Origin of the sequence: Rickettsia hoogstraalii (assembly GCF_000825685.1) — a bacterium.
GTDB classification, from domain to species: Bacteria; Pseudomonadota; Alphaproteobacteria; order Rickettsiales; family Rickettsiaceae; genus Rickettsia; species Rickettsia hoogstraalii.
Genome location: NZ_CCXM01000001.1, coordinates 516,104 through 631,446 on the forward strand (window position 1 = coordinate 516,104; position 115,343 = coordinate 631,446).

The window sequence follows — 115,343 nt, forward strand, 5'->3', positions numbered from 1 at the left end:
TTGCAGATACTGCCCAATAGTTAGAAAATCAACCTTTGCTTCTCTTAAATCATCCATAACCTGTATTACTTCACTTATTTCTTCTCCAAGCCCTACCATCATACCGGATTTTGTAAAAATTTCAGGAGATAATTTTTTGATATTGTGAAGTAAGCTTAAAGAATTATAATATCTAGCTCCAGGTCTAATCGTTTTGTATAAAGACGGTACTGTTTCGACATTATGGTTAAAGACATCAGGCTTTGAATTAGCTATTATTTCAGCTGCTCCTTCTTTTCTTAAAAAATCAGGAGTTAGAATCTCAATAGTAGTATTTGGCGATGATTTTCTAATTTCGCTAATACATTGTGCAAAATGCGTAGCTCCGCCATCATCAAGATCATCACGATCGACGGAAGTAATTACTACATGCTTAAGATTTAACTTTTGTACCGCTTCCGCTAACCTTTGCGGCTCATGCGGGTCAAGTAAATCCGGTCTACCGGTTTTGACATTACAAAACCTACAAGCTCTAGTACAAACCGAACCTAAAATCATCACGGTTGCATGTTTTTTTGACCAGCACTCACCGATATTAGGACAAGCAGCTTCCTCGCACACAGTATTTAATTTCAGATTCTTTATTAAATCTTTTGTATTATAATATTCCGCAGAATTAGGAGCTTTTACTTTTATCCAATTAGGTCGTTTATTTAAATTAGTCATAAAACGGAAATAATTTAATTAGTTTTGTTACTTCATTTAGCACTTTCTGTTCAGCTTTACTATTATCTTCATTATTTTTTAAGCCGTCTAAAATATCTGCTACCATATGACCGACTAATACAAAATCCTTTTCTTTAAATCCTCTAGTAGTGCATGCGGGAGTACCAAGGCGAATACCTGAAGTGATAAAAGGTGAAGTTTCATCAAACGGGGTAGCATTCTTATTACATGTAATCCCTGCTCTATCCAAAGAATTAGCAGCAAGCTTTCCGGTAATCCCGTCTTTACGCAAATCCACTAAAACAATATGATTATCTGTTCCGCCTGTTAATATATCATATCCTCTTTCTTGCAAGCTACTTGCTAAAGCTTTAGCGTTACTTATTACCTGCTTAATATAGCTTTTATATTCAGGCTGCAAATTTTCTAAAAAAGCTACGGCTTTTGCAGCGATTATATGCATTAACGGACCGCCTTGTAGTCCTGGAAATAATGCAGAATTTATCTTTTTGCCTATCTCTTCGTCGTTAGATAAAATTAAACCGCCTCGCGGTCCTCTAAGTGTTTTGTGAGTGGTAGAGGTAACAATATGAGCGTAAGAAATAGGGCTTTGATGCTCACCTGTGGCAACGAGCCCTGCAATATGAGCAATATCTGCCATAAAGTAAGCCTGGGCTTTATCCGCTATTTCTCTAAATCTTGCAAAATCAATATTACGAGGATAAGCAGAAAAACCGGCTATAAGTAATTTTGGTTTATGCAAATCCGCTAAGCGTTCAATCTCATCATAATCGATTAAATAAGTCTCTTTATTTACGCTATAAGAAACGGCGTTAAACCATTTACCGGACATATTCGGGGCTGCACCGTGCGTTAGATGCCCGCCGCTATCTAAGGACATGCCAAGAATTGTATCACCCGGCTGTAATAAAGCGAGATACACGGCTTGGTTTGCTTGTGAGCCTGAATGAGGTTGCACGTTTGCATATTTGCAGTTAAAGAGTTTTTTTACTCGCTTTATAGCTAAATTCTCAGCTTTATCTACTTCCTCACAACCGTTATAAAAACGTTTGCCGGAATATCCTTCGGCATATTTATTGGTAAGAATCGATCCTTGAGCTTCAAGCACTGCGGGACTTACGAAATTCTCTGATGCAATAAGCTCGATTACACTATTTTGACGTGCCTTTTCATGCTTTATTATTTCATTAATTTCTTTATCCGTTTCATGTAAATTATTATTAAAAATATTCATTCATCCTCATATGTTTTTGGTTTTGTAGGTATCTAATCGTCATTGCGAGCAGCCGTAGGCTGCGTGGCAATCTCGTCAAATATCCTGAGATTGCTTCGTCAAAACTTACAGTTTTTCCTCGCAATGACGGGAAACCAATTCATGCAACAACGCTATTTATAAAATTAATCGCAATCTCAAGCCCCCGTCCATCTATTGAGTGAGCGAGAGAAGTTAATTTATGCCCGCTATGCTCTATATGGAGCTTAGATAAATAGTTTGAAGCATTATACATCTCACTAACACCAACCACCTCATCTAATTCCCCATGAATTAAACATATAGGGGTAAGCTTATTATTAACTTTCATAGGTGGAATTAATGCACCCGAAAAACCTATAGTACAAAAAAACGGTTCTCGCTGAATCAGAGTTAAATATAAACCAATCATAGTACCTTGAGAAAAACCGATAATGATAGTATCTTTGTTGGTTAGATTTAGCTCTTCTTGCTTTTGCTTTATTATATCTTCAAGTTTAGAAATATTATTCGCAATTAGCTTTGCTATAATATGCGGACTGCGGTCTTGCAAGCTAAACCATTGTCTACCGTAAGGCATCATATCATAAGCCTCGATACCATGCGGGGAAATAAAATGACAATTGGGTAAATCATTTTTGATATAAGGCACAAGTCCTATTAAATCATGTCCATCTGAGCCGACACCGTGCAGTAATACTACTAGCTTCTTCGGCGGCTGCTCTTTACTTTCTACTTCTGGGTATTCTAAATATTTGTTCATGTTTTTTACAAAATTGTTATGTTTTATATGTCATTCCCGCGAAAGCGGGAATCCAGTCATTAAAAAATTTAAACACTCTAAATTTTAAAACTAAAAGCTCGATTTATCTCGCTTTACGCTGGATTCCCGCTTTCGCGGGAATAACATCAAAGAGTCTCAGTATGACATCTCAACTCTTCAACATCTTCTCAAGCTCGCCATTATTGTATAGCTCCGTTGCAATATCACAACCGCCGACTAATTCCCCTTTAATGTATAATTGTGGGAATGTTGGCCAATCGCTAAATTTTTTTAAATCTTCACGAAATTCCAGATTAACAAATACATTAATATCACGAAACTCTACACCTAATTTATTCAAAATAGCTACTACTTTAGCAGAAAAGCCGCACATTGGAGCTTCCTTAGTACCTTTCATGAACAGCACTACTTTATTATTTTTTATTTTATTTTCTATAAATTCAAAATTTTTATTTTCCATCATTCAAAACCTGATATAAATATTATTCTCTAAAATATACTCTTCATAATACATCATGCAAGCACAAATAGTTAATAAAATTTTTGAGATTTTTAGCAAGAATAATCCAAATCCGAAAACCGAATTAATATATAAGAATGATTTCACCTTATTAGTAGCGGTAATATTATCTGCTCAAGCCACTGATATATCGGTAAATTTAGCGACTGAATCTTTATTTGAAACTTATGATACACCGGAAAAAATTTTAGAACTCGGCGAAGACGGGCTTAAAAAATATATAAAATCTATCGGACTATTTAACAGCAAAGCAAAAAATATTATCGCATTATGTAAAATATTGATAAGCAATTATCAAGCTTCAGTACCAAACGATTTTAAGGAATTAGTTAAACTACCGGGCGTTGGCAGAAAAACTGCCAATGTTGTACTAAACTGCTTATTCGGTATGCCGACAATGGCAGTTGATACGCATGTTTTTAGAGTAGCCAAAAGGATTGGACTTGCTAAAGGTAATAGTCCTGAAATAGTAGAAAAAGAGCTACTGCAAATTATTAATGAGAAATGGTTAACTCATGCCCATCACTGGCTAATTCTGCACGGTAGATATATTTGCAAAGCTAGAAAACCCGATTGCGATATTTGCCCTATTAAAGAGTATTGTGAGTACTATATTAATACATTTTCAGGTTGACAATTTCTTGCTTACTTCATAATATCTAAGCTCAATTTGATAAAGGTAAATTTATGCGTTCAGCACTTATAACTTCTATATTAGTAGCTGTAGCTTTCTTAACAAGTGCTTGTAATACAATGCAAGGTGCAGATCAAGATATGCAGGCAGCTGGTAAAAAACTTGAGGACTCGGCAGAAAGAAATAAGCCTAAAAAAAGCTGCGGCTGTCCTTACAGTTCAACTAACTAAATTACTGTTTTTATAATAGGTCGTCTGCTATATCACAGACGACTTTTTACTTTCCTGCCTTACCGATTTCTACTTTTAGCTTCTCTATTTCCTCTGTAGTTAGCCCTGTAGAATCTGCTATTATATTTATATCTATATTTTTAAGTAACAAGTTTTTTGCTATTTCAATATTTCTTTTTTCTATACCTCTTTCTTCAGTCCTTTTAAAAGCACTCATTTCGATTCTAAGCCATTCTCTACGATTCTCATATTCTTCTCTTTCTGCATCACTTAAATTTATTACTTCAAGTATTGTTAATGCTTTTCTTAGCTCCTTATTATCTAGCTCTTTCGGTAAATTATCTTTATTTAATAAATCATTACGTGTTAAAAATGCTAGCCATATATCTAAAGCGTTTTTAACTTTTTTAACGACATCCGATAACTCTTCTTTAGGGTTCTTAGCAAATTTATTAAGCTCTATAGTATGTAACTCTATATCTTTAAAATATACTAAACCGTTTTTTATTTCCTTTAACTGAAAAGCGTTATGATATTCATTTGTATCTGTAATACAGGTAAAATTAAGTATATGTATTCCTATTGTTTTATTTAGCTCCGAGTAATCCGCTCCCTCTTTCAGTTGTTCCGTATACATTTTTGTCCAATAATACAAATCTCTTTTATCGTAATCCGCTTCATCCGTCACTTGTATTTCAATATTAAATATTTTACCGCTTTCACTCTTGGCTTTAATATCAAGGATAGACAGCTTATCTGTCCAAAAATTCTTCGGGTTATATGGATTAAGCAGCGTTACTTCTGCAACCTGATCTTCTTTGCTTACTTATTGAATTAATAAGCGAGATCAACAAATCCTTATTCTCTTCTACTCCAAAGATTTTTTAAAGGCTAAATCGACTCTTGGATTAACTTTATACATATTATACTACTAAATTTTATCTTTTCTCTTTATTTTACCATATTCTAAGGTAAATTCTACTATAAATTTATATTAGGCTTCTTCGGAAACTCGCTTATAGGGAGGAATTTGAAGGAGACACGGAACGCAGAACCGCAGCGTATATAGACATACGTGAGGATTCGAGTACCGGATCGACGTACAAATTACCCCTAGAAGTAGAGTTTCCGAAGAAGTCTATTAAGTTTTTTGCTTGTTCACCAATCTATATATCTCTTTTTTACTATAAACATCTTTGAATTTGTCATAAGCAAGTTCGGTAGTGGTTTTGCTACTTAAGTTTTTACTTAAGCAAAGTTCTATAAATTTTTCTAAATTTGTTTGTTGGTTTTGTTCTTGTATATTTCCTGAAATCAGTAATACTATCTCACCTTTTAAAATATTATTTTGATAGAACTCTATTATTTCATCTATATCCCCTGTTTTTATTTCCTGATACAGTTTAGTTAACTCACGAGCTACACATATTTCTCGGTTTCCTAGTATTTCCTTAGCTACCGATAAGGTGTTTATCAAACGAGGAGCGGTTTCAAAAAAAATCAATGTAGCCTTAAGATTTACTAGCTCAGAAAAAATCTTTTTCTTACTTTCTATAGTTTTAGGTAAAAACCCGTGAAATAAAAATCGATCAGTAGGAAGAGCTGATAAAGTTAGAGCAGTAACCGGTACAGATACCCCTGGTACTACGTCTATATGACAATTAAGAATACGCAAATCTCTAACTAACTTATAGCCGGGATCGGAAATTAAAGGAGTCCCTGCATCAGAAATTAAGCTTATTATATTGCCTGATTTTATTAAACTTATAATATTTTCTCTATCTTTCTCCTCACTATGATCATTATAAATTTGTAATTTTGTATGAATGTCATGTTTTGCTAGCAATTTTTGTGATATTCTAGTATCCTCGCATAAGATAATATCCGAATTTTTTAAAGTCGATATAGCACGAAGCGTTATATCTTCAAAATTACCGATTGGTGTTGAAACAATATATAATCCTGACTTCAAAATCATAATTTTTAAATTTTAAGTAATATTATGGCTAGTATAAAACATAAACTACGAATCGTTCTATCATTTTTTTGCTTGATATATTTAACGTCCTGTCAAACTCCTAAAGAAGAACCTATAAGTTTTCCAAAAAAAGAACAAAAAGAAATTGAGATTGCAATTTTAATGCCAAATCAGGGTCCTGATAGTATTGTCGGGAAACAATATAAAGATTTAATTAAAATGGGACTTAACGACGGGATTAAATCTTACATACATGTTACTTCTTACGACGGTTCAGACGAAAAAAACGTTTTAGCCGCTATGGATAAAATAGTAGCACGTAAAACTAAGATTATTTTAGGTCCTCTATATTCTAACTTTACCTCTCTAATAGCCGAAAAAGCAAAAGCTAATGATATTATTATTATAACTATGTCAAATAACCCGGCTCTTGCAGAAGATAAATTATTTGTATTCGGTCATGCACCTTTAAAACAACTGATACGCATCATCAATTATTACGCAAGTAACGACCATAAAGATTTTATGGCATTGTTACCTAAAGGGAAGCATTCCCAAACTATTAGCCAAGTAATGCAAAATATATTAATTCAGAAAAACGCAACATTATCACGCACCGAATTCTATGAGGATAATCCTGAATCTATAGCAAAAGCCGCAAGAAATATTTCAGACAATACCGATATTATAAATGAGCGTAGCGATACAACAAAACCGGTTATTTATCTATCAGATGATCCAAAAAATTTAAACCTACTTGCCGATAACATTCGTAAATATAATTTAGATAAAAAAGCTATTTTAATCGGTGATAATCGTATTGATATCGATTACCCTAAAAATATCGATATTAGCTTTACCGGTTCTTTAAATTTACTCAATAGCAACGTTCCAGATAGGGCAAAAGACTTAGGTATTAACCATATGGGCTTCATGCATCTTCTTTCTTATGATTTAGGACGTATGACTGCAAACTACATAGGCAATGAATTTGCATCTGAAAGGTTTTTAAATAGAATGAACAGTAGACAACCTTATATAGGTTTATCCGGTAATATTCATTTCATCGATGGAGTAGCACAGAGACGGTATGACATTATCAGGAAAGAGAATGGTGTATATTCTACTGTTTCAGGGAATTAAAAATTTATTGCGTGAATAGCAAATCGTCATTGCGAGGAGCGAAGCGACGCGGCAATCTCGTCAAATGTCCTGAGATTGCCACGCTCCCTACGGTCGCTCGCAATGACGACTCGGGTATCCGCAGGGGAGTTACCTCGAGTTAATTATTTATTTTTATCGTTATCACTACCATCATCTTTCATGCCGTCTTTAAAAGCTTTAAGACCTTTGGCTAAATCGGACATAACTTGAGGTAATTTACCGGCACCGAATAATACAAAAATAATTAATAAAACTATTAATAAATGGCTAAAGCTCATTCCCATGATATTTTTGCTGTATAAGTTAAAATTTTATTATATAAGATATTATAGCTCTAATCTAGGATAAAATAATTAAAGAAATGTTTACTAAAAAACAATTTTCAGAATTTTTTGCTACTTTTTTTTATATCGGGAAGATTAAATACTGTCCCGGCACTTTTGGCTCACTTGCTGCTTTCCCTCTAACTTACTTTTTAATATATTTTATTGTTAATAACAAAATAATCATTCCTTTCTCAAGTCTTACTCTCGGTGAAGCTCAACTTGTCAGTATATTTATTATAAGCTTTAGCCTATGTTTGATGCTCTTAATACTCGGCACTTATTTTACTAAAATATATTTAAATTATACAAATTCAGAAGACCCCAAAGAAGTGGTAATTGATGAAGTAGTAGGGCAAATGCTAACTATCGTTTTAGTATTTTTTTCTGCTTTATTTGCTAACGAATCGCATTTAATTAAATATTTTAGTCCGCTAACAATAAATATTATATTACTTTTCATATTACCTTTTTGTCTATTCCGATTTTTTGATATAGTAAAGCCCTGGCCTATTAATTGGTTTGACAAAAATATTAAGGGCAGTATCGGCGTTATGCTTGATGATTTGTTAGCCGCAATATTTGCTGCAGTAACTCAATACGCAATTATATTTGTGTTAATAGATAATGTGAGTAAGTGAAAAGGTAGTATACGAAGATCAACTTGAAAAAGAGCAAGGAATCTACAAGACGAGGAGCGGCAGCAGTTACTTAATACGTGAGCACCCTCGTCCTTGTAAGATGACGTAGCCAATTTTTCAAGTTCATCGAGTATAACATAATATTATCATTGACTAATCTTCAATATAATAATATGATACGACAAATATTTATAAATTTTTAAAGAGATAGTTTTCATGTTCGCAGTTATAAAAGCAGGTGGAAAACAATATAAAGTAGACAGAAATAGTATTATTAAAGTCGAAAAAATTGATGGAGAACTTGGCTCTAAAATTCAGTTTGATCAAATTTTAATGATTGGCGAATACTCAAAGCCTTCTTTTATTGGTACTCCAATAGTTAAAGGGGCTGTCGTTACGGCTGAAATTACTAACCAACTTAAAGATAATAAAATTATAGTCTTTAAGAAAAAGCGTAGAAAAAATTATCGTCGTAAAGCCGGTCATCGTCAAGAACTGACGGAATTAAAAATATTAGATATTACCAAACAATAATAATAACTTAAAAGGAATTATAAAATGGCAACCAAAAAAGCCGGTGGTAGTTCTAGGAACGGAAGAGACTCGGCCGGTCGAAGGCTGGGAGTTAAAAAAGCCGACGGACAATATGTAATACCCGGTAATATTATAGTCAGACAACGCGGCACAAAAATTCATCCTGGAACGAATGTAGGGCTTGGCAAAGATCATACAATATTCGCTTTGATAGAAGGTAGAGTAGAATTTTTAACTAAGCGAAATCATAAAATCGTTAATGTTAAAGAAATTGCAAGTGCTTAAGTATTGCGGTTTGATCTACTAAGTGTTACGTGGAACGAAAAATGCTTTTTATGGCATTGTTGTATGGATTGGAAAACCTATTCGATGTCATTCCCGCATAGGCGGGAATCCAGCATAAAGCGAGATAAATCGAGCTTTTAATTTTAAAAATTCGCTATATTTACACTTTTTTTCTGGATTCCTGCGATCAACGGAATGACATCGGTATCTATGCGTAGATGACATCGAGTGAGTTTTTCAAACCACGCAACAATATCAGTAATCTAGATAACAACAAGCAGAAAATTAATTATATAATATTATATTAGGCTTCCTATATAATCTATGGCCTTAATAATTCAAAAGTTTGGTGGTACTTCCGTTGCAAATATTGATAGAATAAAAAAAATCGTTCCTATCATAAAAGCCGAAATAGCTAAAAATAACCAAGTAATTGTAGTAGTTTCGGCTATGGCAGGTGTTACTAATCAACTTATCACATTGTGTAATGAAGTATCAAGCCTTAACAACATTTCTCAATTTGCAGAATATGATGTAGCACTTTCTAGCGGCGAAATAGTCACTGCTTCATTACTAGCACTCGCTCTTCAAGAAGAAGACATAAAGGCACAATCATTTCTAGCTTGGCAATTACCGATTCTCACCGATAATAATCATAGCAAAGCTTTAGTAGAATCAATTACTACAGATTTACTAGAAAAATATTTACAGTTAAATACCGTACCTATAATAGCCGGTTTTCAAGGAACTAACAAATCCAATAGGTTAACCACTTTGGGCAGAGGAGGATCCGATACTACTGCCGCCTTAATCGCTGCAGCTATGAAAGCCGAGAGATGTGATATTTATACCGATGTAGAGGGAATATTTACTGCTGATCCAAGAATTATTCCAAATGCCAAGAAGATAAAAGAAATAGATTTTTTAGAAATGTTAGAACTAGCATCAAGCGGAGCAAAAGTACTACACCCTAGAGCCGTAGAGCTAGTAATGCGGTATAAAATAGATATGCGTGTTCTTTCAACATTTTCACCGAATACAGAAGGTACGTTAATTACTTCAAAGGATAAAAATATGGAGAATGGAATTATTAACAGCATTACTTCTAATAAAAATTTATTAAAAATATCTGTAAAGAGCATTTCTTTAAGTTTTTTGCAAGTTGCAAATATAATTACACAAAATAATAATCATATTGAATTTATGCAAGAGATAAAAAATAATGAAGAATATAGTTTTATTATTACAAATTTAACCGATAAAAATAATTTACAGGTTTTACTTACTAATTTAAAAAATGATAAGCAGATACAAGATTTTACTTTTGATGCCGAAATTGCTACAATCTCTCTTATTGGTTATGGGATTAAAAATGATTGTAAAGTACTTGAAATGATATTATCAAAGTTAACGAAAGATAATATAAATGTTAACATGATACAATTATCAGAAGTTAAAATTACCTTATTAATAAATGATCAAGATGCAGAAAAAACAATTTTTAATTTATATAATCTTTTTAAAATATCTTAGATTCTACATCTGAAATTTAATTTATATCTTAAGTTATTTTATATTAAAATTATAAGATTTTGAAAAGGCATGGTTTCTATTTCAGAAAATTTTATAATTTGTGACAAAAAAAGTTAAAATAGATTAATTTAAATTTCATATATTAAGACCTAAATACTTAATTAAATAGCTTAAATTTATTATTTTCATTATAATTATCTTCTATTTACTATTTATTAGTTATATATTAATAAATAGTCTTAGAGACTATCTATAAAGACATTTAATAATAGCCTCTTAAAAATCATAAATTCTTATCATTTAAAAAAATTATTTTAACTCTCAATTTTTAGGAGTAAATTTTACAGGAAAAAATAATGAGCGAAGATATAAGGTCAAAAGAAAAAACTAAATTCCCTGATAGTAAGTATAGAGTACCTCTAGGAGCATCAAAAGAAGAATTAGAAAAAATTAGAAAGGAGTTTAAAGAAGATTTAGACAAAGCTAGAGAGCATTTAATAAAATTTGTAAAAGAGGTATTAACAGAAGACAATATAACCCCGTATAAGTTAAGTGAAAAAACAAATACCCATGAAACAGCGTGGAAAAATTTTCTAGATGGTCGTACAAAAATGCCTGATATGGGAGCAATTGTTGCTCTTGCTGATTACAAAAATGTTCCATTAGATAAAGTGATAGGTAGAGATATCAGTAAAGAACGAATAGTAGAAATAGCACAAACTGTAGAAATGCCAGCGTTCATGACTAAATTTCCTAAATCAGATCTTGAAGCTGTTCATATACTGCGAGATAAAATGAGCGAATTTAAGCATAAACCATCTCTAGGAGTAATTAATGAAACTCCGGCAGCTCAAAAAACTCAAGGAAACAAATCTTTTACTGAACAAGTTAAAAACTCTAATAAACCGAAAGGAAGGTCTATCTAAATAAAAATATGTTTTTCAATATTGATCCTAATATAAAACCTAAAACCTTACTTGATATTCTAAAATGGAAAATAACTTCAAAACGACCAAAATGGCCTACAACACTGCCGCTTACTTCCACTGATATTCCACCACAAAAAATAACTGATAATGAGACTATAAGGATATCCTATATAGGACATGTAACCTTTTTAATTCAAATAGACGGTTTGAATATCTTAACTGACCCGGTATGGTCGGAGCGGGTTAGTCCTTTTACTTTTGCAGGACCAAAGAGAGTAGTAAAGCCTGGTATTAATATTATCGATTTACCTAAAATAGATATTATAGTAATAAGTCATAATCATTATGATCACTTAGATATCAGAACAATTAAAGATTTATGGCTACGAGATAAGCCTAAGATTATTACACCGCTAACCAATGACGTAATAATCAAAAAACATATTCCTAATGCAGAAATTATTACCTTAGGATGGGGAGAATCATATAAAGAACAAGAAATACAGCTAAATTCAGAAAGCTTCAGACAAGATGAATTTAAGAGCAAGCCTGAGGAGCGTACAGAAGTACGTGAGCAAAGGCTTGGCTCGAAAAATTCGCTTGTATCAAGTTTTCTGAATGACGCTGTAGAATTTTATTTAGAACCGGCACAGCATTGGTCGGCTAGAGGAATATTTGATAAAAATAAAGCATTATGGGGAACTTTTATCATTAAAACTAAGATAGGAGATATTTGTTTTATAGGTGATTCGGGTTATAACGATACTCTTTTTAAAGAGATCGGGAAAAAACATAATATTTTAATAAGCCTTATTCCGATAGGGGCTTATGAACCAAGATGGTTTATGAAACCGGTACATATGAATCCTGAAGAAGCCGTATTTACTCATTTGGACTTAAATTCTAAATACTCTATAGCTAGTCATTTTGATGTCTTTCAATTAGCTGATGAAGCCTTTAATGCGGCTCCTTTGGAACTCCGACAAGCTATGAAAAAGCATAATATTGATGAAAATAAGTTTATTATCCCTGAAATAGGTAAATTTTTCCTATTTGATGAAGCGATTTAGAATCTATAAAACCATAATACCGAAATCGTCATTGCGAGGAGCGAAGCGACGCGGCAATCCAGAAAAAGATTAAAAAAATTCTGTAAATTAGAATTTTTTACTGGATTACTTCGTCGAATTACTACGTAATTCTTCTCGCAATGACGAAAAAACCGTTCCATGCAACGAAGCCTTAATTTTATCACTCTTCAGTATCCTTACTAAACAACATCGTCATAGAATAAGCAAGTATGGCAAATATACAAAGATATAAAATCGGGAATAGGTTAAAATCAAATGATTTTATTACCTTTGCACAAATATAATTAGCAGTACCGGACATTAACATTGAACCGATATTATGTCCTAAACTTATAACACGGTAACGTTCCTTAACTACAAAAGACTTAATAACTATACTATGAGCAAGAGCATTAAAAGGTGCAACTGATGCAGCTAACATTAAACTAGCTGCAATCCCTAAATTAGTCATTTGATATTTTACTGCTATCACAAAAAATACACTTGCTGTAATAGTACATATAAATGCGATTTTTAATACCGAATTAACTCCTAAACGGTCGGCAATAAAGCCGGCAATCGGCATGCAAACAGCAAAACATATTACTATTAAGACTGAAAAAGAACTCATAATAATACCGACTGAAGGTAATACGATCGGTAAATATTGTTTCATAAAGATGATCGCAATTTGATATGTTGCTCCAAAACCTCCGGCTAAAAATATTAACCGTGCAATATTTTTCCATTGCTTTTTAATTATAGAGCTAAGTTTTTCAATAGAATCTTGGCTATGGTGTGCTTTTTTAAACTCCGGTGTTTCATCAAATTTCCGGCGATAATAAAGAGTTATTAATGCAAGCGGTAAACTTAGTAAAAACGGAATACGCCAACCCCACTCCGGAAAAATATGAGAATTGAAGAAATTAGTTGCACCAATCCCGCATAATAACCCCATTACTCCTGTACATCTAGTTATTGCCGAGGCAGTAAATCGGTATTTTGCTCCTAAATGTTCAATAACATAAATCGCTGCACCGTCATATTCCCCTCCAATAAAAATACCTTGCATAAAGCGACATAACACTAAAATTATCGTACTCCAAACTCCTATCGAAGAATAATCAGGCAATAAACCTATTATTAAGGTAGGTATTACAATACCGATAATCGTAAAACTTAAGGCTTTTTTTCGACCGTATATATCCCCTATACGTCCAAAAATATAAGCCCCCACAGGTTTTGATAAATATGCTGCTGCATAAACGGCAAAAACATTTACAAGCTTTGTTAACGGATCAGTACCGGCTGAAAAGAATTTATCGGCGATAATTGCCGCTGAAAAACCATATAAACTATAGTCGTAATATTCAATGATAGTGCCTAAAAAAGCACCGAGAACTTTATTGCTTGATTTTGTTTGTTTCATTTTTTTAGGATGTGTATTTTTTGAAAGCAGTTCTATTATGTCATTCCCGCGTAGGTGGGAATCCATTAATAAGAAGCATAAATACAGCAAGTTTTTAAAACTAAAAGCTCAATTTATCCGCTTTACCCTGGATTCCCACCTACGCGGGAATGACATAGGTATACATGACCGCTTTGGCCGTTACTTAAAATCCTTCAAAGACCTTTATGTAAAGGTGGACTTCATATATCTAAACTGAATTAGTATTAGACAGGGACGATGTCCTAAAAGTTAGTGGTAGTCCTAGGTTAATATTAAGCTCACGAACCAAGCAGCCAAGAGCTAATATATCACTTTCCCATTTTACGTGCAAGGTTTTCTAGGTAACCTGCTATAGTAGTTAAGGTTTCTGCGAATTTTTCTTCATCAGGATGATTTTTTTGAAAGCCGTTTTTATTAAGTTTTTCTGTTAGACTAGCTATTTCAGCTTGAGCATTAAGAGATGCCATAACTAATAATAGCTCAAAAGAGGCTGTGGGACTACCAAGTTTAATTTCCGCTATTTTATCATTCAATTTATTCGCTAAAGATAGTAATTCTTCCTCATCTCCATTATTACAATATAATTGAAAGCTCTTGTTATTTAATGTTACCGTAACAATTGACATAATTATTTTTGCTGTTTTTTTATTTCTTCAAGTTCATTAATATAAATGTTAATTTGATCTAGCATTTTTATATAATTATCTTTTAATTCTTTATTTTCGTTTTGTAATTTTTTAACTTCATTTTGATTATTCGTTTGTACCTGCAATAACTCGTCAAGTTTATGCTCAACTTCTTCCATTAATCTCTTTAATATTTCACTATCCATTTTTGCCCAAGCATTAATTAGTTGCGTTAATTATGAATGAATGACTTACAATAATAATCGATAACATTATAATAGATATAAAGTACTAATTGTTTTTTACGTTTATAATTTATCAATGCCGTAGCTCTTTTATTACTTAATAATTTTTCGGTTTCGTTCTGTTTAGTAGCTTCTATCTGCTCTGCATTTCGATCTTTTACGTTAAGATAATCTAAGTATAATTTTAAGTAACCTTTTACGTATACTTCTTCCGGTAAAACATCAAAATCACCCTCTTCTAAAGCTACTAAATATTTTTTTCTAATTTTTAAATCACTAGATACCTGATTTAAAGTTTTACCCGAATCTAACCTAATTTGCTTAAGCATTGACGACATAATTTACTCAAGTTTTTGTAAGAATATTTCAAATTTCTTATTTGCTAAAATAATTATATTTAAGTCTATAGTTTCTTGAGATTTAATTTCTTTAATAAAATCAAGAAAATTTCTAACTAAGTTATTATTATCAATCCATAAATCTAAATCAATAGTTGTTTTAGATTTATTAATTATTTTTATTAATAATCTACGTTGTTTGTCATATAAATCATCTTTTAGCGATTGAATACCGAGGCGACGCCAAAATGAATCGTTCAATTGCTTATCACAAGCTTTACGTAACCAATCAAGACTAAACATATCGCTTATAGCAAAATAAGCTTTTGCTATCTCTTTATTATTTCCTGAAGTCTGTTTTGTTACATATATAATGTCAAATACTGAAATTAAATTGTCAAATGTAGCGATAGTAGCAGCAAATGATTCCTCTACCCCGCTAGTTGTATAATAATTTAATTTTTCTTCAAATCTTATTTTAGTTTCCCCGACTAATAAAGTACCTACCGTTTTTCTTAAGTTTTGTGCAGGAACTCTAAACTCTTCTATAGTTTCACTAATATTAATAGGATGTTTTAAATTTTTAATAAACCACGAAATACCCCGACGCATTAATTTCGTTATTTCGGTAAACATATCAATTTTTACATTGTAATCAATATTAGTAGGTAGCTTACTTATAGTTTCCCATATATCATCAAGATCAAAAATTTCACAAATAATGGTATATGACCTTATTATATCACAAAGAGGAGCCCCAATCTCACGCTTTACAATACTAATAAGCGGCCCTCCAAGTTGATTAATTATTTTATTTATGGTAACGGTTTTAATAATCTCATGTTTAAGAGGATGAGATAAAATTTCATTATGAAACTTTTTTTGCATCATTTCAGGAAAATAATCTATAAGATATGCATCAAAATATTTTTCATGAGAAAAAGTAGAATTAAGTAACTCGTGGTAAGCTGATCTTTTACTATATGATAGCAACACGCAAAGCTCAGGACGAGTTAGTACTTCACCGCTGATAGCTCTTCTATTCAATTCTTCCGCACTAGGCAAGAATTCATTTTCCCGTTCTAATACTTTTTCTTCTTCTAAAATATCTATAAATTGACTAAGTATATTAACGGTTAAAGTAGGAGATAGTTGCATAATTGTTATTGCTTCGGTTTGCTTATAATTATCAAGCAATACTAACTCTTCAACTTGCTTTGTCATATCATTTAGGAGTTTATTACGTTCTTCTAAAGTAATTTTTCCTGAGGTTACCGCACTACTTAAAGCAATCTTGATATTTACCTCATGATCGGAACAATCAACACCTGCTGAATTATCAATAAAGTCGGCATTTATGCGTCCGCCTTTTTTAGCATATTCAACTCTACCTCTCTGTGATACCCCGACATTACCGCCTTCTGCTATAACTTTTGCTCTAATTTCTTCACCGTTACATCTAAGGTTATCATTTGTTTTATCACCGATTTCTAAATTATTTTCCGTTTTAGCTTTGATATAAGTGCCTATTCCGCCATTCCACAATAAATCAACATCTGCTTTTAAAATAGCTTTAATTAATTCTTCCGGTGATAATTCATTATCATTTATATCAAGTAATTTTTTAATTTCCGGTGATAATTTTATTAATTTACTACTACGTTCAAATACTTTGCCTCCTTTAGAAATAAGCTTAGAATCATAATCGGACCAATTAGAACCCTTTAAATTAAATAAACGCAAACGCTCATTAAAACTTGATACAGGATCAGGGGTAGGATCAATAAATATATGTTTATGATTAAAGGCAGCAACTAACTTAATAGCCTCTGATCTTAGCATACCGTTACCGAACACGTCTCCCGACATATCTCCTATACCTACGACGGTAATAGGATCTATTTGGACATCTAACCCTAAAGTTTTAAAGTGATTAGTTACGGAAATCCAAGCTCCTTTAGAGGTAATAGCCATTTTTTTATGATCGTAACCTGCAGAGCCACCAGAAGCAAAAGCATCATCAAGCCAGTAATTATATTCTCTTGCCACACTATTAGCGTAATCCGAAAATGAAGCTGTACCTTTATCGGCAGCAACCACTAAATAAGGATCTTCTTTATCATAAATAATAACGTCTTTCGGATGTACTACTTTACCGTCAACGATATTATCGGTTATGTCTAATAAACCTCTCAGGAAATTCTTATAGCATTCTACCACTTTTTCCATATATTCATCACGAGTAAGCCCTTCCTCAGTAAAATGAACATAAAAGCCGCCTTTAGAGCCGACAGGGACAATAACGGAATTCTTCGTCATCTGGGCTTTCATAAGTCCAAGGACCTCAAGCCTATAATCTTCTGCTCTATCCGACCATCTAAGTCCTCCGCGTGATACGGGACCGCCTCTTAAATGAACAGCTTCAAAATCCTTAGAGTAAACAAATGCTTCGGCAAACGGAACAGGTTTAGGTAAACCCGGTACTTTTGAAGAATCAAACTTAAATGAAAAAACATGTTTATGCGGTTGATAGTAATTTGTTCTAGTAATAGCATTAATTATACCAAGCATACTACGTAGTACTTTATCTTCACTACTCATCTCAACGGTTACTAAGTAATTATTCAGTTTATCTTGAATTACATCACAATTATTATCAGGAGGTTTAGGATTAAATTTTATATCAAACAGATTTACCAACATTTTTGTATATTCGGGATGTTTAAGTAGTGTTAGTTGCACATAACCTTTACCGTAACTAAATCCCGTTTGATGTAAATATCTTGTTAAAGCTTTGACGAGTTTAACTTGCTTCCAATTAAAACCAGCCAGCACTATCAATTTACTTAAAGAATCATTAGCAAGCATCCCAAGTGCCATTTGATCTAAAGCTTCTTCAACATTTATTTTTAATTCGGTAATATTACCCTTTACCGGTATGATAGAAGTTAAGATAAAATTATATATCCAGCTTTCTTTAATTTCCAGAGCCTCCTTAATTGCAAAAGTTTGTTCATCAATTGCTTTAAAACCTAAATTTTCGATTGGCGGCAATATGTTAGAAAGGGCAAGTTTTACTTTTGGACTATATATTTTTAAGTAAAATTCCGTTTCATTTACAGAAACTAGATTAAACATACATTCTTGTGACTTGCTTGCTTCCGTTAAATATTCAATATCTACTAAAGCTATTTCCGGAGAAAATTTTTGTCTATAATCTGCTGGAAAAACATTATCAAAAAGCTTTAAATTAATACCTGCTTGATATTCACCGAATTTTTTAGAAAGCTTAAAATAAAAATCTTCACTCCAACGTGTAGAGATACGATCTAAATCTTGCTGTATTATTTCTGCTTCAAAATTTATTTTATGTTCCCCTTGTGCTTCAAGCGTTACAAAAAGATAAGAAAAATTACCGGCTACTTCGGTTATATAGTTGGATAAAATTTTACTACCGAATTTTTCCGCTAAATAACAATCTATCATATTATGTATTTCAGACGTTAAACGTTCTCGTGGCAGAAAAATTATGATATTAAGAAAAGAACTCGACCAATCATATTGAATAAATAATTTAAGCTTCTTACTCATCATACTTGAGAGCATATGTAAACACATACAATATAAATCGCCTTGATCAATTTGTATTAAAGCTTCTCTCGGTAACGACTCCATTAAAATTCTTAACTTATCAGCATTATAACCTGATAATGCAAAACCGGCTTTCTCAATTACAAAATTAAATTTTTGTCGTAGGATTGGAATATCACTTATTGAATGGTAATACATATTTGAATTATATATGCCGAAAATTATACTTCCCGAAATATATTCACCCGAAGAGTTAAATTTTTTCACTAAGATATAGTCGATTAAATTATCTGAATGGATAAGCGACGCACTATTTATTTTACCGAGTATTATTAATTGATTTTGATATAAAGGATTAGCAGAACATTTTATAATATCATCAATCTCGTCTTTTACTTCTTGCCATATTTTTGCTGCTCCTATTTCATTGCTTAATTTTAAAGATTTTACCTCAAAATCAAGAGTCCCTAATAAAACCAAATTATCGTTTTGTAACCAATTTAAGAATTCTTTAGCCTCTTCAAACTTTAATTTATCATTATCAATTATATTTTTAGATAAACCTTGTAATTTTGTGAGTAATTGCGGTAAATGGCTATAGCTTTGCTCTAACTCTTCTAATCTTTCATTTATAGCTTCAGTTAAAAATATAGTAGTTTTATCGTCAAAATTTCCTAAAATGGTTAAATGTAGTATCGATTCTGATTTTTTATCCGAGACAGAATTTTCTAATATTTTTTCTAATTCTCCTTTACTATTTCGGACGCAGTTTATTACCGGATGGAGTAAAAACTTAGTTTGCAAATTCATGTTTTTAAGCAGACATATAATAAAATCAACAATATGCGGTTTATTATCAAGTAATATCAAGACATTTATTGCCGGATCATTTTCTATAACCGTCTTTGTTATTGCTATTTTTCTTACTCTTTCTACCCTTTGCTTAAAAAACTTAAAGGCTTCATCTGCAAAATTTTGAAATAATTTTTCTCTATTCTCAAAATCATAATCTATCGGAATATAATTTAAAAACTTTTGAACAAAATCTATATATATGGAACTTGACTCACGTTCCTTGCTAAGTTCTAGAATTTTAGTTTTATAATTCGGAATTTGACAATTTAAACGGCTAAAGTTTAAAGAAGTTGTTTTTGATGCCATGATTTTCTCTAGAATAATAATAAAGTTATTATATTATATAAAATAACTTAAGCAAGAGGCATAGAAAATAAGTGGAAACTATATTTGCACAAAGCTCTGCATTCGGTAAAGCAGGGGTAGCGGTTTTTAGGATTTCTGGTCCTAAAAGTCTGGAAGTTTTGCAGCTGCTTACCGGTAAAAAAGACTTTAAGCCGAGATTAATGTATTATCAACAAATTATTGCCCCTGAAACCAAGGAGCTAATTGATAATGCTATGGTTGTTTATTTTAAGCTACCTAATAGTTTTACCGGCGAGGATGTAGTCGAGATTCATACGCACGGCAGTAAAGCTATCTCTATAATGCTTATTAATGCATTGTTAAATATAGCTGATATTCGTTTGGCAGAAGCAGGAGAATTTACCAAAAGAGCTTTTTTAAATAATAAATTCGATTTAACAGCCGCAGAGGGAATAGCCGATCTAATTAATGCCGAAACCATTATGCAGCATAGGCAAGCAATTAGACAAGCAAGTGGCAGACTTGAAGAATTATATAATAACTGGCGTAGTCAGCTTTTAAAAATTATCTCTCTGCTTGAAGCTTATATAGATTTCCCTGATGAAGATATACCGGATAGCGTTCTTAATGACGTTAACAACACTCATAAAAACCTTGTAAACGAAATATCTAATTATCTTAATGATAATAGACGAGGAGAATTACTAAATAGCGGTCTTAAGCTTGCAATTATCGGTCCGCCGAATGCAGGTAAGTCTAGCTTATTAAATTTTTTAATGCAGAGAGATATAGCAATTGTCTCAAATATTGCAGGAACTACTAGAGATATAATTGAAGGTCATTTAGACATTGGCGGCTATCCTATTATTTTACAGGATACGGCAGGTATAAGAGAAGAAAGTAGTGACATTATAGAACAAGAAGGTATAAAAAGAGCTATTAATTCGGCTAAAACAGCGGATATTAAAATTATTATGTTTGATGCCGAAAAATTAGATTCCTCTATAAATGAAGATATTACAGGTTTAATTGATGAAAATACTATCGTAATAATTAATAAAATCGATTTAATTGAACCTAATAAAATATTTGATATAGAGGATAAATATAAATGCTTAAGAGTTTCGGTAAAAAATAATATTGCTCTTTCAAGTATATTAAAAAATATCGAAAATATTGCTGAAAATATGGCGGGCTTTACCGAAACGCCTTACATAACAAATCAACGTCATCGTCATTATTTAAAACAAGCTCTCTCACATTTAACGGCTTTTAGCTTAGATAATGATTTAGTTCTAGCAACTGAAGATATTAGAATGACGGCACGTTGCATCGGTGCTATTACGGGCATTATTAACGTAGAAGAAATACTAGGCGAGATCTTTAAAAATTTCTGCATAGGTAAGTAATGTCTATTTCATTCCAGCTTAGCATTGCTTGCATGAAAATCGTCATTGCGAGGAAAATTACGAAGTAATTGACGAAGCAATCCAGTTAAAAATGCTAATCTTTAGCATTTTTCTAATTTTTTTCTGGATTGCCACGCTCCTTTTAGTCGCTCGCAATGACGAGATTTGTATCCCCAACCCATCTCAAATCCTTTCTTTCATATATTAATTTATTTTAACTTTATCTTGACAAAAACATTAACATACTCTAAAAACCACGTTTTATGGTTTTATTAATTAAATTAAAGGAGTAATAATTATGGCACCTGTATTAAATATAAATTTTAAATGCGTTATGCCTATATTTGGAAATGAAATGGTAAGTAGTTTGCCCGGTAATGTAACATATATAATTCATAAACTCGGTAATACTATACTTTCATCGGTATATAAGACGAATACTGAAGGGAAGTTCGAGGAAGGTTACTTAGTGAACAATACAGATTGTAACTGGGGAAATATTGCAGAATCTTTTTCAAAAAATCCTGATAATTTTGCAGTATTACACAAGCAATGCATAACAAAAAGTGGCTTAGACATTCCAATAAATAACATTTTTACCGATGCAGAAAATAACCCACATATACTTTTACAGCAAGCTATAACACCTCATCAAAACGGTACAGCTAACATTTTTGATCAGGCTTATAAAGTAACACTTGATTATATGTTCTCTCAAGGCAATATTACCGAAACTAACGGAGCTGATTTCTTAGGTTTAAATGAATGTACTAAGGAAGAAGCTATGAGCGTTTTACAAAAGTACAGTACCTATAAGAAACAACTAACATCTATCGAAACGCTTACTAATACTCTTCAGGATACTCTAAACCATTTAGGCATATCTCAGGATAATGCTCAAGAAGCAGGGGTAAAAATTTTTAATGTATTGAATATACCCGTCAAATTCACTACTGATAATCTTAAGATTATTCTAGAGGCTTTCAAAATAACTTTGGACGATATATCTCCTACAGAAGTAGGTAAAAATATTTTAGATCTACTAAGTAAACCTTTCACTGAGGCAACCACTTCCACTACAGAAAGAACTAACGATGATACAAATGACGGTGGATATAGCGGTGCTTATATAGCTGGAGTAGCATTAGGAACATTAGCTCTAGGCACTATCTTAGGATATGGCATTAAATATGTATGGGATAGGCATAAGGGAAAAAATATAAAAGATAAAAATTTAGAGTTAGAGGGTGAAAACATAAAGTTAGAGGGTGAAAACATAAAGTTACAAAAGGATAATATAAATCTTAGCGCACTAATTGAATTTCAAGCTATATTAGATGAAATTATAGAAATTGGAAATTTAACAGATATACTTGCAATACTAAGCAAAACTAATCAAGATACGATAAATTTACATGGTCAAGATTATGATATTTCTCTATTAAAATCAAAAATACAAGGTCTAGATAAAGCAATTATAAAGTTAAATTCTGTCTCTAACATATGTACTAATATAAATTCTTTAGGTAACACATTACATAAAATATGTGACCTTCTTAATGGAAAGGATACTTTTATTGCTATTAAATCCTTTGCAAATTTAATAAAAGAATCGAGGGAAACGGATATTAAATCCGAAGAATACAAAAACTGTCTTGAGAAAATATTCGAGACGCTACTTGGAATTGATAAAACCTCAAGCGGAGAATATACTTATATTCCAGAAGAAGAGTTACAAAATCATGAAATGCCATTATTAGCCGATGTATTATCTAGCTCTTCAGGTATAGAAATATAGAACGTCGTTAGTATCATAACAAACCATCATTGACTTTTTGAAAGTTATATATAAAATGATACTTGGATTAGCAAAGTGCTATTTCGGGGTGTCGAAACCTCTGCCAAAAGTGAGAACATTTCTTACAAAACCGATGTAATCCTCGACTTCACGGTCGGGGAGATATTAGGTATGTCCAGAGCTTAAGGGTTACTATAAGCTTAAAACCTAGTGTGCTGACTTTTGGCAGTTTTCGACCTCCCCGACCACCAAAAATTATGCTCATTGGTGGTTAAAAAACTTAAAATATTTCAAATTAAGCCTAGGCTGTGTAAAGGAAAATCATTTTTTTCTCAAGCTTATATTTTAATTGATAAGTTTATAATATAGAAATTTATGTCAAATACAGATAAGGAAAAAGCCATTGCCGCAGCACTCGCACAAATCGAAAAAAGCTACGGTAAAGGTTCGGTAATGAAACTAGGGCAGCGTCCGAATGTTGATATAGAAGCCGTATCAACCGGCTCACTTGGGCTTGATATAGCTCTTGGGATAGGAGGTGTTCCTAAAGGTAGAATCATTGAAATTTTCGGTCCTGAAAGCTCAGGTAAAACCACTTTAACTTTACATTTAATTGCAGAAGCACAGAAAAAGGGCGGTACATGTGCCTTTATTGATGCCGAGCATGCCCTTGACCCTGCTTATGCTAAAAAATTAGGCGTAAATATTGATGAGCTTATTATTTCACAACCAGATACAGGTGAACAAGCTCTAGAAATTGCCGATACGTTAATTCGTTCCGGCGGTATTGATATGATAATAATAGATAGTGTTGCGGCTTTAGTACCAAAATCAGAGATTGAGGGCGAGATGGGGGATGCCCAAATGGCTTCTCAAGCAAGATTAATGAGCCAGGCTTTACGTAAACTTACCGCATCAATTAATCGTACCAATTGTATTACTGTTTTCATCAACCAAATCAGAATGAAAATAGGTGTGATGTTCGGCAGTCCTGAAACTACGACAGGCGGTAATGCCTTAAAATTCTACGCTTCTGTTAGAATCGATATAAGAAGAATCGGCTCCATTAAAGATAAAGAAGAAGTGATAGGCAGCCAAACTAAAGTAAAAGTAGTTAAAAACAAAGTTTCCCCTCCGTTTAAAACTGCAGATTTTGATATAATGTACGGTTCAGGTATTTCAAAAGAAGGCGAGATAATCGACCTTGGAGTTAAGCTTGATATTGTTGAGAAATCCGGCTCTTGGTTTTCCTACAATAACGTACGCATTGGACAAGGACGTGAAAACGTCAAACAATATTTAAAAGAACATCCACAAATTTCCAATGAAATTGAGAAAATCATACGCGAAAAATCGTCAAAAATTACTAATATAAATCTTGATCAAACGGAGGAAGAAAATGATTGATTTAACAGGTAAAACTTCCTTAATTACGGGAGCTTCAGGAGGCATAGGCGGAGCTATAGCGAGATTACTGCACAAACTCGGAAGCCATGTAATTATTAGCGGTAGTAATGAGGAAAAATTAAAATCCCTTGGAAATGTTTTAAAAGATAATTATACGATAGAAATATGCAACCTTGCAAATAAGGAAGAATGTAGCAATTTAATATCTAAAGCACCAAAGCTAGATATTTTAGTATGTAATGCCGGTATTACTAGTGATACGCTAGCAATTAGAATGAAAGATGAAGATTTTGACAAAGTTATTGATATTAATTTGAAAGCAAATTTTATTTTAAATCGTGAAGCAATAAAAAAAATGATGCAAAACAGGTATGGACGCATTATTAATATATCTTCAATAGTAGGAATTTCAGGTAACCCTGGGCAGGCTAATTATTGTGCTTCTAAAGCAGGTTTAATAGGCATGACCAAATCGCTCTCTTACGAAGTTGCAACCAGAGGAATTACGGTTAACGCAGTAGCTCCAGGATTTATTAAGTCTGATATGACCGATAAACTAAACGAAAAACAAAGAGAAGCCATAGTACAAAAAATTCCGCTAGGTACTTACGGTATACCGGAAGACGTGGCAAACGCAGTCGCATTTTTAGCAAGCGATCAGGCATCATATATTACCGGTCAAACTATCCACGTAAACGGGGGAATGTTAATGGTGTAAAATTTTGTGCTAGCATAAAATAATTTTTTGTGCTAGAAGTTCTTTTAAAGATAAAATGCTATGAATATTTTAAATAAATATTCATACAGTTAAAATAAAGTCTAATAGCTGAATAACCGCTATTATACGGCATATAAAATTAAATGATTTATGGAGTTCAAAATTATGAGTACAACGGACAAGATCGAACAGAAAGTTATTGAAATGGTTGCTGAAAAGCTAAATAAAGATAAATCGATAATAACTACGGATTCAAGATTTATAGAAGATTTGAAAGCCGATAGTCTTGATACCGTAGAGTTAATGATGGCAATAGAAGTTGAATACGGTATTGATATCCCTGATGATGAAGCCACTAAAATTAAAACCGTATCCGATGTTATAAAATATATCAAAGAACGCCAATCTTAATCTGCATAAAAATCCCTAATAGATAATTAAAAATGTCGAACCAAAGAGTAAATAAAAGAGTAGTTATTACCGGACTTGGACTTGTTACTCCTGTTGGGCTTAATGTTAGCTCATCTTGGAAAAATATTGTAAATGGGGTAAGCGGTATAAAAACTATTACGGAATTTGACACTTCTAAACTTGCGTGTAAAATTGCCGGACTTATAGATAACTCTGAGAAAGATGGATTTAAACTTGAAAATTTCACACAAGCAGATGACGTTAATAGACTAAGTAAAATGGATAAATTTATCCATTACGGAGTAGCAGCCGCAACCGAAGCAGTTGAAGATAGCGGCTGGTTACCCGAAGATGAAGAATCTCGTGATAGAACCGGCTTGATATTAGGTTCAGGAATCGGCGGGCTTAAAATGATCGAAGATACCTCTATCAAGCTTTATCAAGAAAATAACGGCAAAGTTAGCCCTTTCTTTATCCCTGCTTCATTAATTAATCTTTTATCCGGTCTTGTTTCTATAAAATACGGTTTTAGCGGTCCAAATCAAGCAGCAGTAACGGCTTGCTCTACAGGAGCACATGCTATAGGCGATGCTATGCGTATGATAAAGCACGGCTATGCAGATGTTATGGTAGCAGGCGGTGCAGAAGCTCCAGTTACACCTGTTGGAGTTGCAGGTTTCGTTGCTGCTAGAGCATTATGTACTAAATATAACGATAATCCTGAAAAAACCTCAAGACCTTGGGATAAAGACCGCAGCGGTTTTGTTATGGGTGAAGGAGCAGGCGTTGTAGTCTTAGAAGAATATGAGCATGCCTTAAATCGAGGGGCTAAAATTTACGGTGAAGTTATAGGATACGGCTCTACAGGTGATGCGTACCATATGACAGCACCGCATCCTGAAGGTAGAGGAGCTTATAGAGCGATGAGAGATGCAATGCTAGATGCAGCTATCACTCCCGATATGATTGATTACATTAATGCACATGGCACTTCTACTAATCTCGGTGATGGAATAGAATTAGCAGCCGTACAAAAATTATTTTTAGAAGCGAATCCCCAAATTTTAATGTCTTCTACTAAATCATCAATAGGACATTTGCTTGGTGCGGCAGGAAGCGTTGAGTTTATCTTTTCAGCTCTTGCAATTCGAGATCAGATTGCACCGCCAACTTTAAATTTAGATAACCCTATGGATGAGGTTAAGATAGATTTAGTAAAATTAAAAGCTAGAGAAACTAAAATAGACTACGTGCTTTCCAACTCGTTCGGGTTCGGCGGTACTAATGCTAGTTTAGTGATTAGGAAGGTTTGATCCTACGCGGGAATGACATCGAGCAGGTTTCTTGAGCCATGCAACAAAGTATTCAGTCGCTCGCAATGACGAAGTTTGCATACGCAACAACATCAACAATATATTCCCTTTCATGCCCCCAATTTATTACATCAAAAATGGTAATCTAAGCTTTGCGGATAAAGTAATCTTATCTGATTTAGAACTTTATTTATACAAAGGTGATAAGATTTGTCTTATAGGACGTAACGGCTGCGGAAAATCAAGCCTAATGAAAGTAATCTCAGGGGATTACGAACTAGATAACGGCGAACTATTTCAAGATCCTGCAATTACAACCGGCTATTTAAGACAAGATATTTCTATAAAGACTAATCTAAGCCTTTACGATTTTGTCTTACAGCAAACAGATAGTACAAAAGAAATAGATAAATACCAAACCGATATAATTCTAGAAAAATTACAAATCAACGGAACAGATAACTTATCAACCTATTCAGGCGGTCAGCTTAGAAGAGCAAGCCTTGCTAAAGCTTTAATATTAGAGCCGGAAATATTACTACTTGATGAACCGACCAATCATCTAGATATTGAAACGATTGAGTGGCTAGAAGAATTTGTTAAATCTTATAACGGTGCTATTATTTGCGTTAGTCATGATAGAACATTTCTCTCAAATGTTACTAATAAAATTTGGTGGCTTGATAGAGGGATTTTACGTAAATCCGATAAAGGATTTAAATTTTTTGATAAATGGTTAAATGCCGGTGTTACGGCTAGACGTAAGCGGAATCAAAAGAGACTTGCGGAGTTGAAAGCTTTAAGAGTAATAACAAGAGAACAGACTGAAAAACTAGCTCGTTCAAAACAGCGAGTTCAAGCAGAGCTTGCTGAAAATATAGCTAAAAGTAAATTCATTATTGAAGCAGATAATATTAGTTTCAGCTATAAAAACACTAAAATCATCGATAATTTTAGCTTTCGTGTAAAAAAAGGCGAGAAAATCGGTGTAATAGGTGCAAACTGCTCAGGTAAATCTACTTTTATCAAATTACTGACAAAACAACTTACACCTGACTTAGGTAAAATTATATATGGCGGTAATTTAGATATTTCATATTTTGATCAGCATAGAGAAAAACTAAACTTTAATCATACATTACAACAAACTTTATGTCCTACAGGCGGTGATCAAGTATTTTTACCAAATGGTAAAACCATGCATGTTGCCGGTTATTTAAAACAATTCATGTTTAACCCTAAACTACTTAATGCAAAAACCGCTATTCTATCGGGCGGCGAAGCTAATAGATTATTACTTGCAAAAATTTTAATTAACCCTGGAAATCTGTTAATTTTAGATGAACCAACCAATGACCTAGATATGGATAGTCTAGAAATTTTACTAGATATACTTGCAGATTATTCAGGTACTTTAATAGTCGTGAGCCATGATCGTGACTTCCTAGATAGGTTAGTTACTAGAACTTTAGTCTTTGCTCAAGGTAAAATTCATGATTTAACAGGAGGTTACGAAGATTATAAGCAGTATTTTACCACGACTCCTATAGTCAAAAAACCTTCAAAACCCCTCTCTTTAATTCTTCAAAAAGAACCTATAAATAAAAAGCTATCTTATAAATACCAGCGTTTACTTGAAACATTGCCCAACGATATTGAAAAGCTAGAAATATCCATCAAACACTTAGAAAAAGAACTTGAAGATGTTAATTAATGATAAAAAGAAACTAGACGATTTATTAAATCAATGGCTAGAAATACAAAATTAATTTTTGTTAAAATTTTCTTGACTTAATTATTAATTTTTGTTAACGTTATAAAAGGTTATTGTGAGTAAAATTATGAATAAAGAATATCCACAAAAAGAAAAAACAGCTGATCCTCAAGCACTTAATGATATCAAAGCTATTTTTGCTCAAATTACCGCTACTAATAATCCTGCAGAGTTAAGTAGATTAGTAAGTGCAGCTCGAAATATTAAATCTGATAGTTCTTTTATTAATGATATAGCAGAAAAAGTAGAGGCTATAGCATTTAAAAAGCAAGAACTAGCAGAAAGCCAGCTTAATTCTGATATTACTCAAAAAGAGCTAGAACAGTTAGAAAAACAAAGAGAACGGGAAGAAGCAATAATACAATATAAAATGGAAGCTGCAAGACAAATTCAGGAACTTAATGCTATTCATGATAGGTTTAAGAGCAAATTAGAAGATTTAAGAGCAAATTAGAAGAATATAAAAAATTATCTCCTCCTATAGAAACAATGGTTAAAATAAATGAAAAGGGAGAAGAGATAATCGATGAACAGGCGATTAATAAAAATATTTTAACTAAAGAAGAAATAGAAGAGCGTAGACAAAAACTTGCAGAACTTAAAGAGAAACAAGAAGAAGTAAATATAATACTTAAAAAAACTAATGAAGAAAAAGAGATTATAGAAAAAGAGATTAATGATTTAACTGAGAAATTAAAAGATAAAAATTTATTACCTGAACAAATTAAAGAATTAGAAGAGAATTTAAAAGTAAAGAAAGAAAATCTAGCAGTTAAAAACAATGTAGTAAAAGAAGCTAGAAAAGTTCAAAAGCACGTTCAAGAAGGAATAGAAAGTGTTAAGGTATTTCATCAAGAAAACCAAGAAAAAATAAATAAGCTTGGAGATGCTATAGAGAAATCAAAAAATACTCTAGATCCTAACAAACATCAAGAATTTAAACAGAAGCATTCTTTACTCAGTAACCAACAGGAAGCAATAGTCAATAATAAAAATTTAAGCAGTGAAGATCAAGATATACGTAAAAATATATGTAGTAAAATTAATACTCAACGTGAAGCAAATAGAATAAAAGATTCTTTAAATAACCCAATAGCTACCCCAAAGAATCACCAAGTTGAGCAAGGTAATCAAGTTCAACAAAAAAAACAAAATAACGTGTGGATAAGATAAAATTTAACAAATAAAATATAGGAGAAAATATGAGTAAACAAAGTAATGATATGGATACATTAGCAGCATTACAAAAAATTAAAGCTAGAACAACAACTTTATCAAACGAGATAAAATCTAAACCTATGACAAATATGGTAACTACCGGAACACCACATTTAACAGTCGATCAGACTTTTAATCAAACGCATAATGATTATGAAGCTCAGCAAACAAAACTTGCCGGCAAAGGTGCTAAAAAAGGCGGATGTGAAATAATATAACATTCTAAGAGCTGTAACTATATAGTTGCAGCTTTTGTATCATTTTGAATTAAGCAAGAGAGGCCTATTGCTTGTATTTTTTCTGACAATTTAAAGCTAATATCACCTGGGAATATTACATTAATTTGATCAAGTTTTAAATCTTCTAAGGATATTTGCATTGATTTTGTAATACTCGGTGTATTTGTATATTTAATTTCAAGACCTAAACGTTTGCCATTTTTAAAAATTAAAAGATCTATTTCTGCTCCGTTATGAGATGACCAAAAATAGCATTCCTCAGCCTCAGCTTTATAGTATCTAATAATTTGTTCTAAAGCAAACCCCTCCCATGATGCACCGATTTTAGGATTAGTATTTAATGCTTCATAACTATGTAACCCTAATAAAGCGTGATATATTCCGCTATCTCTAAAAAAAATTTTAGGAGTTTTAACCTGTCTTTTCTTAAGATTTTCATACCAAGGCTGCAAAACACGGATCATAAAAGTTCCTTCTAAAATATCTAAATAATGATAGACGGAATTGTAAAAACCTAAATTTGGTATATCTCTTTCTAAAAATGTTTTAATATAATTTTGACGCCATATAAGTACTTAACTCTTCATCATCTGCAAGATATGATAAAGGAAATCCGCCGCGTACCCATAATTTTTGAGTGTCTGACACTTCAGATAAGGCAACCGGTGTCATTTCAATATAGCCTATCCTACCGGCCAGCGTTTCAGAATCTTGTTTAATTAAGTCTCTTGATGCACTACCTAGTACTAAAAATTTAATATCAGTTGTATCAACAAGAACTCTTAAAATAGGAATCAGATAAAGCAAGCATCGGTTCATTTAATCTTGCTAAATCTAAGGGATTTTCAAGGTCAAAAATATTGATTTTAGAAATATTATAAGCTTCTGCGACTTTATGAGTTTTAAAATGTTTTATTATTGATGAAAGGAATTGTTTTCTAAGCATTTAAACTAGTATACTCCGAAGTAAAATGAAGAATCAGTAGACGAAGGTCAATTTCAAAAAGAGTAATCGGTTCACAAGGCGAGGATCGGAGCGTATCTTAATACGTGAGAACCGTAGCTCTTGTAGAACGACGTAGCCAATTTTTGAAATTCACCGAGTATACCATGAAAATTAGAAGCTTAACTTCTAATTTTCAGTATAAAAAGAAAAATTGATAAAGTCAAAAAGCTTTTTCTCGTTCTGCAACTATAATCTCATGTATTTTTTTAAGCGTCTGGTCGAAATCATCGTTAGTAATTACATAATCGTACTCATTAGCATGTGACATTTCGTTTTGTGCCGACTGCATACGTAATTTTATTGCTTCTTCATTATCGGTCGCTCTATTTCTTAAGCGTTGTTCCAGTATTTCAATACTAGGAGGCAATATAAATATAGCAACAACATTAATAGCATTTTTCTTAATGCTCTTTGCTCCTTGCCAATCAATATCAAACAAAACGTCCAAACCTTGATTTAATAACATTTCGACATATTTTTTAGGCGTACCGTAATAATTATCGTATATTTTAGCATATTCAAGAAATTTATTCTGCTTAACTAATTCTTCAAATTCTAGACCGGTCTTAAAGTAATAGTTTATGCCCTCTACTTCTCCTAAACGTGGTTTTCTTGTAGTTGCCGAAATAGATAAACGCAAATTATTATCTATTTTCAATAATGCTTTAGCTAAACTTGACTTACCCGTACCTGAAGGGGAAGATAAAATTATAATCAGTCCTTTATTTTTTATTGTCATATTTTATGTTTTATTTCGTAGGTACAGCATATTTCAGAAATATTCAGACAAGATGAATTTAAATGCAAGCCTGCGAAAGCAGTAGATAAACTACGTGAGTACAGCCAAATCATACAAAATTCACTTGCATCAAGCTTTATGAATTATGTTGTACTTTTCTTTTTATTACCTCATCCATAGTACAATTAAAGTATTTTGCTATTTTTAAGATTGTATCTATTTCAGGATTGAATTCACGATTAGCTTCCACTCTCATAATTCTACTAACAGTCGTATAAGGGATATTAGTGACTTCGGCAAGATATTTACGATCTATCTTTTCTTGTTTTAATTTTTCTTCTAAAAATTCTTTCACTTTAGTAGCAAGTGCCATATTAATAACCTCTGAATAAATAAAGGATAGATATATACAAAGTTTGTCGAGTATTACCAGCCTTGTTACAATGTCTTCCGCATAGCCAGAGCCATACAACAACGAGTATTACCAAACATTTTTTATAATTATAGGTAATTTATAAGACCTTATAATTACCAAATCAAACCTGATATTATAATTTCTATATTTAGAATTGCTACTTAAAAACATTTCAGCAGCCCTAGTAATTCTTCTTTGCTGATTGAAAGATACAAATCTATCATCAATTTTAGAGCTTCTTGCTTTGACTTCAATAAAAACAATTTCTTTATTACGTAACACAATAATATCTATTTCACCGACATAATAACGTTTTCTATGATGCAGTATTTGATAAAATTTTAATTTATAGATTATTATACAAATATATTCGGCAATAATGCCGAAATAATCCTTTTTCATTATTCCTTAGGTAACAATACTTGCACAAATTCCGTTTTAGATAGATCAGCTGCTACATTTACCATAACATCATGTTCCGTAACTTTAGACACATAACCCACTAAAATACCTGCAGGATAAATATTACCGTGTCCGGAGGTTACTATCTCCTCATCTTTTTGTACTAAATGATTGTTAGGCAAGTATAAAATTTTACTATTATTATTATTACCTGCTAAAATACCTTGTTCTCTTGAAGAATTAGCTTTAATAGGTATTCTAGAATTAACATCGCTAATTAACATTACTTTAGCATAACTATTACTCACTTCTATTACTTTTCCTATTAATTTTCCTGAATTAACAACGATTTGATCAGGTTCAATGCCTTGCTTTTTACCTGCAGAAATCAAAGCAGTTCTAGAAAAGGGATTAAAGGAAACACTAAGTAATTTAGTAGTAATGTATTCAAATTCTTCTTCTTCAGCAATCGTTAACAAATCTTTTAATGCAATATTTTCAGCTCTTACCGATTCTACTTCACTTTGCAAATGTTGTAATCTTGCTATTTCAAGTTTAAGTTCTATATTTTTTCGTTCTAAATCTTGAAAATAAACAAATTTTTGTGTTATTGAATTTATATATTCAAATATATCTTCATAAACTGCTAAACCGGTTGATACTATACTACCGGTTATCTCAAGTGATATACTAGATATTTTTTTAGGCGTAGTAAAAAATAAATATACAGACAATCCAAGCCCAAATATAACAAAAAAACGCTTAAGAGTATTTGATATTATTCTTATTAATTCTAATGAATTTGAAGAATTTTTTACTCTATTTGCAAGTATTGCCATTTTTAATCCTGTTTAAATAGTACATGTTTTAGCTTTGTAAAATCTTCAAGTACTTTTCCTGTTCCAAGTGCCACGCAAGAGAGGGCATCATCTGCAACTATTACCGGCAATTTAGTGGCTTCACTAAGAACAAAGTCAAGATTTCGTAATAATGAGCCACCGCCTGTTAAAACAATTCCCTTATCAACTATATCTGAAGATAACTCAGGAGGTGTTGCTTCTAGTGCTACTTTTACCGCTTCAACAATTTGACTTACCGGTTCAATTAGACTATCAGCAATTTGTCTTTCGTTCAATATCATTTCTTTAGGAATACCGTAAATTAAATCACGTCCTTTAATTTCCATTTTTCTTGGTTCAGCGTTTTCATCTACATAAGCCGTACCTATTTCTTGCTTTATCTTTTCGGCAGTAGCCTCACCTATCAATAGGTTATAGTGCCTCCTTATATATGAGATAATAGCTTCATCCATCTTATCACCGCCGACTCTTACCGACCTTGCATATACTATGCCCCCTAGTGATAAAACTGCAACTTCCGTAGTGCCTCCTCCAATATCAACAATCATCGAACCGGTCGCTTCCGTTACGGGTAGCCCTGCACCAATCGCCGCCGCCATAGGTTCTTCAATTAAATAAACATCCCTACCCCCTGCACTTTCTGCTGCTTCTTGGATAGCACGACGCTCAACCGGCGTAGAACCGGAAGGCACACAAATAACAATTGTCGGACCAAAAAAAGAGCGACGATTATGCACCATTCTAATAAAATACTTTATCATTTCCTCTGCACCCTTAAAATCGGCAATAACACCGTCTTTTAAAGGTCTTTTTGCTTCAATATCCGTAGGAGTACGCCCAAGCATCATTTTTGCTTCATGACCATAAGCATAAGGCACAAAAGCACCGTCTTTTTTTATTAAAGCAATAACAGAAGGTTCCCTTAGAACAATTCCACGGCTTTTTTGATAGACAATAGTATTTGCCGTACCAAGATCTATGGCCATACCGGAAGAAAACCCTTCCAAAAATTTCATTATCATTTTATTTTTTCTCTCTAAATTCTAAAAACGCTTCTATGGAACTGTTAATAAAATAAACAGTCCCATAGTAAATAAAAATTTAATTATAGACGAAGTTTAATTTGGAAAAGAGCAAGAAGCCTCGGAATTTTTGACCGCAGCGTAGATACTACGTGAGGATCAAAAATGAGAAGCGACGCAGCCAATTTTTCAAATTAAACGAGTATATATTAAATTTCCTTATAATGTAAAATAATAAAGCTACTAATAAAAAATATTAGCATACTAGGCAATAAAATAGCAGCAATTAAAGACAAATTATTATAAGTAAGTATTTTTAATAATATTTCTGATAACGAATATGCTATAAAACCTGAAAATAAACCTAATATCAGTATTTTTTCTTGGGAATTATCACGCTGTTTAAGACTAATAAAACAACTTGCTAAAATTACGGTTGCCATCATCATTATAGGCTTAAATAATTGCTTGTAATAATAAATTTGATAATTAATAGCCGGTAAACCTGAATTTAATAATTCATTAATTAATTTAGGTAAAGCCCAAATAGAAACCATTTCAGGACGAATAAATTTATTTACTAAACTATTAATTGATAAATTTGTCTGTATAGTTAAATTATTGTAAGCCTTAGTTTCCTCTTTTGTAAAAACCTTAACTCTATTTAAATGTAACATTTTATTTTCAATAATACCGTATAATGCATCAATTCTCTTTAAAAAAGAATTATTACTATCAACAAATAAAATTGTAATATTATTTAATTTTTTCTCGGCAACATTAATAAATTGTGTTTGGATAATTTGATTTTCATCATTTAAAGATTCAAAAAATAATAAACCTGATTTAGATATTATACCCTCACTCAAGGCTTTTTTAGTTAGTTTTGCTTCTAATAACTCATATTTTTGTAAGCCTATAGTACCGATAGGATTCAATATAGTCGTAAAAACTATACCTAAAATTAAAGTTACAATACATGGAATAACAAGCACTTGCCAAATATGAATACCACTAGATAACATAGCCGTTAATTCATTATTTTTTGTTAGATTTCTAAGAAAAAATAACATAGCGGTAAAACTAATCAACGAAGATACTTGACCTAGTAAATAAGGAATCTTATATAAGATAAGTCTCCAAAAAAAACTAAAAGGAACATAAATATTTTTGAATTTTTGTAAAAGATCAAAAATATTTGAGATGATTAATAGCCCAATTAAAAGAAATAATATAATAAAGAAACACTTAGAATATAATTTAGTAAGATACCAAGAAAGTGTTTTTAGATTAATCATTATAAATTCAGTGCTAATACGAATTTAAATAAGAATTTGTGTGGTGGGGCTGGTAGGACTTGAACCTACGACCACACCGTTATGAGCGGCGTGCTCTAACCAACTGAGCTACAGCCCCTTTTCACTTGAAATTTATATAATTATTATGCCGTTAAGTCTAGTAAAATTTTTATATTTTTGAAGTATTGTCTAAAAAACAGGGCAATGTGGATCAGTTTTTTCGTCATTGCGAGCGACTAAAGGCATTGTTGCATGGATTGAAAAACCTATTTTATGTCATTCCTGCGGAAGCAGGAATCCAAAAAAAGTATCAATACAACAAGTTTTTAAAATTAAAAGCTGAGGTTATCTCGCTTTATGCTGGATTCCTGCTTCCGCAGGAATGACATAAAGAGTATTTACCGTTTTACACAGGACAGGAATGACATAACAGGTTATAAATAAAAAAAGTCGAGCTTATCACTCGACCTTTTAAATTACTAAATAATAAATTTAGTAATTAATTTTAGTGATGTACAACTGTTACAGCTCTACGATTATAAGCAAAAGCTTCTTCAGTATTACCCATCATAGCAGGTCTATCTTTACCATAAGAGATTGTATTTAATCTGCTATGGTCGATTCCTTTATGAGCTAAGAATTTTTTCGCTGCTGCTGCTCTTCTTTCACCTAAACCTAAGTTATATTCTCTGGTACCTCTTTCATCGCAATGTCCTTCAACAGTAGCTTTTACTTCAGGATGCTTTGATAACCAGCAAGCTTGTCTCTCTAGTTCTTCTTTAGCCTTTGGTGATAAAGCAGAGCTATCAAAAGCAAACCATACTGCATTTCCTGCATGCTTCTCGAAATCTTTCATTAATGAGGTTTCTTCACCTTGGTTCATATTACCGTCAAATTGCGGTGTTCTTTTTGTTGTATTACACCCTGCAAGCACAAATAATGCAAGAAAAGCTAATGTAATTTTTGTTTTCATAATTAAACTCCTTGAGATTATAATTTATTAATATTGAATTCATTTTAGCTAGTTATAAAACTAAACTAACCAAAAGCTATGTGAGTTAGTATATATCATTATTTTATTAGTTTAAAGGCTAAAATATTATAAAATGCAATTACTCATGAATAAATGTGGTAAAAATATCATTTTTATAATACGAGTAGATATTTTGGATAAATAGATAAATGAAGTTTAATGTAGAAAAGAGGAATCGATTTTGAAGCTTATAACCGGCAGCGTATATATAAATATATAATATGTGAGGATCAAGAAATATTAAACAACGACGACAATTTTTGAAATAAAACGAGTATATACTCCGAAGTAAAATGAAGAATCAGTAGACGAAGATCAATTTCAAAAAGAGCAAGGAGTTCACAAGGCAAGGAGGTGTTGTTGCGTGGATATTGAAGATCGTCATTGCGAGGAAATTACGAAGTAATTGACGAAGCAATCTCAGGAGGTTGTTATTATTTCATGAGGTTGCCACGCAGCCGCCTACGGCTGCTCGCAATGACGACTTGGTATCTACGCAACAATGCCAGGCGAGGAGCGGAGCGTATACTTAAACGTTCAGCACCACAGCTCTTGTAGAACGACGTAGCCAATTTTGAAATTCTACCTGAGTATATTCACCATCTAATTAATGCACTGCCCCAAGTAAGACCTGCACCAATAACCGAGAATAGTAGAATATCACCCTTTTTTATTTTACCTGATGCTTTGAGAGTACTTAAAGCAAGCGGAATAGAAGCCGCAGAGCAATTAGCGTGTTTCTCTACGGTCTTTATTATCTTATGTTCCGGTAGGTTTAATGATTCAGCAAGTTTATTTATAATACGGATATTTGCTTGATGAGGTATAAAATAATCAATATCGCTTACACTGAATTGATTAGCATGCAGTAAATCTTCTATAGATTGTTGCATTTTTTCTATTGCATGACGAAATAATTTTTGCCCCTGCATAACTATTTTGCCACTAATACCATTCATACTTACACCACCGTTTGTGTATAATATTTCATAATCAGCCCCGCTTGAGAAGATATTACTATCTATTAAACCGGAATCATCACTACTACGCTGCAATATTACGCTACCAGCCCCATCACCGAATAAAACGCAAGTAGTCCTATCATTCCAGTCTAATAATGATGTCATTTTCTCGGCTCCTATAAGCAAAATAGTTTTATATTTACCTGATGAGATAAGAGAATTCGCTACTTGTAAACCATAAACAAAGCCGGCACATACTGCTTGTAAATCAAAAGACGGTATATTAGTTAAACCAAGATAACCTTGAAGCTTAGAGGCGACTGAAGGAAAACTATTATCCGGAGTAGTAGTACATGTAATAATTAAATCAATATCATTTGCCGACACCCTCGCATCTACTATAGCTTTTTCAGCTGATTTTAAAGCAAGATGGGAAGTATATTCTGTATCACCTGCTATATGACGCTGCGTAATACCTGTTCTTGTTCTAATCCATTCATCGTTAGTATCTACAAATTTTGCAAGCTCGTCATTACTAACTATTTTTGAAGGAAGATACCCGCCGCAACCAATAATTTTACAGGTCATAAAATCTTTAGGCTACTTCTTCTTCAGTTTCAATTTTCTTTGTTACTACTTGACGATTATTATAAGTACCGTCGACTAAAGAAACGTGATGCGGAAGCTTATATTCACCGGTTTGCGAGTCAACTATTACGTTAACTTTTCCAAGTGCTAAGTGCGAACGTCTCATATTACGTCTTGATTTTGATGTTTTCTTCTTTGGAACTGCCATTATTAGCCTCTCTAAATATAAATTAAAAAGTATTTGTCAAATTAGTGAAGCAGTATATTATAATCTTGTAATAAAATCTAGATAAAATTAAACTTATGAAAATTTTTATAACATGTATTCTTAGTATATTAGCCTTTTTTTCCTTAAGCGGCTGCAAAACTATCGAAAATAGAGGGCAATCCATCGATGATTCGGCACTTGTAAAATTAGAGTCTAAAAAACTAAATAAAACAGAAGTCGTAGAGTTAATAGGTACGCCTACTATGGTACCGGAATATTCCCAAAATACTTGGTATTATGTTGAAAGAGTTATGTCTCAAAGAGCTTGGCTCAATCCAAAAATTGAAAAGCAGAAGATAGTAAAAATTACGTTTGATGCTAATAATTTTATGCAGGAAGTAGTAGTAATAGATGATTCTCATAGACAAGATATAGAAATAGTCCATGAATATACTAGGACATACGGAACGGAACTTAACGGACTACAAAAATTTGTTAAAAATTTAGGTAGATTCAATAAAACTACCGACGGAAATAAAAACAAAAGCAAGAATAAGAAGAAGAGATAAGTACCTTAAATTGTCATTGCGAAAGTGCTTACCTGCGTGGATACCTAACCGTCATTGCGAGGAAATTACGTAAGTAATTGACGAAGCAATCTCAGGAGTATTATTTCATGAGATTGCCACGCTCCTTTCAGTCGCTCGCAATGACGGCTTCAATACTCACGCAGGCATAACACCAACACCTATAAAACAAAAACTATCTAATATGATTTCGATATTTAGTAAATTAAAACAAAGTTTATCTAAAACTTCTAATAAAATATCAGAAGGTATCGACAAAATATTTTACAAGAAAAAATTAGACGCAGAAACTTTAGAAGAGTTAGAAGAGTTGCTTATTGCAAGTGATATGAGTGTTTCGGTAGTAACTAATATTATTGAAGAATTTAAAAAGGTAAAATTTGACAAAGAAATAGATAGTGATACAGTAAAAGAAGCCCTAGCTGAATTAATAGAGCAGCAGCTATCAAAATCAGAAATTCCTTTTACACTAAACGAAAATAAATTAAACGTAATTTTAGTTTGCGGTGTTAATGGAGCAGGTAAAACCACCACTATAGGTAAGCTTGCTGCAATGTACTCAGCACAAAGGAAAAAAGTAGCAGTTGCGGCCTGTGATACTTTTAGAGCGGCTGCCGTGAATCAGCTAAGCACTTGGGTAGATAGAGCAAATGCACTACTTATTACCGGTGAAGAATCGGCTGACCCTGCGAGTGTTGCTTACCGTGCTATGGAAGAATCGATAAAACAAAATATCGATATACTTTTTATTGATACGGCAGGTAGGCTTCATAATAAGAAAAATTTGATGGATGAACTGTCTAAGATTGTAAAGGTTATAAAAAAAAAACTAGACGAGAATGCTCCTACTCATAGCGTTTTAGTAATTGATGCTATTACAGGACAAAATACTTATAACCAAGTAGAACATTTTAATGATGCTACTAATTTGACCGGGCTTATCGTGACTAAATTAGACGGTAGTGCTAAAGCCGGAGTGCTTGTCGGAGTGGTACAGAAATTTAATCTACCTGTATACTTTATCGGTATAGGCGAGAAGATAGAAGACTTAAAAATATTCAACCGACATGATTTTGCTAAAAGTCTAGTGGGGTTGTGAGGTTTTGCTACATCATTGGGAGTAGACTTTGCCCGCATAGATACCAAATCGTCATTGCGAGCAGCCGTAGGGCTGCACGGCAATCCCATGCAAGTAATAATAAACTACTGAGATTGCTTCGTCGAATTACGTTGTAATTCTTCTCGCAATGACGAAAAGACGAACCACGCAGGCAATATCCACTCGCAATGACGATAGAATTAAAAATAAAATCACGAAATGACTCAAAAAAATACTTTATTGCTCATAGACGGATATGGATTTGTTTTTAGAGCCTATTATGCACAACAGCCTTTAACTTCGCCGAAAGGTGAGCCTGTCGGTGCTCTTTACGGCTTTACCTCAATGCTACTAAAATTACTGAGCGACTTTAAGCCTAAACATGTCGCTGTAGTATTTGACAGCAGCGGGAAAAATTTTCGCCATCAGATTTATCCCGACTATAAAGCTAACCGCCCTCCACCTCCTGAAGATTTAATTGTACAATTACCTTTAGTTCGTGATGTCGCTAGTAACTTAAATTTTCCTATTCTAGAGAAAAACGGCTATGAAGCCGATGACATTATTGCAACCTTTGCCGCTAAAACAGCTGCACTCGGCGAAGATGTAGTTGTCATCTCTTCCGATAAAGATTTATTACAGTTAATGGGTGAAAACATCAAAATATATGATCCGTTAAAAGGAAAATATATTACGGAAGATGATGTTGTTAAAAAGTTCGGTACTACTTCTGATAAATTACGTGAAGTGATGGCTTTAATCGGCGATAGATCGGATAATATTCCAGGTGTGCCGTCTATTGGACCAAAAACGGCAAGTAGTCTTATAACGCAATTTGGTTCTGTAGAAAATATATTTAACTCTTTAGACCAAATCTCAAGCCTAAAACAACGTGAAACTTTACAAAATTCTAAAGAAGCGGCGTTAATTTCATGGCAATTAATCGGACTTGATTCTAATGTTGATTTAGATTTTCAGCTGAATAATTTAGAATGGTCACCTCCAAATAGCGATAAATTAACAGGATTTTTACAGGAATACGGTTTTAAATCTTTATATAAAAGAGCAGAAAATTTATTTGATATTAAAATTAATGACCATAAAGAGATAGTAGACAATAAAGTAACCGAAGCAAAAGAAATCAGTAACGCTAGCGAGTTAGCGGATTTTGCTAAAAAAGCTGAGAAAATAGGAATATTCGGGATATATCTACTGCAGCATAAAGGGGATAATGTTGCTCTTATTTTATCATTGCAAAACCAAAGCTATATTATTAAAATTTCTATCACTTCTCATGATCTATTTTCCTATAATACTAAAAATAATAACGACTGGTTTTCGGAGATAATCTTCAATTTACTAACCGATAAATCTATAAAAAAAATTACCTATTCTCTAAAGCCTCTACTTAAATTTTATGCAGAACAATCTCATGAAATTACGGCTATAGAGGATTTAGAACTAATGCAATATGCGTTATCTGCCGGTTTATCACAGAAAAATTTATTTGAAGAAGCTTTGAAAGAGGATAATATAATTACCGAATCGGCAAAAATAGTAGCCGATTTTACTTCACTTTATAAACAAAATATACTGGAGCTTAAGGATAATAAAGCCTTTAGACTTTACAGCGATATTGATTTACCTATTTGTTTTATTTTAGATAAAATGGAAAAAATTGGGATTAAAGTAGATGCAAATTATCTAAATCAGTTATCCGCTGAATTTGGAGCAGAAATAGCTAGACTTGAAGAAGAAATTTTTGCTCTTAGCGGAACTAAATTTAATATTGGTTCACCAAAACAACTAGGTGAGATTTTATTTGAAAAAATGCAGTTACCTTTCGGTAAAGCTTCGGCTAAAGCAAGCTCTTACTCAACAGGTGCTGAAATACTCGAAAAACTTAGTGAACATGGATATAATATTGCAGATTTGTTATTAAGATGGCGGCAACTTACAAAATTAAAGAATACCTACACCGATAGTTTGCCGAAACAAATAGATAATATAACACATAGAGTACATACGACATTTTTACAAACTTCTACCACTACAGGAAGACTTAGCTCACAAGAACCTAATTTGCAAAATGTACCTATTCGCTCTAGTGAGGGGAATAAAATCAGACAAGCTTTTATCGCGGAAGAAGGCTATAAATTAATATCTGCCGATTATTCCCAAATTGAGCTTAGAATATTAAGCCATATCGCAAATATAGATGCACTAAAACAAGCATTTATCAATAAAGACGATATCCATACTCAAACGGCTTGTCAAATCTTTAACTTGCAAAAACATGAACTAACTAGCGAACATAGGCGTAAAGCAAAAGCCATAAATTTCGGTATCATTTACGGTATAAGTGCTTTTGGGCTTGCTAAGCAATTAAACGTTAGTAACAGCGAAGCATCCGAATATATCAAGAAATATTTTGCCGAATATAAAGGAGTACAAGAATATATGGAGCAAACAAAAGCTTTTGCAAGTAGCAATGGCTATGTCATAAATTTCTTTGGCAGAAAATGTTTTGTACCTCTAATTCATGATAAAAAGCTTAAACAATTTGCAGAACGTGCAGCTATTAATGCTCCTATTCAAGGAACTAATGCCGATATAATTAAAATTGCTATGATCAATCTAGATCAAGAAATAGAAAAAAATAAGCTTAAAACCAGATTAGTACTGCAAATTCATGATGAATTACTATTTGAAGTGCCGGAGGATGAAGTAGAACTCGTAACGCCTATTATCAAAAAAATCATGGAAAACTCTACTAATATGGATGTACCGATTATAACCGAAATTAGAGTAGGTAATAACTGGATGGAGATTCATTGAGCTATATAAAGCTGTGTCAAGGCTTAATGCCTGCAACGATTTACTACGCTCATCTTTTAATGAGAAGACAAGCATATTTACATAAACAAAATGTCTTGCCTTGGCTTAGACCCGATGCAAAATCACAAGCCACGTTACGATATGAAAATAACAAACCTGTTGCCATTTATGCAGTAGTTTTATCAACTCAGCATCATCCGGAAATACAACAAAAAGATCTTATTGAAGCAGTAATGGAAGAAATCATTAAACCTACCTTACCAAGCAGTTGGCTCAATAAAGACACTAAATACTTAATTAACCCGACAGGTAGGTTTGTTATAGGCGGTCCTGTTGCCGATTGCGGTTTAACCGGTAGGAAAATTATCGTGGACAGCTATGGAGGAATGGCAAGACACGGCGGCGGTTGTTTTTCAGGAAAAGACCCAACCAAAATAGATAGGTCGGCTGCTTATATGGCCCGCATATATTGCTAAGAATATAGTAGGAGCAGGACTTCCGATCGATGTGAGATACAAATATCCTACGCAATAGGCGTTGCTGCTCCTGTATCTATTTACGCTGAAACTTTCGGTACTAGCAAATTAAGCAACGAACAAATTACTAAACTAATAACGCAACATTTTGATATGCGTCCTGAATTATTAAACATCTTAAACTTCGCACTCCATGCTATCAAAAAACGGCTGCTTACGGTCATTTCGGCCGTGAAGACGAAGATTTTACATGGGAGCAATTAGATAAAGTAGATATATTGAAGTGAGTAATTATTGACATTTATTTATTCGTAATACATGATTATTTTTATCCTTGTTTAACTAGCTAGTTGAAAATATGGCTGAGAATATAAGTAATGATAGAAAGTTCAGTAACTTAGAAAATTATGATAATGAACTTACAAATACTGCTCTAAAAGAGAATAATCAAAATAAGCTGAGATAGCATTATGAAAATATCACTCAAGCCTTAAATAACATACGGGAATATGAGTATGAAGCAAAAGCAACTCAGTACCGCGAAATGCTTGACGATGCCCGTACCTATGATAAATCCACAAAAGATTATAATTTAGGCTCAGCTCATTTTATAACGGCTAGCGGTTATAAAGCCTTACTTGGAGCTTATAAGGCTTTAAACCCTGACGAAAATACAGATAAAAAATTAGACCATTTTATGAATGGCTTAGATGAGATTTATAAGCAAATCCTTTTCAGCACGTAATTTAACTAGCTCAAATAAATTACCACCCGCAGAACAGTTAAAAAAATTTTTAGAAAAAACTACAGATGAAATATATGATAAACTGCAAAAAACCGGAGAAGCATATTTATCATATTCTAATGCTCCTACTAATACAGGATTACATGCAAATGTTATAAAATATTCTAAAGAAAACGGAAAAAATTATCGTATTATATATAATGCCAGTGCTGGAGTAAGAGCAGATAATTCAAAGCTAAATCAAACACCAAAAGATCAATTATCTAAAATAAATGAAACAATAGAAGCAAGACAGTAAAGCAAAATTCAGCTCCATTAAGTATGAACTTAAAAATCAAACAGATAAAGAAGTAAAAGATTTAATATATAAAGAAATAAAAGATAGTATATTTTCTATATTATCTATAAATGAAATAGAAGCAATAAAAGCTCATAATAACGAGATTAACAGGTTCAAATCGGAGCAACTTATTAACCCAACAGCTGATTCAAGAAGAACAGTTACCGGACAAACTTTAGGGAATTGTAGCAGCAGGTCAATAAGAGAAGCTTTAAGAGACAATGTACCGGATTCAGAATTTCGTGAAATATATGATTTTATTACACAAAATCAAGTATCTCAAATAATATCAAACTTAGAAAGCGAACAAAAAAATTTAGCAAATACCTTAAATATACCTTTAACAAAAGAACAAAGTATCTCAAATACAACTCATCAAAATCAATTCCAAAAAGATATTGCCAATTCAGCTACTAATCATTTTGATGCTTTTTTTTATAATGAAGGGCATACACCAAGCACAAAAGAAAAGTTATTTAATAAAGTTGCTGAAGAATCTAATTTAAAGTATATCAAGATTGATCTAGTAGATTTTTTATCTACTGTGTTTCCCTATAAGGATACTGATTTACCTATTACCGAGGATCTTTTAAAGCCTGTCATAAACCATATTCAAACTTGTTTTGAAGAACGCGAAATAGCTCTATCAAAAACAGTTTTAGAAAATTATAGATTATATAAATCTAACAAAGAACAAATCATTAAAGAACTATCAGAAAAATGCTTAAATGATAAAGATGTAAATATACTTATCAAAGCACAAATACAAGCGAAAATAGAAAACCGCCCTTCTATAGATATTTTCCGGCAAATGAAACAAAGTAATACTAACCCTAAACCGCTAGAGCTATCGGAAGAACATAAGAAATTGGATAATGTCATAAAAGATATGGCACAAAAATACAAAATGACCATACCGGAAGCAAAAGCATCTGAAGAAATCACTCAAGTAGTTAAAGATTACAGTGAAAATAAATTTAATGAAGAAATAACACCTATCAAAGCTCAAAAATTAGTAGATGAATTTACGCAAGCAACGCTAAATATTTTTGGAGAGAATAAATTAATAGACTCACCTATAATTGAAACAAAAAACGAGCATATTAATATACCGCTCCCGAACATAGAAAAACAAGAAACTACTAATCTTAACTTGGATACAATACACTCAAAAAATTCGCCTGTATCAAGCTTTTTGAATGACACTGTACTTAAAGAAGAAAAACAAAATTTAGTAAATGAACTAATAACTGAAGCTAATAAAAATCTACCTGATAGTACGAAAGTAGTAGACGATAAAAAACAAGAAGTTAAAACCGATAATATATTCAATAAAAACTCAGAGCCTAAAAAACAAACTATCAAAAACAAATTTTATAAGTATTTAAGTAAATTAACAGAAAAGTTGGGATTAAAATCCATAAGTAATTACTTTAAAGATTTAATTAAAGAGCCAAATCTTGAACAAAATATCAATCTAGAAAAAGAAGCAAAGTTAATAGCAGACAAACATCGACTAACAAAATATATGGAGCTTAGCGATAATAAAAATAATAATGCAGTATTTAGCGGAAGAATATTACTCAATTATAGATTTATTTTACCGTCAATTCAGGTATTGCCTATAAAAAATTGACTCAAGGTTTCTACGTCATTCTTGCGAGGCATTGTTGCGTGTATACCACCCCGTCATTGCAAGCAATCGTAGACTGCATGGATCAATTTTACCTCTGTCATCCCGTGGTCAAGCCACGGTATGACAACGGGGCGTTTTTCAAGAATCATATAACAACGTCTCGCAGAAATGGCATAGAAAGCTGAACAACAACACTATTTACTATACCCTTTTAAAATCTCAAAATCCTGCCCTTGGAGAAAAAACTTTTCAGGTAATGTAATTTTTGCTACAAAATTCTTTACATCTTCGCTTTTTAAATAGATTGTAGCTTTAGCATTACTCTGGTCCCCGTTATTAGTGCGAGCTGCAAGCAAGGTTACTATCTGCCGTAATTCTTCATGATTTTGTGGGTAAAGCTGTAACTCAAATTGTTTATTATTAATTGCATCCTCAATTGATGAAAAGCTTTTTGCCGTTAGTTTTATTCCTCCTTCATCTTTAACTATATCACAATTAACGACTACCAAACTTTTAACATCGAGTAAATGTACATAATCTTTTAAAACTTCCTCACTAAAAATACTAAGTTCAAATATATTCTCAGGATCGGAAAGCACAAGCGTCACGAACCTGCCTCTTGCCGACATACGAGAATCCTTTTTTTGTATCACACCGGCAAGATTTATTCGGTTAGCACCGTCAGGTAAGTTATTATGTAAATCCGCACTATTTAAAATATTTAAACGGCTAAATATTTCTTGATACTGCGTAAGAGGATGATTAGAGATAAATAAACCCATAGCCTCAAATTCATAAAAAGCTAAAGTATTTTTATCGGCATAATCACTTGATACTAAAATAGTTGGACTTAAACTAGAAACTTTAATTAAACTAAATTGATTAGATTCTTGCTCTTCGTGATATGAAGTTGAATAAGCAAGCAATTTTGAAATACTTGAAAATAATTGCAATCGATTATCATGCAGCTCATCAAAACAGCCTGATTTAATTAAATTTTCTAGTAATTTACTATTAATAGCTTTTGGCGGTAATCTTTCAATAAAATCGGTAATTGATTTAAACGCTCCTCTTGCTTTTCGCTCGTCCGTCACTAACTTACCGAAATTTGGCGTAACTCCCTTAATAGCACCTAAGGCGAAGATTATTGTGCTACCGGTCTCATACCGTAGCTTGACCACAGTATCTTTTGAAATTTCTTGGATACCGCGGTCAAGCCGCGGTATGACAGGCTTTACGCTAAAATACCCTTCAGAAATATTAATATTAGGAGCAATAATTTTTATACCGCTATCTTTTGCTTCTTGTAAAAATAAATTAATTTTATCATGATTATTTAATTCAAGATTTAAACATGCTACTAAAAACTCAGCCGGATAATTAGCTTTAAGATAAGCAGTTTGGTATGAAATAACGCCGTAAGCCGCAGCATGTGCTTTATTAAAACCGTAACCGGCAAATTTAGCCACGGTTGCAAAAATGGATTTAGCTTGAGATTCCGAAATATTATTAGCAATTGCTCCTTTAACGAAAATTTCTTCCTGCTTCTCCATTTCTTTCTTTATCTTCTTACCCATTGCTCTACGAAGCAAATCGGCAGCTCCCAGTGTATACCCTGCTAGAACTTGTGCTATTCTTTGTACTTGCTCTTGATATATCACCACTCCGTAAGTTTCTTCTAAGATTGGCTTTAATAGCTCATGCAAATAATCAGGCTGTTGTAATTTATGCTTACAAGCTATATAGGTAGGGATATTTTCCATAGGACCCGGACGATATAAAGCCCCAAGAGCTATCAAATCATGTATAGAATCAGGTTTAAGGCGTCTAAGTGCATCTTTCATCCCGATACTTTCAAATTGGAAAACGCCGACTCCTTTACCTTTACACAACATTTGATAAGTCTTATTATCATCAAAGGTCATATTGTTAAAATCTACTTCTATCCCTTGCTCTTTAAGCAGTTTCTTACAATCGGTAATAACCGTTAGGGTTTGAAGTCCTAAAAAATCAAATTTAATTAAACCGGCAATTTCGGAATATTTCATAGAATAACCGACTACCAGCATATCGGAATTAGCATCTTTATATACCGGTACTATATCGACTAAATCAGTACCTGCTATTACGATTCCTGCAGCATGAGTTGAGGAATGCCTATGTAACCCCTCAAGAATTAACGAAGTATCAAGCACTAGCTTAATTAACTCCGCTTCACCCTCCAAATTATACAATCCATTACCTTTAGCAGCATTTGCAAGCTCCGGAACTTCACGCATCGCCTGTTCAAGCGTAACGGGATTAACCGCACTAAAAGGTACAAGCTCCGTTAGATAATCAGCGAATTTATAAGGTAAACTAAGCACACGAGCAACATCCTTAATTACAGCCTTTGCCTGCATCTTACCAAAAGTTATAATCTGCCCTACTCGATTATTGCCGTATTTAGAACGTACGTAATTAATCACTTCCTCACGTCTTTCTTGACAAAAATCAATATCGAAATCAGGCATCGAAATACGTTCAGGATTTAAAAATCTTTCAAATAATAAGCCGAATTTAATCGGATCGAGATCAGTAATAAGCAAGCTCCAAGCAACAACCGAGCCTGCTCCTGAGCCTCTACCCGGTCCAACTAAAATACCCTCTTTTTTACTCCATTTAATAAAATCGGACACAATCAAAAAATAACCGGCAAAATTCATATTACAGATAATATCCAGCTCATAATTAAGACGAGCAAAATATTCGGTTTTCAATTCTTCTTGATTCTGCAGTGGAATATTTTCAGATTTAAACTTTGTAGCAAGCCTTGCAAGCAACCCTTCTTTTGCATCTTTTCTAATTAAATCCGTTTCACTAATATCTTTGGTGGCAAAATTAGGCAGCATCGGCGGGTTTGCATGTGCTGCAAAATAACAACGCTCTCTTAAATTCACGGTATTTTGGATGGCACTAGGTAGATCAGAAAAAAGCTCTATCATCTCATGCGGTGATCTAAAATAACAATTTTCACTAACTGTTTTACGATCAGGATATTCTTTAGTAACACCGGCTGATATACATAATAATACATCATGTGCATCATGCATGCTTTTTTCGCTAAACAAAACTTTATTAGTAGCAACAAGCGGAATAGCAAGCTCGGCAGCAATTCTAATATAACTATCTTCAATAAACTGTTCTTCCGGTAGATCGTGTCTCATAATCTCAAAGTAAAAACGATCTCCTAAAATTTCCTGTAATTTACGTGCAAATAGCATCGCTTGCTCTTCGTTCCGAGCTAGCAAGCATTTTCCGACAATACCGTCGGTATAACAGCATAACGCTATTAATCCCTCTTGATGTTCAATTAAATCTTCAAAATCAATGTGATCGCATAGCTTACGATCATTTTTAGTAAAAGTAAGGCTTGATAGTTTAAGTAAGTTTTTATAGCCGGTTTCATCTTTAGCTATAAGCAAAATTTGAGCAAAAATATCTATATTGTATTTTATATTTAGAATAACTCCGTGTATCGGCTGCAGTCCTTTTTTTACTGCATATAATGCAAATTCTAACGAGCCGAATAAATTTCCCTTATCTGCCAAACAAATAGCAGGCATTTTATTCGATGAAGCAAGCTCTACTACTTTCTCGATCGTTAATGCACTTTCTAGAAAAGAATAAGAACTTTGAGTTCTTAAATGAATAAATTCAGGTCGCATTTTAAATTATAAATTATATGTTATAAGTGTATAAATCGTCATTGCGAGGAAAAATTGAAAATTTTGACGAAGCAATCTCATGCCAAAATCTTGAGATTGCCACGTCGATTCTACGAATCTCCTCGCAATGACGTTGCTTAGGCTAAATTTTACTTCCGACTGCATAATATCTAAAACCGATTTTTTTCATTGCTTCATTATCTAATATATTTCTAAGGTCAATGATTATCGGGGATTTTACTAAATCATAAATTCCTTGCCAATTAAGTTCTTTGAATTCTAACCATTCAGTTGCAATAACTATAATATCTACTGATTTACAGGCTTCAGCTATCGAATCTAAATATAGCAAATTTTTATGTTCTAAATTCTTTTTAGTATTTTCAAGACCGATAGGATCAAATGCTTTAACATATACATCTTTATTTAATAAGATCTTTATAATTTCGATGGCAGGACTTGCCCTAACATCATCTGTTCCTGCTTTATATGTTAAGCCTAAAATTGCTATATTTTTACCTTTTAAATCTCCGTCTAACAAAGTAGCTATTTTATCTACCATATTACTTGGACGCTGCTTATTACTTTTAATTACTGCCTTAAGAATCTTACAATCGATATGATGATTTTCTACAAGATTATTTAATGCTAGAATATCTTTTGGAAAACATGAACCGCCAAAACCCGGTCCTGCATTTAAAAAATTTTGACCGATTCTTTGATCAAGTCCTACACCTTTAGATAAATCTTTAATATTACCGCCGATTTTTTCACATAAATCAGCCATCTCATTAATAAAAGCAATTTTGGTAGCTAAAAAGCTATTGGAAGCATATTTAATAAGCTCGCTCGTCACTAAATCGGTAACCACGAACTTTGCACCTTGTTCTATTAAAGGTGCATAAATTTTTCGCAATATTTCCTCTGATTCTTTATTATTTACACCGATAACTATACGATCAGGATATAAAAAATCTTCTACCGCACTGCCCTCTCTTAAAAACTCAGGATTAGAAGCAACATTAAATGAAAAGCCTTTTGATTTTAAATAAGCTATAATATTACTGCAACTATCAGGCGGAACAGTAGATTTTATGACTATTAAACAATCTTTATTTATATGCTCGGAAACTTTATCAATAGCATCATAGACATATTTTAAATCTGCTTCTCCCGACTCTTTTGAAGGCGTACCGACCGTAATAAATATTGCCTCGGCATTTTGAAGTTCATTATTATAAATATTTGTAAATTTTAACCTATTAGCTTCTAAAGCTTGCTTAAGATACTCATCAAGTTTAGCTTCATAAATCGGTAATATTTGCTTATTTAATTTGGATATTTTAACCTCATCATTATCAAGACAAGTAACATTATGACCTAAATAGCTCATAATAATACCTGAGACTAATCCCACATATCCGCTACCGATAAATGTAATATTCATAATTTTTTGTGATTTTTATATTAAATTTTTAGATTATACGTTATATTCAACTAACGTGACAAGCCTAAAGCTTTTATCATATTTCAATAGATTTACAAGCTCAAATGAATTTTATTAAAAAAACCTTTATTAGTATTTTTATAATTCTAATTTCATTATCTTTGGCTATAACTCTAACTGTTTATAGTGCAAATAAAGGACACTTAAATGAACCTTTGAAAAAAATAATTGAATTTTATTTAAGTAAAAATGATATAAAGGCTGTACTACATAATTTAGAATTTAAAGAAAACCGACTATCCATAGATAAAATTTCCTTAAGTCTTATAGATAATGCTAGAGGAGAAATTAACGATTTTAATCTTTTCTTTAATTTCAAAAATTTCTTCTCTAATTCGTTAATAGAGGCTAATTTTAATATTGATAAAATTTCCGTAATCTCAAATAACAATGAAGAGATTATAAACACTTCAACAACCGGTGATTATTCGTTAAATATAATTAAAAAAGATTCCCTAACCGACATACGACTAACTTCAATAAAAAGTGATATCTTAACCGATGAGCAAGGAGCGGACTTACCTCTAGGAAATGCTTTATGCTCATATAAAACCGTCTATTCTAAAGATAATCCAAAGACCGTTAATTGCAAACTCACATTTGGGGACAAAGCTTTTTTATCACTAAACGGTATAATAACCGATAAAAATATCGATGCAAGTGCAGCTGCCGCAAATATGCCTTTAATAATTTATCAAACAGTCGAAAAAATTATTCCGGATAACCCTATAATCTCATATTTACGAGAACATATAAAACAAGGTTACATCCAAAACGGAGAATTAAATATTAAATTAGATAAAAAATTTTTTAAAAAAAATATTTTAGTAGAAGATAATTTAAAAGCAAATTTACATATCTCGAATTTTGAATATAAATATCATACAGATTTACCGCCTTTGACTAAAGTTGATACTAATATAATCATTTCAGGACCAGAAATAAAATTTCTAATTAATGAAGCATATAGCGGTAAAAGTGTTGTTTCAGACGGTATTATGACTTTCAAATGGGAAGGACCGGATAAATCGCAATTTGTTTTTAATGCTACTGCTAAAGGTGAAATTAACGACTTAATTGCCTTTGTTCCAAATGATGCATATCAAAATATTAAAGCTCAAAATATTGATCTTAAAAAAATCAAAGGAACGGCAAATTCAATAATAGAGCTAATAATTCCTATTAGCCCAAATATCCCTAATAGCTATAATGTTTTGTCGACATTAACAAATATCTCTTTTAACACCTTAGACAATAATATCCTATTACAAAACGGTGAAGCCAAAGGTAGCTTTAAAGACAACAAACTAAATATTAGCGGTAAAGGTAAAATTAATAATTATGCAAGCAGCTTTACTTATGATCATGATATATCAGATAAAAATAATGAGTGTTTACTTAAAATAAAAAGTAATATTACGGCAAATAATCAAAGATTTGGAGTATTTAAATTAATTTCAGGCAGCAGCGTTTTAAATTTTGAGTATAAAAAACAGCATAATAATGAGAGTTTTATTACCGTTAATTCTAATCTTGATAATTTAGAATTCTATATAGATAAAGTATCTATTCATAAAAAATTATATAAAAAAGCTAATTTATATTTATATACTAAATTAAATGATAAAAATTTCGATAGAAATATTGAATTTAACCTGTCGGGGCAGGATAATCTAAAAATTAACGGTAATGCCCTAATTAAGAAAAATATTTATAATATTAATCTAGCCTCTGTTAAACATAATCATACGGATTTAAAAGGAAAAATAATCATAGATAACCATAATCTTAATACAGAACTTTATGGAAGCGGATTAGATTTATCAAATGCTAATATGATGCAGTTTTTAGAAAAAGAGGGAGATTCTACACGTAATATTAATTTAAAAACTAATATATCAAAAATAATTTTAAAGAATAATATAATTCTAGGTAATCTTGATTTAGCAATTAAATGTGATAAAGTACGGTGTTTTTCCGGTTTTCTAAATGCTAATATCGATAATAAAAAAGTTAAGATGTCGCTTACCGCTAAGGACAGTTTTGAACAATGGCTAATTGAATCCGATAATGCCGGAGCATTACTTAAGGGACTCGGAATGTATACCACTATGCAAAACGGTCAGATTAACATCAACTTAAATACAAGAAGATATGAAGTAAAAAAAGGGGAAATAGTGCCGATATTAGACGGCAAATTTTCTATAAAACATTTTACGGTAGTCGATACTCCTTTTTTAACACGGCTTGTTTCCTTTGTTTCGTTGCCGGGTTTTCTTAGTTCAATAACTAATAATAAAAATATTTTATTTGAAGATATGACCGGTAAATTTAATTATAGAGGAAATATAATTACAATTTTCGATACGGAAGCACATGGACCGTTCTTTGATTTTACTATGAAAGGTAATATTGATACCAAACAGCAATTAATTACGGTTAAAGGAAATGTTATTCCTTCCTTTTTCTTAATCAGCACTATTGTAACTAAAATACCGGTAGTCGGTAAAATATTTTCCAAAGTAGCACCTTACTCCTTAAAAATGAACTATAAATAGTTATATTCCGTGTACAAAAAATTATATTTAATCGGTATTTTACTTTTAGGCTTAATTTCCGGTCTTACGTTTAATTTAATTTTTTTCACAGTTCCATATCAATTATCCGAAGCAAAATACACCACTGATATAATAGGCTCGATATCACTAGCTGCTTTTCCGTATTGCTTAAAGGTCATATGGTCACCTTTTATAGATAAATACTCTATACCTTTTTTATGTTCTAAATTCGGTCACAGGCGTGGCTGGGCATTGGTATCACAAATATTTTTAATCCTAGCGATGACGGGGTTCTTAAACGTAAGCCCTTGTAATAACTTATATATTACTGCAATTATCTTATTTATTATTTCATTTTGCAGTTCTACGCAAGATATTGTACTTGACGCATATAGAATTGAGAGACCTACATCTAAAGAAGAGCTTTCAATGGCTTTTACCTTTAGTAGCATAGGGTTTCGTTTAGGTATGTTACTTGGCAGCGTCGGTGCTTTATATTCATCAATTATTTTCGGCTGGGATACAGTATATAAATTTGCTTTATTCATTACTATAGTTGGTCCTATAGTAATCTTATGTATCAAAGAACCGAAACCTAAAGAAAAACGTCATACGACTAGTAATTTAATAGGATTACAACAATATTTTGAAGTTATTAAAAAAAGTATTATATCTTTAAAAAATGAACAGCAATATTTACTGCTAATTATGTTATTTGTATTCTTGTATAAAGCTGCCGATTCTATACCTATGGTTATGAGTTCGCCTTTATTTCTAGATTTAAGTTTTACTACTCAAGAAATTGCCTTTATTTACAAAGCTTACGGGTTACTGATCATGATCGTCGGAGGAGCTTTAGGCGGCGTTTTAGCTACAAAAATGGGTATATTTCATAGTGTCTTAATTGGTGGAGTTATTCAATTATTATCGCCTCTTATGTTTATGATTCTTGCTACTATCGGCTATGATATAAGGATATTTATAATAACAGTTACAGTACAAAACTTTTGTGCAGGCTTTGCAGGAACTATTATCTCTATCTATTTTGCTAGCCTTTGCAATAGTGAATTTGTTGCCACGCAATATTCTATTATTGCATCTTTTAGCTCTCTTAGCCGTATTATTCTAGCTAGCCTTGGCGGTATTTGTGCAAAATATCTTACTTGGTCTGTATTCTTTTTAGGTAATACTCTGTTTAGCATGTTATTTATACCGATATTTTATAAAATATATAGAAAGAAACTAGACTTTGTGAATATTTCTAAAAAGATATGACAATTATTAAAAAAGGTTTATAATATTGATATATATATATATATATACTTCTGCAAAATGAAGAGTCAAAATTTTTATGAAATTATATAGTTTTCAAGAACATTTATTAGAATTAAAAATAAGACTTCTTAGAATATTTACTGCTTTTATAATTATATTTGCTATTTGCTATTATTTTAGCGACAATATTTATAGTTTTTTATTAAAACCGCTTGCTAAGCTAAGCGGTGATACGGTACGAAATATAATTTATACAGGGCTTACAGAAGCATTTTTTACCTATATTAAACTTGCAGCTTTTACTGCTTTTACTATTATTATACCTATAATTGCTTTGGAGTGTTATTTATTTATCAGCCCAGGGTTACACCGCCATGAAAGAAAAATTATCGCTTTTATTCTTTTTATGTCGCCTATTTTATTTTGGTGCGGTAGTATTTTTGTTTTTTACTTTGTAATGCCGAAAGCTTGGAATTTTTTTCTTAGTTTTGAAAAACGTGATATGATAGTACCGATAGTTTTGGAAGCAAGAATTAGCGAGTATCTAAATTTAGTTATTCATTTAATTATTGCTTTTGGAGTTGCTTTTCAACTACCAGTTGTGATAATAATATTAAATATACTAAAAATAGTTAAGGTACAAACACTTAAGCAAAAAAGACGCATTGCCGTGGTAATTAACTTTATTATTGCAGGAATATTAACGCCTCCTGACATTTTAAGCCAGTTTGCTCTTGCAATACCGCTACTTTTATTATATGAAACTTCAATAATGATATGTAATTTTATAGAAAAACCGAGGACACTAAATGTTAAATATCAAATGGATTAGAGAAAATCAAGAATTATTCGATGAAAAGCTTAGCCAAAGATTTATTGAACCTATGTCTAGTAAAATTGCTATGTTCGACGGAGAGAAAAGAAAAATTATGAGTTTAATTCAAGAATTTCAGCATGCACGTAAGGTAAAATCAAAGATTTTAGGTAATATGGCCTCTAAAAGCGGCGAAGAGTTTGAAGGGCTACAAAGAGATGTCAAACATATAAATGAGAAGTTGGAAGAACTTGAACAGGATCTAAATAATAATAATGAATTAAATGAACTATTAAATATGCTTCCTAATATTCCGGACGAAGAAGTACCTTACGGAATGGATGAAAGTATGAATAAATTAGTTCGTACTTACGGAGAGACAAATCCAAATGCTTTGAATAAACAGCATTTTGAACTAGGTACAAAATTAAATTTAATGGATTTTGAACAAACTGCTAAAATTTCTGGAGCTAGATTTGTAACGTTAAAAGGTGATTTAGCAAAGCTAGAACGTGCTTTAATTAACTTTATGATTGATGTTCATACTAAAGAGTTTGACTTCTTTGAGATATCACCTCCGGTATTAGTTCGAGATAATGCTATGTATAATGCAGGACAACTACCTAAATTTGCCGAAGAGTCTTTTGCAACAACAAATGGTTATAGACTAATTCCAACCGCAGAAGTATCTTTAGTAAATATAGTCGCCGATACTATTATACCAAGAGAAAAATTACCGATGCGTTATGTTGCTTACACCCCGTGCTTTAGATCAGAAGCAGGTAGTAGCGGTAGAGATACAAGAGGTATGATTAGATTACATCAGTTCGGTAAAGTTGAGCTAGTATCTATTACTACCCCTGAAGAATCAAAAAATGAGCATGAATATATAACTAATGCATCAGAGACTATTTTACAAAAACTGAATCTTCCTTATCGTGTTATGTTACTTTGCACCGGAGATATGGGATTTGCGGCAAAAAAAACCTATGATATAGAAGTGTGGCTTCCGGGACAAAAGCAATATCGCGAAATTGCTAGCTGTTCTAATTGTGGAGATTTTCAAGCACGTAGAATGAAAGCAAGATATAAGGAATTCGGCAGTAACGAAACTACCTTAGTTCATACTTTAAATGCTTCAGGATTACCTATCGGAAGAACTATGGTTGCAATACTTGAAAATTATCAGAATGAAGATGGATCAATAACTATACCTGATGTCTTGATAAATTACATGGGAGGGTTACAAAAAATCACTACATATAGTGAATAATTGTTTATTAAATATAAATAATAAGATAAAGTTTTGTAGTATATACTTAGATAGAACTTCAAAATTGGCTATGTAGTGTAAAAAGCGGACATCCAAACCGTCATTACGAGCGGGTCTTGTTGCGTGGACATCACCCCGTCATTGCGAGCAGTCGTAGACTGCGTGGCAATCCAGAAAAATAATAAAAAAAATTCTGTAAATCAGAATTTTTTACTGGATTACTTCGTCAAAACTTATAGTTTTTCCTCGCAATGACTATTGATAGCAATGCAACAAAATCCATAAGTATATACTTCTTGTGAAATGAAGAGTTGTTATACGAAGTTCAACTTGGAAAAGAGCAAGGAGTCTGTAAGCCGAGGAGCGGAACGTATACTAAATACGTGAGCATCCGAGGACTTACAAAGACGACACAGCCAATTTTTCAAGTGGGGCGAGTATACAAAAACGATAATTTAAATTCAGGTTATTTGTGTTTAGTGATTTACGAAAATTTGACAAAGATATATATAATTATAATGCTCCTAATTTTATACCTATAGCATGTCATTATAATGAAAATACTTTACTTACCAAAGACGGTAAATTACTACAAATTATAAAAATACACGGCATTAACTCAGAGAAAATAAGCGATAACATACAAAATTTACGTGAAATGGTTAGAGTTTCTATAAAAAAGAATATAACCGATTATGATTTTGCTTTTTGGCTACATACAATACGAGAAAAACAAAATTTAGATGATTCCACTCCTTACAAAAAATTATTACCGGCAAATATTCATGCACTATGGCAAAGAAAAAACCATTGGAATGATAAATTCGTTAATACTTTATATATATCTATAGTACATGATTCTGCTAAAGTTGACATCAAAAATTTTAACTCTTTAATAAATTCTTTATCTAATAAATTAATTACTGACTTTGAAAATAACTACTTAGATTCAGCTTTTCAAAAACTAGAAAATATCACTAATAATATTTTAAACGATTTAAACGAATTCGGTGCTGAGAAACTCGGCATAATATTTGAAAATGATAATGTTTTTTCTAATCCTTTATTTTTATATAATCGAATAGCTAACCTTAATAATAATGATTGTTTAGTACCTATAATAGATTTATCCGATGCACTAGGTAGAAGTATTTATACAATTAGCGGCGATAAAATGGTAGTTACGGATCATGAGAAAAATAATAAATTTGCTTCTTTACTATCTATAAAAGAATATCAAGAAACTCCTTCTAATACACTGGATAAATTTTTACAGTTACCGATTGAATTAATAATAACTGAAATATTTTACTTTGTTAGCAGAAAACAAGTAATATCCAAATTGCGTGGTCAAGATCATATTCTAAAAATTACTAACGACTCAACTTTACTTAATCATAAAGGGATTAATAAGCTTGATGCAGCTAATTTAGATTTTCAATTTTGTAATCAGCAAATTTCAATTGCCGTTATAGAAGAAGATGAAAATAAACTAGATGCAGCTGTAGCTAAAGCATCAACCGAACTTTTTAAACTTGGTATTATTCATGTAAAAGAAGATCTTAATATTGAACAAATATTTTGGTCGCAATTACCTGCTAACTTTGCCTTTATCCGCAGAATGTCACCATTATCCGTAGAATATATTGCTTCTCTTACCGCTCTTCATAATACTACACTCGGTAATCAATATAATCCTTGGGGTAAGGCTATAACTTTACTGCGAACCGAGAAAGGTACTCCATATTTCATGAATTTTCATGATAAAACGAATAAAGGTAATACTTGCATCTTTGGTACGGAAAAAACCGGCAAAACCGTATTATTGAACTTTCTAATATCAGAATCGACTAAATACGATCCAACAATAATTTATATCTCTAATAATAATGATTCTAAAATTTTTATCGAGTCAATAGAAGGCAAATGGTTAGAACCAGACAAACAAATTATCAATCCATTTTTAGTAGATGATACAGAAAAATCACAAGCCTTCATTTTAGAATTTTTAAAATTAATCAGCGGTCATTATATTTCACCTCTTAGTGAAATAGAGATATCCTTTCTAGAGAAATTAAAAAATAAAATTTTATCAATTGAAAAAGAAAAACGTATTTTTTCCGATATTTTAAAATTAGAGGATTTTAAGGAGGAAGGAGGAATACAAATACTTGATAAACTTAAAGTTTTTACCGAAGGACAATTATATTCCGGATTATTTGACGGACCATCTCTTAACATTGAAGAAGGGAAAGTTATAGGGTTCAATTTATATAAACTTTCTGATGAGCCGTTTTCTAAACAATTTTACCCAACGGAGAGAAAATTTTTAGAACAATTTAATAATAATTTAAAGAAACACCAAAGTATTAGTGCAGCAGTAATTTATGCTTTTACTTATCATTTAAGCCTAGTTGGCACAAAACCTAAAATATTTGCTGCCGATAATTTTGATAAACTTTACAGACCTGAAGTTTATTATGATAATATAAATTTAATCTATAATAATTTATCTCAAAATAACGGTATTTTCGTCAGTAATTTCAATTTTATTTATCTTAAATCATATCCAAAATATACTATAAAACCTTGGCTTGATTTAATTAATACGAAAATTATTCTACCGTCTGACGTTAAAATAGAAGATTTAGATAAAATTTTAGGTTTAAGCGAGCCAGAAATACGAAAATTATCACAGCTAATACTTTCTGCAAGAATGTTCTTAATTAATAAGGATAATGAATCGATAGCTTCTGAATTAAGTATTGCCGCTTTAATAGGAATTGTCCGTATTTTATCAAGCAGACAAGAGGAAATGGATATTTATAAAAAAATACTTGAACAACACCAAGGTCCTCCGGATAATTGGATTAATTACCTATATAATGAGTTAAATACGAACGATGTGAATAGCTACTAAAACCATTGTCATTGCGAGACGGTGTTGCATGCGTGGATACCCAAATCGTCATTGCGAGGAGGCGTTGTTGCAATCTAGTTTTAATTTCATGAGATTGCCACGCTCCTTACAGTCGCTCGCAATGACGGAAAATCGGTCCATGCGGGCAATGCCTTCTCACAATGACAACAAAACAACGAACATAAAGAATACTCAAAGTGTTAAAAAAATATTTATTATTTTTCTTATTTTCATTTTTCTCATTTAATGTGCAGGCATCTATTTGGGGTGATATAGCCGATTGTCTTAGCGATCCCTGTAATTGCGGACAAAGCGATAGAACGGAAATTTGGAATAAAGGCGGCAACAATGAGGTAAAAAGGGGACCTTTTAAACCTGATACATTGTGTCCACCTTGGAATAAAAGCGACGGTCGTGGTAGCGGCAAATCTGATGATAAAACCGACAATTGTTTATTAAAATTTGATTACCCAGGTACATTTATTGGTTTTTTACTCAATAGATGTGCGGAAGAAGCCCCTGATAGTAGTTACTTCACTCCAAAAATTCGTATTAGAGTTCAAAGCTGTAATGCTGCCGCTTGTTGGCACCAAAACTCCACCTTAAATTGGGATGGAGAATGTGTATTATGGCCTACGGGTTACGGTCTACCTCTAACTAGAGTCTGTGCTAGAGTTGCCGTACCGGATATATCTCCACCTCCCGGAATAAACGCTACACCTTCCCCTGCAGATCCAGGTTATACCGATGGAGTACATCTCAATAAAGTCGGTTATACAGAAACTGATAATAAGATAATAGGTGTAGACGGAAAAATAGTTACTTTAAAATCTCCTAAACTTTGTGCTTATAGCGACCCTGGACTTGTTAACCTTGTTTCAGATTCCGGTGTACATCTTGATCCGATGGACTGGAATCCTAATCGTCAACCTCTTCATCAAACTAACGAACTTAGTCCTATTGCAAAAGTATTAAAATTTTTAGTTGAAACGGTAAAAGGAGCAAGTTTACCAAGTTTATTAGGGCAGCTTCTTGGTATGATAAATCAAGATTCAGAATTTATAAAAGTACTTCAATCAATACTTAACGCAATAGGAGAGGTTTTTAATTTTTTCCCTAGTTTAATAATAACAGTTATTGAAAAACTTGGATCATTAAACGGTTCTGTAGATAGCTATTCTTTTGGTTGTGTACAATTACCTTTAGGACCTTTTCCACCGCCATATTGCCCAAATTTAGATTATATTAGTATTAATGCTAATGCTAATAATATATGTAGCATAAAAAATACCCCAGAGGATATTCAGAAAGGAAAACCTGTATTTAAACAATCTTCAACTTTGCCGCCTTGTGTAGTATCAAATGTTAACAACAATATTGTTAATAATACCATACGTGTTAGCTTTAGCAATCTTGTTCCGCTTTGCACGAGTTCTACCTCTGATCTCAAAACTTGTGTAGAACCACGTAATACAGATTTTCTTTCAGCAAAAATTACTCATACTAATACGGCTTTTAAAGATTTAATTAAATCGTGTAAGAATACTTCAGGAGGCACTCCATGTATTAATACAGAAATTTCTACGCCATGTAGTGTTACGGCTAACGGTTGTAATGAGGGATTTAGAATAGTATATTCGCAGAAAATTGGAAATGTAGAAACACCTAGCGATTATTACATAGAGGATATACCGGACTGTCCAAGTTCTAGTTCAACTACCTGCCAAAAAGTATGGGGAGTTAATATAGGCGAATTTAAGGATGTAAGCGTAAAGTTTCCTAAGATACAAGGGCAAGATACAAATAGCTTAATACCTATAAAGACAGATGTCACCCTAAAAGACAATAACGGTAAAGATAGAAAACTTTATGTCTCTATTAGTAATACCGAAGACGATAAGCAAAATCCTAATAATATTTGCTTATTTGAGTCCGGTAATTTAATAGATTGCGTACCGAGAGTAAATCATTCTTATAGTCTAGCTGCTTATGAATGTTCAAGACAATATGCCGGAATTACCTGTACTAATAACAATGCCAACGATGCTTATTATAAACCGCAATTCATTGCTTCAGTGCAAGTAAGAGAGAAACAAACAGATGGGACTATTAACATTATAGATGAAACAAGCACTCTTGTAACACCGTTAGCATACGCCGGACCTCCACCTCCCAATCCCACGGACACAGAAAGTATAGTAATGCTTGCCGGTTATAAGTATAGTTCTTCCGTTGCGTTTATACCTAAAGATCCACCAAAAGATCCGACAAATGATAAATATATTGCTATGCCGTTTTCAGGAGAGAATGCTCTAAATCAGTTGACTATTCACGGTAAATATAAAGACGATAAAGAACCTTATGATAGTAATGGAAAACCTGACTCAAGTGCGGTATATTTAAAATATTTAGAATATATAAACGGTAAATATATCCAAGGTGGAACGCATGCCTGCTTGATGCCGAAAAATTTCCAACATTGTAATCCTATGCCGATTTCTACTTTACCTGATGGATCACCTATTCCCGGTTATAATAATGACTCGATAAATTGTGTACTTGCTAAACTAAACAACAACAATACTATAAATTGTAAGAATTTTAAAAATACATATAGCCTTAAATATCCAAACCTTGGTTTATGCAGCAAAGATATAAATACAAGTAGCTGTACTCTAAAAGAAACAGTGGAAGGTATTACTATTTATGCTTGCAATATAAATAATATTCCAAGTAACTGCTATACTAATAATAATAGCCCTAATACTCCAGTATGTGTTTTAAGTAGGGATTATAAAGATAGAATCGAGCCAGGACCTGACAAAGGACCAACATTAGTACCATTAGATGATTCTTTTAAATATTATACAGTGAAATATACAGCAGGAGATGAAAACCATCCTCCAGAGCCGACATATAAAGCTGAGACTGAGGATGTAAGAGATAAAACTTGGCAAGAGCTAGATCTTTGTGCTCCTATATTAGTACCTACTTGTGCTAAAATTCCTAGCACAGCTGATGCTCCTTCCGGTAGCACCCACGGTAATGCAGAATGGGATGAAAGCGATATAGGAGAACTTGCAATAGGAAGATGCCCGACGAATTGGATAGTTATTGATCCTAGTAAACCTTTAGAACGCCATTGTTTATCATATTCTGATAGAAAAGTTGTTGAATTTGAACCTTTAGGTCAAAATGTCGGCTGTAGAGAATCTACAGGATTGCCTATAAAAGTTGGTTATAACGACTTTCCATCAAGTCAATTACCTGAGACCCCTTATAATCCGGTAACTAAAATAGGTGACTATATCTTAAACAAAAAACCGGTACCACAGGGGAGTATTATGGCATTTCCAAAGGATGGGGCATTTATAGATGCAACAAATAAACCGGAAAATACAATATTGCATACTGTAGAATTCAAAGTAACTTTAGATTCAATAATGGACGATATTGAGTATTTTGAAGTAAAAGATTTATGGTATGATGATTGCACATTAATATATGTCAACGGCCAAAAGCTACTTAGCCTCCCCACTGACGTTAATTCTCTAGATGAGAAAAGGTACTGTAACAATGGAAATGACCAAGGTCAAGCATTACAAGCTAAGAATTTACCGATTGATATAAAGCGTTATTTAAAACAAGGAGAAAATACTATCAGATTCCAGCTAAGAGTTATGTTTGGTGGAGGACTATATTTCCACATGCAATATAAAATGAAGAGATAAATAAATGAGTTGGATTATTTTTTATACGGTAATCGCTGCTTTACTGGTTCTCGATTTGGGAATAGTACACAAAAAAAATACCGTAATGAGCTTTAAAGAAAGCGTACTTTTTAGTCTTTTCTATTTTGTAATAGCTTGTTTATTCGGTATCTATGTTTACTATAATACGGGAGCAGAACATGCTCGTGAATATTATACTTGCTTTCTCATTGAGAAAGCTATGTCCCTTGATAATATTTTTGTTATCTCTATTATTTTCCAATTTTTTAAAATTCCCGGAAAATATCAACATCGTGTTTTATTTTTTGGTATAATAGGCGTAATAATATTCAGAGCCATAATGATTTATGGCGGTATTATTCTTATAAATAAATTTGCCTGGTTATTATATATTTTTGCCGTAATACTTATTGCTACCGGTATAAAAACTTTTTATGTATCACATAAAACTTTTGATATACAGAATTCTTATATTTACAAGTCAATAGTAAAAAATCTAAATATTACTCCTAATCTTGAAGGGGATAAATTTGTTGTTAAACGTAATAACAAACTATATTTTACCCCCCTTTTTATATCTCTAGTACTGATAGAAGCAATAGATTTAGTCTTTGCCATAGATAGTATACCGGCAATATTTGCAATTACTAATGATGTTTATATAATTTATACTTCAAATATTTTTGCTATTTTAGGGCTTAGAGCGTTATTCTTTTGTTTAGCAGAAATTGTAGAACGTTTCAGTTATATAAAATATTCTTTGGCTTTAATTTTAATATTTATCGGCTTTAAAATATTTATTCATCATTATATAGCAATTCCGGCATATGTTTCGCTCATTGTAACTATTACTTTATTACTATTTGGTATAATTGCTTCCATAATTAGAAAAAATATAATTGACCATTAATAAAGGGGGTATATAATATTTTTTTATTTTTTAATCAATTATAATGACTAAATTACTAAAATTATTTTTTATTACTATCATCATTTTTAATAACATTGCTTTTGCAAAAGAAACAGGGTTCTATATAGGAGCAGAAGGCGGAATAGTTGAACCGGTCGTTAGTAAATTCCGACATAAACACTCAAATACCGAAATAATTTTAAAAAAATCAAGTATGTATAGCGGAAAAATAGGCTATATAATATATCCACAGATAGCTATTGAATTCTCAGCAACTTATCAACCTAAATATCGTCTGCATTACGTATTACCTCAGCAAAATTTAAGTAATGGTCTTACTATTCCTAAACCCCGGGTAATACTAAAGTATTATCAAATATATATATGCTAAATCTTATTTATGATTTAGAAAAAATAAAAACTTTCACACCTTTTGTAATACTTGGAGGTGGAATAGCACAAATAAAAGTTAAGCCTACCTCCTCTAGGTGGAGTGTTATAAATGGCGATTATTTTAAAGTAAGAAGAACTCATAAAAATTGTGTTGCGTGGCAAGCAGGTCTTGGAGTATCACAAGATGTAACTTCAAATTTAAGTATTGATGCAACCGCAAAATTACAAACGACATATAGAGTAAGAATTAATTATGATACGCTTGATATGAAAACAGGACAATTCGTGCCGGCAAATCCTATCAAAAAAACTATAGCCGTTGGAGAATTTGGCGTAGGATTTATTTATAGATTGCCATTTTAAGAATTCTGTGAAATATTTATATGAAAGCATCGTCAACGTCATTGCGAGGAAATTGCATAGCAATTGACGAAGCAATCTCAGGATATTTGACGAGATTGCCACGTCGCTTCGCACCCCTCGCAATGACGTTATGATACATACAAAAATCAACTATATAAGGAAAAAATATGTCCTCAAAAGCTACTAACTCTTCTTCTACCCCTAACGGTCATGATAAGACAGCAAAAACTACCAAGCCTGTTCTGAATGGTGCGGTTTCAAATCATAACACTTATGATGAAGTGCCGTATGAAAGCTACCCATATGCTCTTACAAATCCTTATCACTTAAGTACACTTGCAACTCTTTTCGGTGTGAATGCTCCTGAAGTCGAGAATGCAAAAATATTAGAGCTTGGTTGTGCAGCGGGCGGTAATTTAATACCACATGCAGTTCTTTATCCAAAAGCTCATTTTGTTGGGGTTGATTTGTCTAAAGTACAAATTGACGAAGCAAATAAAAATGTTAAAGAACTAGGATTAAAAAATATAGAGTTCCATCATTGTTCGATAACCGATATTGATGATTCTTTCGGTAAGTTTGATTATATAATTTGCCATGGTGTAATTTCTTGGGTACCAAAAACCGTTAGAGATAAAATTTTTGAAGTTTGTAATAAAAATCTTAGTCCAAACGGAATAGCATATATTAGCTATAATACCCTCCCTGGCTGGAATATGGTACGTACTATTAGAGATATGATGATGTATCATTCTAGCTCATTTGCAAATGTACGTGATAGAATAGCTCAATCTAGATTGTTACTAGAATTTGTTAAGGATAGCTTAGAAAACTCTAAAACTCCTTATGCAGAAGTATTAAAAACCGAAGCAGGGCTACTTGCTAAACAAAACGATCATTATTTACGTCATGATCATCTAGAAGAAGAAAATGCTCAATTCTACTTTCATGAATTTATGAATGAAGCAAGAAAGCACAATTTACAATATTTAGCCGATTGTAATCTTTCGACTATGTATCTCGGTAATATGCCTCCGAAAGTAGTAGAGCAGTTAAAAGCGGTGAACGATATAGTTAGAACTGAACAATATATGGATTTCATTACGAATCGTCGTTTTAGAACCACTTTACTATGCCATAGTGATGTGAAAATTAATAGAAATATTAACAATGATGATATAACGAAATTTAATATGATCTTTAATATAGTGCCTGAAAAACCACTCAAAGAAGTAGATCTTAATAATGCTTCTGAAAATTTAAAATTCTTCTTAAACGGTAATAAAGACTCTAACTTAACAACTAGTTCGCCTTATATGAAAGCTATTTTATATACTTTCAGCGAAAATCTAAATAATCCGTTAAGCTTTGAGAAAATAACCGCTGAAGCTAATAAAAAGCTACATAATACTAAATTAAATGAAATCAAAGCTGAGCTTTTAAATAATGCAATGAAGCTAGTACTACAAGGTTATATTAGTATTACAAATCAGAAGCATCGAAATAACCCTGAGCTTGATAAGCCTAAAACAACAAAAATGGTGATACATCAAGCAACCCATACACTTTCTATGTGGGTTACAAATTTAAAACATGAACCGATCGGCGTTAATTTCTTTGAGAAGTTTGCACTTAGATATATGGATGGTAAACATGATAAAAAAGCAATTATTGAGGCTGTACTTGGTCATGTAGAAAAAGGCGAATTAACTTTAAGTAAAGAAGGTCAAAAAGTAGAAAATAAAGAAGAAATACGCAAAGAACTAGAAAGCTTATTTACTCCGATGATCGAGAAATTTTCTTCTAACGCTTTGTTGGTGTAATATATATTTCGTCATTGCGAGCGACTGTAGGCATTGTTGCATGGATCGTTTTATGTCATTCCCGCGCAGGCGGGAATCCAGAAAAAAAAAGCATAAATACAGCAAGCTTTTGGAATTAAAAGCTCGATTTATCTCGCTTTATGCTGGATTCCCGCCTACGCGGGAATGACATCGAGCCGGTTTTTTGGTCCATGCAACAAAGCCCCCGCGGGAATGACATCAATAACGATATAAGCGGTACTCAAAAACACAATATAACTCATGTTCATATTTTTTTATTTATTTGCAACATTAATAACCATCAGCAGCTTATGCGTTGTTTTAAGCAAAAATTCCGTATATTCGGTATTATGGTTAATTTTTGCATTTATCAACGGTGCAGGACTTATGATTTTGCTTGGAGCAGAATTTTTAGCTATGATGCTGATAGTGATTTATGTTGGAGCTGTAGCAGTATTATTCTTATTTGTGATAATGATACTAGATATGCATTTTAATAAGACAATAACACTGTTAAAAGAAAATCTTACTTTAAGTATTTTTATAGCTCTAATAATGTTTGCTGATTTAGTAACAATTATTTTACTTGGCACTAAAAATATTAATTTCAGTTCGGATGTATCGTTTGCCATAACAAATAGTATCTCAAATACTAAAGCAATAGGTAACGTGCTTTACACTGATTTTATGCTACCGTTTCAAATGGCGGGGCTTATTTTATTTGTCGCTATGATTGCATGTATTACATTAACGCTAAAGAAGCGTGAGGGAGTAAAACATCAAAATATATCAAAACAACTACGTCACAATAAAGAAAATACTGTATCAATGACAAAGCCTACTCTAAATAAAGGTGTCGAGAATATTAAATATGAATGAATATATTTCGCTTAATCATTATTTAATCTTAAGCAGCTTAGTTTTTACTATTGGGATGTTTGGATTATTTATGCATCGCAAAAATATTATCAATATATTAATGTCCATTGAGTTAATGCTGCTTGCAGTTAACATAAATTTTGTTGCATTTTCCATATATATGCAAGAATTATCAGGACAAATTTTTAGTATTATAATCTTAACTGTAGCAGCTGCCGAAACCTCAATAGGGCTTGCGATATTACTAATATATTTCCGTAATAAAGGCTCAATTGAAATCACTGACATTAATCAGATGAGGGGATGAGATGTATCAAAATCTTGCCATAATGATCATCATATTACCGCTTGCATCTAGCGTAATAAATGGGTTATTCGTAAAGATAATAGATAAAAAATTAGCTCAAATAATTGCAACCGGCTTCTTATCTTTATCTGCCTTATTCTCATTAATAATATTTTACGATGCGGGTCTAGACGGGAATATAATCCATATTAAATTATTACCATGGATTGAGGTTAGAAATTTTAAAGTAAATTGGTCGATTTATATCGATCAGCTCACTAGCATAATGTTTATAGCCGTAACATGGGTGTCAAGCGTCGTGCATATCTACTCGCTTGGCTATATGGCGGAGGATAAGGGGATTGTACGCTTCTTGTCTTTCCTTTCTTTGTTCACTTTCTTTATGTTAATGCTAGTATCAGCTGATAATTTCTTACAGTTATTTTTCGGTTGGGAGGGCGTTGGCGTTTGCTCATATTTACTAATTGGTTTTTGGTATTCAAAAGAATCCGCCAATAAAGCAGCGATTAAAGCTTTTATAACTAATAGAGCCAGCGACTTTGCTTTTATCTTAGGCGTAATAACGATTATTGTTTATTGTGGTTCGGCAAATTATAAAGATGTATTTTCATCTGCAGAATTATTATCTAATACAAAAATATTTTTACAATTTTCTATTCTAGATGTTATTTGCTTGTTATTATTCATCGGCTGTATGGGTAAATCTGCACAGATCGGTTTACATGTATGGCTGCCTGATGCGATGGAAGGACCGACTCCGGTATCCGCACTTATTCATGCAGCAACCATGGTAACGGCAGGAGTATTCTTAGTAGCACGCTGCTCGTATTTGTTTGAATATAGCCCTTTAGTTCTACAGTTTATTACAATAATAGGCGGTGTTACTTGTCTTTTTGCCGCAAGCATTGCTATTATGCAAAGCGATATCAAAAAGATTATTGCTTACTCTACCTGTAGTCAGCTTGGTTATATGTTTATGGCTTGCGGGGTATCTGCCTATAATAGCGGGATATTTCACTTAGTAACTCATGCCTTTTTTAAAGCCTTATTATTCTTATCAGCCGGCAGTGTAATACATGCAGTTCATGAGCAGGATATTTTTAAAATGGGTGATTTAAGAAATAAAATGCCGGTAACTTACGGAAATTTCTTAATCGGCTCACTTGCATTGATAGGTATTTATCCTTTGGCAGGGTTTTACTCTAAAGATTCGATTTTAGAAGCAACCTATAGTAGCGGATCGTTCATGTTCATTTTTGGGATAACAGCAGCAATACTTACCGCTATTTATTCAATGAAGATTATTATGCTTGTGTTCTATGGTAAAACTAAGCTAGAAAAAGATGTTTTTGAGCATGCTCACGAACCGGCTAAAATAATGAATAATCCTCTTATATTACTTGTCGCTGGGAGCTTTTTTAGCGGTATGATCGGCTATTATTTACTTTCTATGGACAAACCAAACGGCTATTTCCATGAAAGTCTATTTAATTTACATATTTATAAACTACTAATTAGCCACCCGCCTTTATATATTAAGCTACTACCTATGGCAGTTGGCATAATGGGGATTGTTATCGGTATTTACTTATATAAGTCAAGTACTATTATGTCATATCCATCTTCTTCTATGTCATTCCTGCGAAAGCGAGAATCCAGCAAAAATATTAAAAAAGGCTGGATGTCGTGGTTGGGTCACGGTATGGCATTTATATCCAACATACTAAGAAATAAATATTACTTCGACGAAATATATAATTTCTTAATTGTGAAACCTATTAACTGTTTAGCTTCTTTATTTTATCTTGGCGATCAGAAAATAATCGATCGTTTTGGACCAAACGGTTTTTCACGAGTCGTTAATTGCTTTAGCGTCTTGACCTGCAAAACCCAAACAGGATATGTTTTTAATTATGCTTTGTATATTGTATCGTTTATTGTTGTTGTAATTAGCGTTTTCGTTTGGAAAGGCTAGTATACTTATGGAATTAAAAACTAAAACTGTCATTGCGAGCAGCCGTAGGCTGCGTGGCAATCTCATGAGATTGCTTCGTCAATTACTTCGTAATTTTCCTCACAATGACGGCAAAACTCATAAAATCTTAAAAGAATGTTAGAATTACCTATTATATCTATCAGTATTTTCCTGCCGCTAATAAGCGTGCTATATATTTTGCTGTTTATTAGTCAAAGTAAAAAGGCAGATAAAGCGATATATGTAATGTATGTTGCAGTACTTAGTTCTGTTTTAACATTCATCTCAACTACTTATATTTTAATAGAGTTTGACTCCTCAAATCCCGCTTATCAATTTGTTGAACGCTACGCTTGGCTTGATAAAATCGGGCTTGAATTTCATGTTGGCGTTGACGGTATATCGATATTTTTTGTGGCTCTAACTTCCTTTCTCACTCTTATTTGCATAATCGGAAGCTTATTTACCGTTAAAAAATATATTAAAGAATATTTAGTATGTTTTTTATTGATGGAATCTTTTTGTATAGGGGCATTTACCTCAGTAAATTTATTATTATTCTATCTCTTTTTTGAAGCAATATTAGTGCCGATGTATATTATTATAGGCGTATGGGGAGGTGAGAATAGAATATATGCGGCTCTTAAATTCTTCTTATATACTTTCTTTGGTTCGGTATTTTTCCTACTTTTATTAATTTATATTTATAGCAAAATTCATAGTTTTGATTTAACCTATATTTCTGAACTTACCTATAATATCCCGTTATTTGCTCAGCAAATTTTATGGTGGGCTATCTTTATTGCTTTTGCCGTTAAAATTCCTATGATTCCATTTCATACTTGGTTACCCGATGCACACGTACAAGCTCCAACCAGCGGCTCTGTTATACTTGCCGGTATCTTGCTAAAACTCGGCGGCTACGGTTTTTTAAGAGTATTACTACCGCTATTTCCGAGTGTATCACAAGAATTTGCAATTTACGTAATTTACCTTAGCGTTATTGCTATAATATATGCTTCCCTTGTTGCCTTTGCTCAAAAAGATATGAAGAAGATGATAGCATATTCATCAATTGCACATATGGGATATGTTACGATAGGTATTTTTAGCTTTACTGAAGCCGGGGTTAGCGGAGCAATATTTCAGATGCTTAGCCATGGCGTGATTTCCTCATGCCTATTCTTAATAGTCGGTACTTTATATGAAAGATTGCACACCAAAGAAATAGCTAAATACGGCGGTGTAGCAAGTAAAATGCCTGTGCTTGCCACATTTTTTATGATTGCAATGCTTGGTTCTGTTGGGCTACCCGGAACTAGCGGATTTATTGGAGAATTTTTAAGCTTGCTTGGGATTTATAAGGTGAACGTAATAGCAACCTTTATAGCGGCTCTCGGCATAATCCTTGGGGCGGTTTATATGCTGAAATTATATAAAGAAGTTATGCTTGGTGAAATTACCAATAAAGAAATTATGCATTTCAGAGATTTATATAAATATGAAATAATCTCAATAGCTCCTTTAATATTATTGATTATTTACTTTGGTCTAATGCCCAGTTCTATTTTAAACGTATTTCGTTTATCGGTGGAGAATTTATTGGTTAGATTCGGTGGTTGATTTCTTACTCTATGTCATTCCCGCGGAAGCGGGAATCCAGAAAAAAATAACTTACACCATTTGTACAAAAATTATATATTTAATAAAAAACATATAAAAACTTGTTTTTATATGTTTTACTGGATTTCCGCTTCCGCGGGAATGACATAGTAACAAAAACATGCTATCACTTCATCAATTACAATTTAATATAGAACAAAGAAATTTATTTGATCTATGTATCACTTTTCTTCCTTCTTCTATCACCTATATAAAAGGAGCTAATGGTTGCGGTAAAAGCTCACTGCTACGAATGATAGCAGGAATTATGCAACCAAGTAGCGGTAATATCTACTATAAAAATAGTAATATCAACAATATCCCTAAACCATACTGCAATTATATCGGTCATAATTCAGGGCTAAAACTTGAAATGACTGTTTTGGAGAATCTAAAATTTTGGTCGGAAATTTATAATTCTGCCGAAACTCTATACGCCGCTATTCATTACTTTAAATTACAAGATTTATTAGATGAAAAATGCTATAGTTTATCTAGCGGAATGCAGAAAGTCGTAGCCGTATCAAGGCTTATCGCCTGCCAATCTGACTTATGGCTACTTGATGAAGTTGAAACTAATTTAAGCAAAGAAAATAGAGATTTGCTAAATAATTTAATTGTTATGAAAGCAAATAGCGGAGGTATTGTTCTTCTATCCTCTCACCTAGAAAATTCTATAAAATCTGCACAGACATTACAGCTGGATATATAATATATGAAATTTCGAATGCAAAGTTCAAGATTTCATGGTATAATCTTCTCAAAGATAAAATTATAATTTATGAAAGCTATTGTTAAACGCCCTCATTATTTAGAAAAGATAACAACACAATTTTTAAGTCATAAAATTGTAGCTCTTTTAGGACCAAGGCAATGCGGCAAAACTACTTTAGCCCGTCAATTTGCGAAAGGACAAAAAGAAATACATTTTTTTGATTTGGAAGATATAAGAGATTTAGCTGCTTTAGAAAATCCTTATATAGCTCTTGAAAGTAAAAAAGGCTTAATTATTATTGATGAAATTCAAAGATTACCGGATTTATTTCCTACTTTGCGAGTTCTAGCTGATAAAGATACAGAGCAGTGTTTTTTAATACTCGGTAGTGCTTCAAAAGATTTAATTAGACAATCGTCAGAAACACTTGCAGGCAGAATAGCTTATATAGAAGTGCATCCTTTTTCTTTATTAGAAGTAGATAATGTAGAACAATTACATCTATTCGGTGGATTTCCAAATTGTTATCTCTATCCAAAAACAGGTTTTGACTGGTTAGAGCAATATATTAGAACTTTTTTAGAGCGTGATATTCCAAATCTTGGTTTTTCTATTCCACCTAGCACATTACGTCGTTTTTGGACTATGCTTGCTCATTATCACGGAAATATTTTTAATGCTTCTGAAATTGGGAAGTCTTTAGGAGTGAGTGACCATACCGTCAAAAATTATCTAGATATTTTATCCGGTACTTTTATGGTACGTCAATTATATCCTTGGTTTGAAAATATTTCCAAACGTCAGAAAAAACGACCTAAAATATATTTTACTGATTCAGGAATATTTCATCATTTAATTGATATTTATTCACCTGAGCAATTATTAAGACATCCAAAACTAGGAGCAAGCTTTGAAGGATTTGCTCTAGAGCAAATAATACGAATTTTTAATAAACGTAGTGAGGATTGTTATTACTGGGGGATACATCAAGAAGGAGAACTAGATTTATTTATAAGACATAAGGGTCTAAAGCTGGGTTTTGAGTTTAAATTTAGCGATGCTCCTACTCTTACTTCTTCGATGCATAAAGCCATAGACTATTTAAAATTAGATGAATTATTTGTTATATATCCCGGAACAAGAAAATATCAATTAGAAAGCAATATAACCGTTGTGCCGGTTAAAGATATCGTAACGCTTGCGTAATTCTATAGTACCGGACAGTTTATAAAAGACTCGTCATTGCGAGCCGGCATTTTTATGCCGGCGTGGCAATCTCAGGAGTTTTTTTATATTATCTTATGAGATTGCCGCATCGTTTGCTAACGCAACTCCTCGCAATGACGAGGGATTTTCAAAAACTATCCAGTACTATAGTAATTTACCTATACTCATAATCCTTATGTAATTTACTAGCTAGTGCCTGCTCCCATCTATCGCCGTTTTGCAGTAATCTTTCTTTATCGTAAATAAGTGCAGTATGAGTTAGACTTGCAAACTCAAAATTAGGTCCTTCAACTATCGCATCTACAGGACAAGCTTCTTGGCATAACCCGCAATAAATACATTTTGTCATGTCTATATCATAACGAGTGGTACGTCTACTGCCGTCATCTCGTTCATCAGCTTCAATCACTATCGCTTGTGCCGGACAAATTGCCTCACAAAGCTTGCAAGCAATACAACGTTCTTCGCCGTTTTCATAGCGACGCAGTGCATGCTCACCCTTAAATCTAGGGCTAACAGGACTTTTTTCATAAGGATAATTTATGGTAACTTTGGGCTTAAAGAAATACTTTAAAGTCAAAGCCATCCCCCGTACTATCTCATATAGAAAAAATGATTTTAAATAGTTTATCATAATATTAAAAAATACCTGTCATCCCGTGGTCAAGCCACGGGATGACAATGTAGAGCAATGATACTCTCCCCCTCTAAACACTTGGCAAGTTATCAGTATAAACAAGTACGCTTGACACTAACACCACCCAAAATAAAGTTAGAGGTAAAAATACTTTCCACCCCAAACGCATTAATTGATCATAACGATATCTTGGCAAGGTTGCTCTAATCCATAAAAAGCAAAACAATAAGAATCCGACCTTAAATATAAACCAAAAGAATCCCGGAATACAATCTAACCACGATATATTAAAGGGCGGCAAATAACCTCCTAAAAAGAAAGTCGTAGTCATTGCACTAACTAATATCATATTAGCATATTCACCTAGAAAAAATAAAGCAAATCCCATAGAGGAATATTCAACATTATAGCCTGCAACTAGCTCTGACTCTGCTTCAGGTAAATCAAAAGGTAACCTATTTGTTTCGGCAAGCACTGAGATAAAAAACACGACACCCATAGGTAGTAGCATTAAATCAATCCACCACGGCATTGTTCTTTGTGCTTCAATAATCCCACTTAAATTGAGAGTACCAGTAGTAAGTAACACAGTAATAATAACGAGTCCCATCGATACTTCATAAGAAATCATTTGGGCCGAGGAACGTATAGCACCAAGGAATGCATATTTTGAGTTACTAGCCCAACCGGCAATAATAATGCCATAAACGCTTAAAGAGGATATAGCAAGAATATATAAAACACCGACATTAATATCTGCAAGAACTACGCCCTTTGCAAAAGGTATAACTGCCCAGCCGATTAAACTTAATATAAAAGTTATCATCGGTGCTAAAATAAATAATATTTTATCGGAATTGGTTGGAATTATCGGCTCTTTGAATAAAAGCTTAACCGCATCAGCAATAGGCTGAAGTAATCCAAACGGACCAACGACATTCGGTCCACGTCGTAGCTGCATTAATCCAATAACACGACGTTCTGCATATGTTAAATACGCAACGCATAAAATTAAAGGGATAGTGATCGCCACCACCTTTAGAGCGATTATAATTAACGGGAAAATATATTCAAAAAAGAGTTCTGTCATAATGTTATTTGATTGTCATCTTATCGTCATTGCGAGGCAATTACAAAGTAATTGACGAAGCAATCTCAGGAATTAGTCTTACTTCATGAGATTGCCACGCTCTCTGCGTTCGCTTGCAATGACAATTCTTCATGCTACCTCCCTACTTCTTTCTTCCTTAGCCTCTACGCACTTAGCCATAGTGACCGAGTTTTTACTAATTACATCAGTCATATAATAATTAATAGGTTCCGTAGTTATAGGCTCTTTTGATAACTTATCTTTAGAGCTAAATTTAGCAAATTTACTCTCTACAATTTTATCAATATTAGCAAATATCTCATATTCTTTAGCAAGTTTGGCTCTTACTTCTTGTAAATCACTCATTCCGATATCTATTTTTAGGAAACCTGCCACCTCTTTAATAATTTCTATATCTTCTTTAGCTGTTCCTACAAGCGATACTGCTTTTTCTGCTATTTGCGGTCTTCCTTCTAAATTTACGTAAATTCCGCTCTGCTCTGTATAAGCAGCCGCAGGTAAAATTACATCAGCATTCGCAGCACCTGCATCCCCATGATGTCCTTGATATACTATAAAAGCCGATTTCAGCTTATCAAATGAGACGGCGTCCGCTCCAAGCAGATAAGCGAGTTCCAGTTCTTCAAGCTTAATAGGATTATTAAAACCAATGTCAAGACCGCCAACTATAGAAGCATGATTATGCAATATATTAAAGCCCTTCCAATCATCACGCATAATATTATATTCAACCGCTATCTTATGAATAAGCGACAATATAGCATATCCGTCATCTCTTGCATATACGCCGTCACCTACTATAATCATCGGATATTTTGCTCCTTTTAAGGCTTTCGTAAACTCATGAGTACCAATAGCTAGCTCCTCAATAATCTTAATATCACTTCCTAAATCCTGAATTCTATAAGTTTGGTTATGTCCCTCACCTATTCTTGCTATTTTTAATGAACCGGCACGCACTTTCTGTCCTATTCGGCTATTTAACACCGGAGCTATCTGCCTTGGATTTGCTCCGATCAATAAACACAAATCAGCCTTTTCTACGCCGGCAATAGTTGTATTAAATAAATAGTTGCCCCGCTCGTTTGTATCTATTTTATAGTTAAACTGATTAACACTATAATTATTACAGCCAAGCTTTTGCATTAATGTTTTTAGCATAAACATTGTCTCAACAGATGTAAGAGAGCCAGCAATAGCAGCAATTTTCTCCGGTTTTATGGATTTAACTTTATCTGCTATCGTTTTTAAAGCTTCGCTCCAGCTAGCTTCTACTAATTTACCGTTTTTTCTGATATAAGGGCGATCTAAACGCTGATATTTCAAACCGTCATAACTAAAACGGTTTTTATCAGAAAGCCATTCCTCATTTATTTCTTCATTAACACGAGGTAATATTCTCATTACCTCATCGCCTCTACTATCTATACGAATATTGGAACCTTCGGCATCATGTACACCAATGCTAGCAGTATGTTTTAGTTCCCATTTACGAGCTTTAAAGGCATAAGGTTTGGAATTTAAAGCACCGACCGGACAAATATCTATCATATTACCGGAAATTTCAGAATCGAGCGTTTGCTCTAAATATGAAGTTACCTCCATATGCTCGCCACGATGAATAGCTCCCATTTCTTCTATTCCGGCTATATCATTTGCAAATCTAATACATCTTGTACATTGTATGCATCTAGTCATCGCTGTTTTAATCAACGGTCCCATATATTTATCTTTAATAGATCTCTTATTTTCATGAAATCTATTAGTACCTTTACCGTATCTAAAAGCCTGATCTTGTAGGTCGCACTCCCCACCTTGATCACAAATAGGACAATCTAGAGGATGGTTAATAAGTAAAAACTCCATCACCCCTTCACGTGCTTTTTTTACCATAGGTGTATCGGTGTGAATAACCATACCGTTACTTACCGGCATTGCACAAGAAGCTATAGGCTTGGGTGATTTTTCCATTTCAACCAAGCACATACGACAATTACCGGCGATTTTTAGACGCTCATGATAACAAAAATGAGGAATTTCTTTACCTGCTTGTGTACAGGCTTGATAAACGGTGCTACCTTCTGATACTTCTATTTCAGAGCCGTCTACGTTCAGTTTTATCATCTTATTTAATCCAATAAGTCATAGGGTTCGGATAAGCTTGATCCTCTACCATATATTTAAAACCGATGGCAACACGAAGTACATACCAAACAGCAAGTGCAAAGTATAGTACTACTCCAATAATGATAAACGTAAATATAAAACATACAATCCACCCAAGTACCCCAAGGCAAAAAGTACGAAATAAAAACACGTAATGACTAGTAGCAAAATTATCACCTTTATCTTTATTAAGATATGCAAAAAATACTCCGATTAATGGTAATATCGGTACTACTATCCCGCATAAATATAATATATATACTACAATTAAGTTTTTCTTACCGCTCTCGGTATATTCTTTAAGATGTTTGTCCATATGTTTTTCCTTTTTTACTGATTAGAGGCTATCGGTAAATAAACTTTAATTAGTAATTAAAGAGCTTTTTTAGCGAAAATTGATAAGATTTTTGTGGGAATATTATTCATATTTCAAAAAAATCTTATAATTTGCAGCAAAAAAGAATTAAATTACCGGTTAAAATTTGTTTACTGATAAACTCTTAGATTTCATCTTAATCTTTGTATTTCTTTCATAGGTAATTCGGTAAATTCCATAATTTCTTCTATAGGTCTTTTTTTAATTAACATCTTTTTTGCTATTTTTTCTATTGTTTTTTCTTCCATTTTCTTAACAGCACTAGCTTCAATTTTAAGCCAATTTAAGCGATTTTCATATTCTTCTCTTTCTTCATCACTTAAATTTATTACTTCAAGCACATTTAATGCTTTCTTTAGCTCTTTACTGTTTAATTCTTTAGGAAGCTTATCTTTATTTAGCAAATCATTTCGAGTAAAAAAAGCAACCCATATATCTAAAGCATTCTTTACTTTTTTTACTATATCAGATAATTCTTCTTTAATGTTATCAGCAAACTTATTGAGTTCTATAGTGTGTAGCTCTATATCCTCAAAATATTTCAAACCGGTTTCATCTTCTTTTAACCTGAATATATTATGATATTTATCAATATTTGTGATGCCAGTAAAATTAAGTATATGGATTCCTATCGTTTTGTTTAATTCTGAATATCTAGAACCTTCTTTTAGCTGTCCAGCATATAGCTTTGCCCAATAATATAAAGCTCTTTTATCATAATTTGCTTCATCCGTTACTTGGATTTCGATATTAAACATTTTACCGCTTTCGCTTTTGGCTTTAATATCTAAAACAGAAAGCTTATCGTTTAAAAAACTCTTTGGATTATATGGATTAAGTAGAGTTACTTCTTTTACTTGATCTTCCTTGGTTACTATAGAATTAATAAGCGATATTAATAAATCTTTGTTCTCTTCTACTCCAAAGATTTTTTTAAATGCTAGATCTACTCTTGGATTAACTCTATACATAGTTATTTTTTCAAACTCTCTACCACAAAATGCATAATACTGCCGTGCTTTATATAATTTATCTCATTATCCGTAAATATTTGCAATATTAAATCGATTGTTCTTGTTTCGCCAGTTTGTTTTTTTATCACGCATTTAACAGGATTATAAGGCTTTATTTGTTCACTTAAGCCTATAATATCAATAGTTTCCAAACCGTCTAACTTTAAATCTAATCTTGTATTATTGCCGGTAAAAGTTAGCGGTAAAATACCCATACCAACTAAATTTGAACGATGTATTCGCTCAAAGCTCTCGGCAATCACTGCCTTTACGCCAAGCAGTTGCGGACCTTTTGCCGCCCAATCTCTAGACGAACCGCTACCATATTCTTTACCGGCAAAAATCACCACAGGTACATCATTAGCTTTATAGTCCATAGCCGCATCGTAAATAGTTTGCTGCGTACTACTTAATTGGTTTATAGTAAAGCCTCCTTCTACTCCCTTACACATTTCGTTTTTTATACGGATATTAGCAAATGTGCCACGCATCATCACTTCATGATTTCCTCTACGTGATCCGTAAGAGTTGAAATCTAGAGGCTCTATATGATGGTCCGTTAAATATTTAGCAGCAGGGCTGGTTTTACTAATACTTCCTGCCGGCGAAATATGATCGGTAGTAATAGAATCACCGAAAATTGCTAGAATTTTTGCAGATTTTATATCTTTTATACTATTCTTGCTGCCTATATCCTCAAAATAAGGCGGATTATTAATATAGGTACTGTTCTTATTCCAGTTATAAGTAGAGCTAGTTGTAATCTGTAAATCTTTCCACTCTTTCGTTCCGCTAAATATATCGGAATATTTTTCTATAAACATAGAGGAATTAATTGAATTTGCAATAACTTCATCTATCTCTTCTTTGCTTGGCCAAATATCTTTTAAATAAATATTTTTTCCTATCGGCTGATTATTTAAATCTATATTAAGAGTGCCACTAAGTGCATATGCTACGACTAAAATAGGCGAGCCGAGATAGCTTGCTTTAGTAAGTGGATTAATTCGCCCTTCAAAATTCCTATTACCAGATAAAACAGAAGCAACAACTAGCCCGTTTTTGTTAATAGTTTCCTCTATTTCCGGATTTAGAGGTCCGGAATTACCGATGCAAGTAGTGCAGCCGTAACCTACTAGATTAAACCCTAATTCATCTAAATATTTATCAAGACCGCTAAGCTTCAAATATTCCGTTACGACTTTTGAACCCGGAGCAAGAGAAGTTTTAACCCAAGGCTTTACCTTTAATCCTTGTTCTAGTGCTTTTTTAGCAAGAAGTGCTGCACCAATCATCACACTAGGATTAGAAGTATTAGTACAGCTAGTAATTGCTGCAATTACTACATCACCGTTACCGATTTCGTAATTCTGATTTGCTATAACATACTTTTTATCAATGTCCTTATTTTCTAAAGCAAGACACGGTAATTCTTGTTTAAAACTATTCGCAACGTCATTTAAATTTACCCTATCTTGTGGACGTTTTGGACCGGCGAGTGAACTTTGTATTTTCGATAAATCTAACTCTAAAATTTCGGTATATTCTGCCTCATGCTCAAAATCATACCAAAGATTCTGCTCGTTTGCGTATTTTTCTACTAATTTGATTTGCGTTTTTTCTCTACCTGTTAGCTCTAAATATTTTATAGTTTCTTGGTCAATCGGGAAAAAGCCACAAGTAGCACCGTATTCAGGCGACATATTAGAAATGGTAGCACGATCGGCAATCGTTAGATTTTTTAGCCCCTCACCGAAAAACTCAACAAATTTACCTACTACTTTCTTTTTCCGTAGCATCTCGGTAACGGTTAAAACTAAATCGGTTGCGGTAGCTATGCCTGTTAATTTTCCTGTTAGTTTTACCCCAATTACTTCCGGCAGGATCATAGTAAGAGGTTGTCCAAGCATTGCAGCTTCTGCTTCTATTCCGCCAACTCCCCAACCAAGCACCGATACACCGTTTACCATGGTTGTATGGCTATCTGTTCCAACTAAACTATCAGGGTAAGCAAGCCCGTCCTTATGCCACACGACTTTTGCTAAATATTCTAAATTTACCTGATGGCAAATACCTGTACCAGGCGGCACTACTTTAAAATTATTAAATGCTTGCTGCCCCCATTTAAGAAATGCATAACGCTCTATATTACGTTTCATTTCCATCTGTACGTTTTTATCGAATGAGTCCTTAGCTGCATAAGAATCAACGCTTACGGAATGGTCTATTACCAAATCAACAGGAATAAGCGGGTTAATTTTTAACGGATCGCCTCCTATTTTCTTCATCGCATCACGCATAGCAGCCAAGTCTACAATAGCAGGCACACCGGTAAAATCCTGCATCAAAACTCTTGCCGGCATAAAATCTATTTCCGCATCAGATTTTTTAGTTTTTAGCCATTCTTTAAATACAAGTAAGCTTTCTTTATTCCCACCGGTACGTAGCACGTTTTCAAATAATACTCTTAAACTGTAGGGGAGCTTTTTTAAAGGAAGTTCGATATCGCTTGCCGCTTTATTTATATCGTAAATTTCGTAGGAAATATTATCGACTGATAACTCTTTTATATATTCTGAATTATGCACTTTTGACATTTGTTTCTCACTCTAATATTCGTTGTGTGGTACTTAAGTGGCATCGCCGACCATGTCATTCCTGCGAAAGCAGGAATCCAGTAATAAAAATTTATAAATACTTTAAGTTTTTAAAATTAAAAGCTCAATTTATTTCGCTTTTTTTTGGATTCCCGCTTCCGCGGGAATGACATAAAAACTAGAAATAATTATTAAAATAACCTTATCCCAAAACGTAGATTTTTCAAACAAATTAATGTTGTTCTGATAAAGGTTTTTGAAGATCGAGAAGCTTAGTTGCTATTTCCGCTTCACTTAAATTCGTAACGTTAATAGCCGTTTCTGTGGCTATGTTAACATAACTTCCCGTTACTTCGGTTACACCGCCGGAAACAAGATAAGTAATTTGTGGGTTGTGTATATCATCTATATAAACCTGTACTAAACCGGCTTTTAAACTAACGATCATCGGAGCGTGATTCGGCAGCACTCCAAACATACCCTCTTCACCCGGAATTGTTACCATTTTAGCTTGCTTTTCAAATGCAATACTTAAAGTAGTAATTATTTTGACTAGAATTGTTTCGTTCATGGGCTAATTATATTTTTCGTCATTGCGAGGAAATTATGAAATAATTGACGAAGCAATCTCAGGAGTTCGTTATTATTTCATGAGATTGCCACGCAGCCTACGGCTGCTCGCAATGACGATTATGGTTACATTTATCCTTTCAACGTCTTCGCTTTCTCTATAGCCTCGTCCATAGTTCCGACCATATAAAAAGCAGCTTCCGGTAAATCATCGTATTTACCCTCTACAAGCCCTTTAAAACCTGCTATAGTATCGGCTAAATTAACAAATTTTCCTTCAGCTCCGGTAAATACTTCGGCGACATGGAAAGGCTGCGATAAGAAACGTTGTATTTTTCTAGCACGCGACACGGTTAGTTTATCTTCTTCGGATAACTCATCCATACCTAAAATAGCGATGATATCCTGCAACGATTTATAAGTTTGTAAAACCTGCTGCACTTGTCTTGCTACGCTATAATGTTCTTCACCGACAATCATCGGGTCAAGTACCTGAGAATTACTATCTAACGGGTCAACTGCCGGATAAATTCCAAGCTCGGCTATCTGACGGTTAAGTACTGTTGTAGCATCTAAATGTGCGAAAGAAGTAGCAGAAGCAGGATCGGTTAAATCATCTGCCGGTACATATATAGCCTGCACGGAAGTTATTGAGCCGTTCTTAGTAGAGGTGATACGCTCCTGTAGCTCTCCCATATCAGTAGCAAGAGTAGGCTGATACCCTACCGCTGACGGAATTCTACCGAGCAACGCCGATACTTCAGAACCTGCTTGAGTAAAACGGAAAATATTATCTACAAAGAATAAAACACCTTGCCCCTCATTCATATCTCTAAAACTTTCCGCAATGGTCAGACCGCTTAACGCAACTCTTGCCCTTGCTCCCGGCGGCTCGTTCATTTGTCCATAAACAAGAGCTACTTTTGAATTTTCCGGTTTCTCAAGGTCAATCACACCCGAGTCAATCATTTCATGGTAAAGATCATTACCCTCTCTAGTTCTCTCACCGACTCCTGCAAATACGGTATAACCGCCATGTGCTTTAGCTACGTTATTAATAAGCTCCATTATAAGCACGGTTTTACCTACACCTGCACCACCGAATAGTCCTATCTTACCGCCTTTAGTATAAGGAGCAAGTAAATCAACAACTTTAATACCGGTTACTAATATATTACGCTCGGTTGACTGATTGGTAAAATCAGGAGCAGACTTATATATAGAAGAAATATTTGAGCTTTTAATGTCTCCTTTACCGTCAATCGGCTCACCTACAACATTCATAATACGCCCAAGCGTCTCAGTACCTACAGGAATACGAATAGGACTGCCTGTATCTATTACTTCTACACCCCGCACTAATCCTTCCGTAGAATCCATAGCAATACAACGCACCGTATCATCGCCTATATGTTGTGCTACTTCCAGCACTATTCTTTGTTTATCGTTATAGCACTCTAGAGCATTTAAAATTTCCGGTAACTCACCGTTATTCGTAAATTTTACATCCACCACCGCTGAAATAATCTGAGTAATTTTACCGATATTTTTTGTCATAATTTTTCTGTTAAGATAATGTTCTTATAAAAAACGTCATCGCGAGAAGAAACTGAAAGTTTCGACGAAGCAATCTCGGGATATTTGATGAGATTGCCACGCAGCCTACGGCTTGCTCGCAATGACGGTCACTAAACAGCTTCAGAACCTGCTATAATCTCTATTAACTCCGTAGTAATAATAGCCTGTCTTGATCTATTCAACTTTAAAACTAATTTACTTATTAAATCATTAGCATTATTTGTCGCATTTTCCATAGCGGTCATTCTAGCTCCCTCCTCACTTGCTCTATTTTGTAGTAAAGCATAATTTATTTGGGAATTCACATATAAATTAATTAGATTAGAAATTAGATTTTCTCCCTCATACTCATAATGGTCATTCTCTATTTTAGAATCATTATAATATTTTTCTACCGGTAAAACCTGTTGTCTAGTCATAATTTGAGTCATTGCGTTCTTAAATTTATTAAAATATATAACACAATTACTAACTTCTAGATTTGCGACTAGCGACATAATTTTTTGTTTTACTTGCAGCATCAGATTTTCATCATGAATTTTGGGTAACTCAAAATAACTATCAATATAATTTGCATATTGCCTTTTTAGTGCTTCGTAACCTTTTTTTCCTATAATGATAAGCTTTATTTGTTCGCCTTTATTTTCTAACTCTTTAATATCATTCTTAACTTGCTTAATTATACTGTAATTAAACGTTCCGCATAAACCACGCTGTGATGTCATAACTATCAATAAATTTGCTTTATTCGGCATGGTATTAAAAAATTTCTGCTCTTCTATAGATAACTCATACATATCAATTGATAATATAGCAGACATCATTTTACTAATAGCCTCAATATAAAAATTTGAATTGGCTATTTGACTTTTTATTTTTGCCATTTTAGAAGCTGATACTAGTTGCATTGCTTTAGTAATCTTTTGTGTAGATTTAACGCTTTTAATTCTAGTTCTTAATTGCTTTAAATTTGACATATTTATTTAGTATTTTTATGTCATTGCGAGGAGCGAAGCGACGTGGCAATCTCGTCGATCTCCTGAGATTGCCACGCTCCTTTCAGTCGCTCGCAATGACGATTTAGTATCTACACAAAAACAATATCATTTTATTTAACAAATTCCTTAACGAAATTTTCTAAAAATGCTTTTAGTTTCTGCTCGGTTTCTTCGGTTATACGTTGCTCGTTTTTTATTGATTCCAAAATATCTTTTTTATTTAACCTTATATCCGTAAGCATTTTATCTTCAAATTCTTTTACTTTCTGAAGCGGTACATCATTTAAATATTTCTTAGTTCCGACATAAATACTTACTATTTGTTCTTCTACCGGAAAAGGATGATATTGAGCTTGTTTTAATATCTCAACTAATCTTTTACCGTGATCGATTTGTGCTTTAGTGGCAGGGTCTAGATCTGATCCAAATTGCGAGAAAGACTCCAGCTCTCTAAATTGAGCAAGTTCTAGCTTTACCGAACCTGCTACCTGCTTCATAGCCTTTATTTGTGCTGCAGAACCAACACGGCTTACTGAAATACCGACATTAACAGCCGGTCTTACGCCTTTATAAAATAGCTCGCTTTCTAAGAAGATTTGACCATCGGTAATTGAGATAACATTTGTTGGGATATAAGCAGATACATCACCTGCTTGCGTCTCAATTATAGGAAGTGCAGTAAGTGAGCCGCTACCTTTTTCCTCTGATATTTTGGCGGCTCGCTCAAGCAATCTTGAATGCAGGTAGAACACGTCACCAGGATATGCTTCTCGCCCGGGAGGTCTTCTAAGTAATAATGAGATTTGTCTATATGCGACGGCATGCTTACTTAAATCATCATAAATAATAAGTGCATGCATACCATTATCACGAAAATATTCGCCCATACTACAGGCAGAATAAGGGGCAATGAATTGAAGAGCTGCAGCTTCTGATGCAGTAGCCGAAACAACGATTGTATAGTCCATTGCTCCGGCATCTTCTAGTTTTTTTACTATCTGTGCAACACTTGATCTTTTCTGCCCAATAGCTACATAAATACAATAAATTTTATCGCTTTCATTAGTAAGTGAATGAGCTTGTTTTTGATTAATAATAGTATCAACCGCTATCGCCGTTTTTCCGGTTTGTCTATCACCGATTATTAACTCTCTTTGCCCTCTACCTATCGGAATTAACGAATCTATAGCCTTTATTCCGGTTTGTACGGGTTCGCTTACGCTCGTTCTTTCTATTATTCCCGGAGCCTTCATCTCGATATGTCTGTACTCTTTACTTGCAATATCGCCTTTGCCGTCAATAGGATTACCTAGAGCATCAACAACACGACCAAGCAAGGCTTTTCCTACCGGTACTTCTAAAACTTCTTTAGTTCTTTTGACATTATCTCCTTGCTGTACTTGGTTATCATCGCCCATAATTACAGCACCGACGCTATCATTCTCCAAATTTAAAACAAGCCCCTTAACACCGGATTTAAACTCTACTACTTCACCGGATTTTACATTAGCAAGACCATAAATTTTAGCAATACCGTCACCGACCGAGATTACCTGCCCTACTTCTTCAAGCTCACTTAAGCAATTAATATTAGCTATTTCCTTTTGTAATATTTCAGCTACTTCAATAGGCTTTAGTTTCATGTGGGATGACTCCTAATATGTTTACATGTCATTCCCGCGTAGGCGGGAATCCAGTATAACCATATAAAAAACTTGTTTTTATATGGTTATTTTATCAAAATAATTAAGGTTGCTTTTCTAGATCCCCGCCTATGCGGGGAAGCATTGTTGCGTGGATACTGAAGGTCGTCATTGCGAGGAGCGAAGCGACGCGGCAATCTAGGAAATAATTAAAAAAATTCTGTAAATAAGAATTTTTTACTGGATTGCTTCGTCAATTACTTCGTAATTTCCTCGCAATGACGGATAAACAGGTCCACGCAACAAGACCACGCGGGGATGACATTAACAAACCCTAACTTTTCTTAAAATCTTAGCTATTTTCTCTAAACTACCTTTTATTGAGTAATCTTGCAGCATACTATCATATTTAACTACAATACCGCCAATAATAGTACTATCTATATCAAATAATATTTCTGTTTTTTGATTTAATTCTTTTTCTATACGAGATTTAATCCACTCCTGCTCTTTAGGTTGTAACTTATTTGCAGAAATAACCTGAACTATCTTTATGTTTTTACTTTCATATAGTAAAGTATTATAAACATCTACTATATTAGATAAAATAGCAGTACGAGAATTTTTTACCAATAACAATAAAAAATTTTGTACTATTGTGCTAATTTTGATATTTTTTGCTAACGAATTGACTACGTTAATTTTGTCGTTCTTATTTACTATAGGAGAAAATAGGAACTCTCTAATATCAAAATTATCGGTAATTATACGATTTATAGAGGTAATTTCTTCAAAGATTTCATCTTGTATATTATCAACCATAGCGTTATTAAATAACGCCACTGCATAATTCTCGATTAAATTATCTTTGTTCATACATGTATTGCCCTATCATAAGCAGCAAGCACCGACTCATGCATCATTTCCGATAAAGTCGGATGCGGGAAGATAGTATTAATTAAATCAAGCTCTGTTGCTTCTAAATTTTTTGAAACCACATATCCTTGTATTAATTCTGTTACTTCCGAGCCTATCATATGAGCACCGAGCAACTCACCCGTCTTAGCATCAAATATAGTTTTAATTAAGCCATCGCTATCACCGCTTACTAAAGCTTTGCCATTAGCTATAAAAGGGAATCTGCCTATTTTAAGCTCATAACCTAAAGTTTTTGCTGCTTCTTCAGTCAAACCGACGCTTGCTATTTGCGGTGAAGAATAAGTGCAACCCGGTATATTATGCTTATTGATAGCATGTGGCTTTAAGCCCGCTATGCTTTCCGCTGCAATAATACCTTCATGGCTTGCTTTATGAGCTAAACAAGGCACTCCTGCTACATCGCCTATAGCATAAATTCCTGATTCCGCAGTTTGCATTAATTCGTTAGTAGCTATATAACCGTTTTCTACTTTAATTTTGGTCTTTTCAAGTCCTAAATTTTCTGTATTCGCCGTAATACCTACTGCCATAAGTAAGATTTCAGCTTGTAATTTTTGTGTTTTACCGGATAACTCTAGCTCAACTTCTATCTTATCTTTTGATTTTGTTTGCTTAATTAATTTAGCATTTGTAATAATTTTTATTTCCTTTTTCTCAAAATTCTTATGAGCGATTCCGGCAATTTCCGTATCTTCAGCAGGTAATATTCTATTATGTGCCTCAATTACGGTAACATCCACACCAATACTATTATAAAATGAAGCGAATTCTATACCTATTGCACCTGAGCCGACAATAATCATAGATTTCGGCACATGCTGCGGTATCATAGCTTCTTTTGAAGTCCATATTTGCTTGCCGTCAGGCTCAAAGCCTTTTAAAACCCTAGATCTTGCTCCAGTAGCTATAATAATATTATCTGCTTTTACCGTAGGTTTATCATTTATACTTATTACCTTACTTCCTGCAAGGCTTGCTACTCCGTCTATTACGGTAACTTTGTTTTTTTTCAGTAGTAACTTAACGCCGCCTGCAAGCTTATTTGAAATCTCTCTTGAACGTTCAACTATTTTCTTAATATTGATTTCAGCACCTTTAGAATCAATTCCATAATCTTTAGCATGTTTTATATATTCAAAAACCTCAGCAGATTTTAGCAAAGATTTAGTCGGTATACATCCCCAATTAAGGCACACCCCTCCTAAATGTTCTTTTTCTATTAATACAACTTTTTTCTTTAATTGTGCTGCTCTAATTGCCGCAACATATCCACCAGGACCACCGCCTATAACGGCTACATCGTATTGTTCCATTTTATTTTTATTTCGTTAGTTTTGTTTGTTATGAGCATTAACGTCATTGCGAGGAGAGGCAAAGCCTCGACGTGGCAATCTCAGGAGTTTGTTATTATTTCATGAGATTACCGTGCTCCCTATGGTCGCTCGCAATGACGATTCAGTATCCATGCAACAACGACGCCAATTTTTCAAATTAAACGAGTATACTACTCTTCAGCATCCATCTGTTTTTTTCATGCACCTTAATCCGTCCAATAATCATATCAGCTGTCCCCTCATCGCCCTCTACTTGTGCTACTTTGAGTCCCTTATATAATGTATCTCTAATAATATCTTGATCTTTTGTTAGACTTTTAAGCATTTCGTTTACTGTTACGTTTGGATTTGCCTCATCTATAGATGCAAGCTTTATTAAATTTGATAATGCAGGGACTTTAGCACCTAAACTTCTCACTCTTTCAGCAAGTTCATCTAAGCTTTCAGCTAAATCTTCATATTGTCCTTCAAATAATAAATGTAGACTTCTAAACTCTGCTCCTTCTACATTCCAGTGATAATTCTGTGTTTTAAAATATAAAGCATAACTATCTGCTAAAATTTGTTCTAAAGCTTTTACTACTTGCATAATATCCCTCAAATTTCTATGAACTTTTTGACTCTATAACATTTCTTTAGATACTTCAAGAGATAACAAGGTTTATATATAATTCCTGATATATTTCTTTTCTGTGTTTGATTGCAATAATAATTACCGTAGATGTTTCTTGTTCAATACGGTATATAATACGATAATCACTTACTCGGAGTCTTCTATGACCTTTCAAACTATAGCGTAACGGTTTGCCAAAAGCTATGGGATCAAACATTAATCGTTCTTCAATTGCACATTTGATAAGAGTTTTTGCATTGGAGGAAAGCATTGGGATATGCTTATTTGTTACTTCTTCTAGACAACGTATTTTATAATTCATTTCCACGCTTCTTCGTGAGAGTAAGTTTTAGCATTCTCTTTATCAAGCTTTTTAGCAACTTTTGACAGAAATAAATCTTCTCTCATTTCAAGAGCTTCAAGTGTTAATTCTCTGACTAAACTCGATAAAGATTTATTTTCTTGAACTGCTAAATTACTAAGCAAAGTGGAAATTACCGGCTCAAAAGTAACATTAACTCTTGGATTTTTAGACATATAGACTTATTTTTATTGATTAGTATTATTATTGTAACACTTTTATATCACTCAAACAATAAAATTATCAATTAAGAATAAAATTGCAATGATTATATATTAAATATTAATTTTTATTAGTAATTTCTTGACTAATCTATTTAGTTTTATCTATTGTGCTACCTTAATTTAAAACTTAAGGATAGAACGGCATGAATCACATATTACACTTTTCTTTAACTACCGCAGCAAGAACTAATACAATAAAAACAATTGGTGGTCAAAGATACCACATGCTTAAAATAGGGCATAATGTGGCCAGTTACTATCTAACTACTCCTACCCTTAGTTTAATTGAACAGACTTGCCCTAAAGAGAATATATTAACAACTCTGTGTAATAAAGGAATTGAATTATTAAATACTGAAACAAGCAATTTTGTATTTGAAGGAATGTTCAAAATAAAGGAAGTATTAACTGCAAATAAAGCTATTATTACAACGATTAATGATAATGGAAAAACTATACGGGATTATATATTGCAAAAACAAGGTGATAAGACTTATATATATGAGGAACGCTTGCTTAAAATATGTCAAGAAAATCTTCAAGGAAATCTTACTATTGAGGGTATACTTAATATCGCAGGGGATAATAACCCTATTATAGGAGATATTAAAGGGTGCGAAATATTTGAAGTAGAGAAAGAAAATGCTCTACAGGTGATTCTCTCAGAAATAAAGGATTTAATAGCTAACCCGATATCTAGCACTACTCAAGCAAGTGATATTAATACAACCGAGGGATGGACAGAGTCCGTAACAGAATATTTATCTGAAATGGCGACTAATGCAGTTAATAACACAATAACAAATTCTACTACTGAAATTTCTGAATCAATCTTTTCCGATAACACTGAAAGTTGGACTGAAACGGGAATAAATTTAATTAATAACACCGTAGCAAACCTTACTAATACTGCTTTCAATTCAACTTATAACCCTCAAGAAAATATGTTTGATGAGAGTGATAACGATAATTCCTTAGCTGCATATATAGGCATTGGTACAGCTGTAGCTGCCTCCATAGTTGTTGCAATAGGTGCAGGAGTAACTTGGTATTGCGTTAGAAATAAAAACGCAAAAAAAGCTAAATTAAAACAATATATTGATGAAATTGAAGCTGAAAGAGCTGCTACTATAGCTGAAGATAAACTTGCTGCTAACGCTACTGAAGAGCATAATGATCATACTACGGTAGATATGACCGGACTCTCCGAAGACGAAGGTACTCCTGTAACTTAGATTCTTGCTTTTTAATCAACAACCAATAGCAAATTCACTGTTGGTTGTTCCTCGAAAATAAAAATTGAAATTTATTTCAATTCTTTATTTATCAATTCTTTTAGCTTTTCTTTCGCTGCTTCTTTAGAACGTTGCCCTGCATAAGAATCATAAGGTTTAGTATCTTCAATAAAATGCACAAAGAAAATTTTTCTGTCATTTTTTTTCAACCAACCTACAAACCATCCAATTTGTTTATCTTTTAACTTTACGGTTCTATCTTGGCTAAGTTTATTACCGCTGCCTGTTTTACCGTAAAGCTTCCAACCATCTACAAAATCTTCCATAAACAAAATATTTTTAGTCATTTCTTGGGCTTTAACACTTACCAGCAATTTATTCTCCGTAAGTTTTTGAAGAAAAGCTATTTGTTCTTCCGGTGAAATTTCTAAAGAACTAGAAAGCCATGAATTAGTTAAACCGTTATTCTTTCCTTTATCTCCTGAAATATCACGATTACCATAATCAAATTTTGTTACATAATCACGGAATTTTTCAATACCTAATTCTTTTGTAATGACTTGCGAATACCAAAGACAGCTATTCTTCATCCATTCTTTAGGTGTGTGTGGTTGCTTCCAAGTTTCTAACATAGCAGGATATCCTTCTTTAAAAGGTAACTTCGGGTGAGTTTCATCAATTAAAAAACCATCATCGTAACCCATCAAGCTTAAGACAATTTTAAATGTTGAACATGGAGCATAACGAGACTCGCAATTACCTTCTTGTTTGATAAATTTGTCATTTTCTTTAACTATAAAACAATCAGCTTTAGTTATAAAAGGTATAGTAAGTGATATTAGAGCAGTTAGATATAAAATAATTTTTTTCATAGGTTAAAATAAAATTCCAAATAAACGAATAAGTAGGTAGACGAAGTTTAATTTGAAAAAGAGCAAGGCGTTTTATATTTTTTGACCGCAGCGTACACTAGTACGTGAGGATCAAAAAATATAAAACAACGACGCCAATTTTTCAAATTAAACGAGTATACTTAGTAAATCTCTTGAGACTGATCTTCTTTGCTCGGCACATAATCAAAAATATCATTATTATCGTGATTATCGATCATATCTTCATTCTCAAGCATCTGAACATTATTGACTTTAAACGCCTCCATAACTGTGCCGCTTGGTGTAATTTTACCGGTTGCTCTATCTACGGCGATTAGCTTAATTGAATCTGGAACTTTGAAAGGCAGCGATGGCTCATCCTTATAAGCATTACTCATAAAATCAATAAAAATCGGCAATACTACGTTTGAACCTGTTGCTCTTTTTCCAAGCTCTTTCGGTGTATCATAGCCAACATAGCTACCGACTACTATTTTGGGTGTAAAACCTACAAACCATGTATCTTTACTATCGTTACTAGTACCGGTTTTTCCACCGATAATTTTCCCTAACTTCTTCGCAGCATAGCCAGTACCTCTATCTATTGCTCCGGTTAAAAACGAAGTAATTTGATAATCGCTAGCTTCATCCGTAACTCTATAAATATCTTCTTTCGGTATTTCTAATATTGCGATATCTAAATTGCTATCCGAAACATTACAAGAAAGACATTCTCTATTATCTCGCCTATAAATAATTTTACCGTTACGGTCTTTAATTAATTCTACAAAATGAGGTTCAACTTTTTTACCGCCGTTAGCAATAATTGCATAGGCATTAGTCATTCTGCTAAGTGTAGTTTCAATTGAACCAAGTACCATAGAGTAAACTTTTTTTGGTTCATTATTAATACCGAATCGCTTAATTATATCAACGATTTTTGTAAGTCCTACGGCAGTTGCAACTCTTACAGTTATAAGATTACGAGATTTTTCAAGACCGGTACGCATAGTGATTTCGCCTAAAAACTTATCTTCATAATTTTTAGGACGCCAACTAGGCATACCCGGACCTTGCGAAATCTCAATAGGTCCATCGTTAAAAATCTGATTAGGTTTAACACCGTTTTCAAGGGCTACTAAATAAACAAAGGTTTTACTCAAAGAACCTGGTTGACGAAGTGCTTGAGTTACTCTATCAAATTTACTTGTGGAAAAATCATAACCGCCGACGCTTGCAAGTACCTGTCCGGTATTTGGGTTCATAACCATAATAGCACCGTTTACCTCAGGAATTTGACGAAGAGCATAGCCGTCTTTTATAGATTCAACCACTATCACATCACCTTTTTTAAGCAAGGTCTTAACTGATTTAAGATTACTTTTTGCCCATTTCATTTCAGCAATAGGCATCTTAGATTTACTGCCGTCTATAAGTCCAATCTCTGCATGATTATCGGCTACATCTAGAACTACAGCTAATTTATACTCTAAAAGCGATGAAGGCGTAGGTAGTTTTTTTAGCTCTTCTTGCCAATTATCAAGAGAGATATTAGCTATAGCTTTTCTAAAACCACGCCTTCTATCAAACTCCCTTAGACCTTTTCTTAAAGAGTTTTCAGCTAATTGCTGCATCTTTGCATCTAAAGAAGTAATAATAGTAAGCCCTCCGGTATAAAATTCTTCTTTACTATTTAGCATCCTAATTACTTCTTCTCGCACCTGCTGGGCATAATAATCAGCCGTAACAGTTTCTTCTTTAGCTCGTTTACGTAAAACTATCGGGCTATCCATAGCTTCTTTCGCAGCATCTTTTGTTATATAACCATCTTCAAACATACGTGCTATTACATAATCACGACGAGCTTTTACTCTAGCGTAGTTTCTCTCTGGATTAAGTTCGGAAGGGGCTTTAGGCAGTGCCGCAATAAAAGCTGATTCTGCAATAGTAAGTTCCTCTACGGATTTATTAAAATAATTTTGTGCAGCTGCCGCAATGCCATATGCACCACGACCAAAAAATGTTTGATTAAGATATAATTCTAAGATTTGATCCTTAGTAAATACTCTTGAAATCATATAAGAAAGAATCGCTTCTTTAATCTTACGTTCAAGAGAAACTTCGTTAGTTAGCAGAAAATTTTTGACCACTTGCTGCGTAATGGTAGACGCTCCTTCCATACGCCTATGATGTAAATAATTAGATATATTTAAAAATGCCGCTCTAACTATTCCAAGTAAATCGACGCCGGGATGGTTATAGAAATTCTTATCCTCAGCTGCGATAAAACCTTCTATTAATGAACTCGGTACGCTATTAATCGGTACAAATACTCGGCGTTCAAAAGCATATTCCTCCATTAATTTACCGTCACGGGAATAAATACGCGTTACCGACGGTGGATAATAACGTGCAAGTTGTGAGTAATCAGGTAAATCACGTGAATAGTGATATATTATATACCCCACAACCGCACAACCTATTAGAATAAGTACGGCAAAAATTTTTAAACAAAAAAATAAAGATTTGTACATGACTTACTTAGATATCCCCATAGATTTAGAATTACTTTTTGAGTACATATCCGGCACAGCGACAGGAGTATTTGTAATGCTTTGTTCTTCTGAGGCATATTTTGTAATTAACAAAATTATATCTTTACTCTTTGTTGACATTGCGGCTTGTAACGGTGTAGTACCATCCTTAGAATTAGCTTTATTCGGATCGGCACCCGCTTCTAATAGAACTTCTGCTATATCTGTTTGATTATTCTTAACTGCCCGTAATAATAAAGTACTACCATCCTTAGCAGGTATGTCTATATCAATATTTAATATATTTAATAGTATTCGGAGTTACACTTGTTCCTGCTTCTAATAGTGTTTTTACTACCTCTGTATGTCTTTCTTGAGCAGCAAGCATTAAAGGAAATACACTTTCAGAGTTTGCTTTATCTACGTCTGCTCCCTCTTCTAACAGAATCTTTACTACCTCTGCATGCCCTCCATAAGCAGCAAACATTAAAGAAGAGAGACCCTTAAAGTTTGCTTTATCTACATCTACTCCTGCTTCTAATAAAACCTTTACTACCTCTGTACCCCCCTGCTCAGCAGCAGATGTTAAAAGAGTGACTCCGAATATATCACTATTATTTAAATCTACTCCATGCTGTTTAATATTGAGTAGATACTGCTTAAGTATATCAATATCTTGATTTTCAATTTTATTACATAAATAAACTGTCATGCCTAGTGCTAGACTTTTTGCTTCTTCATCACTAACTTCAATTTTCACTTCATCAGATCCTTTAAAGTTAGATTTAAAATATCCCTGATCTTTTACTTTTTTAAATTCTCTACTATTTTCAATTTTTCTAATATCTTCTGCAATAAAATCAGTAAAGACAACAGTTAAATCATTAATAGCTTTAAATCTTTTAACAATATCTTTTAATATTTCTGGTTTTAAGGTTCGAGCATTTTTTAAGTGGATAGCATCTTTTTTATCAGAGGTCGGATTAAAATTAAATGTTGAAGTTTGAAAAGCATATTTCTGCTCTTCAACCCATCGAGCATAACTATCCTTTTTAGGGTTCTCTAAATAATTTTCTAACGATTTCTTTATAGTATAACCTCCTAACATTAAGAATGAACTATTCTTAGAATCAACATGCGTAATTAAACTGTTATTTTTTCCTAAAATATGTGCTGCTTTAACTCCCTCCATAACAAGACCATAAATGCCATTCTCCTCTTAATTCTTTCTTACCTGAATGCTTAACTAAAGTATTTTTTTAACTCCTTTAAAAAGTCTTCTGTCTTAACAATAGAAGATGATTCCATTTGTTGCTTTTGTTCATCTCGTTTACCATGAGCATCAATATCAATACGAAAATTATCTGCAAGTGTAATCCCTTGAAGCTTTTTGTTAATTAAATCTAACGTTACATCGCTTTCTCTATCACCAATACATAATACTCCTTCTTTATTAGCGAACTCTTTATAATACACTATTGGACAAACCAAACCCAATAATAATAATTTCTCTAATTGAAGTTTCTAGCATAAAATTACCTTATTAAAATATTTCGCCGGTTAAACTATTAAGTGAAGCCTTAGTAATTTTTACATCAATGATTTTACTAAGTAAAGATTTATTAGGGTTTTGGATATATACAGACTGCATGTATGGAGTTTTACCTATTATTTGATCATCGAATTTACCACTACGATCAAATAGAACTTTCATAGTACTACCGACACAACTTTCATTAAAAGCTAGTTGCTGAGCCATGAGTTCTTTTTGCAATATAGTTAATCTCTCTGATTTTATGTGTTCCGGAACTTGATCTATTCTAGTTGCACCTGGCGTACCGGGACGAGGACTATATTTAAACGAATAGCACTGACCGTATTTTACTCTGCAGACCAAATCTAAAGTATCCTCAAAATCTTCATCTGTTTCACCGGGAAAACCGACAATAAAATCAGAGGATAAAACTATATCGGACCTTGCTTCTCTTAAGCGATTAATTATATCAAAATAATAATCCCGATCATGCTTACGGTTCATGGCTTTTAATATTTTATTTGAACCTGATTGCACCGGAAGATGTAAAAACGGCATTAATTTAGGTTCAGTGCCGTGCAGTTTTATTAGATCATCTGTCATATCTATCGGGTGTGATGTCATATAACGCAATCTCTCTAAATTTGGAATTTGTGCTAGATGTCTCAGTAAATCGGCAAGACTAAATATTTTATCTGCAGGACCTTTACCGTGATATGCATTGACATTTTGTCCAAGTAGCATAATTTCTTTAGCACCGCTGCTAACTACTTTTAATGCTTCTCTGTAAACCTGTTCTACGTTCCTTGAAAATTCAGCTCCTCTTGTATAAGGTACTACGCAGAAAGTGCAAAATTTATCGCACCCCTCTTGCACCGATATAAAGCTACTAGCTCCTTGCGGATATAATTGTTCCGGTAAATTATCAAATTTTGCTTCTTCAACAAAATCAAGATCGATTAAATGTTTTTCGTGTCTAACGACTTTTGAGATTAATTCCGGTAGGTTGTAATAAGATTGCGGACCGACAACAATATCGACATAAGGAGTTCTTGAGAAAATCTCTTCACCTTCCGCCTGAGCAACACAGCCTGCTACAACTATTATTGCAGAGTTTAAGCCTTGTTTTTTTCTCGTATCTTGTAGTTTCTTAATACGACCGAGTTCAGAATAAATTTTCTCGGCTGCTTTCTCTCTGATATGACAGGTATTTAGGATAATAACATCAGCTTCTTCAATATTTTCCGTAGGTTCATAACCAAAAGGATAAAGCAAATCCTGCATCTTAACGGAGTCGTAAACATTCATCTGACAGCCGTAGGTCTTAATATAAAGCTTCTTACTCATAAAATTTTTAATATTATAAAAAGTTCTATACTATACTATATTTAGATAATTTTATCAAATTTTAAATAAACCGAAAACACTATCCATCTGCTCTTCTTAACTTAATTAATTCATCTACTAGAGAAATTTTTTCTCCTATAGTATCTATATAATCTTGCACTTTTGTTTGTAATTTTGCTAAAGCTTGATTTGGAGTAGTAATACAAATCATACTTTCTTTTTTATGGGCTTTATCTTTTATTTTCTTTTTTGCTATATTAGTAATACTTTATAATGAATAGTATTTTTATCAAATAAGGATAAACATACCATATTATTTTTTATTTATAAATTCAGCTAAGCTTTAAACTAACTTCTTGACGTATTAATCTTATCCATATAAATTTACATGGATAATGACTAAGTTGAGATGTGATTGAGCGTTTTTTAGCAAAAGAAATTGAATTTAAAATATTATTATTTATTAATTCTTGCTGTGCAGATTTTTTCGGTGATTTCTTTTAATTTTTCTATTCTCTCAATAAGATAAAGTAGCTGTTCTTTTGTAATTTTATAATTTTTATCATATCTTGCTTTAACATATGCTTCTTTTAGTAACTTAAAACATTCTTTTTGCTCAGAAGTTGCTATAGGAAAAACTTGCAATAAATCATTATTATAATTTTTTTCCCCAATTTTTTTATATCATGTAATTTCGGCTTGTAATTAGAAAAAACTAGTAAAATAGTGCTGTAAAGACTTTCGGTAGCTTGATGTAACAAGAAAGCTGCTATGGAATTTTGATTTCTTTGTAAAAAATCATTTGCTCCTAATAAAAAACCTCTTCCTCTATCAAACCATTCTTCATAGTAATCTTTAGCAATTTCTTTCATCTCGCTCCAAGGTAAATCTTTAGCTTCGCTAAGCATAAATTCCTTGCTATCATATAAAAGAACGCCTTCTTTTTTTATATCCGTATAAAAATAACGTCCTTTTTCTAGCTGCCTATTTATTTCCTCTATTGACTCAAGAATTATAGATATCTCTGAATCATATAGGATAATCTGGTCTTTTATTACTCCGTTTTTTCTAATCTCTTATATATTTTATTTTCTAATCTTAAAGCAGCGAGTCCTTTATATTTACCTTTTTTCAGGATTATCAAAATATCGGTATCGCTATGATAGCCGTTAGGTAGATCGCGTACCCAATCGCCTCTAGCAAAAGAGCCGTACAAGATAATCATAGCAATTTTATCCTGTGCAATATCTAAAATCTGCTGCACTATAAAATTAAGCTTTGCTCTAATTTTAAAAGAACGTTCGGGTAAGGTGGTTTTCATTTAAATATCTATATTTTATATTTCTGCTTTTAGCTTTTTTATTTCTTCTATGGATATTCCTGTCATCTCATGTATTTCTTCTATAGGTATTTTTTTAGTTAGCATTTTCTTTATTATTTCAATTTTTCCCTTCTCTATGCCTTTCTCTATCCCTTTCTCTATGCCCTTTTCTATACCCTTCTCCATACCGGCATTAAACTTTTCTTCAAACTTGTCTATTTCTTGTTGTATAGCCATTTCAGTCCTAAAATAATCATCATGCTCTTGGTCTGTCCATTTATATTGCTCTAAACTTGCATATGCCGATAACACAATTTCATTTTTAATTTCTTTTGGCGGTTCTTGTTCTTGCGAAGCATATTTTAATAAATGCAACCATTCATCGGTATCATCTTTAAGATCATTTTTTTTAAATTTTCCTAATTCAATAAATACATAAGTTAATGAAAATAAATATTGTTTATGGGTATTGCTTTCTTTTATATAATGATAGCTAATATACGGCAATTCATCACGCAAAGCTTTTGTTCCTATGATAGCAATTATTACTACCGGCAATAAATCCTTATGTTTCATACCCTTCTTAATTTGGCTAACGTAGGTATAACAACCGTAAAGCTGCGTTCTATTAAGATAATCTTTCTCCATTTTACGCTGCATTTCGATTATATACCATCTACCGGTTTCATCTTTAACTTTTAGATCGAATAAACTTCTTTTCCCTTCAAGAAATAAAGGCAATTGTTCAGTAGTTATATAGCTTAAATCTATGATTCTATCTCCTTTCGATAACCTAAGAAGAGAGTTCAATAAATTTATTAATTTTACTTTATCACTAAATAATTTTTTAAATGCGACATCATTTGTACCGTCTAAATATCTTTGCATAAATAATTATATCTTTAGTGAGTTTTTATATATAGCAAATTAATCTCAGATAGTAAACTACTTTTACAATTTATTATCGATATTAGACTTCTTGCATAACTTATCTTATAAAGAGGAATCCCTCAGGAAACACGGAAGTACTTGCCACCGCAGCATATATAAATATGTGAGGATGCGAGTAGCGGATTGACGTACAAATTACCTTTAGAAGGAGGTTATGCAAGAAGTCTATTAATACCTATCATTATCATCATATACTCCCCAAATTACTTTCTTGGAAATCCAACCTGTGTAATTCTTACATGTAATTTGACAGAATTGTTCTTTGCATTTTTTTAAACCGCAGCGAACCTTGGGCATTAATTTTGCTATAACTCGGCTTTTAGGGTCTGCGGATTTGGTAAGCTCTATTTCCTTATCGGAGGTAATAACTACTGATCTTTTACCTGATAAAACACTTGAATGTATCCAACCGCCTTCGCCGTTAATGTCACGTACTTGTCGCCATTGTTCGTACTCTGCAGTTATTTCTACCGGTTCGCCTTTTTTAACAAAAACCCATTCTACGGCAGATTTAGTGGTTGGTCCGCTCCTTGCATTTACTTCATTAGATTTTATTGAAACAAATCTCGGAATAGGCAATTTTTTATTATCGGCGTTAATTGTTGTTGATAATATTATCGTAATTAAAATGATAAAAACTTTAATCATTATCTTCCACTTCAGATAAAGCATCCTCTTTTTTTGCTATTATATAATTACCAAGCCTAAATTGTACTTTTATTCTATTAATTTCCTGCTCGCTAATACCTATATTTTTTAGGACTGTTCCACCTATTTGTAATCCGGTCTCATAACTTTCCGGAATAATAGTTGTGGCACCTAAATCATAAAACTCTCTAGCATTTTTTAAATTTTTTAACTTAACGACAACCGGTATATCCTGATAATTACCGCTAATTGTTTTAAGCGATTTCTTGATAGTTACTTGATTATTCATAGTAAGTATTATAGCGAATGCTCTTTCCGTACCTAATGCTTTTAGAGTATCGGCTTGCGACACATCACCTTTAAAAACCGGTAAACCGTTTGATAGCTCTTCTTTTACTCTATCATCATCTAAATCAAGTATTACGTAACTTATACCTTCCGCTTCCAAAACTCTTGCTACCATTTTACCGGTATTACCAAGTCCGGCAATAATAATATGGTTTGTTAAATCTCTTGCCCCAAGCTCAATCATTTGAGTCGGAGTTTTACCGAGTCCTTTATCAACTTTCTCGGCAATCTTTTTCCCTAAAGCTGCGAGTAATGGAGTAAGTGCCATAGTAAAAGTAACTACGAGTAATAATATATCGGCAGTACTTTCTTCTAATACTCCGCTATCTTTACCTAAACTGAATAATATAAAACCAAACTCTCCACCTTGCGATAATAATAAGCCTGAATAAAAAGCAACTCCTTTATTAAAACCGAATAAAATACAAAAAGCCGTTATGATTAAGGTTTTTATACCTATTAAAACAATAGATAAAGTAAGAATATGAGATATTTTTTCATACATTTCTAGTGCGTCGATATTCATACCGACAGTCATGAAAAACAATCCTAAAAATAAACTTTTGAAAGGATAAATACTTTCTTCTGCCTGCAATCTAAATTCAGTTTCCGCCACTAATACTCCAGCAACAAATGCTCCTAGAGCTAAAGACAAACCAAATGTTTCGGTAGCCCAAGCAGCAGAAAGTACTATTAACAAAGTCATTGAAATAGGTAACTCGCTTGCATTATTACTTTCTGATGAAATGAAAGAAAATACAGGACGAAGAAAAACACGACCGACAATAAATATTGTAAGTAAGGCCGTTACAGCTTTTAAGAGTGCAATACCAAGAGCCGCTGCAAGCGAAGCTTTATTGTTACCGGCAAGTAACGGAACTATCACAAGCAATGGAACTACGGCTAAATCTTGCAGTAACAGAATAGCTAAAGAAACTCTTCCTATTTGCGTTGATTGACTAAGATTTTCCTCAATAACCTGCATAACAAGTGCCGTAGATGAAAGGGCAAGACCACCACCGGTAATAATAGCCGCACTACTATTACCGTCTATAAGTACCATTGCACCGGCAATTACTATAGCAGTCGTTAAAACTTGCAAACTACCGAGACCAAAGACATATCGTCTCATAGCTTTTAATCGCTCGAAGGATAACTCAAGACCTATTGCAAATAATAGAAATACTACACCAAGTTCACCTAGTAACTTAGTTTGGTCATATGTTACGATTTTTAAACCGTGATCACCTATTGCAGCTCCTGCAATTAAGTAACCAAGTACCGGACTTAATCTAAGACGCTTAAGTATAGCCACGATAAAAACCGCAGTACCGAGTAAAATTATAACGTTAATAAAAATATGATCTTTCATCTTTTCCAAATTTCTTCTAGCTTAAAATGCTCCCGTGCTTCAGGATAAAAAATATTAATTAAAATAGTACCTGCATCTATTAGTACCCACTCTGATTTACCAAGCCCCTCAATATTACTATTTATACCGGCATTATTTTTTAATTCTAAAGCTACATATTCAGCAATTGCTCCAACATTTTTAGTCGAACGACCGCTAGCAAATATAATATAATCAGCTAATTTATGTTTTCCTGTTAAATCAATTACCTCAATATCTTCTGCTTTTTTCTCACTTAAACATTCTAAGATAAATAATTTTAATTCTTCAGTTTCTTTTTTCATAATAATTAATAAATGATATAATAATATTAATTATTATATGCATAAGAGTAGAGTTTATCAATGAATGTTTAAAATTCTATAATAAAAATTCATATAAAGCTTTACTTTAACAAAAAAAACTTTAATTAATATTGATAAATAATGGCAATATCTGCAGAAGAGTTAGAAAAAATACTTAAGGAATCCTTTCCAAACAGTATAATAAAAATTACTGATTTAGTAGGAGATCAAGACCATTATGCCTTAGAAATATCAGATGTTCAATTTAATGGACTTTCTTTAATTAATCAACATAAATTAGTAAAAAACGCCCTGTCTGAAATATTAAATAAAAAACTACATGCAATTACCATAAAAACTATCGCAGTTCCTGAAAAATAATTACAAATATTAATATAATAACTCCTGCCTAAATTCAACTTATTATTTAATTAAGTTTTATACTTACTTAGGTTCATGAAGCTTTCTAATTGATTTGCTATTTTGAGGGATTTTTTAGCGAAAATTAATAAGATTTTTGAAGGAATAGTTATTCATATTTCAAAAAAATCTTATAATTTGCAGTAAAAAATAACCAAAATTAAATCTTTTTAGAAAGCTTCATAGAGCCTATATTAAGATTATAATTTTTCTGATAAAACCAAATTTTAAATTAACTTTTGCATTAGTCAACAATATGTTGACTTCTATTCTTACATATAGAATAAATAAAGGAAAGTTAGAAATTCTAGTAATTAATGTTGATGTTAGAGGAGAGATATATAAATAATGTTCATAGAGCTAATATTTATAACGCTTAGAATATATAAATTTACTCTTCAAGTTGTTTTTCTATCCATTTTTTATGTTTTTGTTCATCTAAAAGACCTTGTTTTAAGGTTTTTGATGAATCATGCCATTTATTATTATGCTCATTTAATCTTTCATAAGCAGTATTAGTATCTTCTTCATTTGTATGCATAGCATATAATATAGCTTTATCATCAACTAAATCAGCAAGTATCACTTTACCTTTTGTTAGCCATTGCTTACTACTTGGTCCTTTTACTGTTTTCTCGTTATGTTTTGATAAAAGCTTATTTAACTCTTTTACATGTCTTTCATGGTCCATTTTAAATGCAATCCAACTGCTTCTTGTAATCTTCATTAGAATTCTATTAATAGCAGTTTTATATGCTTCGATAGCATCGTAATCAAGTTCTATAAGTTCTTTTATTGCATCGGCAAAATTATTTTGGGTTCCTACTAAAGTTGTCATGTTAGCCTCCTTAATTTTTGGTTGCAATTATAAGCGTACTCCTTAAATTTTTTCAGGTCAAGGTTAAAAAAACAACAATAAAAATAAATTTTTTATAAGTAAACAGTAATTAACTTTATTGTTAAAAATAATAATTTATAATGTTTTTATTTTAATTTAGGTTGACTTACCATATAAATCTTTCTACCATCATATATAGAGCTACTGAAAACAAGATAAAAGTGGTTCTGTATTATTAACTAACCCGAATATTTAGGAGGGAATTATGACTAATAATAACAAAGGCTTCGCCTCTAGAGACAAAGAAAAAGTAAGAGAAACAGCTGCTAAAGGAGGGCACGCTTCTCACGGAGGACATCATGGTCATAACGATCATGATCACGTATCAGGAAAACAGGGCTTCGCTTCTATGGATAAAGAAAAAGTAAAGGAAATAGCTGCTAAAGGAGGATATGCTTCTCATAAAGGTAGCCATTAAGATAATAGATAGAAAATATTAAATAACTAGCTATTCAGGATAAGAACTTATCCTGAATAGTGATAAGGTAATCAAGAAAATTATTAAGCTTCATCTTTGATTATAAAATAAAATTTACTACTCAGTTAAGGATAGGAATTTTATAGTTCTTATCCTTAACTGATGTGGGTTTTTTAGAAGTTTACTTTAAGTCTTAGCGTACCGGATTGAGCATGGTATTTTTTAGCTAAGTTCAGCCCGTAATGCACTCCGTACTCCATTCTACCTTTCTTAAGTACTACCCCTGCTCCTAAATCATACAGCATTTTAGTAGGTTTAGGTGATGGTACCGGTAGAGGCTCATTAAGACCGTTAAGATCTGCAATGATTGCCGGTGTTTTACCTTTAAAGTCGTAATTAATAAAGGCATGAACTTGCGGTCTAATTATGAACTCATCCTTATAGAAAGTTGTTTTAATTTCACCGCCGAGTATACCCTCAACCTTATTATATTGACGCTTCTGAATAGTTAGGTTTTGGAAAGAAGTACCGTATTCCTGATAACCGGAATCTTTAATCTTAGTAAGCCTGAGTCCTGCCATCGGTGCAAATGAAGTTTCTTTCCATAGATAATTATAACCCCCAACTACTTGACCGCTATAAGAAGTTGAATGATACTTACCGTGTGCCGTTTCATAACCACCTATAATATTACGTAGTTCATTAGTTTTAATATCGCTTCGTGAATAGGTAGTTACTCCTTCTACAAACCAGTTATTTACAAAGTTATATAAACCGTATATAGAACCCATATTAGTTCCGACCTTAGTAGTATTACCGGATTTGGCATTTTGGTAACGTAACTTCGTATCGACTCTAGTATAAGCAGCTCCAAGAACTATATTATCGTTTATAACGGTATCGACCCCGATTGAGCCACCGGTAGATTTAGCTTTATAACCGCTAAGACCGTTAAAGGCTTTTTGTACCGCTTTGTCGTAATATGGGCTAACCCATACTCCGTAAACGGAATTATTAGCGTTACCTTCATCGAGTTCACAGTCACCGCCTCCGACAGCTGCACCTCTCTTACGTGAGGTAGCATCTTCTGCTGCAGGATTTGCACCATCCTCTGCCGCATCTTTAAGCGTCTTAAGTCTCTTACCTACTTCTTGAGTACCGGTACTAGTATTATCATGAGCAGCATTAAAGCCGTCATTCGCATTAGAACGACTTATTCCGCTACCTGAATTTCCACCGCTACCTGTACCTGAAGAATTATCTCGGCTACTACCTATAGCAGGATACCACTATCAGAACTGCCTCCCATATTGTTACTATTATTAGCAGGAGAAACACCTGTTGTTGTAGGATTACCACTATTACCATATGGACTGCTTCCACCGTTGGTAACACCACCGTTAGAGCTTGCACCACCATAGCTTGAGCCACCTGTTGCCACACCACCGTTAGAACCTGCACCATCATAGCTTGTGCCGCCTGTTGCCACACCACCGTTAGTGCCTATACCACCATAGCTTGTACCGCCTGTACCTACATTACCTCCTGAAGCTCTACCAGTACTAACTGATGGGTTACCTCCTACATTTGAGGTTGGTATTGTACCGACGTTACCCGGACCATAAGGATTGCTTCCAGTACTTACAGGACCGTTTTGCCTGTAGTGCCTGTAGCACCTCCTGTACCAACTGATGGGCTACCACCTCCTGTGCCAATATTACCGCCTGTGGTACCACCCGTGCCGGGACCGTTAGGACCAAATCCGCCAACACTACCGCCTGTAGCCGGACCGCTTGGAGCCACAACACTTGGACCATTCGGAGTAAATACTCCGCCGGTTACAGAACCACTAGGAGCATTTCCTCCTGTACTTGGTCCGTTAGGTCCAAAGCCACCGGTGCCTGTAACCGGAGTAGTCGGAGTATTATATCCTGCCGGATTGCTAGGTGTTACGTCGTAGCCGCCCGGAGTGGTAGGCGGAACATATATATTGTTAACTATACTACCGCTAGTCGGTGGCGGTTGTATAGGATTGGAACCACCACCAACACTTGGACCGACGAAAGGACCCATAGGAGTAAGCGGAGTAGTTACTCTATGTATTTCATTTGAAGGTCCTTGAATTATAGGTAATAGATGTTCAACTACTTCACGTCTTTGCCCTACAGGGGTATTCACTATAACATTACCGACAGGAGTATTTATTAAAATTTTGATGATATTATCTATTGTTACATCTCCTGTTGGTTCTATCGGTAAAAGTACAAAGGAATTACCAGTAATTTGCCATCTGACAAAGCCGCCTTCGTTAGCCGTTACGTTAAACGGTAGATTTTGCAGCATTACCGACTATTATACTACCTCCTGCTCCGCTAATGACGGGATAAGCACTACCTTGTCCAATAGCAGAAGGATTATTTTGAGCAGTTAAAAATATTTTGATTGAAGAAACATTTGACAAATCAAAGGTACTACCGCTTGCGAGTACTATATTACCACTATTTGCGTTGCCTGTCTGACCTGCATTTATAGTATCATAGAAGACATTTATAATAAGCTCACCGGTAGGAGTAGCAGAGCCTGTATAAGTAACTTGATTATTACCAAGGTCAAAAGTAATATTACTACCTGATATATTACCCCCGACATTTACTTTAGTATTATCACCGGTAAACATCATTGTCGCCTGATCGGCAACTATAGTATTTGCTCCTAAATTCGACGCAATGAAAGCTGTTTTCTTCGGTGCAAAAGTAATAACATTAGCACTCGTTACCGCTTTTTGTAGCCATACGTCATCATAGAATTTATGACTACCGCCGTTAATCGGTGCTTGTACAAGTGCAGCATTAGTATATTCTGCTGAAGAATCGCTACTGCTTCCTTTGAAGTCCTCTGAAACGATTTTTGTTTTGTAATTAAATTTCGTGGTTGCTCTCGGCACTTTAACACCGCCGACCGTGGCTGCAGCTATATCTAAGCTCCTACTGTTATAACCGGTAAATACAGCTGATTTACCGGCATCAATAGTAATAGCTTTAGCATAGGTATCCCCTTTTACCGTGCCTTTATTACTACTGAACTGAACTAGTTTAAGGTTTAAATTCTCACCGCCTAAATCATCGGTAAAACCGTTATCGGCATTAAATATCGCCGTATCCTCGTTATTAGTTTTGGTTGTGACACTAGAGTAAACATCTTGGCTATCAATGGTGAATTTACCGTCACTATTAAGCTGAATAGTTTTAAGGTGGTTTGAGTCTGAACCGAACGGCGAAGTACCTGTTGTTAAATCGCCTGATATCGCAATGGTATGCAAACGATTAGCATTAGTAGTAGCACCGCCTACTATAGCATTTGAAGATGCAAAAGTAGCAGTAATAGCTTGAGGAGAGGTAAAGTCAATATTTGAAATATTTATTAAATCATTAGTAAAGGTTACATCATTGCCATTTATCTGTATGAATACCGCTGTTGTTTGAGTTCCAACATTTCTAGCATCAGTTTCAGGATTCGGACTATTAAATCTTACATTAGGTGCTGTTCCTGCTAAAGGTGAAGGTGCCATTAAAGCTGCAGGTGACAATACTTGTTCAATCGCTATATTTATATCATCATTAAACTGAATAGTTGCTCCATCTATCATGAAAGCAGTATCACCAGTAACTTTACCGTCTAAAATTAATGTACCGGTTTGTGCAGTTATCGTACCGATAGGGTTATTAGCACTACCGACATCGCCGCTAATACTACCGCCGCTTGGGAATACTAAATCAACTGCCGTACCCCCTGTTTGATTGATTACAGCTTTTAAGTCAGTAGGAGCAGTTTGGGCAAATAATATTATACCGGTTCCTGTACTTTGAATTTCTCCAATCGACATATTACCACCGGTATTAAATCTTACTATACTACCGTCGGCACCTCCTTTAAACATAGAAATATTAGTAACCGTACCGCCTACAGTTAAATTATCCATAACAATTACGGTACCGTTAGTACCTCCGGTGCTTGTTATATTACCGGTCATAGCTGCCAATATATTATTTTTTGTATCACTAGCAAAAACGGCAGTACCGGCATTATTTTGGAAATCCATATTACCGTTAATCTGTACGACTCCAAGCTTAGTAGCACCTGAGAAGAAAGTATCAGCATTGACCACTCCTATAGCAAGCTGCGGTACCGAGACGTCTATACTCTTGGTGTTAATCGCAGTTACTTCTATTGTACCTAACCCAGAAAATTTTATTTGTTGTAGTGGATGATTAGCAGTACCAAGTGAAAGAATAGGATTAACTCCCTTATTTTTAACACCGTTTATTACTAATGTAGTATTGGCATTTTCAGCATTTAACTCAACTATACCGAAATTTGCAGCACCGGGATCTATATTACCGGTTAGATATATGGTACTTGTTTTATTGGCAACTGGCGAAGTAGTCATTAATTTTAAAACAGATGAATCGTTTTTAAATGCAACCCCAGGTGCATCTAAGTCAAAATCAGCATTTATTGCATCAAGTGCATAAACGGCCGGTCCAGCATTAGCATCACCGATGTTAATTGCACCAATGCTTGCTGAGGTAAGTGAGGCATCGGCAAAAACCCCGCCGGCAGCAATATTAAGAGCAAGCACGTTACTTACGTCAAGTTTATTAGCACCACCGACTACTCCGACCTCACTACCCGCAGTAACATTTATAGCAGCTAATTTATTCGCACCAGTACCTAGTGTTTTGGTATTATCACTACCTTGAATCTCAAGCACCGCACCATTTGTACTGCTTAAATTGACGTTACCGCCCCCACCGGCAAAACCATCAACAATATTCGTAAAGGTAACTTGTTGATTTTTGCTAGTAGTTAGACCAAATATGGAGTTAGTATTATTCAAATTAATAGCACTTCCTAGAGTTAAAGCCTTGTTAGATACGTCTACAGTAAATGCTGCGGCTGCATTCCCTGTCCGATATTAATTGTGTTTACCGTACCTATACTTGAATCATTAGCCGTTAAAGTAGTGCCGGTAGTATAAACGTTTAATGTTCCTGTGTTCCAATTGGGCTGTTAAGTAAATAACCTGCAGAATTTGTACCTGAAAACTCTAAAATACCGCCATTGGTAAAATCCACGTTACCGCTTGTTGTAAGCGAGTCTTGTAAATTCGCCACAGCATTGTTACCAAGTGTTAAAGAAGCAGCGGACACACTTTTTTGAAAGATAACCGTTTTATTACCTGCTGCATTAACAGTAATTGCTCCAATATTATTTATGACTCCGGTAACATTACCGCCTCCTAAAAATACTAAATTACCGTTAACTGCGGTACTACTTGTAACAACATCTAAACTACCGCCGTCATTAACGTTAACCGTCCCCCCTTTACCGGCAAAATTAGTCTGTCCGGTAATAGTTGTTATGTTAATAGTTCCGACACCGCCAAATGCTGCATTACCGGTAAACGTTCCGGAATTTACTACAACATTTCCCGTTACTCCATTAGGTGCATTAACAATTGCTGCATTATTAACATTAAAAGTCTGAGCATATGAGGCTACGGGTAAATGTTCACATTAAAAGTTACTGTATTTAATGCTGCTCCCAGAGCCCCTGCAGCACCTGTTATGCTACCGCCGTTAAATATATATAAGTATACCGCTATTATTATTACCTGAAGTATTTGTGATAGCCCCATTAACGTTAGTACCGTTATTAAGAGTTAAAGAAGATAAAGCATTAGTTAAAGCAACTGCACCAGCATAAACATTCCCGGCAAGGCTTGCAGGACCTGCACCTACGTTAACTGCAGCAATAGCAGCGGCATTAGTACCTAATATTACCGACAACACTGCTATTCGGAGCTAAATTTAATACACCATTATTAGGGTTAGCAGTTGTAACTGCACTTGTTAAAACAACATTGCTGCCAACAGTTAAAGAAGAGTTATTATTGGTAAGAGCCACGTTAGTTGAATTTACATTTGCACTGAAAGTAACAGGGTTAGCACCAATATTTATTAAATTAAGAACTCCAGTAGCACCAATAGTACCGCTAACATTTCCTCCATTAATGGTCAATATCCCTGTATTAGCTACACTCGTAGTAATTGCTCCATTAAGACCGTTTTGTAGTACTAACGTACCTGCACCGGCAGCAAAATTTACGGCACCCGTCATTAAATCACCGGCAATCACGCTAGTATTATTACCGATACTGAAATTTGTAGCCTTGGAAGTAGAATCTAAAGTAACATTACCGCCGGCATTAAAATTCACGAGCGTAATAGCATTATTAGACCCAACCGCATCCGTAACCTCCGTGCCTGCACCAAAATTTATAGTACCGGTAATTGTTGAACCGTTAGCAACGTTTAATATTCCGGCATTATTCCCCAAATTTATAGCTCCCGTAACATCACTTACCGTAAGATTGGTGGTGGTTGTAAAATTAATCGGTGCATTAACGTTATTAAGTATTAGATCACCTGTTATACCGGTGAGAATAGCCTTTGCCGTGTTAATCGTCGGGACCACGGTAATATTTCCCTGCTCCTGAAAAAGTCACACTATTTAAAAGATTACCGCCTACTCTACTGTACCTAAATTAAAACCTACTCCATCTAATATTAAAGTATTGCCGCCGGTTGAGCTTAACTGAACTATACCGCTTGCCGCTGCACCGGGGTTTAAATCCCCGTTCATTTTAGCCGTTACATTTCCGTTACTTTGGATATTTAATACAGAATCTGGATCACCAAACTTCATATTAAGAGTAGCAAGGTTAAAATCCGCATTAGGCGTTAAAATATACGTTCCGATTCCATTCCCATCACCGATATTTATGTTAGTAGCACTTGCCGAGGTAGCGGTTTGATCGGTAAAGTTACTATTTCCTGTAACATTAAGAGTCGTAATACCGCTAAGGTTAATTCCTCCACCAGCTGTAACAGTTCCTATAGTACTAACCGAAGCTAGTTTATTAACAGCACCAAATGACCCACCTTGAATGGTTAAAGCTTTAGTACCGTTTAAAGTTACATTACCACCACCGCCTGCGAAACCGTCTAAATTACCCTTAAATGTTACGGTTTGAGTTTGAGGTGATTGAAATATTAATGATGAATCCGGATCACTAAAATTAATTTGGTTTCCTCCTGCAAGTAAACTTAAAGCAGGCTGATTTACTGCTATAGTTAAATTTTGAGGGGTTCCAACTTGACCTATATTAATTGTTTGGATTGTACCGATACTTTGATCGGTTACCGTAAGATTCGTATCAACATTTAACGTAGCTGCTCCTGCTGAAACTACAGGACTTGCAAAAGTATAAGGTCCGGCCATACCGTTAAATGTAAGCGTTGATGCAAAACCGTCAAAATTTACTCCTGTCTTTGCAGTTAATGTTCCTCCTACTACAGCTATCCCATCACTAGTAAAATTAAAATTATTAACTTTAACATTACCTTGCAAATCAACAACCTTAGTATTATCACCTTGAACATTCAATGTATCAATCGGATTTGTAGCTCCTATATTTTTAGAAACTGTTGAACTACCTAGAAAATTTAATACGCCGACACCTCCTCCTAATTTATTATCTATATTACCGCCAGTAGTAAGACCGTTTACGACATTCTTACCATCAGCTATTGTTACTTGTGCGGCCGTACCGTTAAAATCTATATCAGAAGTTACGTTGTTCTGAAATCGTACTAAAGAATTTTGTATAAATTGTATTACCCCTCCATCTCCTGTATCAATAGCCGTTACCCAATCTATACCATAAGGCGTGTCTACTCCTATATTAACAGGCTTATACTGGTTTCCTATCGTAATATTTTGAGCAAAGATAGTTCCTGTAATTGTAGCCGGATTTTGATTTAGAGGAGCTCCTATCCCGGGTACCCCATCGGTAAAAAATTGCTTAAGCCTTATTGTCCTTGCTGTTCCGTTACCGGTACCGGCATTAAATGCAATTTCTCGTTTACCAGAAGCCACATGTACTCTTAATATGCCCAATAGATCAGCTGCCGGAATTAGTTGCTCCGTAGCTATAAATGTTGCGAAATTTGGTGATTCACTACTCACGTCATAAACAGCATTTTGGCCGCTGAAATTAATATTTTGTTTAGGTTGTATATCCATAATTTCATCAGCGTAAAGACCTGCAGCCGGTGAAGTATCAGTAGCAAAATTAAGCAGCTGACTATCTTCAATATTAAAAGCTTGTGCCTGAATCCAACTTGGATGTTTAAATTGGAAGCTAGTTTTAAGCTGTAATGTAAGATTTTCCTGGTTCTGAACAGAAGCTACTATACTATTTGGACCTGAGATAAAGGCGATTCTATTGTCACCAGTAGGAGGAAAAGATGATGTAGCATTAAAAATCAAAGTACTAGCTTTGCTGTTAAAATCAAAGCTCCGAAAATAGTAAGTATTCCCCGGTGCTTGATTTGGTGCAAAAGCAGGAAGTGCTGCAGCTGCTTGTACATCTGTAACTGGCGTACCTGTTAAAGTGATTTGTGAAGCGTTAGGAACATTCACAACTAGTCCAACATTTCCCACAGTAAGATCCTGAGGTACAACCGGTCCAAGTATTAGGTTATTTGGTACAGTCATTACTACATTGTTATTACCATCTAAATATATTGAAGGAATTGCTGCTACATCTGCGGTAAAATTAAATAATCCGCCAAGAGTTACATACGAACCAGCTATATATGCTCCTCCTCCAAAAGCACTACCATTAGCTACTGTGCCCGCTGTTGTTGTGATTCGGTTAGCAGTACCAAGGGCACTCGTGCTAGCAAGTATCATTGCCGCCGCCGAGGCTGTCGTAAACATACTTTTTTTTAATTAAATTTTTTAGAGTATTTTTTCGTTGAGTTGACATAACATCTCCTAAATTTGGACTTAATTTTCTAAATTATAAATTCGAGACTAGTATTCATTAAACAAATATAAATTTTTTGTATTTTGGAAGATTTTTAAAAATCTTTGGTAAATGAGATTAAGATAAAAATTCTTAATATTTTCGCTAGGTTCTGTGAACATTTCTAATTGATTTACTATTTTGAGGTATTTTTTAGCGAAAATTAATAAGATTTTTATCGGAATAGTTATTCATATTTCAAAAAAATCTTATAATTTGCAGCAAAAAATACCTCAAAATAGTAAATCAATTAGAAATGTTCACAGAACCTACATTGCACTTTTAAAAAAAGTTAATAATAAAATTAAATTTTTATTCAGGGCTTTAATTAATATTAATAATAAAAGAGGATAAGATGAAATGATTAATAATTATTAAAAGAACAAAAATTTTTCTAACTTATAATTTTGTTATATAAATAACACATTACTTTTAGTTGAAAAACATTAATTAAATACTAAGATATCTATAAGAATACTTATAAATAAAGTATTTTCTACATATAAAAAGTAATTATAAGTTACTCTTTCTTGTTTAAAATAAATTAAACTTTATGTATTTTTTATAGAAATTTGGTAAATCGTATATAAAACTTAAGGAATACAAGAGTAAAACCTATCTATTTTAGCTCTTTAATGAAAACCGCAAAACTTTATTAATTTTTGTATAGAAAGGAATACCCAAACCGTCACCGTCATTGCGAGGAGCGAAGCGACGTGGCAATCTCGTCAAATATTCCTGAGATTGCTTCGTCGAATTACTATGTAATTCTCCTCGCAATGACGATACGAGCAAAATCTATAAATTTTTGCATAAACAAATTGATTTGCTACGAATAATAGAGTATATAGTATAGACATAATTAATTCTCGGGGCGTAGCGCAGTCTGGTAGCGCATCTGGTTTGGGACCAGAGGGTCGGGAGTTCGAATCTCTCCGCCCCGACCATAAAAACATAAATTATAATGTCAAAAGACGACCTCATTCAGTTTACAGGTACAGTACTTGAACTTTTACCTAATGCTACTTTTAGAGTAAAGCTTGAGAATGATCATGTAATTATTGCTCATACTTCCGGTAGGATGCGTAAAAATCGTATCAGAATATTACTAGGAGATAAAGTTACGGTAGAAATGACTCCTTATGATTTAACTAAGGGGCGTGTGATTCATCGTCACTAGTCTTTATAAGTATGAAGCAGAACAAAAAAAACCTACCGATTATATTAGCATCAAGCTCTCCTGCAAGAATTGAGTTACTAAACAGAATCAAAATTATCCCTTCACAAATTATTCCTGCAGATATAGATGAAACACCTAATTTGCGTGAATTACCCGCTCCCTTAGCCATAAGACTTGCTTACGAAAAAGCTATAAAAGTTGCATCTCAAATAGAGGAATCCGCTATAATTATAGCTGCCGATACCGTAGCGGC

112 protein-coding genes, 2 tRNA genes, 1 other RNA gene and 8 pseudogenes (2 of these 123 running past the window's edge) are annotated in these 115,343 nt (G+C 33.3%); 56 read left to right on the forward strand and 67 right to left on the reverse strand.

The window, feature by feature from the left end; all coding sequences use genetic code 11:
• The 5 genes from lipA to grxD form a co-directional block, all read right to left on the reverse strand.
• On the reverse strand, nucleotides 1–705 hold the 5' portion of the coding sequence (gene lipA / locus BN1174_RS02785) for a lipoyl synthase (protein WP_040256316.1). The gene continues 189 nt to the left of window position 1, outside the view; 705 of the gene's 894 nt are visible here — the first part of the coding sequence; the start codon lies at nucleotides 703–705; its stop codon lies off the left edge, out of view.
• On the reverse strand, nucleotides 698–1,960 hold the full coding sequence (gene glyA / locus BN1174_RS02790; protein WP_040256318.1) for a serine hydroxymethyltransferase: 1,263 nt from the start codon (nucleotides 1,958–1,960) through the stop codon (nucleotides 698–700). The genes lipA and glyA overlap by 8 nt, the downstream gene beginning before the upstream one ends.
• The gene (locus tag BN1174_RS09775; protein WP_156138454.1) at nucleotides 1,947–2,084 is read right to left on the reverse strand and encodes a hypothetical protein; all 138 of its coding nucleotides are present in this window, start codon (nucleotides 2,082–2,084) and stop codon (nucleotides 1,947–1,949) included. Before BN1174_RS09775 ends, glyA begins: the two co-directional genes overlap by 14 nt.
• Nucleotides 2,085–2,099: 15 nt before the next feature.
• The gene (locus tag BN1174_RS02795) at nucleotides 2,100–2,741 is read right to left on the reverse strand and encodes an alpha/beta hydrolase family protein (protein ID WP_040256320.1); all 642 of its coding nucleotides are present in this window, start codon (nucleotides 2,739–2,741) and stop codon (nucleotides 2,100–2,102) included.
• 169 nt (nucleotides 2,742–2,910) lie between these two features.
• Nucleotides 2,911–3,225, reverse strand: a complete 315-nt coding sequence (gene grxD, locus BN1174_RS02800) for a Grx4 family monothiol glutaredoxin (RefSeq protein ID WP_040256322.1) — start codon at nucleotides 3,223–3,225, stop codon at nucleotides 2,911–2,913.
• Between the two features lie 52 nt (nucleotides 3,226–3,277).
• Here grxD and nth point away from each other — a divergent pair, with 52 nt between their 5' ends.
• Together nth and BN1174_RS02810 are read left to right on the forward strand one after the other, a co-directional pair.
• Entirely contained in the window at nucleotides 3,278–3,916 is a 639-nt protein-coding gene (gene nth, locus BN1174_RS02805; protein WP_040256324.1) for an endonuclease III, read from the forward strand.
• A 53-nt stretch (nucleotides 3,917–3,969) separates the two neighbouring features.
• Nucleotides 3,970–4,146 carry an entericidin A/B family lipoprotein gene (locus tag BN1174_RS02810; protein ID WP_040256326.1) on the forward strand — a complete coding sequence of 59 codons (177 nt, stop codon included), beginning with the start codon at nucleotides 3,970–3,972 and terminating at the stop codon, nucleotides 4,144–4,146.
• Between the two features lie 46 nt (nucleotides 4,147–4,192).
• On the opposite strand, the gene BN1174_RS02815 is transcribed toward BN1174_RS02810, so the two are convergent.
• Nucleotides 4,193–4,939 carry an Rpn family recombination-promoting nuclease/putative transposase gene (locus BN1174_RS02815; RefSeq protein ID WP_082022270.1) on the reverse strand — a complete coding sequence of 249 codons (747 nt, stop codon included), beginning with the start codon at nucleotides 4,937–4,939 and terminating at the stop codon, nucleotides 4,193–4,195.
• A gap of 194 nt (nucleotides 4,940–5,133) precedes the next feature.
• Between BN1174_RS02815 and BN1174_RS08555 the strand changes: the two genes are divergently transcribed.
• The gene (locus BN1174_RS08555; RefSeq protein ID WP_082022353.1) at nucleotides 5,134–5,346 is read left to right on the forward strand and encodes a palindromic element RPE1 domain-containing protein; all 213 of its coding nucleotides are present in this window, start codon (nucleotides 5,134–5,136) and stop codon (nucleotides 5,344–5,346) included.
• On the opposite strand, the gene rsmI is transcribed toward BN1174_RS08555, so the two are convergent.
• The gene (gene rsmI, locus BN1174_RS02820) at nucleotides 5,288–6,124 is read right to left on the reverse strand and encodes a 16S rRNA (cytidine(1402)-2'-O)-methyltransferase (RefSeq protein WP_040256329.1); all 837 of its coding nucleotides are present in this window, start codon (nucleotides 6,122–6,124) and stop codon (nucleotides 5,288–5,290) included. The two genes, BN1174_RS08555 and rsmI, sit on opposite strands and share 59 nt — an antisense overlap.
• A 24-nt stretch (nucleotides 6,125–6,148) precedes the next feature.
• Here rsmI and BN1174_RS02825 point away from each other — a divergent pair, with 24 nt between their 5' ends.
• Complete coding sequence (locus tag BN1174_RS02825; protein ID WP_040256330.1) at nucleotides 6,149–7,267, forward strand: penicillin-binding protein activator; 1,119 nt, start codon at nucleotides 6,149–6,151, stop codon at nucleotides 7,265–7,267.
• 143 nt (nucleotides 7,268–7,410) lie between these two features.
• Here the strand turns inward: BN1174_RS02825 and tatA are convergent, their stop codons facing one another.
• Nucleotides 7,411–7,572, reverse strand: coding sequence for a twin-arginine translocase TatA (gene tatA / locus BN1174_RS02830; protein ID WP_004997483.1), 162 nt, complete (start codon nucleotides 7,570–7,572; stop codon nucleotides 7,411–7,413).
• Nucleotides 7,573–7,649: 77 nt separating this feature from the next.
• Here tatA and BN1174_RS02835 point away from each other — a divergent pair, with 77 nt between their 5' ends.
• The 6 genes from BN1174_RS02835 to BN1174_RS02860 all read left to right on the forward strand — a co-directional run bounded on the left by BN1174_RS02835 (nucleotide 7,650) and on the right by BN1174_RS02860 (nucleotide 12,603).
• Nucleotides 7,650–8,252: a phosphatidylglycerophosphatase A family protein gene (locus BN1174_RS02835; protein WP_040256341.1), complete on the forward strand. Its 603-nt coding sequence runs from the start codon at nucleotides 7,650–7,652 to the stop codon at nucleotides 8,250–8,252.
• 216 nt (nucleotides 8,253–8,468) lie between these two features.
• The gene (rplU, locus tag BN1174_RS02840; RefSeq protein WP_004997480.1) at nucleotides 8,469–8,786 is read left to right on the forward strand and encodes a 50S ribosomal protein L21; all 318 of its coding nucleotides are present in this window, start codon (nucleotides 8,469–8,471) and stop codon (nucleotides 8,784–8,786) included.
• A 24-nt stretch (nucleotides 8,787–8,810) separates the two neighbouring features.
• On the forward strand, nucleotides 8,811–9,071 hold the full coding sequence (rpmA, locus tag BN1174_RS02845) for a 50S ribosomal protein L27 (protein ID WP_011271503.1): 261 nt from the start codon (nucleotides 8,811–8,813) through the stop codon (nucleotides 9,069–9,071).
• A gap of 324 nt (nucleotides 9,072–9,395) precedes the next feature.
• The gene (locus BN1174_RS02850; protein ID WP_040256347.1) at nucleotides 9,396–10,604 is read left to right on the forward strand and encodes an aspartate kinase; all 1,209 of its coding nucleotides are present in this window, start codon (nucleotides 9,396–9,398) and stop codon (nucleotides 10,602–10,604) included.
• A 356-nt stretch (nucleotides 10,605–10,960) separates the two neighbouring features.
• On the forward strand, nucleotides 10,961–11,530 hold the full coding sequence (locus BN1174_RS02855; RefSeq protein WP_040256349.1) for a hypothetical protein: 570 nt from the start codon (nucleotides 10,961–10,963) through the stop codon (nucleotides 11,528–11,530).
• Nucleotides 11,531–11,538: 8 nt separating this feature from the next.
• Nucleotides 11,539–12,603 carry an MBL fold metallo-hydrolase gene (locus tag BN1174_RS02860; RefSeq protein ID WP_052454727.1) on the forward strand — a complete coding sequence of 355 codons (1,065 nt, stop codon included), beginning with the start codon at nucleotides 11,539–11,541 and terminating at the stop codon, nucleotides 12,601–12,603.
• Here the strand turns inward: BN1174_RS02860 and BN1174_RS09780 are convergent.
• The 7 genes and pseudogenes from BN1174_RS09780 to BN1174_RS02885 form a co-directional block, all read right to left on the reverse strand.
• On the reverse strand, nucleotides 12,600–12,764 hold the full coding sequence (locus BN1174_RS09780) for a hypothetical protein (protein WP_156138456.1): 165 nt from the start codon (nucleotides 12,762–12,764) through the stop codon (nucleotides 12,600–12,602). The two genes, BN1174_RS02860 and BN1174_RS09780, sit on opposite strands and share 4 nt — an antisense overlap.
• A 20-nt stretch (nucleotides 12,765–12,784) precedes the next feature.
• Nucleotides 12,785–14,032 carry an MFS transporter gene (locus BN1174_RS02865; RefSeq protein ID WP_040257944.1) on the reverse strand — a complete coding sequence of 416 codons (1,248 nt, stop codon included), beginning with the start codon at nucleotides 14,030–14,032 and terminating at the stop codon, nucleotides 12,785–12,787.
• Between the two features lie 161 nt (nucleotides 14,033–14,193).
• A non-coding RNA gene (gene ssrS / locus BN1174_RS08560) (6S RNA) lies at nucleotides 14,194–14,352 on the reverse strand.
• Between the two features lie 9 nt (nucleotides 14,353–14,361).
• The gene (locus BN1174_RS02870; RefSeq protein ID WP_040256352.1) at nucleotides 14,362–14,679 is read right to left on the reverse strand and encodes a cell division protein ZapA; all 318 of its coding nucleotides are present in this window, start codon (nucleotides 14,677–14,679) and stop codon (nucleotides 14,362–14,364) included.
• Between the two features lie 2 nt (nucleotides 14,680–14,681).
• Entirely contained in the window at nucleotides 14,682–14,885 is a 204-nt protein-coding gene (locus tag BN1174_RS02875) for an RP576a family tick cell line-upregulated protein (protein WP_040256353.1), read from the reverse strand.
• Between the two features lie 13 nt (nucleotides 14,886–14,898).
• A pseudogene (locus BN1174_RS02880) lies at nucleotides 14,899–15,262 on the reverse strand (helix-turn-helix domain-containing protein).
• 3 nt (nucleotides 15,263–15,265) lie between these two features.
• Nucleotides 15,266–20,014, reverse strand: a complete 4,749-nt coding sequence (locus tag BN1174_RS02885; protein WP_040256355.1) for an NAD-glutamate dehydrogenase — start codon at nucleotides 20,012–20,014, stop codon at nucleotides 15,266–15,268.
• A 71-nt stretch (nucleotides 20,015–20,085) separates the two neighbouring features.
• Here BN1174_RS02885 and mnmE point away from each other — a divergent pair, with 71 nt between their 5' ends.
• The 11 genes and pseudogenes from mnmE to BN1174_RS02930 all read left to right on the forward strand — a co-directional run bounded on the left by mnmE (nucleotide 20,086) and on the right by BN1174_RS02930 (nucleotide 30,280).
• Nucleotides 20,086–21,423 (forward strand): tRNA uridine-5-carboxymethylaminomethyl(34) synthesis GTPase MnmE, encoded by a 1,338-nt coding sequence (gene mnmE / locus BN1174_RS02890; protein WP_040256357.1) that lies wholly within the window; start codon nucleotides 20,086–20,088, stop codon nucleotides 21,421–21,423.
• A gap of 28 nt (nucleotides 21,424–21,451) precedes the next feature.
• Entirely contained in the window at nucleotides 21,452–21,631 is a 180-nt protein-coding gene (locus tag BN1174_RS09785; RefSeq protein WP_156138457.1) for a hypothetical protein, read from the forward strand.
• Nucleotides 21,632–21,721: 90 nt separating this feature from the next.
• Nucleotides 21,722–23,221: an SrfE family effector protein gene (locus BN1174_RS02895; RefSeq protein ID WP_040256359.1), complete on the forward strand. Its 1,500-nt coding sequence runs from the start codon at nucleotides 21,722–21,724 to the stop codon at nucleotides 23,219–23,221.
• Nucleotides 23,222–23,596: 375 nt separating this feature from the next.
• Complete coding sequence (recA, locus tag BN1174_RS02900; protein ID WP_040256361.1) at nucleotides 23,597–24,628, forward strand: recombinase RecA; 1,032 nt, start codon at nucleotides 23,597–23,599, stop codon at nucleotides 24,626–24,628.
• Complete coding sequence (fabG, locus tag BN1174_RS02905) at nucleotides 24,621–25,346, forward strand: 3-oxoacyl-ACP reductase FabG (protein WP_040256363.1); 726 nt, start codon at nucleotides 24,621–24,623, stop codon at nucleotides 25,344–25,346. The genes recA and fabG overlap by 8 nt, the downstream gene beginning before the upstream one ends.
• Nucleotides 25,347–25,496: 150 nt before the next feature.
• Nucleotides 25,497–25,757 carry an acyl carrier protein gene (acpP, locus tag BN1174_RS02910; RefSeq protein ID WP_008579292.1) on the forward strand — a complete coding sequence of 87 codons (261 nt, stop codon included), beginning with the start codon at nucleotides 25,497–25,499 and terminating at the stop codon, nucleotides 25,755–25,757.
• Nucleotides 25,758–25,789: 32 nt separating this feature from the next.
• On the forward strand, nucleotides 25,790–27,070 hold the full coding sequence (gene fabF / locus BN1174_RS02915) for a beta-ketoacyl-ACP synthase II (protein WP_040256366.1): 1,281 nt from the start codon (nucleotides 25,790–25,792) through the stop codon (nucleotides 27,068–27,070).
• Between the two features lie 112 nt (nucleotides 27,071–27,182).
• A pseudogene (locus tag BN1174_RS02920) lies at nucleotides 27,183–28,839 on the forward strand (ABC-F family ATP-binding cassette domain-containing protein).
• 72 nt (nucleotides 28,840–28,911) lie between these two features.
• Entirely contained in the window at nucleotides 28,912–29,298 is a 387-nt protein-coding gene (locus tag BN1174_RS11550) for a hypothetical protein (RefSeq protein WP_231555766.1), read from the forward strand.
• A 35-nt stretch (nucleotides 29,299–29,333) separates the two neighbouring features.
• The gene (locus BN1174_RS11555; RefSeq protein WP_231555767.1) at nucleotides 29,334–30,017 is read left to right on the forward strand and encodes a hypothetical protein; all 684 of its coding nucleotides are present in this window, start codon (nucleotides 29,334–29,336) and stop codon (nucleotides 30,015–30,017) included.
• A gap of 29 nt (nucleotides 30,018–30,046) precedes the next feature.
• Nucleotides 30,047–30,280 (forward strand): hypothetical protein, encoded by a 234-nt coding sequence (locus BN1174_RS02930; RefSeq protein ID WP_040256368.1) that lies wholly within the window; start codon nucleotides 30,047–30,049, stop codon nucleotides 30,278–30,280.
• Nucleotides 30,281–30,297: 17 nt separating this feature from the next.
• Here BN1174_RS02930 and BN1174_RS02935 read toward each other — a convergent pair.
• The 8 genes and pseudogenes from BN1174_RS02935 to BN1174_RS02970 form a co-directional block, all read right to left on the reverse strand.
• Nucleotides 30,298–31,247 (reverse strand): annotated as a pseudogene (locus BN1174_RS02935) (DUF4143 domain-containing protein).
• 220 nt (nucleotides 31,248–31,467) lie between these two features.
• Nucleotides 31,468–32,046: a guanylate kinase gene (gmk, locus tag BN1174_RS02940; protein ID WP_040256370.1), complete on the reverse strand. Its 579-nt coding sequence runs from the start codon at nucleotides 32,044–32,046 to the stop codon at nucleotides 31,468–31,470.
• Nucleotides 32,047–32,182: 136 nt separating this feature from the next.
• On the reverse strand, nucleotides 32,183–32,419 hold the full coding sequence (locus tag BN1174_RS02945; protein WP_040256372.1) for a helix-turn-helix transcriptional regulator: 237 nt from the start codon (nucleotides 32,417–32,419) through the stop codon (nucleotides 32,183–32,185).
• Between the two features lie 108 nt (nucleotides 32,420–32,527).
• Complete coding sequence (locus BN1174_RS02950) at nucleotides 32,528–32,863, reverse strand: YraN family protein (protein WP_040256374.1); 336 nt, start codon at nucleotides 32,861–32,863, stop codon at nucleotides 32,528–32,530.
• Complete coding sequence (gene mreC, locus BN1174_RS02955; RefSeq protein WP_040256376.1) at nucleotides 32,863–33,702, reverse strand: rod shape-determining protein MreC; 840 nt, start codon at nucleotides 33,700–33,702, stop codon at nucleotides 32,863–32,865. The genes BN1174_RS02950 and mreC overlap by 1 nt, the downstream gene beginning before the upstream one ends.
• Nucleotides 33,703–33,704: 2 nt before the next feature.
• Nucleotides 33,705–34,745: a rod shape-determining protein gene (locus tag BN1174_RS02960; RefSeq protein WP_040256378.1), complete on the reverse strand. Its 1,041-nt coding sequence runs from the start codon at nucleotides 34,743–34,745 to the stop codon at nucleotides 33,705–33,707.
• A 209-nt stretch (nucleotides 34,746–34,954) separates the two neighbouring features.
• A complete protein-coding gene (locus tag BN1174_RS02965) occupies nucleotides 34,955–36,043 on the reverse strand; it encodes an LptF/LptG family permease (protein ID WP_040256380.1) in 1,089 nt (362 codons plus the stop codon).
• 41 nt (nucleotides 36,044–36,084) lie between these two features.
• Nucleotides 36,085–36,161 (reverse strand) — tRNA-Ile (locus BN1174_RS02970).
• Between the two features lie 67 nt (nucleotides 36,162–36,228).
• On the opposite strand from BN1174_RS02970, the gene BN1174_RS02975 reads away from it, so the two are divergent.
• Nucleotides 36,229–36,429: a hypothetical protein gene (locus BN1174_RS02975; protein WP_045812918.1), complete on the forward strand. Its 201-nt coding sequence runs from the start codon at nucleotides 36,229–36,231 to the stop codon at nucleotides 36,427–36,429.
• Nucleotides 36,430–36,548: 119 nt separating this feature from the next.
• Here the strand turns inward: BN1174_RS02975 and pal are convergent, their stop codons facing one another.
• Entirely contained in the window at nucleotides 36,549–37,016 is a 468-nt protein-coding gene (gene pal / locus BN1174_RS02980; protein WP_040256384.1) for a peptidoglycan-associated lipoprotein Pal, read from the reverse strand.
• 444 nt (nucleotides 37,017–37,460) lie between these two features.
• Here pal and BN1174_RS09790 point away from each other — a divergent pair, with 444 nt between their 5' ends.
• Entirely contained in the window at nucleotides 37,461–37,634 is a 174-nt protein-coding gene (locus BN1174_RS09790) for a hypothetical protein (RefSeq protein ID WP_156138458.1), read from the forward strand.
• Nucleotides 37,635–37,672: 38 nt separating this feature from the next.
• Here BN1174_RS09790 and BN1174_RS02985 read toward each other — a convergent pair whose 3' ends face one another.
• Nucleotides 37,673–38,626, reverse strand: coding sequence for a beta-ketoacyl-ACP synthase III (locus tag BN1174_RS02985; protein WP_040256386.1), 954 nt, complete (start codon nucleotides 38,624–38,626; stop codon nucleotides 37,673–37,675).
• A 7-nt stretch (nucleotides 38,627–38,633) separates the two neighbouring features.
• Nucleotides 38,634–38,834, reverse strand: a complete 201-nt coding sequence (gene rpmF, locus BN1174_RS02990; RefSeq protein ID WP_008579275.1) for a 50S ribosomal protein L32 — start codon at nucleotides 38,832–38,834, stop codon at nucleotides 38,634–38,636.
• A gap of 95 nt (nucleotides 38,835–38,929) precedes the next feature.
• Between rpmF and BN1174_RS02995 the strand changes: the two genes are divergently transcribed.
• The 7 genes and pseudogenes from BN1174_RS02995 (at nucleotide 38,930) to BN1174_RS07800 (ending at nucleotide 46,555) form a co-directional block, all read left to right on the forward strand.
• The gene (locus BN1174_RS02995) at nucleotides 38,930–39,403 is read left to right on the forward strand and encodes an outer membrane protein assembly factor BamE (protein WP_040256392.1); all 474 of its coding nucleotides are present in this window, start codon (nucleotides 38,930–38,932) and stop codon (nucleotides 39,401–39,403) included.
• A gap of 202 nt (nucleotides 39,404–39,605) precedes the next feature.
• On the forward strand, nucleotides 39,606–40,520 hold the full coding sequence (gene ftsY / locus BN1174_RS03000) for a signal recognition particle-docking protein FtsY (RefSeq protein WP_040256394.1): 915 nt from the start codon (nucleotides 39,606–39,608) through the stop codon (nucleotides 40,518–40,520).
• A gap of 219 nt (nucleotides 40,521–40,739) precedes the next feature.
• The gene (gene polA, locus BN1174_RS03005) at nucleotides 40,740–43,358 is read left to right on the forward strand and encodes a DNA polymerase I (RefSeq protein WP_040256396.1); all 2,619 of its coding nucleotides are present in this window, start codon (nucleotides 40,740–40,742) and stop codon (nucleotides 43,356–43,358) included.
• A gap of 59 nt (nucleotides 43,359–43,417) precedes the next feature.
• A pseudogene (metK, locus tag BN1174_RS09795) lies at nucleotides 43,418–44,121 on the forward strand (methionine adenosyltransferase).
• 71 nt (nucleotides 44,122–44,192) lie between these two features.
• Nucleotides 44,193–44,456: pseudogene (locus BN1174_RS10705) on the forward strand (hypothetical protein); the annotation flags it as partial.
• Nucleotides 44,457–44,531: 75 nt separating this feature from the next.
• Nucleotides 44,532–44,797 (forward strand): annotated as a pseudogene (locus tag BN1174_RS10710) (hypothetical protein).
• Between the two features lie 1,527 nt (nucleotides 44,798–46,324).
• Entirely contained in the window at nucleotides 46,325–46,555 is a 231-nt protein-coding gene (locus BN1174_RS07800; protein WP_052454769.1) for a hypothetical protein, read from the forward strand.
• Between the two features lie 194 nt (nucleotides 46,556–46,749).
• Here BN1174_RS07800 and dnaE read toward each other — a convergent pair whose 3' ends face one another.
• Nucleotides 46,750–50,262 carry a DNA polymerase III subunit alpha gene (gene dnaE, locus BN1174_RS03030; protein ID WP_040256400.1) on the reverse strand — a complete coding sequence of 1,171 codons (3,513 nt, stop codon included), beginning with the start codon at nucleotides 50,260–50,262 and terminating at the stop codon, nucleotides 46,750–46,752.
• A gap of 142 nt (nucleotides 50,263–50,404) precedes the next feature.
• Nucleotides 50,405–51,709 (reverse strand): UDP-glucose dehydrogenase family protein, encoded by a 1,305-nt coding sequence (locus tag BN1174_RS03035; RefSeq protein WP_040256402.1) that lies wholly within the window; start codon nucleotides 51,707–51,709, stop codon nucleotides 50,405–50,407.
• Nucleotides 51,710–51,813: 104 nt separating this feature from the next.
• On the opposite strand from BN1174_RS03035, the gene BN1174_RS03040 reads away from it, so the two are divergent.
• The 18 genes and pseudogenes from BN1174_RS03040 to BN1174_RS03110 all read left to right on the forward strand — a co-directional run bounded on the left by BN1174_RS03040 (nucleotide 51,814) and on the right by BN1174_RS03110 (nucleotide 74,573).
• Nucleotides 51,814–54,327, forward strand: a complete 2,514-nt coding sequence (locus BN1174_RS03040; protein WP_040256403.1) for a YhdP family protein — start codon at nucleotides 51,814–51,816, stop codon at nucleotides 54,325–54,327.
• A gap of 9 nt (nucleotides 54,328–54,336) precedes the next feature.
• On the forward strand, nucleotides 54,337–55,602 hold the full coding sequence (locus BN1174_RS03045; protein ID WP_040256405.1) for an MFS transporter: 1,266 nt from the start codon (nucleotides 54,337–54,339) through the stop codon (nucleotides 55,600–55,602).
• 76 nt (nucleotides 55,603–55,678) lie between these two features.
• Complete coding sequence (gene tatC, locus BN1174_RS03050) at nucleotides 55,679–56,434, forward strand: twin-arginine translocase subunit TatC (protein WP_011271548.1); 756 nt, start codon at nucleotides 55,679–55,681, stop codon at nucleotides 56,432–56,434.
• Nucleotides 56,412–57,689, forward strand: coding sequence for a serine--tRNA ligase (gene serS, locus BN1174_RS03055; RefSeq protein ID WP_040256408.1), 1,278 nt, complete (start codon nucleotides 56,412–56,414; stop codon nucleotides 57,687–57,689). Before tatC ends, serS begins: the two co-directional genes overlap by 23 nt.
• A gap of 160 nt (nucleotides 57,690–57,849) precedes the next feature.
• A pseudogene (locus BN1174_RS13005) lies at nucleotides 57,850–57,945 on the forward strand (lytic transglycosylase domain-containing protein); the annotation flags it as partial.
• Nucleotides 57,946–58,161: 216 nt separating this feature from the next.
• A complete protein-coding gene (locus BN1174_RS03060) occupies nucleotides 58,162–60,609 on the forward strand; it encodes a VirB4 family type IV secretion/conjugal transfer ATPase (RefSeq protein ID WP_040256410.1) in 2,448 nt (815 codons plus the stop codon).
• Between the two features lie 28 nt (nucleotides 60,610–60,637).
• Nucleotides 60,638–60,856 carry a hypothetical protein gene (locus BN1174_RS09800; protein ID WP_156138459.1) on the forward strand — a complete coding sequence of 73 codons (219 nt, stop codon included), beginning with the start codon at nucleotides 60,638–60,640 and terminating at the stop codon, nucleotides 60,854–60,856.
• Nucleotides 60,807–64,340 (forward strand): hypothetical protein, encoded by a 3,534-nt coding sequence (locus BN1174_RS03065; protein WP_040256412.1) that lies wholly within the window; start codon nucleotides 60,807–60,809, stop codon nucleotides 64,338–64,340. Before BN1174_RS09800 ends, BN1174_RS03065 begins: the two co-directional genes overlap by 50 nt.
• Before the next feature lie 4 nt (nucleotides 64,341–64,344).
• On the forward strand, nucleotides 64,345–65,250 hold the full coding sequence (locus BN1174_RS03070) for a TerC/Alx family metal homeostasis membrane protein (protein WP_040256414.1): 906 nt from the start codon (nucleotides 64,345–64,347) through the stop codon (nucleotides 65,248–65,250).
• A 43-nt stretch (nucleotides 65,251–65,293) separates the two neighbouring features.
• Nucleotides 65,294–66,006, forward strand: a pseudogene (locus BN1174_RS03075) (outer membrane protein).
• Between the two features lie 167 nt (nucleotides 66,007–66,173).
• Entirely contained in the window at nucleotides 66,174–67,829 is a 1,656-nt protein-coding gene (locus BN1174_RS03080; protein ID WP_040256416.1) for a methyltransferase regulatory domain-containing protein, read from the forward strand.
• 261 nt (nucleotides 67,830–68,090) lie between these two features.
• Nucleotides 68,091–68,708, forward strand: a complete 618-nt coding sequence (locus BN1174_RS03085; RefSeq protein WP_040256418.1) for an NADH-quinone oxidoreductase subunit J — start codon at nucleotides 68,091–68,093, stop codon at nucleotides 68,706–68,708.
• A complete protein-coding gene (gene nuoK, locus BN1174_RS03090) occupies nucleotides 68,701–69,015 on the forward strand; it encodes an NADH-quinone oxidoreductase subunit NuoK (RefSeq protein WP_011271556.1) in 315 nt (104 codons plus the stop codon). The genes BN1174_RS03085 and nuoK overlap by 8 nt, the downstream gene beginning before the upstream one ends.
• Before the next feature lies 1 nt (nucleotide 69,016).
• Nucleotides 69,017–70,990 carry an NADH-quinone oxidoreductase subunit L gene (gene nuoL / locus BN1174_RS03095; protein WP_040256419.1) on the forward strand — a complete coding sequence of 658 codons (1,974 nt, stop codon included), beginning with the start codon at nucleotides 69,017–69,019 and terminating at the stop codon, nucleotides 70,988–70,990.
• A 7-nt stretch (nucleotides 70,991–70,997) separates the two neighbouring features.
• On the forward strand, nucleotides 70,998–71,132 hold the full coding sequence (locus tag BN1174_RS12230) for a hypothetical protein (protein WP_269378842.1): 135 nt from the start codon (nucleotides 70,998–71,000) through the stop codon (nucleotides 71,130–71,132).
• The gene (locus BN1174_RS03100) at nucleotides 71,126–72,613 is read left to right on the forward strand and encodes an NADH-quinone oxidoreductase subunit M (RefSeq protein ID WP_040256421.1); all 1,488 of its coding nucleotides are present in this window, start codon (nucleotides 71,126–71,128) and stop codon (nucleotides 72,611–72,613) included. Before BN1174_RS12230 ends, BN1174_RS03100 begins: the two co-directional genes overlap by 7 nt.
• A 160-nt stretch (nucleotides 72,614–72,773) precedes the next feature.
• Nucleotides 72,774–73,364, forward strand: coding sequence for a heme ABC exporter ATP-binding protein CcmA (gene ccmA / locus BN1174_RS03105; protein ID WP_040256423.1), 591 nt, complete (start codon nucleotides 72,774–72,776; stop codon nucleotides 73,362–73,364).
• 69 nt (nucleotides 73,365–73,433) lie between these two features.
• Complete coding sequence (locus BN1174_RS03110) at nucleotides 73,434–74,573, forward strand: ATP-binding protein (RefSeq protein WP_040256425.1); 1,140 nt, start codon at nucleotides 73,434–73,436, stop codon at nucleotides 74,571–74,573.
• A gap of 175 nt (nucleotides 74,574–74,748) precedes the next feature.
• On the opposite strand, the gene nuoI is transcribed toward BN1174_RS03110, so the two are convergent.
• The 7 genes from nuoI to BN1174_RS03145 form a co-directional block, all read right to left on the reverse strand.
• Complete coding sequence (nuoI, locus tag BN1174_RS03115; protein ID WP_011271560.1) at nucleotides 74,749–75,228, reverse strand: NADH-quinone oxidoreductase subunit NuoI; 480 nt, start codon at nucleotides 75,226–75,228, stop codon at nucleotides 74,749–74,751.
• A gap of 73 nt (nucleotides 75,229–75,301) precedes the next feature.
• A complete protein-coding gene (gene nuoH / locus BN1174_RS03120) occupies nucleotides 75,302–76,321 on the reverse strand; it encodes an NADH-quinone oxidoreductase subunit NuoH (protein WP_040256427.1) in 1,020 nt (339 codons plus the stop codon).
• A gap of 129 nt (nucleotides 76,322–76,450) precedes the next feature.
• Nucleotides 76,451–78,466 (reverse strand): NADH-quinone oxidoreductase subunit NuoG, encoded by a 2,016-nt coding sequence (gene nuoG, locus BN1174_RS03125; protein WP_040256429.1) that lies wholly within the window; start codon nucleotides 78,464–78,466, stop codon nucleotides 76,451–76,453.
• A gap of 1 nt (nucleotide 78,467) precedes the next feature.
• A complete protein-coding gene (locus BN1174_RS03130; protein ID WP_040256431.1) occupies nucleotides 78,468–78,824 on the reverse strand; it encodes a DUF4870 family protein in 357 nt (118 codons plus the stop codon).
• A gap of 191 nt (nucleotides 78,825–79,015) precedes the next feature.
• On the reverse strand, nucleotides 79,016–79,855 hold the full coding sequence (locus BN1174_RS03135) for an Rpn family recombination-promoting nuclease/putative transposase (protein ID WP_040256433.1): 840 nt from the start codon (nucleotides 79,853–79,855) through the stop codon (nucleotides 79,016–79,018).
• A gap of 2 nt (nucleotides 79,856–79,857) precedes the next feature.
• Complete coding sequence (acnA, locus tag BN1174_RS03140; RefSeq protein ID WP_040256434.1) at nucleotides 79,858–82,494, reverse strand: aconitate hydratase AcnA; 2,637 nt, start codon at nucleotides 82,492–82,494, stop codon at nucleotides 79,858–79,860.
• A 232-nt stretch (nucleotides 82,495–82,726) separates the two neighbouring features.
• Nucleotides 82,727–83,065 carry a F0F1 ATP synthase subunit epsilon gene (locus tag BN1174_RS03145; protein ID WP_040256436.1) on the reverse strand — a complete coding sequence of 113 codons (339 nt, stop codon included), beginning with the start codon at nucleotides 83,063–83,065 and terminating at the stop codon, nucleotides 82,727–82,729.
• Between the two features lie 22 nt (nucleotides 83,066–83,087).
• Between BN1174_RS03145 and BN1174_RS09805 the strand changes: the two genes are divergently transcribed.
• Nucleotides 83,088–83,228: an RND transporter gene (locus BN1174_RS09805; RefSeq protein WP_156138460.1), complete on the forward strand. Its 141-nt coding sequence runs from the start codon at nucleotides 83,088–83,090 to the stop codon at nucleotides 83,226–83,228.
• On the opposite strand, the gene atpD is transcribed toward BN1174_RS09805, so the two are convergent.
• From atpD to BN1174_RS03185, 8 genes are all read right to left on the reverse strand, one after another.
• The gene (gene atpD / locus BN1174_RS03150) at nucleotides 83,197–84,621 is read right to left on the reverse strand and encodes a F0F1 ATP synthase subunit beta (protein WP_040256438.1); all 1,425 of its coding nucleotides are present in this window, start codon (nucleotides 84,619–84,621) and stop codon (nucleotides 83,197–83,199) included. The two genes, BN1174_RS09805 and atpD, sit on opposite strands and share 32 nt — an antisense overlap.
• A gap of 131 nt (nucleotides 84,622–84,752) precedes the next feature.
• Nucleotides 84,753–85,619: an ATP synthase F1 subunit gamma gene (atpG, locus tag BN1174_RS03155; RefSeq protein ID WP_040256440.1), complete on the reverse strand. Its 867-nt coding sequence runs from the start codon at nucleotides 85,617–85,619 to the stop codon at nucleotides 84,753–84,755.
• A 131-nt stretch (nucleotides 85,620–85,750) separates the two neighbouring features.
• Nucleotides 85,751–87,283 (reverse strand): F0F1 ATP synthase subunit alpha, encoded by a 1,533-nt coding sequence (gene atpA / locus BN1174_RS03160; protein WP_040256442.1) that lies wholly within the window; start codon nucleotides 87,281–87,283, stop codon nucleotides 85,751–85,753.
• A gap of 324 nt (nucleotides 87,284–87,607) precedes the next feature.
• Nucleotides 87,608–88,159, reverse strand: a complete 552-nt coding sequence (gene atpH / locus BN1174_RS03165) for an ATP synthase F1 subunit delta (RefSeq protein WP_040256443.1) — start codon at nucleotides 88,157–88,159, stop codon at nucleotides 87,608–87,610.
• On the reverse strand, nucleotides 88,156–89,535 hold the full coding sequence (gene lpdA / locus BN1174_RS03170; protein WP_040256445.1) for a dihydrolipoyl dehydrogenase: 1,380 nt from the start codon (nucleotides 89,533–89,535) through the stop codon (nucleotides 88,156–88,158). The genes atpH and lpdA overlap by 4 nt, the downstream gene beginning before the upstream one ends.
• Nucleotides 89,536–89,713: 178 nt before the next feature.
• Nucleotides 89,714–90,145, reverse strand: a complete 432-nt coding sequence (locus BN1174_RS03175; RefSeq protein ID WP_040256448.1) for a Dps family protein — start codon at nucleotides 90,143–90,145, stop codon at nucleotides 89,714–89,716.
• A gap of 55 nt (nucleotides 90,146–90,200) precedes the next feature.
• Nucleotides 90,201–90,386: a type II toxin-antitoxin system RelE family toxin gene (locus BN1174_RS11565; protein WP_231555768.1), complete on the reverse strand. Its 186-nt coding sequence runs from the start codon at nucleotides 90,384–90,386 to the stop codon at nucleotides 90,201–90,203.
• A 101-nt stretch (nucleotides 90,387–90,487) separates the two neighbouring features.
• Entirely contained in the window at nucleotides 90,488–90,706 is a 219-nt protein-coding gene (locus BN1174_RS03185; RefSeq protein WP_040256452.1) for a DUF6290 family protein, read from the reverse strand.
• Between the two features lie 191 nt (nucleotides 90,707–90,897).
• Here BN1174_RS03185 and BN1174_RS11570 point away from each other — a divergent pair, with 191 nt between their 5' ends.
• Nucleotides 90,898–91,989, forward strand: a complete 1,092-nt coding sequence (locus BN1174_RS11570) for a hypothetical protein (protein WP_082022272.1) — start codon at nucleotides 90,898–90,900, stop codon at nucleotides 91,987–91,989.
• Between the two features lie 71 nt (nucleotides 91,990–92,060).
• On the opposite strand, the gene blaOXA is transcribed toward BN1174_RS11570, so the two are convergent.
• The 14 genes from blaOXA to rsfS form a co-directional block, all read right to left on the reverse strand.
• Entirely contained in the window at nucleotides 92,061–92,861 is an 801-nt protein-coding gene (gene blaOXA / locus BN1174_RS03205) for a class D beta-lactamase (protein ID WP_040256453.1), read from the reverse strand.
• A gap of 161 nt (nucleotides 92,862–93,022) precedes the next feature.
• Nucleotides 93,023–95,395, reverse strand: a complete 2,373-nt coding sequence (locus BN1174_RS03210; protein WP_040256456.1) for a penicillin-binding protein 1A — start codon at nucleotides 95,393–95,395, stop codon at nucleotides 93,023–93,025.
• Between the two features lie 3 nt (nucleotides 95,396–95,398).
• Nucleotides 95,399–95,710: an ankyrin repeat domain-containing protein gene (locus BN1174_RS12235; protein ID WP_082022273.1), complete on the reverse strand. Its 312-nt coding sequence runs from the start codon at nucleotides 95,708–95,710 to the stop codon at nucleotides 95,399–95,401.
• Nucleotides 95,685–96,587 carry an ankyrin repeat domain-containing protein gene (locus BN1174_RS07810; RefSeq protein WP_052454728.1) on the reverse strand — a complete coding sequence of 301 codons (903 nt, stop codon included), beginning with the start codon at nucleotides 96,585–96,587 and terminating at the stop codon, nucleotides 95,685–95,687. The genes BN1174_RS12235 and BN1174_RS07810 overlap by 26 nt, the downstream gene beginning before the upstream one ends.
• 50 nt (nucleotides 96,588–96,637) lie before the next feature.
• On the reverse strand, nucleotides 96,638–96,892 hold the full coding sequence (locus BN1174_RS03225; protein ID WP_197062032.1) for a hypothetical protein: 255 nt from the start codon (nucleotides 96,890–96,892) through the stop codon (nucleotides 96,638–96,640).
• 46 nt (nucleotides 96,893–96,938) lie between these two features.
• Nucleotides 96,939–98,276, reverse strand: coding sequence for a tRNA (N6-isopentenyl adenosine(37)-C2)-methylthiotransferase MiaB (gene miaB, locus BN1174_RS03230; protein WP_040256461.1), 1,338 nt, complete (start codon nucleotides 98,274–98,276; stop codon nucleotides 96,939–96,941).
• A 79-nt stretch (nucleotides 98,277–98,355) separates the two neighbouring features.
• On the reverse strand, nucleotides 98,356–98,487 hold the full coding sequence (locus BN1174_RS12240) for a hypothetical protein (protein ID WP_269378847.1): 132 nt from the start codon (nucleotides 98,485–98,487) through the stop codon (nucleotides 98,356–98,358).
• A 245-nt stretch (nucleotides 98,488–98,732) separates the two neighbouring features.
• Nucleotides 98,733–98,921 carry a HEPN domain-containing protein gene (locus tag BN1174_RS03235; protein ID WP_231555770.1) on the reverse strand — a complete coding sequence of 63 codons (189 nt, stop codon included), beginning with the start codon at nucleotides 98,919–98,921 and terminating at the stop codon, nucleotides 98,733–98,735.
• Nucleotides 98,903–99,184, reverse strand: coding sequence for a HEPN domain-containing protein (locus tag BN1174_RS03240; RefSeq protein WP_040256465.1), 282 nt, complete (start codon nucleotides 99,182–99,184; stop codon nucleotides 98,903–98,905). The genes BN1174_RS03235 and BN1174_RS03240 overlap by 19 nt, the downstream gene beginning before the upstream one ends.
• Nucleotides 99,185–99,330: 146 nt before the next feature.
• Nucleotides 99,331–99,597: a nucleotidyltransferase domain-containing protein gene (locus BN1174_RS09810; RefSeq protein ID WP_040256468.1), complete on the reverse strand. Its 267-nt coding sequence runs from the start codon at nucleotides 99,595–99,597 to the stop codon at nucleotides 99,331–99,333.
• 15 nt (nucleotides 99,598–99,612) lie between these two features.
• A complete protein-coding gene (locus BN1174_RS08620) occupies nucleotides 99,613–100,485 on the reverse strand; it encodes an Rpn family recombination-promoting nuclease/putative transposase (RefSeq protein ID WP_040256470.1) in 873 nt (290 codons plus the stop codon).
• 231 nt (nucleotides 100,486–100,716) lie between these two features.
• A complete protein-coding gene (locus BN1174_RS03255) occupies nucleotides 100,717–101,196 on the reverse strand; it encodes an SH3 domain-containing protein (RefSeq protein WP_040256472.1) in 480 nt (159 codons plus the stop codon).
• On the reverse strand, nucleotides 101,189–102,916 hold the full coding sequence (locus tag BN1174_RS03260) for a cation:proton antiporter domain-containing protein (RefSeq protein ID WP_040256474.1): 1,728 nt from the start codon (nucleotides 102,914–102,916) through the stop codon (nucleotides 101,189–101,191). The genes BN1174_RS03255 and BN1174_RS03260 overlap by 8 nt, the downstream gene beginning before the upstream one ends.
• Entirely contained in the window at nucleotides 102,913–103,239 is a 327-nt protein-coding gene (gene rsfS / locus BN1174_RS03265) for a ribosome silencing factor (RefSeq protein ID WP_040256475.1), read from the reverse strand. The genes BN1174_RS03260 and rsfS overlap by 4 nt, the downstream gene beginning before the upstream one ends.
• Before the next feature lie 141 nt (nucleotides 103,240–103,380).
• On the opposite strand from rsfS, the gene BN1174_RS03270 reads away from it, so the two are divergent.
• On the forward strand, nucleotides 103,381–103,620 hold the full coding sequence (locus BN1174_RS03270) for a BolA/IbaG family iron-sulfur metabolism protein (RefSeq protein WP_040256476.1): 240 nt from the start codon (nucleotides 103,381–103,383) through the stop codon (nucleotides 103,618–103,620).
• A 430-nt stretch (nucleotides 103,621–104,050) separates the two neighbouring features.
• Here BN1174_RS03270 and BN1174_RS03275 read toward each other — a convergent pair whose 3' ends face one another.
• On the reverse strand, nucleotides 104,051–104,497 hold the full coding sequence (locus BN1174_RS03275) for a DUF2383 domain-containing protein (RefSeq protein WP_040256477.1): 447 nt from the start codon (nucleotides 104,495–104,497) through the stop codon (nucleotides 104,051–104,053).
• Nucleotides 104,498–104,762: 265 nt separating this feature from the next.
• On the opposite strand from BN1174_RS03275, the gene BN1174_RS03280 reads away from it, so the two are divergent.
• Nucleotides 104,763–104,975 (forward strand): KGG domain-containing protein, encoded by a 213-nt coding sequence (locus BN1174_RS03280; RefSeq protein WP_040256479.1) that lies wholly within the window; start codon nucleotides 104,763–104,765, stop codon nucleotides 104,973–104,975.
• Between the two features lie 173 nt (nucleotides 104,976–105,148).
• Here BN1174_RS03280 and BN1174_RS08630 read toward each other — a convergent pair whose 3' ends face one another.
• From BN1174_RS08630 to BN1174_RS11595, 5 genes are all read right to left on the reverse strand, one after another.
• On the reverse strand, nucleotides 105,149–106,252 hold the full coding sequence (locus tag BN1174_RS08630; RefSeq protein ID WP_331370589.1) for an autotransporter outer membrane beta-barrel domain-containing protein: 1,104 nt from the start codon (nucleotides 106,250–106,252) through the stop codon (nucleotides 105,149–105,151).
• A complete protein-coding gene (locus tag BN1174_RS11580) occupies nucleotides 106,249–106,464 on the reverse strand; it encodes a hypothetical protein (RefSeq protein ID WP_231555771.1) in 216 nt (71 codons plus the stop codon). Before BN1174_RS11580 ends, BN1174_RS08630 begins: the two co-directional genes overlap by 4 nt.
• A gap of 152 nt (nucleotides 106,465–106,616) precedes the next feature.
• The gene (locus BN1174_RS13010) at nucleotides 106,617–107,318 is read right to left on the reverse strand and encodes a hypothetical protein (protein WP_231555772.1); all 702 of its coding nucleotides are present in this window, start codon (nucleotides 107,316–107,318) and stop codon (nucleotides 106,617–106,619) included.
• Complete coding sequence (locus BN1174_RS11590; protein ID WP_231555773.1) at nucleotides 107,296–109,872, reverse strand: beta strand repeat-containing protein; 2,577 nt, start codon at nucleotides 109,870–109,872, stop codon at nucleotides 107,296–107,298. The genes BN1174_RS13010 and BN1174_RS11590 overlap by 23 nt, the downstream gene beginning before the upstream one ends.
• A 145-nt stretch (nucleotides 109,873–110,017) precedes the next feature.
• A complete protein-coding gene (locus BN1174_RS11595) occupies nucleotides 110,018–110,185 on the reverse strand; it encodes a hypothetical protein (protein ID WP_231555774.1) in 168 nt (55 codons plus the stop codon).
• Nucleotides 110,186–110,249: 64 nt separating this feature from the next.
• Here BN1174_RS11595 and BN1174_RS03320 point away from each other — a divergent pair, with 64 nt between their 5' ends.
• Nucleotides 110,250–110,522, forward strand: coding sequence for a hypothetical protein (locus BN1174_RS03320; protein ID WP_040256481.1), 273 nt, complete (start codon nucleotides 110,250–110,252; stop codon nucleotides 110,520–110,522).
• 92 nt (nucleotides 110,523–110,614) lie between these two features.
• Here BN1174_RS03320 and BN1174_RS03325 read toward each other — a convergent pair whose 3' ends face one another.
• The 4 genes from BN1174_RS03325 to BN1174_RS09815 all read right to left on the reverse strand — a co-directional run bounded on the left by BN1174_RS03325 (nucleotide 110,615) and on the right by BN1174_RS09815 (nucleotide 114,690).
• Nucleotides 110,615–110,824, reverse strand: a complete 210-nt coding sequence (locus BN1174_RS03325; protein ID WP_040256483.1) for a hypothetical protein — start codon at nucleotides 110,822–110,824, stop codon at nucleotides 110,615–110,617.
• Nucleotides 110,802–111,512, reverse strand: coding sequence for a hypothetical protein (locus BN1174_RS11600; RefSeq protein WP_231555775.1), 711 nt, complete (start codon nucleotides 111,510–111,512; stop codon nucleotides 110,802–110,804). Before BN1174_RS11600 ends, BN1174_RS03325 begins: the two co-directional genes overlap by 23 nt.
• 51 nt (nucleotides 111,513–111,563) lie before the next feature.
• Nucleotides 111,564–113,822, reverse strand: coding sequence for a beta strand repeat-containing protein (locus BN1174_RS11605; RefSeq protein WP_231555776.1), 2,259 nt, complete (start codon nucleotides 113,820–113,822; stop codon nucleotides 111,564–111,566).
• A 712-nt stretch (nucleotides 113,823–114,534) separates the two neighbouring features.
• Nucleotides 114,535–114,690: a hypothetical protein gene (locus tag BN1174_RS09815; protein WP_156138462.1), complete on the reverse strand. Its 156-nt coding sequence runs from the start codon at nucleotides 114,688–114,690 to the stop codon at nucleotides 114,535–114,537.
• Between the two features lie 90 nt (nucleotides 114,691–114,780).
• Between BN1174_RS09815 and BN1174_RS03350 the strand changes: the two genes are divergently transcribed.
• The 3 genes from BN1174_RS03350 to BN1174_RS03360 form a co-directional block, all read left to right on the forward strand.
• Nucleotides 114,781–114,857: transfer RNA gene (locus BN1174_RS03350), tRNA-Pro, on the forward strand.
• Nucleotides 114,858–114,874: 17 nt separating this feature from the next.
• Nucleotides 114,875–115,090, forward strand: a complete 216-nt coding sequence (gene infA / locus BN1174_RS03355; RefSeq protein ID WP_008579354.1) for a translation initiation factor IF-1 — start codon at nucleotides 114,875–114,877, stop codon at nucleotides 115,088–115,090.
• 11 nt (nucleotides 115,091–115,101) lie between these two features.
• Nucleotides 115,102–115,343 carry the start of a Maf family protein gene (locus BN1174_RS03360; protein ID WP_040256493.1) on the forward strand. It continues 370 nt past the right edge of the window, so only the first 242 of its 612 coding nucleotides appear in the window; its start codon is at nucleotides 115,102–115,104; its stop codon lies beyond the right edge, outside the window.

Coding starts and splice junctions, on each gene's coding strand:
- BN1174_RS03275 (WP_040256477.1), bottom strand. CDS start 104,497: ATGACAACTTTAGTAGGAACCCAAAATAATTTTGCCGATGCAATAAAA.
- BN1174_RS03175 (WP_040256448.1), bottom strand. CDS start 90,145: ATGCAAGTAGTAAAAGCTTTAGAACAAATTTTAGCAGATAGTTATGCT.
- atpA (WP_040256442.1), bottom strand. CDS start 87,283: ATGAAACTAAAGCCTATTGAAGTAGCTGAAATATTACAAAAGGAAATA.
- recA (WP_040256361.1), top strand. CDS start 23,597: ATGTCAAATACAGATAAGGAAAAAGCCATTGCCGCAGCACTCGCACAA.
- rpmF (WP_008579275.1), bottom strand. CDS start 38,834: ATGGCAGTTCCAAAGAAGAAAACATCAAAATCAAGACGTAATATGAGA.
- BN1174_RS03270 (WP_040256476.1), top strand. CDS start 103,381: ATGGCAATATCTGCAGAAGAGTTAGAAAAAATACTTAAGGAATCCTTT.
- BN1174_RS02945 (WP_040256372.1), bottom strand. CDS start 32,419: ATGGCACTTGCTACTAAAGTGAAAGAATTTTTAGAAGAAAAATTAAAA.
- BN1174_RS02895 (WP_040256359.1), top strand. CDS start 21,722: ATGGCACCTGTATTAAATATAAATTTTAAATGCGTTATGCCTATATTT.
- nuoL (WP_040256419.1), top strand. CDS start 69,017: ATGTATCAAAATCTTGCCATAATGATCATCATATTACCGCTTGCATCT.
- nuoG (WP_040256429.1), bottom strand. CDS start 78,466: ATGATAAAACTGAACGTAGACGGCTCTGAAATAGAAGTATCAGAAGGT.
- BN1174_RS02825 (WP_040256330.1), top strand. CDS start 6,149: ATGGCTAGTATAAAACATAAACTACGAATCGTTCTATCATTTTTTTGC.
- BN1174_RS02875 (WP_040256353.1), bottom strand. CDS start 14,885: ATGGATAGTGAAATATTAAAGAGATTAATGGAAGAAGTTGAGCATAAA.
- BN1174_RS02810 (WP_040256326.1), top strand. CDS start 3,970: ATGCGTTCAGCACTTATAACTTCTATATTAGTAGCTGTAGCTTTCTTA.
- rplU (WP_004997480.1), top strand. CDS start 8,469: ATGTTCGCAGTTATAAAAGCAGGTGGAAAACAATATAAAGTAGACAGA.
- BN1174_RS03085 (WP_040256418.1), top strand. CDS start 68,091: ATGTTCATATTTTTTTATTTATTTGCAACATTAATAACCATCAGCAGC.
- BN1174_RS03280 (WP_040256479.1), top strand. CDS start 104,763: ATGACTAATAATAACAAAGGCTTCGCCTCTAGAGACAAAGAAAAAGTA.
- BN1174_RS11570 (WP_082022272.1), top strand. CDS start 90,898: ATGAATCACATATTACACTTTTCTTTAACTACCGCAGCAAGAACTAAT.
- BN1174_RS03210 (WP_040256456.1), bottom strand. CDS start 95,395: ATGTACAAATCTTTATTTTTTTGTTTAAAAATTTTTGCCGTACTTATT.
- BN1174_RS02950 (WP_040256374.1), bottom strand. CDS start 32,863: ATGAAAAAGGATTATTTCGGCATTATTGCCGAATATATTTGTATAATA.
- BN1174_RS11565 (WP_231555768.1), bottom strand. CDS start 90,386: ATGTTTGATCCCATAGCTTTTGGCAAACCGTTACGCTATAGTTTGAAA.
- fabG (WP_040256363.1), top strand. CDS start 24,621: ATGATTGATTTAACAGGTAAAACTTCCTTAATTACGGGAGCTTCAGGA.
- pal (WP_040256384.1), bottom strand. CDS start 37,016: ATGAAAACAAAAATTACATTAGCTTTTCTTGCATTATTTGTGCTTGCA.
- tatC (WP_011271548.1), top strand. CDS start 55,679: ATGAAATTATATAGTTTTCAAGAACATTTATTAGAATTAAAAATAAGA.
- BN1174_RS02965 (WP_040256380.1), bottom strand. CDS start 36,043: ATGATTAATCTAAAAACACTTTCTTGGTATCTTACTAAATTATATTCT.
- mreC (WP_040256376.1), bottom strand. CDS start 33,702: ATGGCAATACTTGCAAATAGAGTAAAAAATTCTTCAAATTCATTAGAA.
- BN1174_RS09810 (WP_040256468.1), bottom strand. CDS start 99,597: ATGAAAACCACCTTACCCGAACGTTCTTTTAAAATTAGAGCAAAGCTT.
- BN1174_RS09800 (WP_156138459.1), top strand. CDS start 60,638: ATGCGTGGATACCCAAATCGTCATTGCGAGGAGGCGTTGTTGCAATCT.
- infA (WP_008579354.1), top strand. CDS start 114,875: ATGTCAAAAGACGACCTCATTCAGTTTACAGGTACAGTACTTGAACTT.
- BN1174_RS02870 (WP_040256352.1), bottom strand. CDS start 14,679: ATGTCAATTGTTACGGTAACATTAAATAACAAGAGCTTTCAATTATAT.
- nuoI (WP_011271560.1), bottom strand. CDS start 75,228: ATGATAAACTATTTAAAATCATTTTTTCTATATGAGATAGTACGGGGG.
- BN1174_RS02850 (WP_040256347.1), top strand. CDS start 9,396: ATGGCCTTAATAATTCAAAAGTTTGGTGGTACTTCCGTTGCAAATATT.
- BN1174_RS02985 (WP_040256386.1), bottom strand. CDS start 38,626: ATGACCTGTAAAATTATTGGTTGCGGCGGGTATCTTCCTTCAAAAATA.
- lpdA (WP_040256445.1), bottom strand. CDS start 89,535: ATGGAACAATACGATGTAGCCGTTATAGGCGGTGGTCCTGGTGGATAT.
- BN1174_RS02795 (WP_040256320.1), bottom strand. CDS start 2,741: ATGAACAAATATTTAGAATACCCAGAAGTAGAAAGTAAAGAGCAGCCG.
- BN1174_RS03080 (WP_040256416.1), top strand. CDS start 66,174: ATGTCCTCAAAAGCTACTAACTCTTCTTCTACCCCTAACGGTCATGAT.
- BN1174_RS03035 (WP_040256402.1), bottom strand. CDS start 51,709: ATGAATATTACATTTATCGGTAGCGGATATGTGGGATTAGTCTCAGGT.
- BN1174_RS08620 (WP_040256470.1), bottom strand. CDS start 100,485: ATGCAAAGATATTTAGACGGTACAAATGATGTCGCATTTAAAAAATTA.
- rsmI (WP_040256329.1), bottom strand. CDS start 6,124: ATGATTTTGAAGTCAGGATTATATATTGTTTCAACACCAATCGGTAAT.
- dnaE (WP_040256400.1), bottom strand. CDS start 50,262: ATGCGACCTGAATTTATTCATTTAAGAACTCAAAGTTCTTATTCTTTT.
- grxD (WP_040256322.1), bottom strand. CDS start 3,225: ATGATGGAAAATAAAAATTTTGAATTTATAGAAAATAAAATAAAAAAT.
- BN1174_RS02835 (WP_040256341.1), top strand. CDS start 7,650: ATGTTTACTAAAAAACAATTTTCAGAATTTTTTGCTACTTTTTTTTAT.
- BN1174_RS12230 (WP_269378842.1), top strand. CDS start 70,998: ATGGAATTAAAAACTAAAACTGTCATTGCGAGCAGCCGTAGGCTGCGT.
- BN1174_RS02855 (WP_040256349.1), top strand. CDS start 10,961: ATGAGCGAAGATATAAGGTCAAAAGAAAAAACTAAATTCCCTGATAGT.
- BN1174_RS09780 (WP_156138456.1), bottom strand. CDS start 12,764: ATGGAACGGTTTTTTCGTCATTGCGAGAAGAATTACGTAGTAATTCGA.
- BN1174_RS03260 (WP_040256474.1), bottom strand. CDS start 102,916: ATGAAAGATCATATTTTTATTAACGTTATAATTTTACTCGGTACTGCG.
- atpG (WP_040256440.1), bottom strand. CDS start 85,619: ATGTCAAATTTAAAGCAATTAAGAACTAGAATTAAAAGCGTTAAATCT.
- ccmA (WP_040256423.1), top strand. CDS start 72,774: ATGCTATCACTTCATCAATTACAATTTAATATAGAACAAAGAAATTTA.
- tatA (WP_004997483.1), bottom strand. CDS start 7,572: ATGGGAATGAGCTTTAGCCATTTATTAATAGTTTTATTAATTATTTTT.
- BN1174_RS03255 (WP_040256472.1), bottom strand. CDS start 101,196: ATGATTAAAGTTTTTATCATTTTAATTACGATAATATTATCAACAACA.
- atpD (WP_040256438.1), bottom strand. CDS start 84,621: ATGACAAAAAATATCGGTAAAATTACTCAGATTATTTCAGCGGTGGTG.
- nth (WP_040256324.1), top strand. CDS start 3,278: ATGCAAGCACAAATAGTTAATAAAATTTTTGAGATTTTTAGCAAGAAT.
- BN1174_RS03240 (WP_040256465.1), bottom strand. CDS start 99,184: ATGCTTAGCGAAGCTAAAGATTTACCTTGGAGCGAGATGAAAGAAATT.
- BN1174_RS03185 (WP_040256452.1), bottom strand. CDS start 90,706: ATGTCTAAAAATCCAAGAGTTAATGTTACTTTTGAGCCGGTAATTTCC.
- acnA (WP_040256434.1), bottom strand. CDS start 82,494: ATGTCAAAAGTGCATAATTCAGAATATATAAAAGAGTTATCAGTCGAT.
- BN1174_RS03135 (WP_040256433.1), bottom strand. CDS start 79,855: ATGTATAGAGTTAATCCAAGAGTAGATCTAGCATTTAAAAAAATCTTT.
- gmk (WP_040256370.1), bottom strand. CDS start 32,046: ATGACAATAAAAAATAAAGGACTGATTATAATTTTATCTTCCCCTTCA.
- BN1174_RS03145 (WP_040256436.1), bottom strand. CDS start 83,065: ATGAACGAAACAATTCTAGTCAAAATAATTACTACTTTAAGTATTGCA.
- acpP (WP_008579292.1), top strand. CDS start 25,497: ATGGAGTTCAAAATTATGAGTACAACGGACAAGATCGAACAGAAAGTT.
- BN1174_RS02865 (WP_040257944.1), bottom strand. CDS start 14,032: ATGAAACAAACAAAATCAAGCAATAAAGTTCTCGGTGCTTTTTTAGGC.
- BN1174_RS02995 (WP_040256392.1), top strand. CDS start 38,930: ATGAAAATTTTTATAACATGTATTCTTAGTATATTAGCCTTTTTTTCC.
- BN1174_RS02930 (WP_040256368.1), top strand. CDS start 30,047: ATGAGTAAACAAAGTAATGATATGGATACATTAGCAGCATTACAAAAA.
- blaOXA (WP_040256453.1), bottom strand. CDS start 92,861: ATGAAAAAAATTATTTTATATCTAACTGCTCTAATATCACTTACTATA.
- polA (WP_040256396.1), top strand. CDS start 40,740: ATGACTCAAAAAAATACTTTATTGCTCATAGACGGATATGGATTTGTT.
- BN1174_RS11550 (WP_231555766.1), top strand. CDS start 28,912: ATGAATAAAGAATATCCACAAAAAGAAAAAACAGCTGATCCTCAAGCA.
- nuoK (WP_011271556.1), top strand. CDS start 68,701: ATGAATGAATATATTTCGCTTAATCATTATTTAATCTTAAGCAGCTTA.
- BN1174_RS02885 (WP_040256355.1), bottom strand. CDS start 20,014: ATGGCATCAAAAACAACTTCTTTAAACTTTAGCCGTTTAAATTGTCAA.
- BN1174_RS07810 (WP_052454728.1), bottom strand. CDS start 96,587: ATGGAGGGAGTTAAAGCAGCACATATTTTAGGAAAAAATAACAGTTTA.
- BN1174_RS03040 (WP_040256403.1), top strand. CDS start 51,814: ATGAATTTTATTAAAAAAACCTTTATTAGTATTTTTATAATTCTAATT.
- BN1174_RS02960 (WP_040256378.1), bottom strand. CDS start 34,745: ATGATAATGAAATTTTTGGAAGGGTTTTCTTCCGGTATGGCCATAGAT.
- rsfS (WP_040256475.1), bottom strand. CDS start 103,239: ATGAAAAAAGAAACTGAAGAATTAAAATTATTTATCTTAGAATGTTTA.
- BN1174_RS13010 (WP_231555772.1), bottom strand. CDS start 107,318: ATGCTGCAAAATCTACCGTTTAACGTAACGGCTAACGAAGGCGGCTTT.
- miaB (WP_040256461.1), bottom strand. CDS start 98,276: ATGAGTAAGAAGCTTTATATTAAGACCTACGGCTGTCAGATGAATGTT.
- BN1174_RS12240 (WP_269378847.1), bottom strand. CDS start 98,487: ATGATTTGTATTACTACTCCAAATCAAGCTTTAGCAAAATTACAAACA.
- serS (WP_040256408.1), top strand. CDS start 56,412: ATGTTAAATATCAAATGGATTAGAGAAAATCAAGAATTATTCGATGAA.
- glyA (WP_040256318.1), bottom strand. CDS start 1,960: ATGAATATTTTTAATAATAATTTACATGAAACGGATAAAGAAATTAAT.
- BN1174_RS03100 (WP_040256421.1), top strand. CDS start 71,126: ATGTTAGAATTACCTATTATATCTATCAGTATTTTCCTGCCGCTAATA.
- BN1174_RS03130 (WP_040256431.1), bottom strand. CDS start 78,824: ATGGACAAACATCTTAAAGAATATACCGAGAGCGGTAAGAAAAACTTA.
- rpmA (WP_011271503.1), top strand. CDS start 8,811: ATGGCAACCAAAAAAGCCGGTGGTAGTTCTAGGAACGGAAGAGACTCG.
- fabF (WP_040256366.1), top strand. CDS start 25,790: ATGTCGAACCAAAGAGTAAATAAAAGAGTAGTTATTACCGGACTTGGA.
- BN1174_RS11605 (WP_231555776.1), bottom strand. CDS start 113,822: ATGTTTACGACAGCCTCGGCGGCGGCAATGATACTTGCTAGCACGAGT.
- atpH (WP_040256443.1), bottom strand. CDS start 88,159: ATGAACAAAGATAATTTAATCGAGAATTATGCAGTGGCGTTATTTAAT.
- ftsY (WP_040256394.1), top strand. CDS start 39,606: ATGATTTCGATATTTAGTAAATTAAAACAAAGTTTATCTAAAACTTCT.
- BN1174_RS02860 (WP_052454727.1), top strand. CDS start 11,539: ATGTTTTTCAATATTGATCCTAATATAAAACCTAAAACCTTACTTGAT.
- nuoH (WP_040256427.1), bottom strand. CDS start 76,321: ATGACAGAACTCTTTTTTGAATATATTTTCCCGTTAATTATAATCGCT.
- BN1174_RS03320 (WP_040256481.1), top strand. CDS start 110,250: ATGACTCCGGTAACATTACCGCCTCCTAAAAATACTAAATTACCGTTA.
- BN1174_RS03110 (WP_040256425.1), top strand. CDS start 73,434: ATGAAAGCTATTGTTAAACGCCCTCATTATTTAGAAAAGATAACAACA.
- BN1174_RS11555 (WP_231555767.1), top strand. CDS start 29,334: ATGGTTAAAATAAATGAAAAGGGAGAAGAGATAATCGATGAACAGGCG.
- BN1174_RS03070 (WP_040256414.1), top strand. CDS start 64,345: ATGAGTTGGATTATTTTTTATACGGTAATCGCTGCTTTACTGGTTCTC.